This is a genomic window from Bradyrhizobium sp. Ghvi, assembly GCF_900115265.1.
GTDB lineage: Bacteria > Pseudomonadota > Alphaproteobacteria > Rhizobiales > Xanthobacteraceae > Bradyrhizobium.
Genome location: NZ_FOVU01000006.1, coordinates 230,510 through 343,426 on the forward strand (window position 1 = coordinate 230,510; position 112,917 = coordinate 343,426).

At 63.4% G+C, this 112,917-nt stretch carries 106 protein-coding genes (2 of these 106 only partly in view); 46 read left to right on the forward strand and 60 right to left on the reverse strand.

The features are described 5' to 3' along the window. Positions 1 to 300: the end of a glycoside hydrolase family 15 protein gene (locus BM374_RS23945; protein ID WP_092297536.1), read on the forward strand. Its footprint begins 1,497 nt before the window's first position; only the last 300 of its 1,797 coding nucleotides appear in the window; the start codon falls outside the window, past its left edge; its stop codon occupies positions 298 to 300. A gap of 144 nt (positions 301 to 444) precedes the next feature. On the opposite strand, the gene BM374_RS23950 is transcribed toward BM374_RS23945, so the two are convergent. From BM374_RS23950 to BM374_RS23975, 6 genes are read right to left on the reverse strand one after another with little or no spacing between them, the layout of a single operon-like run. Then, positions 445 to 1,257 (reverse strand): HAD family hydrolase, encoded by an 813-nt coding sequence (locus BM374_RS23950; RefSeq protein ID WP_092297539.1) that lies wholly within the window; start codon positions 1,255 to 1,257, stop codon positions 445 to 447. Then, positions 1,254 to 1,796, reverse strand: coding sequence for a gluconokinase (locus tag BM374_RS23955; RefSeq protein ID WP_092297542.1), 543 nt, complete (start codon positions 1,794 to 1,796; stop codon positions 1,254 to 1,256). The genes BM374_RS23950 and BM374_RS23955 overlap by 4 nt, the downstream gene beginning before the upstream one ends. Next, on the reverse strand, positions 1,783 to 2,532 hold the full coding sequence (gene pgl, locus BM374_RS23960) for a 6-phosphogluconolactonase (RefSeq protein ID WP_177248495.1): 750 nt from the start codon (positions 2,530 to 2,532) through the stop codon (positions 1,783 to 1,785). The genes BM374_RS23955 and pgl overlap by 14 nt, the downstream gene beginning before the upstream one ends. Continuing rightward, complete coding sequence (gene zwf, locus BM374_RS23965) at positions 2,532 to 4,043, reverse strand: glucose-6-phosphate dehydrogenase (protein WP_092297548.1); 1,512 nt, start codon at positions 4,041 to 4,043, stop codon at positions 2,532 to 2,534. Before zwf ends, pgl begins: the two co-directional genes overlap by 1 nt. A gap of 30 nt (positions 4,044 to 4,073) precedes the next feature. After that, the gene (gene gnd / locus BM374_RS23970) at positions 4,074 to 5,072 is read right to left on the reverse strand and encodes a phosphogluconate dehydrogenase (NAD(+)-dependent, decarboxylating) (RefSeq protein WP_092297551.1); all 999 of its coding nucleotides are present in this window, start codon (positions 5,070 to 5,072) and stop codon (positions 4,074 to 4,076) included. Between the two features lie 13 nt (positions 5,073 to 5,085). Beyond that, the gene (locus BM374_RS23975) at positions 5,086 to 7,935 is read right to left on the reverse strand and encodes a bifunctional transaldolase/phosoglucose isomerase (RefSeq protein ID WP_092297554.1); all 2,850 of its coding nucleotides are present in this window, start codon (positions 7,933 to 7,935) and stop codon (positions 5,086 to 5,088) included. A 308-nt stretch (positions 7,936 to 8,243) separates the two neighbouring features. On the opposite strand from BM374_RS23975, the gene BM374_RS23985 reads away from it, so the two are divergent. From BM374_RS23985 to BM374_RS24000, 4 genes are all read left to right on the forward strand, one after another. Beyond that, positions 8,244 to 8,924, forward strand: a complete 681-nt coding sequence (locus BM374_RS23985; protein ID WP_092297560.1) for an STM3941 family protein — start codon at positions 8,244 to 8,246, stop codon at positions 8,922 to 8,924. A 299-nt stretch (positions 8,925 to 9,223) separates the two neighbouring features. After that, positions 9,224 to 11,167 carry a PrkA family serine protein kinase gene (locus BM374_RS23990; protein ID WP_092297563.1) on the forward strand — a complete coding sequence of 648 codons (1,944 nt, stop codon included), beginning with the start codon at positions 9,224 to 9,226 and terminating at the stop codon, positions 11,165 to 11,167. A 19-nt stretch (positions 11,168 to 11,186) separates the two neighbouring features. Then, the gene (locus tag BM374_RS23995; protein ID WP_177248513.1) at positions 11,187 to 12,464 is read left to right on the forward strand and encodes a YeaH/YhbH family protein; all 1,278 of its coding nucleotides are present in this window, start codon (positions 11,187 to 11,189) and stop codon (positions 12,462 to 12,464) included. After that, entirely contained in the window at positions 12,461 to 13,999 is a 1,539-nt protein-coding gene (locus BM374_RS24000) for a SpoVR family protein (protein WP_092297569.1), read from the forward strand. The genes BM374_RS23995 and BM374_RS24000 overlap by 4 nt, the downstream gene beginning before the upstream one ends. Before the next feature lie 208 nt (positions 14,000 to 14,207). On the opposite strand, the gene BM374_RS24005 is transcribed toward BM374_RS24000, so the two are convergent. The 6 genes from BM374_RS24005 to BM374_RS24030 form a co-directional block, all read right to left on the reverse strand. After that, positions 14,208 to 14,636 (reverse strand): DUF1801 domain-containing protein, encoded by a 429-nt coding sequence (locus tag BM374_RS24005; protein WP_092297571.1) that lies wholly within the window; start codon positions 14,634 to 14,636, stop codon positions 14,208 to 14,210. Continuing rightward, positions 14,633 to 14,845 carry a hypothetical protein gene (locus BM374_RS24010; protein WP_177248496.1) on the reverse strand — a complete coding sequence of 71 codons (213 nt, stop codon included), beginning with the start codon at positions 14,843 to 14,845 and terminating at the stop codon, positions 14,633 to 14,635. Before BM374_RS24010 ends, BM374_RS24005 begins: the two co-directional genes overlap by 4 nt. Before the next feature lie 44 nt (positions 14,846 to 14,889). After that, positions 14,890 to 15,321 carry an SRPBCC family protein gene (locus BM374_RS24015; RefSeq protein ID WP_092297574.1) on the reverse strand — a complete coding sequence of 144 codons (432 nt, stop codon included), beginning with the start codon at positions 15,319 to 15,321 and terminating at the stop codon, positions 14,890 to 14,892. Beyond that, positions 15,318 to 15,641 carry an ArsR/SmtB family transcription factor gene (locus BM374_RS24020; protein ID WP_092297577.1) on the reverse strand — a complete coding sequence of 108 codons (324 nt, stop codon included), beginning with the start codon at positions 15,639 to 15,641 and terminating at the stop codon, positions 15,318 to 15,320. Before BM374_RS24020 ends, BM374_RS24015 begins: the two co-directional genes overlap by 4 nt. Before the next feature lie 134 nt (positions 15,642 to 15,775). Next, positions 15,776 to 16,225, reverse strand: a complete 450-nt coding sequence (locus BM374_RS24025) for a DsrE family protein (RefSeq protein ID WP_092297580.1) — start codon at positions 16,223 to 16,225, stop codon at positions 15,776 to 15,778. An 89-nt stretch (positions 16,226 to 16,314) separates the two neighbouring features. Further along, a complete protein-coding gene (locus tag BM374_RS24030) occupies positions 16,315 to 16,935 on the reverse strand; it encodes a hypothetical protein (RefSeq protein ID WP_092297583.1) in 621 nt (206 codons plus the stop codon). A gap of 211 nt (positions 16,936 to 17,146) precedes the next feature. Here BM374_RS24030 and BM374_RS24035 point away from each other — a divergent pair, with 211 nt between their 5' ends. The 3 genes from BM374_RS24035 to BM374_RS24045 all read left to right on the forward strand — a co-directional run bounded on the left by BM374_RS24035 (position 17,147) and on the right by BM374_RS24045 (position 19,978). Continuing rightward, a complete protein-coding gene (locus BM374_RS24035) occupies positions 17,147 to 17,731 on the forward strand; it encodes an STM3941 family protein (protein WP_092297586.1) in 585 nt (194 codons plus the stop codon). A 255-nt stretch (positions 17,732 to 17,986) separates the two neighbouring features. Next, positions 17,987 to 19,516, forward strand: a complete 1,530-nt coding sequence (locus BM374_RS24040) for an SUMF1/EgtB/PvdO family nonheme iron enzyme (RefSeq protein ID WP_092297589.1) — start codon at positions 17,987 to 17,989, stop codon at positions 19,514 to 19,516. Between the two features lie 15 nt (positions 19,517 to 19,531). Then, on the forward strand, positions 19,532 to 19,978 hold the full coding sequence (locus BM374_RS24045; RefSeq protein ID WP_092297591.1) for a DUF4399 domain-containing protein: 447 nt from the start codon (positions 19,532 to 19,534) through the stop codon (positions 19,976 to 19,978). Here BM374_RS24045 and BM374_RS24050 read toward each other — a convergent pair whose 3' ends face one another. The 10 genes from BM374_RS24050 to pqqA form a co-directional block, all read right to left on the reverse strand. Next, positions 19,979 to 21,034 (reverse strand): 2-oxoacid:ferredoxin oxidoreductase subunit beta, encoded by a 1,056-nt coding sequence (locus BM374_RS24050; protein ID WP_092297594.1) that lies wholly within the window; start codon positions 21,032 to 21,034, stop codon positions 19,979 to 19,981. Then, the gene (locus BM374_RS24055; protein ID WP_177248497.1) at positions 21,031 to 22,878 is read right to left on the reverse strand and encodes a 2-oxoacid:acceptor oxidoreductase subunit alpha; all 1,848 of its coding nucleotides are present in this window, start codon (positions 22,876 to 22,878) and stop codon (positions 21,031 to 21,033) included. The genes BM374_RS24050 and BM374_RS24055 overlap by 4 nt, the downstream gene beginning before the upstream one ends. Then, positions 22,848 to 24,647, reverse strand: coding sequence for an FAD-dependent oxidoreductase (locus BM374_RS24060; protein WP_092297600.1), 1,800 nt, complete (start codon positions 24,645 to 24,647; stop codon positions 22,848 to 22,850). Before BM374_RS24060 ends, BM374_RS24055 begins: the two co-directional genes overlap by 31 nt. 343 nt (positions 24,648 to 24,990) lie before the next feature. Continuing rightward, on the reverse strand, positions 24,991 to 25,668 hold the full coding sequence (locus tag BM374_RS24065) for a DUF4286 family protein (RefSeq protein WP_092297603.1): 678 nt from the start codon (positions 25,666 to 25,668) through the stop codon (positions 24,991 to 24,993). 12 nt (positions 25,669 to 25,680) lie between these two features. Beyond that, complete coding sequence (gene pip, locus BM374_RS24070; RefSeq protein WP_092297606.1) at positions 25,681 to 26,667, reverse strand: prolyl aminopeptidase; 987 nt, start codon at positions 26,665 to 26,667, stop codon at positions 25,681 to 25,683. Next, entirely contained in the window at positions 26,657 to 27,847 is a 1,191-nt protein-coding gene (gene pqqE, locus BM374_RS24075) for a pyrroloquinoline quinone biosynthesis protein PqqE (RefSeq protein WP_092297609.1), read from the reverse strand. Before pqqE ends, pip begins: the two co-directional genes overlap by 11 nt. Continuing rightward, positions 27,844 to 28,155 carry a pyrroloquinoline quinone biosynthesis peptide chaperone PqqD gene (pqqD, locus tag BM374_RS24080; RefSeq protein ID WP_092297611.1) on the reverse strand — a complete coding sequence of 104 codons (312 nt, stop codon included), beginning with the start codon at positions 28,153 to 28,155 and terminating at the stop codon, positions 27,844 to 27,846. Before pqqD ends, pqqE begins: the two co-directional genes overlap by 4 nt. Before the next feature lie 12 nt (positions 28,156 to 28,167). Next, positions 28,168 to 28,923 (reverse strand): pyrroloquinoline-quinone synthase PqqC, encoded by a 756-nt coding sequence (pqqC, locus tag BM374_RS24085; protein ID WP_502689458.1) that lies wholly within the window; start codon positions 28,921 to 28,923, stop codon positions 28,168 to 28,170. A 20-nt stretch (positions 28,924 to 28,943) separates the two neighbouring features. After that, positions 28,944 to 29,873 (reverse strand): pyrroloquinoline quinone biosynthesis protein PqqB, encoded by a 930-nt coding sequence (gene pqqB / locus BM374_RS24090; RefSeq protein ID WP_092297617.1) that lies wholly within the window; start codon positions 29,871 to 29,873, stop codon positions 28,944 to 28,946. A 129-nt stretch (positions 29,874 to 30,002) separates the two neighbouring features. After that, positions 30,003 to 30,083, reverse strand: coding sequence for a pyrroloquinoline quinone precursor peptide PqqA (pqqA, locus tag BM374_RS24095; RefSeq protein ID WP_007595659.1), 81 nt, complete (start codon positions 30,081 to 30,083; stop codon positions 30,003 to 30,005). A gap of 264 nt (positions 30,084 to 30,347) precedes the next feature. Between pqqA and BM374_RS24100 the strand changes: the two genes are divergently transcribed. The 5 genes from BM374_RS24100 (at position 30,348) to tarD (ending at position 34,094) form a co-directional block, all read left to right on the forward strand. Continuing rightward, entirely contained in the window at positions 30,348 to 30,605 is a 258-nt protein-coding gene (locus tag BM374_RS24100) for a DUF6894 family protein (protein WP_092297620.1), read from the forward strand. A gap of 80 nt (positions 30,606 to 30,685) precedes the next feature. Then, on the forward strand, positions 30,686 to 32,086 hold the full coding sequence (locus tag BM374_RS24105) for an amidase family protein (protein WP_092298032.1): 1,401 nt from the start codon (positions 30,686 to 30,688) through the stop codon (positions 32,084 to 32,086). A 2-nt stretch (positions 32,087 to 32,088) separates the two neighbouring features. Then, positions 32,089 to 32,565: a glutathione peroxidase gene (locus BM374_RS24110; RefSeq protein WP_092297623.1), complete on the forward strand. Its 477-nt coding sequence runs from the start codon at positions 32,089 to 32,091 to the stop codon at positions 32,563 to 32,565. Beyond that, positions 32,562 to 32,819, forward strand: a complete 258-nt coding sequence (locus BM374_RS24115) for a DUF3297 family protein (RefSeq protein WP_092237479.1) — start codon at positions 32,562 to 32,564, stop codon at positions 32,817 to 32,819. The genes BM374_RS24110 and BM374_RS24115 overlap by 4 nt, the downstream gene beginning before the upstream one ends. A gap of 105 nt (positions 32,820 to 32,924) precedes the next feature. Next, positions 32,925 to 34,094: a D(-)-tartrate dehydratase gene (gene tarD / locus BM374_RS24120; RefSeq protein ID WP_092297626.1), complete on the forward strand. Its 1,170-nt coding sequence runs from the start codon at positions 32,925 to 32,927 to the stop codon at positions 34,092 to 34,094. 1 nt (position 34,095) lies between these two features. Here tarD and BM374_RS24125 read toward each other — a convergent pair whose 3' ends face one another. From BM374_RS24125 to BM374_RS24135, 3 genes are all read right to left on the reverse strand, one after another. Beyond that, complete coding sequence (locus tag BM374_RS24125) at positions 34,096 to 35,232, reverse strand: DUF418 domain-containing protein (RefSeq protein WP_092297629.1); 1,137 nt, start codon at positions 35,230 to 35,232, stop codon at positions 34,096 to 34,098. Between the two features lie 45 nt (positions 35,233 to 35,277). After that, positions 35,278 to 36,630 carry a malonyl-CoA decarboxylase gene (locus BM374_RS24130; protein ID WP_092297633.1) on the reverse strand — a complete coding sequence of 451 codons (1,353 nt, stop codon included), beginning with the start codon at positions 36,628 to 36,630 and terminating at the stop codon, positions 35,278 to 35,280. A 181-nt stretch (positions 36,631 to 36,811) separates the two neighbouring features. Then, positions 36,812 to 37,636 (reverse strand): AraC family transcriptional regulator, encoded by an 825-nt coding sequence (locus BM374_RS24135; protein ID WP_092297636.1) that lies wholly within the window; start codon positions 37,634 to 37,636, stop codon positions 36,812 to 36,814. A 51-nt stretch (positions 37,637 to 37,687) separates the two neighbouring features. Here BM374_RS24135 and BM374_RS24140 point away from each other — a divergent pair, with 51 nt between their 5' ends. Then, complete coding sequence (locus BM374_RS24140; RefSeq protein WP_092297639.1) at positions 37,688 to 38,860, forward strand: MFS transporter; 1,173 nt, start codon at positions 37,688 to 37,690, stop codon at positions 38,858 to 38,860. A gap of 8 nt (positions 38,861 to 38,868) precedes the next feature. On the opposite strand, the gene cuyB is transcribed toward BM374_RS24140, so the two are convergent. Both cuyB and BM374_RS24150 read right to left on the reverse strand, forming a co-directional pair. Continuing rightward, positions 38,869 to 39,582 carry a cysteate racemase gene (gene cuyB, locus BM374_RS24145; RefSeq protein WP_092298035.1) on the reverse strand — a complete coding sequence of 238 codons (714 nt, stop codon included), beginning with the start codon at positions 39,580 to 39,582 and terminating at the stop codon, positions 38,869 to 38,871. 79 nt (positions 39,583 to 39,661) lie between these two features. After that, on the reverse strand, positions 39,662 to 40,546 hold the full coding sequence (locus BM374_RS24150) for a LysR family transcriptional regulator (RefSeq protein ID WP_092297642.1): 885 nt from the start codon (positions 40,544 to 40,546) through the stop codon (positions 39,662 to 39,664). Positions 40,547 to 40,788: 242 nt separating this feature from the next. Here BM374_RS24150 and aspA point away from each other — a divergent pair, with 242 nt between their 5' ends. Both aspA and BM374_RS24160 read left to right on the forward strand, forming a co-directional pair. Beyond that, a complete protein-coding gene (gene aspA / locus BM374_RS24155; RefSeq protein ID WP_092297645.1) occupies positions 40,789 to 42,222 on the forward strand; it encodes an aspartate ammonia-lyase in 1,434 nt (477 codons plus the stop codon). An 86-nt stretch (positions 42,223 to 42,308) separates the two neighbouring features. Beyond that, the gene (locus tag BM374_RS24160) at positions 42,309 to 43,634 is read left to right on the forward strand and encodes a dicarboxylate/amino acid:cation symporter (RefSeq protein ID WP_092297648.1); all 1,326 of its coding nucleotides are present in this window, start codon (positions 42,309 to 42,311) and stop codon (positions 43,632 to 43,634) included. Between the two features lie 152 nt (positions 43,635 to 43,786). Here the strand turns inward: BM374_RS24160 and BM374_RS24165 are convergent, their stop codons facing one another. Beyond that, on the reverse strand, positions 43,787 to 44,635 hold the full coding sequence (locus BM374_RS24165) for an SDR family NAD(P)-dependent oxidoreductase (RefSeq protein WP_092297651.1): 849 nt from the start codon (positions 44,633 to 44,635) through the stop codon (positions 43,787 to 43,789). Between the two features lie 458 nt (positions 44,636 to 45,093). Between BM374_RS24165 and BM374_RS24170 the strand changes: the two genes are divergently transcribed. From BM374_RS24170 to BM374_RS24180, 3 genes are all read left to right on the forward strand, one after another. Continuing rightward, positions 45,094 to 45,954, forward strand: coding sequence for an aldo/keto reductase (locus tag BM374_RS24170; protein ID WP_244552679.1), 861 nt, complete (start codon positions 45,094 to 45,096; stop codon positions 45,952 to 45,954). A 193-nt stretch (positions 45,955 to 46,147) separates the two neighbouring features. Beyond that, positions 46,148 to 47,908, forward strand: coding sequence for a methyl-accepting chemotaxis protein (locus BM374_RS24175; RefSeq protein ID WP_177248498.1), 1,761 nt, complete (start codon positions 46,148 to 46,150; stop codon positions 47,906 to 47,908). 255 nt (positions 47,909 to 48,163) lie between these two features. Continuing rightward, positions 48,164 to 50,431: a cation:proton antiporter domain-containing protein gene (locus BM374_RS24180; protein WP_092298041.1), complete on the forward strand. Its 2,268-nt coding sequence runs from the start codon at positions 48,164 to 48,166 to the stop codon at positions 50,429 to 50,431. Between the two features lie 17 nt (positions 50,432 to 50,448). Here BM374_RS24180 and BM374_RS24185 read toward each other — a convergent pair whose 3' ends face one another. The 11 genes from BM374_RS24185 to BM374_RS24230 all read right to left on the reverse strand — a co-directional run bounded on the left by BM374_RS24185 (position 50,449) and on the right by BM374_RS24230 (position 66,641). Beyond that, the gene (locus BM374_RS24185) at positions 50,449 to 53,610 is read right to left on the reverse strand and encodes an SPM autocatalytic domain-containing protein (protein WP_092297657.1); all 3,162 of its coding nucleotides are present in this window, start codon (positions 53,608 to 53,610) and stop codon (positions 50,449 to 50,451) included. A 2-nt stretch (positions 53,611 to 53,612) separates the two neighbouring features. Beyond that, the gene (locus tag BM374_RS24190) at positions 53,613 to 54,356 is read right to left on the reverse strand and encodes an imm11 family protein (RefSeq protein ID WP_143270233.1); all 744 of its coding nucleotides are present in this window, start codon (positions 54,354 to 54,356) and stop codon (positions 53,613 to 53,615) included. Between the two features lie 163 nt (positions 54,357 to 54,519). Continuing rightward, the gene (locus BM374_RS24195) at positions 54,520 to 55,170 is read right to left on the reverse strand and encodes a hypothetical protein (protein WP_092297663.1); all 651 of its coding nucleotides are present in this window, start codon (positions 55,168 to 55,170) and stop codon (positions 54,520 to 54,522) included. Beyond that, a complete protein-coding gene (locus BM374_RS38030) occupies positions 55,107 to 55,442 on the reverse strand; it encodes a hypothetical protein (protein ID WP_143270235.1) in 336 nt (111 codons plus the stop codon). The genes BM374_RS24195 and BM374_RS38030 overlap by 64 nt, the downstream gene beginning before the upstream one ends. Further along, a complete protein-coding gene (locus BM374_RS24200; RefSeq protein ID WP_143270236.1) occupies positions 55,427 to 56,176 on the reverse strand; it encodes an imm11 family protein in 750 nt (249 codons plus the stop codon). Before BM374_RS24200 ends, BM374_RS38030 begins: the two co-directional genes overlap by 16 nt. A 13-nt stretch (positions 56,177 to 56,189) precedes the next feature. Then, complete coding sequence (locus BM374_RS24205) at positions 56,190 to 56,969, reverse strand: DUF4261 domain-containing protein (RefSeq protein WP_092297668.1); 780 nt, start codon at positions 56,967 to 56,969, stop codon at positions 56,190 to 56,192. 175 nt (positions 56,970 to 57,144) lie between these two features. Continuing rightward, complete coding sequence (locus BM374_RS24210) at positions 57,145 to 58,167, reverse strand: hypothetical protein (RefSeq protein WP_143270237.1); 1,023 nt, start codon at positions 58,165 to 58,167, stop codon at positions 57,145 to 57,147. Between the two features lie 306 nt (positions 58,168 to 58,473). Beyond that, positions 58,474 to 59,832, reverse strand: a complete 1,359-nt coding sequence (locus BM374_RS24215; protein ID WP_092297674.1) for an HlyD family type I secretion periplasmic adaptor subunit — start codon at positions 59,830 to 59,832, stop codon at positions 58,474 to 58,476. Continuing rightward, positions 59,829 to 62,009 carry a type I secretion system permease/ATPase gene (locus BM374_RS24220; RefSeq protein ID WP_092297677.1) on the reverse strand — a complete coding sequence of 727 codons (2,181 nt, stop codon included), beginning with the start codon at positions 62,007 to 62,009 and terminating at the stop codon, positions 59,829 to 59,831. The genes BM374_RS24215 and BM374_RS24220 overlap by 4 nt, the downstream gene beginning before the upstream one ends. A 270-nt stretch (positions 62,010 to 62,279) precedes the next feature. After that, positions 62,280 to 65,435, reverse strand: coding sequence for an efflux RND transporter permease subunit (locus BM374_RS24225; protein WP_092297680.1), 3,156 nt, complete (start codon positions 65,433 to 65,435; stop codon positions 62,280 to 62,282). Between the two features lie 12 nt (positions 65,436 to 65,447). Then, on the reverse strand, positions 65,448 to 66,641 hold the full coding sequence (locus BM374_RS24230) for an efflux RND transporter periplasmic adaptor subunit (RefSeq protein WP_092297683.1): 1,194 nt from the start codon (positions 66,639 to 66,641) through the stop codon (positions 65,448 to 65,450). Positions 66,642 to 66,909: 268 nt separating this feature from the next. Between BM374_RS24230 and BM374_RS24240 the strand changes: the two genes are divergently transcribed. After that, positions 66,910 to 67,458 carry a hypothetical protein gene (locus BM374_RS24240; protein ID WP_244552680.1) on the forward strand — a complete coding sequence of 183 codons (549 nt, stop codon included), beginning with the start codon at positions 66,910 to 66,912 and terminating at the stop codon, positions 67,456 to 67,458. A gap of 4 nt (positions 67,459 to 67,462) precedes the next feature. Here the strand turns inward: BM374_RS24240 and BM374_RS24245 are convergent, their stop codons facing one another. The 5 genes from BM374_RS24245 to BM374_RS24265 form a co-directional block, all read right to left on the reverse strand. Continuing rightward, a complete protein-coding gene (locus BM374_RS24245) occupies positions 67,463 to 68,620 on the reverse strand; it encodes a YncE family protein (protein ID WP_092297686.1) in 1,158 nt (385 codons plus the stop codon). A 2-nt stretch (positions 68,621 to 68,622) separates the two neighbouring features. Further along, positions 68,623 to 68,865, reverse strand: coding sequence for a hypothetical protein (locus BM374_RS24250; RefSeq protein WP_244552681.1), 243 nt, complete (start codon positions 68,863 to 68,865; stop codon positions 68,623 to 68,625). A gap of 150 nt (positions 68,866 to 69,015) precedes the next feature. Next, positions 69,016 to 70,089, reverse strand: a complete 1,074-nt coding sequence (locus tag BM374_RS24255) for a hypothetical protein (RefSeq protein WP_092297689.1) — start codon at positions 70,087 to 70,089, stop codon at positions 69,016 to 69,018. A 91-nt stretch (positions 70,090 to 70,180) separates the two neighbouring features. Beyond that, entirely contained in the window at positions 70,181 to 71,674 is a 1,494-nt protein-coding gene (locus BM374_RS24260) for a flavin-containing monooxygenase (RefSeq protein ID WP_177248499.1), read from the reverse strand. A gap of 104 nt (positions 71,675 to 71,778) precedes the next feature. Then, positions 71,779 to 72,228 carry a cupin domain-containing protein gene (locus BM374_RS24265; protein ID WP_057743125.1) on the reverse strand — a complete coding sequence of 150 codons (450 nt, stop codon included), beginning with the start codon at positions 72,226 to 72,228 and terminating at the stop codon, positions 71,779 to 71,781. A gap of 186 nt (positions 72,229 to 72,414) precedes the next feature. Here BM374_RS24265 and BM374_RS24270 point away from each other — a divergent pair, with 186 nt between their 5' ends. The 6 genes from BM374_RS24270 (at position 72,415) to BM374_RS24295 (ending at position 83,774) form a co-directional block, all read left to right on the forward strand. After that, on the forward strand, positions 72,415 to 73,440 hold the full coding sequence (locus BM374_RS24270; RefSeq protein WP_092298047.1) for an AraC family transcriptional regulator: 1,026 nt from the start codon (positions 72,415 to 72,417) through the stop codon (positions 73,438 to 73,440). A gap of 370 nt (positions 73,441 to 73,810) precedes the next feature. Further along, positions 73,811 to 74,311: a hypothetical protein gene (locus tag BM374_RS24275; RefSeq protein ID WP_092297692.1), complete on the forward strand. Its 501-nt coding sequence runs from the start codon at positions 73,811 to 73,813 to the stop codon at positions 74,309 to 74,311. Positions 74,312 to 74,623: 312 nt separating this feature from the next. Then, positions 74,624 to 77,953 (forward strand): adenylate/guanylate cyclase domain-containing protein, encoded by a 3,330-nt coding sequence (locus BM374_RS24280; RefSeq protein WP_092297695.1) that lies wholly within the window; start codon positions 74,624 to 74,626, stop codon positions 77,951 to 77,953. Positions 77,954 to 78,491: 538 nt separating this feature from the next. Further along, positions 78,492 to 79,547 (forward strand): HlyD family secretion protein, encoded by a 1,056-nt coding sequence (locus BM374_RS24285; RefSeq protein WP_244552682.1) that lies wholly within the window; start codon positions 78,492 to 78,494, stop codon positions 79,545 to 79,547. Positions 79,548 to 79,559: 12 nt separating this feature from the next. Next, positions 79,560 to 81,749, forward strand: coding sequence for a glycosyltransferase (locus BM374_RS24290; protein WP_092297702.1), 2,190 nt, complete (start codon positions 79,560 to 79,562; stop codon positions 81,747 to 81,749). A 120-nt stretch (positions 81,750 to 81,869) separates the two neighbouring features. Next, entirely contained in the window at positions 81,870 to 83,774 is a 1,905-nt protein-coding gene (locus tag BM374_RS24295) for a diguanylate cyclase domain-containing protein (protein ID WP_177248500.1), read from the forward strand. A gap of 31 nt (positions 83,775 to 83,805) precedes the next feature. Here the strand turns inward: BM374_RS24295 and BM374_RS24300 are convergent, their stop codons facing one another. After that, a complete protein-coding gene (locus BM374_RS24300) occupies positions 83,806 to 85,029 on the reverse strand; it encodes a polyhydroxyalkanoate depolymerase (RefSeq protein WP_092297705.1) in 1,224 nt (407 codons plus the stop codon). 120 nt (positions 85,030 to 85,149) lie between these two features. On the opposite strand from BM374_RS24300, the gene BM374_RS24305 reads away from it, so the two are divergent. Continuing rightward, positions 85,150 to 85,806, forward strand: a complete 657-nt coding sequence (locus tag BM374_RS24305) for a glutathione S-transferase family protein (protein WP_092297708.1) — start codon at positions 85,150 to 85,152, stop codon at positions 85,804 to 85,806. 275 nt (positions 85,807 to 86,081) lie between these two features. On the opposite strand, the gene BM374_RS24310 is transcribed toward BM374_RS24305, so the two are convergent. Then, complete coding sequence (locus BM374_RS24310) at positions 86,082 to 86,306, reverse strand: hypothetical protein (protein WP_092297712.1); 225 nt, start codon at positions 86,304 to 86,306, stop codon at positions 86,082 to 86,084. A 197-nt stretch (positions 86,307 to 86,503) separates the two neighbouring features. Here BM374_RS24310 and BM374_RS24315 point away from each other — a divergent pair, with 197 nt between their 5' ends. From BM374_RS24315 to BM374_RS24335, 5 genes are all read left to right on the forward strand, one after another. After that, positions 86,504 to 86,851 carry a hypothetical protein gene (locus tag BM374_RS24315; RefSeq protein ID WP_092297715.1) on the forward strand — a complete coding sequence of 116 codons (348 nt, stop codon included), beginning with the start codon at positions 86,504 to 86,506 and terminating at the stop codon, positions 86,849 to 86,851. A 213-nt stretch (positions 86,852 to 87,064) separates the two neighbouring features. Then, the gene (locus BM374_RS24320) at positions 87,065 to 87,898 is read left to right on the forward strand and encodes an AraC family transcriptional regulator (protein WP_092297718.1); all 834 of its coding nucleotides are present in this window, start codon (positions 87,065 to 87,067) and stop codon (positions 87,896 to 87,898) included. A gap of 135 nt (positions 87,899 to 88,033) precedes the next feature. Beyond that, entirely contained in the window at positions 88,034 to 88,972 is a 939-nt protein-coding gene (locus BM374_RS24325) for an SMP-30/gluconolactonase/LRE family protein (protein WP_092297721.1), read from the forward strand. A 163-nt stretch (positions 88,973 to 89,135) separates the two neighbouring features. After that, positions 89,136 to 89,729, forward strand: a complete 594-nt coding sequence (locus BM374_RS24330; RefSeq protein WP_092297724.1) for a GNAT family N-acetyltransferase — start codon at positions 89,136 to 89,138, stop codon at positions 89,727 to 89,729. 16 nt (positions 89,730 to 89,745) lie between these two features. Next, entirely contained in the window at positions 89,746 to 91,392 is a 1,647-nt protein-coding gene (locus BM374_RS24335; protein WP_092297727.1) for a GMC family oxidoreductase, read from the forward strand. Between the two features lie 989 nt (positions 91,393 to 92,381). Here BM374_RS24335 and BM374_RS24345 read toward each other — a convergent pair. Together BM374_RS24345 and BM374_RS24350 are read right to left on the reverse strand one after the other, a co-directional pair. Beyond that, positions 92,382 to 93,224 (reverse strand): AAA family ATPase, encoded by an 843-nt coding sequence (locus BM374_RS24345; RefSeq protein WP_018641030.1) that lies wholly within the window; start codon positions 93,222 to 93,224, stop codon positions 92,382 to 92,384. 93 nt (positions 93,225 to 93,317) lie between these two features. Next, positions 93,318 to 93,563 carry a GlsB/YeaQ/YmgE family stress response membrane protein gene (locus tag BM374_RS24350; protein ID WP_092297730.1) on the reverse strand — a complete coding sequence of 82 codons (246 nt, stop codon included), beginning with the start codon at positions 93,561 to 93,563 and terminating at the stop codon, positions 93,318 to 93,320. A 190-nt stretch (positions 93,564 to 93,753) separates the two neighbouring features. Between BM374_RS24350 and BM374_RS24355 the strand changes: the two genes are divergently transcribed. From BM374_RS24355 to sseA, 3 genes are all read left to right on the forward strand, one after another. Further along, the gene (locus tag BM374_RS24355; RefSeq protein ID WP_092297734.1) at positions 93,754 to 94,929 is read left to right on the forward strand and encodes a vWA domain-containing protein; all 1,176 of its coding nucleotides are present in this window, start codon (positions 93,754 to 93,756) and stop codon (positions 94,927 to 94,929) included. 135 nt (positions 94,930 to 95,064) lie between these two features. Continuing rightward, the gene (locus BM374_RS24360) at positions 95,065 to 95,478 is read left to right on the forward strand and encodes a rhodanese-like domain-containing protein (RefSeq protein ID WP_092297737.1); all 414 of its coding nucleotides are present in this window, start codon (positions 95,065 to 95,067) and stop codon (positions 95,476 to 95,478) included. A 121-nt stretch (positions 95,479 to 95,599) separates the two neighbouring features. Further along, positions 95,600 to 96,454: a 3-mercaptopyruvate sulfurtransferase gene (sseA, locus tag BM374_RS24365; RefSeq protein ID WP_092297740.1), complete on the forward strand. Its 855-nt coding sequence runs from the start codon at positions 95,600 to 95,602 to the stop codon at positions 96,452 to 96,454. 2 nt (positions 96,455 to 96,456) lie between these two features. Here the strand turns inward: sseA and BM374_RS24370 are convergent, their stop codons facing one another. Further along, positions 96,457 to 97,296 carry a hypothetical protein gene (locus BM374_RS24370; protein ID WP_244552683.1) on the reverse strand — a complete coding sequence of 280 codons (840 nt, stop codon included), beginning with the start codon at positions 97,294 to 97,296 and terminating at the stop codon, positions 96,457 to 96,459. 313 nt (positions 97,297 to 97,609) lie between these two features. Between BM374_RS24370 and BM374_RS24375 the strand changes: the two genes are divergently transcribed. Further along, complete coding sequence (locus tag BM374_RS24375; RefSeq protein ID WP_177248501.1) at positions 97,610 to 98,806, forward strand: L,D-transpeptidase family protein; 1,197 nt, start codon at positions 97,610 to 97,612, stop codon at positions 98,804 to 98,806. Between the two features lie 153 nt (positions 98,807 to 98,959). After that, entirely contained in the window at positions 98,960 to 99,928 is a 969-nt protein-coding gene (locus tag BM374_RS24380; protein WP_092297746.1) for an NAD-dependent epimerase/dehydratase family protein, read from the forward strand. Positions 99,929 to 99,975: 47 nt separating this feature from the next. Here BM374_RS24380 and BM374_RS24385 read toward each other — a convergent pair whose 3' ends face one another. Further along, positions 99,976 to 100,938, reverse strand: a complete 963-nt coding sequence (locus BM374_RS24385; RefSeq protein WP_092297749.1) for a D-2-hydroxyacid dehydrogenase family protein — start codon at positions 100,936 to 100,938, stop codon at positions 99,976 to 99,978. A gap of 146 nt (positions 100,939 to 101,084) precedes the next feature. Further along, positions 101,085 to 101,300, reverse strand: a complete 216-nt coding sequence (locus tag BM374_RS24390) for a hypothetical protein (protein ID WP_092297753.1) — start codon at positions 101,298 to 101,300, stop codon at positions 101,085 to 101,087. A 233-nt stretch (positions 101,301 to 101,533) separates the two neighbouring features. Between BM374_RS24390 and ettA the strand changes: the two genes are divergently transcribed. Beyond that, positions 101,534 to 103,183 (forward strand): energy-dependent translational throttle protein EttA, encoded by a 1,650-nt coding sequence (ettA, locus tag BM374_RS24395; RefSeq protein WP_092297756.1) that lies wholly within the window; start codon positions 101,534 to 101,536, stop codon positions 103,181 to 103,183. Here ettA and BM374_RS24400 read toward each other — a convergent pair. After that, positions 103,143 to 103,634, reverse strand: a complete 492-nt coding sequence (locus tag BM374_RS24400; protein ID WP_092297760.1) for a hypothetical protein — start codon at positions 103,632 to 103,634, stop codon at positions 103,143 to 103,145. The genes ettA and BM374_RS24400 overlap by 41 nt on opposite strands. A 44-nt stretch (positions 103,635 to 103,678) precedes the next feature. Between BM374_RS24400 and BM374_RS24405 the strand changes: the two genes are divergently transcribed. Together BM374_RS24405 and BM374_RS24410 are read left to right on the forward strand one after the other, a co-directional pair. Then, on the forward strand, positions 103,679 to 103,900 hold the full coding sequence (locus tag BM374_RS24405; protein ID WP_092297763.1) for a hypothetical protein: 222 nt from the start codon (positions 103,679 to 103,681) through the stop codon (positions 103,898 to 103,900). A gap of 38 nt (positions 103,901 to 103,938) precedes the next feature. Next, positions 103,939 to 105,150 (forward strand): lytic murein transglycosylase, encoded by a 1,212-nt coding sequence (locus tag BM374_RS24410; RefSeq protein WP_092298053.1) that lies wholly within the window; start codon positions 103,939 to 103,941, stop codon positions 105,148 to 105,150. Between the two features lie 80 nt (positions 105,151 to 105,230). Here the strand turns inward: BM374_RS24410 and BM374_RS24415 are convergent, their stop codons facing one another. Continuing rightward, positions 105,231 to 105,512 (reverse strand): hypothetical protein, encoded by a 282-nt coding sequence (locus BM374_RS24415; protein WP_092297766.1) that lies wholly within the window; start codon positions 105,510 to 105,512, stop codon positions 105,231 to 105,233. 211 nt (positions 105,513 to 105,723) lie between these two features. Beyond that, positions 105,724 to 106,047, reverse strand: a complete 324-nt coding sequence (locus BM374_RS24420; RefSeq protein WP_092297769.1) for a hypothetical protein — start codon at positions 106,045 to 106,047, stop codon at positions 105,724 to 105,726. A 139-nt stretch (positions 106,048 to 106,186) separates the two neighbouring features. Between BM374_RS24420 and BM374_RS24425 the strand changes: the two genes are divergently transcribed. From BM374_RS24425 to bfr, 3 genes are all read left to right on the forward strand, one after another. After that, entirely contained in the window at positions 106,187 to 106,477 is a 291-nt protein-coding gene (locus BM374_RS24425; RefSeq protein WP_349509996.1) for a hypothetical protein, read from the forward strand. Positions 106,478 to 106,644: 167 nt separating this feature from the next. Further along, entirely contained in the window at positions 106,645 to 106,917 is a 273-nt protein-coding gene (locus tag BM374_RS24430) for a (2Fe-2S)-binding protein (RefSeq protein ID WP_092297775.1), read from the forward strand. Positions 106,918 to 107,046: 129 nt separating this feature from the next. Then, complete coding sequence (gene bfr, locus BM374_RS24435; protein WP_024339472.1) at positions 107,047 to 107,535, forward strand: bacterioferritin; 489 nt, start codon at positions 107,047 to 107,049, stop codon at positions 107,533 to 107,535. A gap of 236 nt (positions 107,536 to 107,771) precedes the next feature. Here the strand turns inward: bfr and BM374_RS24440 are convergent, their stop codons facing one another. Further along, positions 107,772 to 108,833: an alpha/beta fold hydrolase gene (locus tag BM374_RS24440; RefSeq protein ID WP_092297778.1), complete on the reverse strand. Its 1,062-nt coding sequence runs from the start codon at positions 108,831 to 108,833 to the stop codon at positions 107,772 to 107,774. A gap of 161 nt (positions 108,834 to 108,994) precedes the next feature. Continuing rightward, positions 108,995 to 109,402, reverse strand: a complete 408-nt coding sequence (locus BM374_RS24445) for a nuclear transport factor 2 family protein (protein WP_092297782.1) — start codon at positions 109,400 to 109,402, stop codon at positions 108,995 to 108,997. Positions 109,403 to 109,542: 140 nt separating this feature from the next. Between BM374_RS24445 and BM374_RS24450 the strand changes: the two genes are divergently transcribed. The 3 genes from BM374_RS24450 (at position 109,543) to BM374_RS24460 (ending at position 110,908) form a co-directional block, all read left to right on the forward strand. Beyond that, on the forward strand, positions 109,543 to 110,235 hold the full coding sequence (locus BM374_RS24450; protein ID WP_092297786.1) for an ArsR/SmtB family transcription factor: 693 nt from the start codon (positions 109,543 to 109,545) through the stop codon (positions 110,233 to 110,235). Between the two features lie 95 nt (positions 110,236 to 110,330). Continuing rightward, positions 110,331 to 110,597, forward strand: a complete 267-nt coding sequence (locus BM374_RS24455; protein WP_092297789.1) for a DUF2277 domain-containing protein — start codon at positions 110,331 to 110,333, stop codon at positions 110,595 to 110,597. 95 nt (positions 110,598 to 110,692) lie between these two features. After that, positions 110,693 to 110,908: a hypothetical protein gene (locus tag BM374_RS24460; RefSeq protein ID WP_092298056.1), complete on the forward strand. Its 216-nt coding sequence runs from the start codon at positions 110,693 to 110,695 to the stop codon at positions 110,906 to 110,908. Positions 110,909 to 110,915: 7 nt separating this feature from the next. On the opposite strand, the gene BM374_RS24465 is transcribed toward BM374_RS24460, so the two are convergent. The 4 genes from BM374_RS24465 to BM374_RS24480 form a co-directional block, all read right to left on the reverse strand. After that, positions 110,916 to 111,434, reverse strand: coding sequence for a collagen-like domain-containing protein (locus BM374_RS24465; protein ID WP_092297793.1), 519 nt, complete (start codon positions 111,432 to 111,434; stop codon positions 110,916 to 110,918). 26 nt (positions 111,435 to 111,460) lie between these two features. Next, a complete protein-coding gene (locus BM374_RS38720; protein ID WP_177248502.1) occupies positions 111,461 to 111,658 on the reverse strand; it encodes a hypothetical protein in 198 nt (65 codons plus the stop codon). A 202-nt stretch (positions 111,659 to 111,860) separates the two neighbouring features. After that, the gene (locus tag BM374_RS24475; protein WP_092297800.1) at positions 111,861 to 112,109 is read right to left on the reverse strand and encodes a helix-turn-helix domain-containing protein; all 249 of its coding nucleotides are present in this window, start codon (positions 112,107 to 112,109) and stop codon (positions 111,861 to 111,863) included. Between the two features lie 195 nt (positions 112,110 to 112,304). Then, positions 112,305 to 112,917, reverse strand: partial view of an SDR family NAD(P)-dependent oxidoreductase gene (locus tag BM374_RS24480; protein WP_092297803.1) — the 3' portion only. It continues 155 nt past the right edge of the window; the window shows 613 of its 768 coding nt (coding positions 156-768); its start codon lies off the right edge, out of view; the stop codon is at positions 112,305 to 112,307.

The window sequence follows — 112,917 nt, forward strand, 5'->3', positions numbered from 1 at the left end:
CCGCGCGAACTGGCTTCGGGGCAGCCGCCGCTCGAAGGCGCCTTCCTGGCCTGCAGCCTGTGGCTCGCCGATGCCTATGTGTTGTCGGGCGATCCCGACAAGGCGCAAGTCTTGTTCGACCGCGTGGTCGGGATCGCCAACGATGTCGGATTGTTGGCCGAGGAATATGATTCAGGCGCGAAGCGCCAGACCGGCAATTTCCCGCAGGCGCTGACGCACATCGCCCTGGTCAACACCGCGCACAATCTCTCGGCGGCCCGGCAGAAGAGCGAGAAACCGGCGATGCAGAGGTCGAAGTAAGGGCTCGGCCGGGTCCTTGACCTCTCCCGGAGGGAGAGGTCGGATCGCATCGTTAGATGCGGTCCGGGTGAGGGGTTACAGTCTCACCGACCGCTGCAGCCCCTCACCCAACCGAGCGGCAGGCGATCGTGACGCCAGCAAACTTCAACCCACCCCATTCCGCTTCAGGATCATCTCCATCGCCTCGGCAAAACCGTCCTGCTCGTTGGTCGCGGTGACGTGGGTAGCCTGATCCTTGACGTTATCAGCGGCATTGCCCATGGCGATCGAAGTGCCGCTGACGCTGAACATCGCGAGGTCGTTCTGCATGTCGCCGATGGTGGCGACCGCATCCAGGGAAATGCCGAGGCGCTTGGCCATGGCCTGCACGAACGTGCCCTTGTTGAAGCCGGGTGGGGTGATGTCGAGATAATAGGTCTGCGATCGCACCGCGGTGGCCTCGCTGCCGAGCGCCTGCTGCATCGTCTTCTCGCAACGTTCCAGACCTGCCGCATCGGCGCTGGCGCCGACGATCTTGCAGGCGCTGGCAAGGTACGGGGTGAAGTCCGTCACGATGGTGGGATCGGCGCGGATCGTGTGCTGCTCGTGGGCAACGTAGCTGCCGCGCGGATTGTCGATCAGCCATTTGTCGGCGGTGAAGAGCCAGATATCGGCGCCGAACTCCCGGAGGATATGCAGGGACCGCTCCGCGGCCCCCGGCGGAATCAGGTGCTGCTCGACCGGCCTCATCTCGGGGTCGATGATCGAGGAACCGTTGAACGGGCCGACCGGAAGCCACAGCGCCAGCGGGTCGATCAGGAAGCGCATGCCGATCGCGGGGCGGCTGGAGGTGATGGTGAAACCGATGCCGGCCTGGTGCAACCGCTGCACCGCGCTCCGCGCGCGCACCGTCAGCGTCTTGTCCTTGGTCAGCAGCGTGCCGTCGACGTCCGAGACCACGAGTGAGATTTTCGTCATGTCATGGCCCTGCTTGTCCCGCTGTCCATTTTCAGCTGCCGCACGATGCCGTCCACGATCGCCTCTACGGTCTCGTCGATCGACGCGGTGATCACATGCTCGCTCGCCTCCGGCGGCTCCAGCGTGTTGAACTGGCTGGTGAGGAGCCCGGGCGGCATGAAATGGCCCTTGCGGTGGGCGAGCCGGTCGGCGATCAGCTCCTGCGTGCCCTTCAGGAAGATGAAGCGGACGTCGTCGCGTCCGCGCAGCAGCACGTCGCGATAGGTGTGCTTGAGCGCGGAACAGGCGATGATGACGTGCTCACCCTTGTTGCAGACCCGCGCGATCTCGTCGGCGATGGCATTCAGCCAGGGCCAGCGGTCCTCGTCGGTGAGCGGATGGCCGGCCCGCATCTTCTCGACGTTGCTCGCGGGGTGAAAACTGTCGCCGTCCTCGAACCGCCAGCCGAGGCGCTCACTGAGCGCCGCTGCAACTGTACTCTTGCCCGAGCCCGACACGCCCATCACGATCAAGGCACAAGGTGCTTTAACGCCCGCCACGAATCCCCTCCGGAAGCGCGGCCCGGTCGACCAGCCAAACGGTCTCACCATTCGAGCGCGCGCGTAACGCCGGCAGATTCTCGCCATTGAGCAGGCGCGTCAAGATCGGCTGCTTGTCGTGCCCTGATATCTCGAACAGCATCTCGCGGCAGGAGGCCAGGGCAGGGAGCGTCAGCGAGACCCGCGGCACGAAGGGCGCGACATTGGCCTTGGGGACGCCGACGACCCAGCGCGCGGTCTCCTCGACGGCGGGATAGCCGGGAAAGAGCGAGGCGGTATGGCCGTCCGGGCCTACGCCCATCAGGACGAGATCGAACAACGGTCGCGCCGGATCGAGACTTTCAGAACCGTAGAAATCTTGCAGCTCGTGCGCGTAGGCCGCCGCGCTCTCGTCCGGATTTTCGACCACGGTCGGGATCGGATGGACATGGTCGGCGGGCGCATTGCGATCGAGAAAGGTCGCGCGAGCAACCGCCATGTTGTTGAGGGGATCGCTCTCGAGGACAAAGCGCTCGTCACCGATGAACCAGTGCACGCGCTCCCACGGGATCCTGCCGCGCCAGGAATCGCTGCCGAGCAGCTGGTAGAGCTTTTTCGGGCTCGAGCCTCCGGTGAGGCAGATCGCGATGCGGCCGGGATTGGCTGACATCTGCGCGATCACCCGTTCGGCTGCGGCTTGCGCCAGGGCCTCGGCGTCGGCGACGACGATCAGCTTCGGCTGGTCGGCCGCTGCCATCACGAAAACTTCCGCCAGCTGCGGCCGTCGCGCCGCAGCAGCTCGTCGGCGCAGGCCGGGCCGTCGCTGCCGGCCTCATAGGTCTCGATGCCGTTGTTGCCTGCGGTCTTCCAGGCGTCGAGAAACGGCTGCACCGCCTGCCACCCGGCCTCGATGCCGTCGGCGCGCTGGAACAGGATGTTGTCGCCGATCATGCAGTCGTAAATCAGCGTCTCGTAACCGGTCGAGGGATCGGCCCGGAAATAGTCGCCGTACTTGAATTTCATCTCGACGCCGTCGATGGTGATGCTCGGTCCGGGGATCTTGGCGTTGAACTGCAGCTCGATGGTCTCGGTCGGCGCGATGCCGATGGTGAGGAAGTTCTGCGAGAGGCGGTCGACCGTCGTGCCCGAGAACATCGACAGCGGCGCCTGCTTGAACTTGATCGCGACTTCCGTGCGCTTGTGGCCCAGTGCCTTGCCGGTGCGCAGATAGAAGGGCACGCCGGCCCAGCGCCAATTGTCGATCATCAGCTTCAGCGCGACAAAGGTCTCGGTGGTGCTGCCGGGCTTCACGTCCTCGGTCTTGCGGTAATCCGGAATGTCCTCGTCGCCGATCGTTCCTGCGAGATATTGCGCGCGCACCGAATTCCTCAGCGCTTCCTCCAGGCTCGGCTGCTGGATCGCAGTGAGCACCTCAGCCTTCTCCGAGCGCACCGAATGGGCGTCGAACCGCGCGGGCGGCTCCATCGCCACCAGTGACATCAATTGGAACAGGTGGTTCGGCACCATGTCGCGCAACGCACCGGTGGCATCGTAGAAGCCGCCGCGATGGCCGACGCCGAGCTTCTCCTCGACCGTGATCTGGATGTGGTCGATATGGTTGCGATTCCAGATCGGCTCGAACATGCCGTTGGCAAAGCGCAGCACCAGAATGTTCTGCACCGTCTCCTTTCCGAGATAGTGATCGATCCGGTAGATCTGGTGCTCCTGCATGATCTTCAGCAGCTCGGCGTTCAGTGCCTTGGCTGAAGCGAGATCGGTGCCGAACGGCTTTTCGATCACCAGCCGCCGCCAGGCGCCGTTCTCCTTCATCATGCCGGTCCGCCCGAGCTCGCGCGCGGTCGGCGCGAAGGCGGCCGGCGGGGTCGCGAGATAGAAAAGCCGGTTGCCGCCGGTGCCTTGCGAGCATTCCAGACCGTCGAGATGCTCGCGCAGGCGGTCGAACGAGGGCGGATCCTTTGCGTCGGCTTCGACGAAGGTCACGCATTGCAGCAGTTGCTTGGCGACATCATCGTCCACCGGGCGCGTCGCGAACTCGCGCAGGCCCTGCATCAGGCTGTCGCGGAGCTCGTCGTCGGTCTGCGGCTTGCGGGCCACGCCGACGACGCAGAACTTTTCCGGCAACAGGTTTTCGGCGGCGAGATTGTAGAGAGATGGCATCACGAGGCGATGGGTGAGATCGCCGGTAACACCAAAAATGACGAAGGCGCAGTTTTCCGGCTTGCGTTTGGCTTGCGGGTCTTTTGTCACGAACGAGTGGCCTTCGCTTGATAGTATTTCTTATTTGATTTTCGAGGAGTCGGGCTGCGTCGGCTCCTTGTGGCCGCCGAACCCTGCGCGCATCGCAGATAGAATTTTTTCGGCGAAGGTGTGTTCCTTGCGGGAACGGAAACGTGTGTAGAGCGCCGCGGTCAGCACTTCGGCCGGCACGGCCTCGTCGATCGCCGCATTGACGGTCCAGCGTCCCTCGCCGGAATCCTCGACGAAGCCGGAATATTCCGATAATGCCGGGCTGTCGGCGAGCGCGGTCGAGGTGAGGTCGAGCAGCCAGGACGGGATGACGCTGCCGCGCCGCCAGACTTCGGCGATGTCGGCGAGGTCGAAATCGTAACGGTGATCGGCTGGCAAGGCTTCGATATTGGCATTCTTGAGGATGTCGAAGCCCTCGGCATAGGCCTGCATCAGGCCGTATTCGATGCCGTTGTGGATCATCTTGACGAAGTGGCCGGCGCCGACCGGCCCGGCATGGATGTAGCCCTGCTCGATGCGGGGATCGCGGCCCTCGCGTCCCTCGGTGCGCGGAATGTCGCCGGCGCCGGGTGCCAGCGCGGCGAAGATAGGATCGAGCCGGTCGACCACCTGCTTTTCGCCGCCGATCATCATGCAATAGCCGCGGTCGAGACCCCAGACGCCGCCTGAGGTGCCGACGTCGACATAGTGGATGCCGCGTGCCTTGAGCGCCTTGCCGCGGCGGACGTCGTCCTGCCAGAAGGTGTTGCCGCCGTCGATGATGACGTCGCCTTCCTGCATCACGCCCGCGATCGTGTCGATCGTGGTCTCGGTGATACGGCCCGCAGGCAGCATCACCCAGGCCGTCCGCGGCCGCTCCAGTTTCGAGATGAACTCCTCGAGGCTCGCCGAGCCCACCGCGCCGTCCGCGGCGAGACCGGCAACGGCCTTGGCGTCCTTGTCATAGACCACGGTCGAATGTCCCTGGCGCATCAGACGGCGAACGATGTTGCCGCCCATCCGGCCGAGACCGATCATGCCGAGTTGCATGGTGATATTCCCTTTAGTTCAGCGCGTCGTTCAGCGCCGCATTGAGCGCCGCGAGGCCTTTCTTGAGCCCGCCCTTGAGGTGGACCCGAAGCGCGCGCCGGCCGCGCTCGGTGAGCACGTCGAAATCGCCGCGGGCCTGCGCCGCCTTGATGACGCCGAAGCTCGCCTTCTGGCCCGGCACCGGAAGGTCCTTGGCATCGTCGGCGGTGATCTGGAGGAAGACGCCGCTGTCGGGGCCGCCCTTGTAGGCCTGGCCGGTCGAGTGCAGGAAGCGCGGGCCGAACTCGGCGCAGGTCGCGACATGCCGCTTCTCGCGCACTTCGAGGCGCATCGCCTGAAGCGCGTCGATATTAGCCTTGTCGCGCGTGATGTAGCCGAGCAGGGCGACGTAGTCGCCGTCCCCCGAGCGCGACAGATGTGCCTTGAGCCAGGAGGTGAGGTCGCCATTGGCGCCCGCTGCTCGCAGCGCCGCGGCATTGGCCTCGTCGGTGTAGAGATCGGCCTCGTCAGTGCTGACCACAGGCTCTTCGGCTGGCAGCGCGCCGGTTTTCTCGTACGCCGACGTCAGCTCGCGGGTCTTGATCTTGGCGGCTTCCACGTCCGGCTGGTCGAACGGGTTGATGCCGAGGATCGCACCCGCAACTGCGGTTGCCATCTCGAAGCGGAAGAACTCCTGGCCGAGATGCTCAATCGACTTCATGACGATGCGCACCACGGGATGTCCGGCCGCCTCGATCCCGGCGAGCGCCGAGTCATGCGCTGCATCCGTTTCGCCCTCGGTGCGGATGTCGATGAAGAAGCGGTCATTGCCGTAAACCGCGGACTCGCCCAGCGGCTCGCCGGCGATCGGGATCAGGCCCTTGCCTTCCTTGCCGGTCGATTCCGCGATGAGTTGCTCGGCCCAGGCGCCGAAATCGGCGATCTTCTTCGACGCCAGGATCGTCACCTTGTCGCGGCCTTCGAGGCCGGCATGGCCCATGGCAAGACCGAGCTGCACGCCGGGGTTTTCGCTCGGCGGCACGTCCGGTCCGCAGGAGCGGACCATCGAGAGCGCATGCTTGATGAAGGTCTTGACGTCGATGCCGGCGGTAGCCGCCGGCACCAGGCCGAACGGCGACAGCACCGAATAGCGCCCGCCGATGGACGGCTCGCCATGGAAGATGCGGGCGTAGTTCAGCTTCTTGGCCGCTTTCTCCAGCGACGATCCAGGATCGGTCACCGCGATGAAGCGGAAGCCGGTCCTGGCCTTCGGGCCGAGCGCCTTTGCGACGCGTTCGTGGAAGTAGTCCTTCATCGCGTTCGGCTCGGTGGTGCCGCCGGACTTGCTGGAGACGATGAACACGGTGTTGGCGATGTCGATCTTGGTTTCCATCGCGCGCACCTCCGCCGGGTCGGTCGAATCAAGCACGTGCAGCTTCGGGAAGCCCGGCTTCCTTGCAAAGGTCTCGGCCAGCACCTCCGGTCCCAAGCTCGATCCGCCCATGCCGAGCACGACGGCGTCGGAGAATTTCTGGCCCTTTACGCGGTTGGCATAGTCCTCATAGTCAGCGACGTCGGCTTTTGCCGCGCTGTCGAGCCAGCCGAGCCATTTGTCCTCGTCGGTTCCTGTCCAGACCGATTTATCGCGCTGCCACAGCCTGCGGATCTTGGCCGAGGCGCGCCATTCCTCGGTGCTCTTGGCCACGGCCTTGCCAAGGCCGTCGCCGAGCGAGAGCTGCTGGCGGTCGATCGCCGTTCCGAGCACGGTCGCGCGCTTGTGCGCGACGGCGCCGTAGAGCTTATCGGCGGCATCCGCAAAGAGCTTGACGCCGTCCTTGACCAGTTCCTCGGTGATGGCGTCGAGCGAGACGCCGGAGCGCTCCAGCTCTTCCAGCACGCGGTTAGCCTCGTCGACATTCTCTTCCAGGCTGTCGCGCAGCTTGCCGTGGTCGCGGAAGGCGTCCAGCGTTGCCGGCGGCACGGTGTTGATGGTGTCGGGGCCGATCAGCTCCTCGACATAGAGGACGTCGCTGTAATCCTTGTTCTTGGTGCCGGTGGAGGCCCACAGCATGCGCTGCGGCTTGGCGCCCTTCGCGGCGAGCTTCTCCCAGCGCGGGCCCGAGAACAGGCGCTTGTAGTCCTGATAGGCGACCTTGGCGTTGGCAATCGCGACCTTGCCCTTCAGCGCGGCGAGCCGCTCCTTCTCGGATGGATCGTTGGCGCGGGCAATCTTCTCGTCGAGCTGCTTGTCGACGACGCTATCGATGCGGCTGACAAAGAAGCTCGCCACGCTCGCGACATGTGAGGGATCGCCGCCGCCGGCGACGTATTTTTCGAGCCCCGCCAGATAGGCTTCGGCGACCTGGAGATAGACGGCCCTGGAGAACAGCAGCGTGATGTTGATGCTGATGCCCTCGCCGATCAGCGTTTCAATCGCCGGCAGGCCCTCCGGCGTCGCCGGCACCTTCACCATCAGATTCTTGCGGCCAACGTCCTTCCAGAGCCGCTTGGCCTCGGCGACCGTCCCGGCTGTGTCCATTGCGAGATAAGGCGAGACTTCGAGGCTGACGTAGCCGTCGCCGCCTTTCAGGCGGTCATAAACCGGGCGCAGCACATCGGCGGCCTTCTGGATGTCCTCGACTGCCACAGCCTCGAACAAATCGGCCACGGTCCGATCGCCGCGCTTCAGCGCCTTGCCGATCGAGGCGTCGTATTCGTCGGAGCTGCCGATCGCCTTCTCGAAGATCGAGGGATTGGAGGTGACGCCCTTGACGCCGTCGGTGTCGATCAGCCGCTTCAGGTCACCCTTGGCGATGAAGCCACGGGCCAGGAAGTCCAGCCAGACGGCTTGACCGTGCTTTTCCAGTTCTTTGACGGGATTCATGATGATTATTTATCTCCAAGCCTTCGGGCGAGGGGTTTCCGCCCCGGTCCTGACGCGCTATTCTTTAGCTGACATGCTCCCGGGAGGGAACCAATCAAGGGTACGAGCGTCATACTCTCGGTCTAACTCCGTCACGATCATGGCGATCCAGGCGGCAGATGTGGTTTGCGTAATAAAGATTTGGCTGGCTGGTTTCGCCGCTGTCCTGTTGCGTGAAGTCGTTTGTCGCCTCACGAAGTGTCGTCAGGGGGACATGTCCGCCTGAGAGTCATTGGCTTGGTCGCAAATGGCCATGCTGGGGGAAGGGCATGCACGTACATTCTGATGGCGCTGCCATCACCGGTGGCCCGCAATCGATTGCGCCCGCCGGTTCTATCGATATCGATGCATCTCATGATCTCGAAATCGGTCAATGCGTCATGCGCCTGCGGCTGCTGGTCGCGGTGGGCTTTGCGATGACGCTGCTGAGCGCAAGCCTGGTTTTCGGATCAAACCTTGCCATCGACTGGTGGGGCGATATCGGCAGCTACGACACGATCGGCTATATCGGTGTCGCGCTGTTCGGCCCCATCACCGTCTGGCAGATCTGGATGCTGCCGGCTGAACGCGGGCCGGTCGTGATCGTCACTCCCTATGGCATCCGCGACTTGCGGATTGGTAATGAATTTCTGCCGTGGGACTCCATTGCCGATGTTTCGGCTGGGGAATGGCGAGGGCAGAAGGTGGTCGTGTTGACCCCAACGCCCGCCTTGCAGCGGCAGCTCTGCTGCATCCGCAACTCGGCGCGCAGCACGCCGAATGAACGGATTGTTATCCGCTCGGGCGGCTTGGCGACCGACTTTGACACATTGCTGCGCGCTTGCCGCGATTGTCATGCTGCAAGCAACCAGGCCGCTACAAGCACCCAGGCCGCTACAAGCACCCAAGCCACCGCATTGCAGCAGGAAGATGAACGCGGCACGCAAGGCATCGCCCTGCAGGCGTCATAAGTTTGCCGCTCGCGGATTGTCATGTTGCAGTGCCGGAGGGCCTCGCTCCGGTATTTGCCCGGATGTGGCGAGCCAGTGACAATTTCTGGAAATAAGCCAAGATATACAGAGATTCGCACAAATTAAGGGCAAGTGCCTGTTCGTAATTCACGGAGTGCCTACCTTGTGCGTTGCGTCGCGTCGGCAGCCGGGTGTCCAATGATGGTCATGTGCTCACGCTGATTCGAAAGACGGCCTGAGGAACAGTCTAGTAACTGCTTTCGTTTCAGCTTGTAGCGGAACTCACGCGGAGAGGGATCATGTACAACGATTCTCTATTCAACGCTTTCGCTCGGTCGTTCGAGGCGAGAAGCCAGCACGACATGTCGATGGCGGAATATCTGGAATCGTGTCGAAGCGATCCCATGAAATACGCGAATGCGGCCGAACGACTACTAGCTGCGATCGGCGAGCCCCAGACGATTGACACGGCCAAGGACCCACGCCTTGGCCGTATTTTTTTGAACCGCACCATCCGCACCTATCCGGCCTTCGCCGGCTTCTACGGCATGGAAGAAACCATCGAGCGCATCGTCGGTTTCTTCCGCCATGCGGCGCAGGGCCTGGAAGAGCGCAAGCAGATCCTCTATCTGCTCGGGCCGGTCGGCGGCGGCAAGTCTTCGCTGGCCGAGCGGCTGAAGTCGCTGATGGAAGTGCATCCGATCTACGTGCTCAAGGCCGGCGACGAGCTGTCGCCGGTGTTCGAGAGTCCGCTCAGCCTGTTCGATCCCGATCAGTTGGGGCCGATGCTGGAAGAGAAATATGGCATTCCGCGCCGGCGTCTCACCGGCTTGATGAGCCCGTGGTGCTACAAGCGGCTGGAAGCCTTCGGCGGCGATATTTCCCAGTTCCGGGTCGCAAAGATCCAGCCGTCGCGGCTGCGCCAGATCGCGATCGCCAAGACCGAACCGGGTGACGAGAACAACCAGGACATCTCCTCGCTGGTCGGCAAGGTCGATATCCGCAAGCTCGAGACTTATGCGCAGAACGACCCCGACGCCTACAGCTATTCCGGTGGCCTCAACCGCGCCAACCAGGGCGTGCTCGAGTTCGTCGAAATGTTCAAGGCGCCGATCAAGATGCTGCACCCGTTGCTGACCGCGACGCAGGAAGGCAACTATATCGGCACCGAGAACATCGGCGCGATTCCGTTCACCGGCGTCATCCTCGCGCACTCCAACGAGGCCGAGTGGGCGAGCTTCAAGTCCAACAAGAACAACGAAGCCTTCATCGACCGTATCTGCGTCATCAAGGTGCCGTACTGCCTGCGGGTCACCGAAGAGCAGAAGATCTACGAGAAGCTGATCCAAGGCTCCGAGCTCGCCTCCGCGCCCTGCGCGCCCTCGACGCTGGAGACGCTGGCGCGGTTCTCGGTGATGTCGCGGCTTCGCAAGCACGAGAACTCCACGTTGTTCGCCAAGATGCGGGTTTACGACGGCGAGAGCCTGAAGGAATCCGATCCGAAGGCGCGCAGCGTCCAGGAATATCGCGATGCCGCCGGTGTCGACGAGGGAATGGACGGCGTCTCGACGCGCTTTGCCTTCAAGATCCTGGCTGCGACCTTCAACCACGATCCGCAGGAGGTCGCCGCCGACGCCGTGCACCTGATGTACGCGCTGGAACAGTCGATCCGCAGGGAGCAGCTGCCCGAGGAAGTCGAGAAGCGCTATCTCGAATTCATCAAGGCCGAGCTTGCCCCTCGCTACGCCGAGTTCATCGGCAACGAGATCCAGAAGGCCTACCTGGAATCCTACTCGGATTACGGCCAGAACCTGTTCGACCGCTACGTCGACTATGCCGACGCCTGGATCGAAGATCAGGACTTCAAGGATCCCGACACCGGCCAGTTGCTAGATCGCGAGCTGTTGAACCAGGAATTGACGAAAATCGAGAAGCCGGCGGGCATCGCCAACCCCAAGGACTTCCGCAACGAGGTCGTCAAATTCTCGTTACGGTCCCGGGCCCAGAACGGCGGCAAGAACCCGACCTGGACCTCCTACGAGAAGATTCGCGATGTGATCGAAAAGCGGATATTCTCCCAGGTCGAGGACTTGCTTCCGGTCATCTCGTTCGGGTCGAAGAAGGACGGCGAGACGGAGAAGAAGCACGGCGAGTTCGTCGCTCGCATGGTGGAGCGCGGCTACACCGAGCGTCAGGTTCGCCGGCTCGTCGAATGGTACATGCGCGTGAAGCAGGCTGGTTGAGGCGGATGGTAAAGTGCCCATTCACATTATTGACAGGCGCCTGAATCCAGGCGGCAAGAGTCTTGAGAACCGCCAGCGGTTCTTGCGTCGGGCCAAGTCCCTGGTGCAGGGCGCCGTCAAGAAGACCTCGCAGGAACGCGACATCAAGGACGTCCTGGAGGGTGGTGAGGTCACGATCCCGCTCGACGGTATGCACGAGCCGCGCTTCCGCCGTGAAGGCGGGACGCGCGACATGGTGCTGCCCGGCAACAAGAAGTTCGTCGAGGGCGACTATCTCCAGCGCCAAGGCCAGGGCAGCGCCAAGGATTCCGGTCCCGGCGAAGGCGACAGCGAGGACGCCTTCCGCTTCGTGCTCTCCCGCGACGAATTCGTCGATCTCTTCCTCGACGATCTCGAGCTGCCTGACCTTGCCAAGCGCAAGATCGCGCAGACCGAGAGCGAAGGCATCCAGCGCGCCGGCTACACCACGTCGGGCTCGCCCGCCAACATTTCGGTCAGCCGGACCGTGAAGCTCGCGCTCGCCCGCCGCATCGCGCTCAGGCGTCCCCGCAAGGAGGAGGTCGAGGAACTGGAAGCCGAGATCGCGGCCTGCACCGACGAGGACGAGCGTGCAGAACTGGTTGCCCGGCTCGAAAAGTTGATTGCGAAGACCAAGCGCATTCCGTTCATCGATCCGCTCGACATTCGCTATCGCCGCTACGAGAAGGTGCCGCGGCCGGTGGCGCAGGCCGTGATGTTCTGCCTGATGGACGTCTCCGGCTCGATGTCCGAGCACATGAAGGACCTCGCCAAGCGCTTCTACATGCTGCTGTACGTGTTCCTGAAGCGGCGCTACAAGCATGTCGAGATCGTCTTCATCCGCCACACCGACCGCGCCGAGGAGGTGGACGAGCAGACCTTCTTCTACGGGCCGGCCTCCGGCGGCACGCTGGTCTCCAGCGCGCTCCAGGCGATGCACGAGATCGTGCGCGAGCGTTTCAATCCGTCGGACTGGAATATCTACGCCGCGCAAGCCTCCGACGGCGACAATTCCTATTCCGACGGCGAGCTCACCGGCCTGCTGCTGACCGAAAAGATCCTGCCGGTCTGCCAGTTCTTCGCCTATCTCGAGGTCGGGGAATCAGGCGGCAGCGCCTTCGATCTCTCCGATTCCTCGCTCTGGACTCTCTATGAGCGCCTGCGCAACAGCGGCGCACCACTCTCGATGCGCAAGGTCAGCGAGCGCAGCGAGATCTTTCCGGTGTTCCACGACCTGTTCCAGCGCCGCGACACTGCCCAGGAGAAAGCCGCTCCATGACGGAACGCTTGTTCGAAGGCGCCGATTGGGATTTCCAGACCTTGCAGCGCATCACTGACGCCTGCGAGGAAGTGGCGTTGAAGCATCTCGGGCTCGACGTCTACCCGAACCAGATCGAGGTCATCACCGCCGAGCAGATGCTGGACGCCTATTCGTCCGTCGGCATGCCGCTGTTCTACAAGCACTGGTCGTTCGGCAAGCACTTTGCGTTTCACGAGGCGTCCTACCGCAAGGGCCTGATGGGCCTTGCCTATGAGATCGTGATCAACTCCTCGCCCTGCATCTCCTACCTGATGGAGGAGAATACGGCGACGATGCAGACGCTGGTGATCGCGCACGCCGCCTTCGGCCACAACCACTTCTTCAAGAACAACTACCTCTTCAAGCAGTGGACCGATGCCGAGGGCATTCTCGACTATCTCGATTTCGCCAAGAACTACGTCATGCAGTGCGAGGAGCGTTACGGCCGCATCGAGGTCGAGCGCACGCTGGACGCAGCGCATGCGCTGATGTCGCACGGCATCGATCGCTATCCCGGCAAGAAGAAGCTCGACCTGCGGGCGGAAGAAAAGCGGGCAGGGCGTCGCCGTCAGCACGAGGAGGAAGTCTTCAACGACCTCTGGCGCACCGTGCCAACAGGCAAGAGCAAGAGCCGCTCGACGCTCAGCATCGAGCGCCGGCGCAAGCTGCTCGGCCTCCCACAGGAAAACCTGCTCTACTTCCTGGAGAAGAGCGCGCCGCGGCTGGCGCCCTGGCAGCGCGAGCTGTTGCGCATCGTCCGCCACATCGCGCAATATTTCTATCCGCAGAGCCAGACCAAGGTGATGAACGAGGGGACGGCGACCTACGTCCACTATCGCATCATGACGAGGCTGCATCAGCAGGGCCGCATCACCGACGGCAACTTCCTCGAATTCCTGGGGTCGCACACCAATGTGGTGTTCCAGCCCGAATTCGACGATCAGCGCTTCTCCGGCTTCAATCCCTATGCGCTCGGCTTCGCAATGATGCAGGACATCGAGCGCATCGTCACCAATCCGGAGGATGAGGATCGCGAGTGGTTCCCCGATATCGCCGGCCAAGGCGACGTGATGGGCGTGCTGCGCGACGTCTGGGCCAATTACCGCGACGAGAGCTTCATCGGCCAGTTCTTGAGCCCCAAGCTGATGCGGCATTTCCGCATGTTCCATCTCCACGACGATCCCGAGGAGCGCGCCGGCATCCGGGTCGACGCCATCCACGACGAGCGCGGCTTCCGCCGCGTCCGGCGCGAGCTGGCGCGACAGCACGACGTCGGCTTCATCGACGCCAATATCGAGGTGGTCGACGTCGATCTTTCCGGTGACCGTCGGCTGATCCTGCACCACCACGTCATCAAGGGCTCGCAGCTCAACGAGACCGATGCCAAGCGCGTGCTGCAGCATCTCGCCGATCTCTGGACCTACGATGTCGCCCTGATCGAGGTCGATGCCAACGACAAGGTGCTGCGCGAATACGTCGTCAGCCCGCGTCCGATTCCGGCCGCGGTGGCCTGAGGCGGCTGCGCCAAGCAGTATGGCAAGATGCACATTGATGTGCCCTCGCCCCTTGCGGGAGAGGGCAGCGACGGCAGAAGATACGAACTCACTTGGGTGAGGGCTATCTCTCCGCATCTTCCCGTGTTGATGGAGACCCCTCATCCGGCGCTTCGCGCCACCTTCTCCCACAAGGGGAGAAGGGACGGGCGCTCGTGATGCGGCTGTCCTACGCCGAACGCTTCACCGGCTTCTTCTTCGACGCATTCAGCTCCACTGCCGCACGGATCAGCGCCTTCAAGGCCTTCTCGTTGATCTTCTCGCCTTCGCGGATATCGATCGCCCGCCGCACATTGCCATCGAGGCTGGAATTGAACAGGCGGGCAGCATCGTCCAGCGCGGCGCCCTTGGCAAAGGTCAGCTTCACCACTTCCTTGTAGGTCTCGCCGGTGCAGATGATGCCGTCGTGCTCCCAGACGGGAACGCCGCGCCATTTCCATTCCTCGACGATTTCAGGATCGGCCTCCTTGATCAGCGCGCGGACGCGCTTCAGCGTCTCGCCGCGCCAGTCGCCGAGCTCCTTGATCCTGCCGTCGATCAGTTTTGAGGGCGAAGGTCCGTCCGTTTCCTTCTTCTTTGCAGCCACGGCTTTCTTCACGACCGCGCCTCGCTGCGACGGCTGACATAGGGCAGCGCGAACAGATAGAGCCCTGTCGCGAGCAGCGGAAGCAGCGGCACGAAGGCCATCAAGCCGATCCAGGTGGCTTGAATCTGCATGGTCAGCGCAACGATGTTGGCGATGACGGCAAGCGTGAAGGCAATCGACAGCCAGCGATGGATCTGCCTGATCCACATGTTCGAGTTCATCTCAGTCTCCTCTTGGATTATTCGGGATGGACACGCCTGGCGGACTATTCCGTCCGCGCCAGCAGCTCGTCCAGCTTGGTGAAGAACTGCTTCCAGCCGGCATGCGCACCGCCATAGGCCTGCTTCTGCGTGGGGCGGAAGCCCGCCTGTTCGACACGCAGATGCGTGCCCTTGCCCTGCGGGGTGAGCGTGAAGGTCACGACGCTCTTGAGGTCGTAGGCTGCGTCCTCATGGGTGAAATTCCAGGTATAGGCGAGGGTACGCTGCGGCTCGATCGCGAGCACCTCGCAATCCAGCACGCCGCCCCACTCGCCGCGAAGATTGAAGCGGTGACCGACGTCAGGCTTGAAGTCGTTCTTCATCAGCCATTCCTCGATCAGATGCGGCTGGGTCAGCGCGCGCCACAGCCGTTCCGGCGGATAGGCGAACTCGCGCTCGATCACCACGGAACGTGTTTCGGTCGCAGCCTCTGTCATTGGTCCATCCTCTTCAGGAGATCGTCGATCGCATCGAGCCGGTTCTGCCAGAAGCCTGCCATCTGGCCGGTCCAGTCGATCAGCGGATTGAGCGCGCCGGGTCGCGCGCTGTAGTGGGTCTGGCGGCCCTCGTGGCGGTCGCGCACCAGGCCCGCCTGCTTGAGCGCGCCGAGATGTTTTGACACCGCCGGCTGGGAAACGCCCGATCTCGCCGTCAGTGCCCCCACCGTCTGCTCGCCCTCGCGGCACAGCCGCTCGAAGATCGCCCGCCGCGTCGGGTCGGCAAGGGTCCGGAACAGCAGATCGTGCGCGGCGGACATGCGAAATCCATAACTCGAAAGTTATGGATTAATTCATAACCCTAGAGTTATGGGTAAGTCAAGGGGATGGGCGAATATTGCACCTGCTCTCGCCACCGTCATTGCGAGCCTAGCGAGTCAATCCAGAGTCCCTCTCACGGTCTCAAATACACATAGCCCTGCGACTGCAGCTCGGCCAAACGCACCACGCCGCCTTTTTCCGCGCTGACGAACCCCGGCAGCAGATCCTTCAGCGTGATGTTCTGCGCCTTCATGGTGTTGCCGCAGGCGGCGAGCTCGACGCCATCCTTGGAGAAGTCGCCGATCCGCTTACTGACGTCGGGATTGGCCTGCGTCGAGTGAAACGCCTTCAGTGCCGGCCCGTGGATCACGAGCGCCAGCGTGACATGATCGGGGCCGCCGGCGCCGTCGATGTGGTTCTGGATGTTGCCGAGCACGAAGTTGACCTTGTCGGCGTCGGCGAGGTGATAGACGACCTTCAGCTTGGTCGACGGCGCGGCCTCGGTTGCGGCTTTGGCGCGCGAGGCGGCAAACGCGGCGCCCAGCGCCGAGACGGTGCTCCACAAGATGTTCCGGCGGTTCATGGCGATCTCCCTGGCGCATGATCCGGAAAAGTGTGAAGCGGTTTTCCGAAAAGATCACGCGCAAACAACAACGGCTTGACGGAGAGATATCACTTGTGGCGGAGCGCGGCGAGTTCCTTGCGGTCGGTCACGAGCGCGGCGCACTCGCTGTTGTCGGTCCGGTCGAGGCGGAAAATCCCGTCATCGCTGCCGGCGACCAGCGATCGCTCGGCCTCATCGTCCGGCTTGTTGTGCAGCCAGACCCTGATGCTTTCGAGCCGCACGATTGCCGATTTGTCATCCTTCGACAGCGCAATCCCGACGCCGCCGCCCTCGCAATCGACGCCGCAGCCGAGCCGGACCTCGTCGCCCTCCTTGGTGAGCACCGTGTGGTGGCAGGAGCCGCTGGAATCGAAATCGCCGCTGCGGTGGCGATAACGGAAGCCGAGCCGGAAAGAGTTGCGCAGCTGCTGGTCCACTTCGAAGGTCTCGGCCGAGACCAGCAGCTTCATCGAAGCGACCTTCTGCTTCGGATGCCGCGCCAGATGGTCGGCGTCGTAGCGGCGGATGAAGCAGGCATAGGCCGTCTTGCCAGGCGCGCCCGCATAGAGACGGGCGTTGAATGTCTCGGTTTCGGATGTGGTGGCCTCGCGAAAGTTGTCGGCCTCCTCGGCCCGGGCGACGCCGATGAAGGCTGCGAGGGCAAGCGGAAGGATGAGGGCAAGCTTCATGATCGTCGCACCGGTTACTCAGCGGTTGACGCCCCGCATCGCGCATGGTGGGGCCAACTGTCGATTAGTCGCAAGCCCCACGCCCCGCGTTCAACTGCGGATGCCTCGCACTGCCGCGGGCAGCCTCGCGCAAGGTTCCAGGCTTAACCCCTGAGATGGAGGGGCGCGGATAGAGCCCAGGTTGTAGCAAATGGCTGGAGGCGGTTTGAAAATGTCCGAAAGTCAGACCTTGCCCAATCTCGCGATCGGCTATTCCCGAACCCGGCTGTTGACGTTATTCGGCGGCAGCCTGCTGCTGACGCTGCTCTGCAGCCTCCTCGCCTTCAGCTGGCAGGAGGGCAATGACATCACCAAGTTCTTGGTCGCCATCTGCTATGTCGGCGCGGTGTTTTTCGGCCTCGCCACCTGCAGGATGCTCTGGCGGCTGGTCACCGCCAGGCAGCCGGTGCTCTTCATCAGCCGTGTCGGCATTCGCGACACCAGGCTCGCCGGCGAGACCATCGCATGGAGCGCCGTGCGCAAGATTTTCCCATGGGAGCAGCGCGCGCAGAAATTCGTGGTGCTCAAGGTCGATCCCCTCATCGCCCAGCGATTCTCGAGGGGTTTTGCGACGCAGGCCCTGACGCTGTTGAACAAGGCGCTAGGCACTGACAGTGTGATCGTCAATGCGGGCGGCCTGACCGTGGACACCGAAACCTTGCTCGAGACCTGCAAGCAATATTGGGGTGCCGGCCGGCCGGCCCAGGCGGACGATACGGTGGCCGCGGCTGAGACTGCGCCGGACCCGGTCAGCTAGAGTAGTGCGGAGCTTGCCGACGCCGACGAGGTTGTCGCGCTAGCGGTCGCGGCATAGACCCAGGTTCATAAATGCGCTCGCGCCAGCCTTAGTCGCCGTCGGGCCAGGAAGGTTCAGCTTCTGCGGGTTTTTGGCGCGGAACCCCGCGCCGTTTTCAATAACGTTGTCGCGGTTGATCGATGTGATACTGTTCACAGGCAATCGCATTCTGGAGTCTTAAGCTGATCCGCCTTGTAAGTTTGTGGAGTCCCCGCTATGGGCGAAATTCGCAACTTCAGATCCGGAAATCACGGCGATCCGCCTCCACAGGGCTCAATGCCCCGGCGCCTTGCTGCAATCATCGTCGGTGACATCGCTTCCTACAGTCGCTTGATGCAAGCCGACGAGGAGGGCACGCATGTCCGCGTCAAGCGGATCGAGCGGGACCTCATCGAGCCCAGCATCATCGAGCATCATGGCTCGCTGGTGAAGACGACCGGCGACGGCTTCATCGCGATTTTCGACAGCCCTGTCGAGGCTGTCAGATGCAGCATCGTCATCCAGCAGAATCTCATCGGCCGCAACGCCTCGCTGCCGCGGGAATCGCGGATCGAATATCGGATCGGCGTCAACCTGGGTGATGTGATCGTAGAGCCGGATGACATCTACGGCGACGGCGTCAACATTGCCACCCGCATTGAGGGGATCGCCGAACCCGGTCAGGTCTACATTTCGGGTGCGATCTACGAGCAGATCAAGCACAAGGTCGTCTGCGGCTATGAGTCGCTCGGAGACCGGAAGGTCAAGAACATCACGGATCCTGTTCGCATCTATCGCGTCCTGCCCGACGCAGATGCGGTCGGAAGAACGCGCGGCCGGCGCGAGAACACGCTGATCTTGCTCCTCGGCCTCACGCTGCTCGTGATTGCCGGCGGCGTGCTGTGGTATCTGCTGATGCAGCAGGCGGGCAACACCGTCGAGCGGGCTGCCGCGCCGGCCGTCTCGCCGGTCGCATCCCCAAGTCCTCAACCGCCGCCACGCGAAACTGCAACGCAGACGCCGCAACCATCTCCGTCAGTGGCCGCATCAACTCCGTCACCCGCGCCGTCACCGAGCCCATCGGTGACGCCGGCCCGCGAACCGGAGATGATCACAATTCGCGGCGGCAGCTTCGCGATGGGAAGCAATGACGACCCGACCGAGCGGCCTATCCACCAGGTGACGATCAAGCCATTTTCAATCGGCAAGTATCCGGTGACCGTCGGTGAATGGAACGAATGCGCTGCCGCGAAGGCGTGCAGCTTCGTTGCCACCGGCAAGGACGATGCGCCCGTCACCAATGTGAGCTGGACGGACGCGCAGCAATACGCGGCCTGGCTCGCGCAAGCGTCCAAGAAACCTTATCGGCTTCCGAACGAAGCCGAATGGGAATATGCCGCTCGCGGCGGAACGCAGACCAAATACTGGTGGGGCGACAAGCTCCAGCCGGGCATGGCCGGATGCAAGGATTGCGGCGATCTCGCCGCCGAGCAGCCGGCGAAGGTCGGCAGCTTCAAGCCGAATCCATTCGGACTCCATGATATGGGCGGTGGTGTCGACCAATGGGTCGAGGACTGCTGGCACAGAACCTACCAGGGCGCGCCCGGCGATGGCTCGGCGTGGAACAGCGGGGACTGTACGTCGCATGTCTTGCGTTCAGGATCGTGGAAGAACGATTCGAGATATGTGAGGCCATCCAATCGCGATGGTTACGACACCAATGTTCGCTATCCGACGCATGGATTCCGAATAGCGCTCAGTCCTTAAGCAGGGGGAGGTTCGATGCGAATCCTTCGTTGCATCGCGTTGTCGGCAGCGCTTGCGTTGCTTCCGGGCGCAGCCTTTGCGCAAGGCAAGACCGCTCCCAAGGATGCAAAGCTGTATTTCATTACCCCGTCTGACGGGGCAAGGGTGCGCGGCGGATTCTGGGTGCGGTTCGGCTTGCGCAATATGGGCGTGACGCATGCCGGTGATGATTACCAGAACGCCGGTCATCATCACTTGCTGGTCGACGTCAAAGACCCCATTGATCCGAAGGAGCCGATTCAGCAGGACAAGTCGCATCTGCACTTCGGCGCGGGACAGACCGAGACATTCCTGGAGCTCTCGCCCGGGAACCACACCCTTCAACTGGTGCTGGGCGATGCCAAGCACTATCCATTCGACCCACCCGTCGTGTCAGAGAAGGTCACGGTGCGTGTCAGGCAACCGCCGCAGCGCGGCAAGTGATCATCGCAAACTGGCGTTGATCTTGTCCAGCACCGCCGACCCTGGGCAGAGCTTGTCCGCTTCCAGCGTGTTGAGCGGCGTCTCGACCGTGTTGAGATGGGCGTGCAGGTCTTCCGCGTCAGGATCGACGTAGAGCAGCCCGGTGACGATCTGTCCCTTGGCAGCATGCTTGGCGAGGAAGGTCTGGGCGCCCAGCCGGTCATGCGGATCGTAGTCGGCGTCGATCTTGCGCAGCGCGATCTTGCTGCCGTCATGCTGCTCGACCACCTGCACCGTACCGGGCGCGTAGTCCACCGCGATCGGGTCGCGGCCGACCAGCACGTCGAGCCGGTTCACGGCGTCGTTGTGCTCGCGGACATAGTCGAAGCTCTTGGTCGAGCCGGCGTGATTGTTGAAGGCAATGCAGGGGCTGATGACGTCGATGAAGGACGCGCCCTTGTGGCGGATCGCGGCCGCGATCAGCGGCACCAGCTGGGTCTTGTCGCCGGAGAACGAGCGCGCCACGAAGGTGGCGCCAAGCTGGAGCGCGATCGCGACGAGGTCGATCGCGTTGTCGGTGTTGGTCACGCCCTTCTTGCTCTTCGAGCCGCGGTCGGCGGTGGCCGAGAACTGGCCCTTGGTCAGGCCGTAGACGCCGTTGTTCTCGACGATATAGGTCATGTTGACGCCGCGCCGGATCGAATGCGCGAACTGGCCGAAGCCGATCGAGGCGGAATCGCCGTCGCCGGAGACGCCGAGATAGATCAGATCGCGGTTGGCGAGATTGGCGCCGGTGAGCACCGAGGGCATGCGGCCGTGCACGGAGTTGAAGCCGTGCGAATTGCCGAGGAAGTAATCCGGCGTCTTCGACGAGCACCCGATGCCCGAGATCTTCGCCACCCGATGCGGCTCGATCGAGAGCTCGTAGCAGGCCTCGATGATCGAGGCCGTGATCGAGTCATGACCGCAGCCGGCGCATAGTGTCGAGATTTTTCCCTCGTAGTCGCGGTGCGTATAGCCGAGGTCGTTCTTCTTCAGACCCGGATGATGGAATTTCGGCTTTGCGATGTAGGTCATGATACGGCCTTGCGGAGCGGGGTCACCTTGAGATGATCCTGGTGGTCGCCGATGGCTTTCGCGATGAAGCGGGCGGTGATCGGGGTGCCGTCGTAATGCACGATCGGCACGAGCCGGACCGGATCGATGCCGTTCTCGTTGACGATGAGCTGACGGAGCTGACTGTCGCGGTTCTGCTCGACCACGTAGACGAAGTCGTGCTCGGCGAGGAAGCTCGCGACGCTGGAGTGGAACGGGAAGGCGCGGATGCGCAGGCGGTCGAGCTGGTGCCCGCGCGCCTCCAACAGGCCGATCGCCTCGTCCATCGCCGGCGAGGTCGAGCCGAAATAGATCACGCCATATTTGGTCGGCCGTTCGGCATTGGCCTGCAGCGGCCGCGGCACGAGATCCTGCGCGGTCTCGAACTTGCGGACCAGACGCTGCATGTTGTCGGCATAAACAGTGCCTTCCTCCGAATAGCGTGCATAGCGGTCGCGCGAGGTGCCGCGGGTGAAATAGGAGCCCTTGGTCGGATGCGTGCCGGGATAGGTTCGGTAGGGGATGCCGTCGCCGTCGACGTCGAGATAGCGGCCGAAGTCGCGGCCCTCTTCCAGCATCTCCGCTGTCATCACCTTGCCGCGGTCGTATTGCCGGGAATCGTCCCATTTCAGCGGGCGGCAGAGCCGGTGGTTCATGCCGATGTCGAGATCGAGCATCAGGAAGATCGTGGTCTGCAGCCGCTCGGCGAGATCAAAGGCGGCCGCCGCGAACTCGAACGCCTCGGCCGGGTCTTCGGGGAATAGCAGCACATGCTTGGTGTCGCCGTGCGAGGCATAGGCGCAAGCAATGATGTCGCATTGCTGGGTGCGCGTCGGCATGCCCGTTGACGGGCCGGCGCGCTGGATGTTCATGATCACCGCCGGAATCTCGGCGAAGTAGGAGAGGCCGATGAACTCGGTCATCAGCGAGATGCCCGGGCCCGACGTCGCGGTGAAGGCGCGCGCGCCGTTCCAGGAGGCGCCGATCACGATGCCGATGGAGGCGAGCTCGTCCTCGCCCTGGACGATGGCGTACTTTGCTTTGCCGGTCTCGGGATCGTGGCGGTACTTCTTGCAATGCGCGGTGAAGGCTTCCGCCACCGACGAGGATGGCGTGATCGGATACCACGCGCACACGGTGGCGCCGCCATAGACGGCGCCGAGCGCGGCGGCGCTGTTACCCTCGATGAAGATGCGATCGCCGACCTTGTCGGACTTCTTCACCCTGAGACCAATCGGGCATTTCAGGTTCTGCAGCGCCCAGTCGCGCCCCAGATGCAGCGCGTGAACGTTGGAGGAGAGCAGCTTCTCCTTGCCCTTGTACTGCTCGCCGATCAGCTGCTCGATCAGCTTCGGGTCCATCTCGAGCAGCGCACTGAGCGCGCCGAGATAGATGATGTTCTTGAACAGCTGGCGCTGGCGCGGATCGGTATAGGTCGAATTGGTGATCGCGGTCAGCGGCACGCCGATCACGGTGATGTCGTCGCGGAATTTGGTCGACGGCATCGGCTTGGTGGAATCGTAGAACAGGTAGCCGCCCGGCTCGATGCCGGCGACGTCCTTGTCCCAGGTCTGCGGGTTCATGGCGACCATCATGTCGACGCCGCCGCGGGCGCCGAGATGGCCGGCTTCGGTGACCCGCACCTCGTACCAGGTCGGCAGGCCCTGGATGTTGGAGGGGAAGATGTTGCGCGGAGAGACCGGCACGCCATGGCGCAGGATCGCGCGCGCGAACATCTCGTTGGCGCTGGCCGACCCTGAGCCGTTGACATTGGCGAAGCGGACGACGAAGTCGTTTACGCTGCTGAGCGGCTTTTTGTCGGACATGTCGAACCTGCGTGGGTCATCTCGATGAAGTATTTCTGCATGTCCCAGGCGCCGGTGGGACAGCGCTCGGCGCACAGCCCGCAATGCAGGCAGACGTCCTCGTCCTTGACCATGACGCGGCCGGTCTTGAGATCGGAGGAGACGTAGAGATCCTGGTCCGGATGCGCCGAAGGCGCCTTCAGGCGATGGCGCAGATCGTCTTCCTCACCATTGGCGGTGAAGGTGATGCAATCCATCGGGCAGATGTCGGCGCAGGCATCGCACTCGATGCAGAGCGAGGTCGAGAACACCGTCTGGACATCGCAGTTCAGGCAACGATGCGCCTCGCCGAGCGCGAGTTTGACGTCGTAGCCGAGCTCGACCTCGGTGCGGATGTCCTTCAGCGCAACCACCTTGTCGCGATGCGGCACCTTGAAGCGCTTGTCGATGGAGACGTCGTTGTCATAGCTCCATTCGTGGATGCCCATCTTTTGCGAGGAGACATGCACCTCCGGCAGCGGCCGCTCGGTGATGTCCTCGCCCGACAGCATCTTGTGGATCGACAACGCGGCGTCGTGGCCCTGCGCCACCGCCCAGATGATGTTCTTCGGGCCGAACGCGGCGTCGCCGCCGAAGAAAACTTTGGGATTGGTCGAGACGAAGGTCTTCGGATCGACCTTGGGCATGTGCCATTTATCGAACTCGATGCCGCAGTCCTGCTCGATCCAGGGGAAGGCGTTCTCCTGGCCGACCGCGACCAGCACGTCGTCGCATTCGAAGGTCTGGTCCGGCTCGCCCGAGGGGACGAGATTGCGGCGGCCCTTGGCGTCGTACTCGGCTTTCACCTTCTGGAAGGTGATGCCGGTGAGCTTGCCGTTCTCGTGGATGAAGGCGGTGGGGACGAGGAAGTTGAGGATGGGGATGTCCTCGTGGATCGCGTCCTCCTTCTCCCAGGGCGAAGCCTTCATCTCCTCGAAGCCGGAGCGCACGATCACCTTGACGTCCTCGCCGCCGAGGCGGCGCGCGGTGCGGCAGCAATCCATCGCGGTGTTGCCGCCGCCGAGTACGATCACGCGCTTGCCGATCTTGTCGGTATGGCCGAACGACACGGACGACAGCCAGTCGATCCCGATATGGATGTTGGCGGCGGCCTCTTTCCGGCCGGGAATGTCGAGCTCGCGGCCGCGCGGCGCGCCCGAGCCGACGAAGATTGCGTCGTATTTCTCCGCGAGCAGCGCCTTCATGCTCTCGATGCGGTGCCCACCCTTGAACTCGACGCCGAGACCCAGGATGTAGCCGGTCTCTTCGTCGATCACGGAATTGGGCAGGCGGAATTTCGGAATCTGGGTGCGCATCATGCCGCCGGCTTCGGGATCGCCGTCGAACACGGTGCAGTGATAGCCGAGCGGCGCCAGATCGCGCGCCACGGTCAGCGAGGCAGGGCCGCCACCGACGAACGCGACGCGCTTGCCGTTCTTCGGCGTAGGCTTCGGCAGGCGCTGCCTGATGTCGTCCTTGAAATCGGCAGCGACGCGCTTGAGGCGGCAGATCGCCACCGGCGTCTCCTCGACGCGTCCGCGGCGGCACGCCGGTTCGCAGGGACGATCGCAGGTGCGCCCCAGGATTCCGGGAAACACGTTCGATTTCCAATTGATCATGTAGGCGTCGCTGTAGCGGCCTTGTGCGATCAGTCGGATGTATTCGGGAACCGGGGTGTGTGCAGGACAGGCCCATTGGCAATCGACCACTTTGTGAAAGTAGTCGGGGGCCGCAATATCAGTCGGTTTCATTCCTACCCTGTCCGCGCAGGCCCAAAGACCCGGCGGCCTTTTCGTGAGCTTGGCGAACGCTTAACGCGTCTCGATCTGGTTTCTGAATGACGTCATCAGGTTAGCTTATTAGAACCGGTCCGGAGTACAACGGCAAACTTGCGCGATCACGTGCTTTCATGGGAGCTGCGCGCGCACAGCATTAACAGACACGCGCGCTCATGCGGCGGTGCAGCATACCACTCTCCGTCATTCCGGGGCGCGCCGACAGGCGCGAGCCCGGAATCTATCGGGCCGCAAAGTCCATGGACAAATGGATTCCGGGTTCGTCGCTGCGCTCCGCCCCGGAATGACGAAAGACGGATCAGCTCTGCGCGAGATCACTCTTCCCCAGGTCCCACATCAGGCAATAGGTGCCGACCGACACGGGAGGCGGGAAGGGCGATGCTGCGGGACCGGTGAAGCGCTCTGCGATCGCGGTCGAGACGGCGCTGACCTGGGTGCCGTCGATCAGCACGTACCAGTCGCGTGCGCCTTCATTGCTCACGGCCGGAATTTCAGGCGTTGCGCCCGACAATTCCGGCTCGCTCTCGAGCAGATGCATCGAGATGATGCCGTCGAGCTTTTCGGGCGCCAGTTTTTCCTGCAGTGCGTCACGCCATGCGCCGGCGTTGTCCGCTGTTGGGCGCAGCCGCACCAGGCCGAGTGCGGCGCCGCGTCCCGTGCCTTTGCTGATGGTGATGCGCGCGACGACGCGCAGCATGTCCTTGAAACGCGCCATGGTCTGCCGCGACCAGTCGGTCGGCTTGGCAAGCCGCGCCCGGTAGGCGGGGCTGTCGAGCACGGCGAGCGTCGCGGTGGAATACAGGCAGAGATATTTGGGATTGGCGGCGTGCGCGATATAGCGCCGCGCTTCGAGAAAGCCATCGATCGCGACGCGCTCTTCCAGATGCTCGCGATCGTACCAGCGGTTGAAGTCGGCCTCATCGCTTGCGTCGACGTTCATCGACGTCAGCAGCATGCCTTTCCCGGCGAGGGGCATTTTTGTGACCTCTTATCGCCCGATCTTCGACGCGAGATCGGCGATCGACTTCATCACCGCATCCCGTACACCGGCGTCATAAAGCGAATGCCCGGCTTCTTCCACGATCCTGACCTCGGAACCCGGCCACACTTTCGCGAGCGCGTGGGATGTCTCCGGAGGACACAACAGATCATAGCGGCCTTGCACGATAATGCCGGGAATGCCTTCGAGCCGGCCCGCATTCCGCAGCAACTGGTCTTCGTCCAGGAAGGAATTGTTGGCGAAATAATGCGCCTCCATGAACGGCGTGGCGGGCAGCGTGCGCCAGACGTTCAGGGACGCCAGATCGAGGCGTATCTTGGCTGCTTTACTCTCCGACAGAGCACGCTCCGTGTCGTGCCAGGCGCGCGAGGCGGGCCCGTGGACGGCGGGATCGGCATCGAGGATGCGGCGATAATAGGCTTCGACCGGCCGTTCGCGCTCCTGCGGCGGCAACACGCTCAGAAAATCCTCGTGCAACGCCGGATAGAATTGCGCCAGGCGCGAAGTGAAGGCGGTCTCGACCTCTGCCTGCGTGCCCAGGAAGGTCGCACGCAGGGCGATGCCGCAGACGCGCTCGGGATGGGCCTCTGCATAGGCCAGCGCCAGCGTCGCGCCCCAGGAGCCGCCGACCAGAAGCCAGCGATCGAAGCCGAACTTCTCGCGGATGGTCTCGATGTCCGTGATCAGATGCGCGGTCGTGTTGTGCGCACGTGAGCCCTTGGGGCGGCTGCGGCCGCAGCCGCGCTGATCGAACAGCACCGCATGCATCCGCTCGGGATCGAACAGCCGGCGGTGATCGGGCTGGCAGCCGCTGCCGGGCCCGCCATGCAGGTAGATCGCGGGGATGCCGCCTTCGCGGCCGACGCTCTCGACATAGAGCTCGTGACCGTCGCCGACGTCGAGCATGTCCGAGGTCAGTGGCGCAAAGGGATCGGCGCGTCTCGCCGCTATGCCTGCGTCGGCGTCAGGTCCCATTCTCGGATTCCAGGGTGCCGCCGGCGAAATTGCGATAGAGGAAGCGGTTGGTCTCCCCCTCGGCCTCGGCTTCCGCCTGCTTGAAGATGGTCTCGTGCAGCGGCGACAGTGCGCAGGCCGGATCGGTGTTGGCGGCGTCCCCCGTCAGCGCAAAGGCCTGGCAGCGGCAACCGCCGAAATCGATCTCGCGGAATTCGCAGGATTTGCACGGCTCCTTCATCCAGCCGGTGCCGCGATAGCGGTTGAAGGCCTCCGAGTTCTGCCAGATCCAGGCGATCGAATGGTTCGAGCGCACGGATTCGAATTCGAGCCCAGTGATGCTTTCGGCGGCATGGCAGGGCAGCACCTTGCCGGCCGGTGAGATGTTGAAGAACTGCCGGCCCCAGCCGCCCATGCATTTCTTCGGCCGCAGCGCGTAATAGTCCGGCACGACATAGTCGATTGCGAGCGTGCCTTTGAGCCGCTCGCGCGCCTCCTCGACAAGGCGGGTGCACTCGTCGAGTTGCGCCACCGTCGGCATCAGCGCGGCGCGGTTCTTCAGTGCCCAGCCGTAATATTGCACATTGGCGACCTCGAGCCGGTCGGCGTCGAGATCGATCGACATCTGGATGATGTCAGGGAGCTGGTGCAGGTTCTGCCGGTGCATCACCGCGTTCACGGTGAGCGGCAAATCGAGCTCGCGCGTCCATTTGGCGACCTCGAGTTTCTTGCGATGGCCGCCCTTGTAGCCGGCGACGCGATCGGCGAGGCCTTCCTCGATACCCTGGAACGAGATCTGGACGTGGCAGAGCCCGGCATCGGCGAGCTCGCCCAGCTTCTCGCGCGTCAGCAGCACGGCCGAGGTGATGAGGTTGGTGTAGAGCCCGACGTCGCTGGCATGCTTGACCAGCTCGACCAGATCCTTCCGCGCCGTCGGCTCGCCGCCGGAGAAATGCACCTGCAGCACGCCGATCTCGGCGAGCTCGCTCAAGACCTTCTTCCACTCGTCCGTCGTCAACTCCTTGCCCGCGCGGTCGAGCTCCACCGGATTGGAGCAATAGGGACATTGCAGCGGGCAGCGGTGGGTGATCTCGAGCAGCACCGCGAGCGGGATGCCGAACGCCTCTGCCGTCGAGCGCTGTTTCTCCAGCACCGCGAGACTGTCGCTTGGCGGCGGCGGATTACCGAGCACGTCGGTCATGGCGTCTTCTCCCGCGCTTCGGTGAGAAAGCCCTTGTCGGCGAGATCCTGCAGCATGGTGATGACGTCGGCCAGGATCGCCTCGCGGGGCGCGGCGTATTTCGCCGCCAGCTGATCGGAGACGTCGCCGACGCTACGCTCGCCGTTACAGAGCTGCAGGACCTCGACGGCGATCTCGTCCGGCGCCAGCACGCGCTCCGGCGCCAGGATCACCCAGACCTTGCGCGTCTCGTCATATTTCAGCTTGGCATGCCGCGGCAGCACCGGGCGGCTTGCCTCGTTGACGCTGATGTGACGCGGCCCGGCCATCGCTCTTGTTCCTCAGCTCGCTTTGGGCACGAACGCACCCGGCGGAATGTTGCCCTCGACATAGGCGTAATAGAGCGCATCCAGCTGCACCCACAAGACGTTGGTCTTGAAGATCAGCGCATTGCAGACCGAGGCGCGCTCTTCGGGCGTCCGCGCATGCGTCCTGACATAGTCGAGCGCGAAATTGGCATCGCGCGGCGCCTGTGTCAGGCGACGCTTGAAGTAGCTCATGATGTCGGGGTTGACGAAGTCATAGTGCTGCAACATGCCGGCGATGCGCTCTTCGTGGATACCAGGCGCGAACAGCTCGGTGAGCGAGGAGGCGATCGCCTCCAGCGGGCTCTTCTCTCGGCAATAATGCACATAAGCTTCCACAGCGAAGCGCGTCGCCGGCAGGATACCTTCGGTCGATTCCACATAGGCCGTGTCGAGCCCGAGGCCTTCGGTCAGCTTGATCCAACGCTCGATGCCGCCTTCGCTGCCGACATCGCCGTCATGGTCCTCGATGCGGTGGCGCCATTCGAGGCGCGTGGCGCGGTCGCGGAAGCGCGAGATCACCACCGCGTCCTTGATCGGGATCGTGCTCTGGTAATAGTAGCGGTTCAGCGCCCAGGCCTGCACCTGGCCCTTGTTGAGCTTGCCGCCGTGCAGGAGCTTGTGGAACGGATGCAGGCTGTGATAGCGCGTCGCGCCGATATGGCGCAGCGTCGCCTCGAGCTCCTCGGCCGAGTTCAGCCTGATATCCTTGCCGATCGAGAGTGCGGTCATTCCAGTCATGGATGCGGCATTCACAGCACGATCTCCGTTCCATCGGCGGGAATCTGCCATCCCGCGTGTTCAGCAGTCTTTCGTTCAGGCGAGGCTGGCAGCAGCGCCGGGTTCGAGTTGTTGATATGCAGAAAGATCTTCCTGTCGATGTTGAGATCGGCGAGCCGCGCGATCGCGCCGTCCTCGCCCGACATCGCGACATGCCCCATGCTCTTGCCGGTTTTGTGGCCGAGCCCGGCCCTGATCATCTCATCGTCCTGCCAGACCGTGCCGTCGAAGAACACCAGCGCGGCGCCGTCGATCTCGGCCTTGAGCGCGTCGGTCACCTCGGCGCAAGCCGCGATGAAGTAGAAGCACTTGCCGGTCGACTTGTCGGTGATCTTCAAGCCCAGCGTATCGCCGTCGCTGCTCTCCCCGCCGGGATGCACCTTGCCTTCCAGGTACCAGGCCGACTTGCCCGGCACCGCGAACGGCAGCACCTCGAGCCCTGAGCGCGCACCATCGGGCAATCGCGGCTCGAACGGCTCGCGGATAGCGATCGGCTGGCGTTTGACGTACTTCTCGTTCAGTACGTTGAAGATGCTGTTGCTCGCCAGGATCGCCAGCACTTTCTCATGCGCATAGACCGTGAACGGCGAACTCTCGCGCATCGAGAGCAGGCCTGCGACCGCGTCGACTTCGCTGTTGGTCAGGATCACGCCTGCAACGGGCGTATGGCGCAGCGCGCCGGCCTTGGGATGCAATTGCGGGGTGGCGTTTAATTGCTGGCGCAGGTCGGGGGAAGCGTTGATCAGGAACCAGTGCTCGCTGTCACCGCTGAAGGCAACCGAGGCTTGGGTTCGATGAAGCTCATGTCCGTGGCTACGGGCTGCCCGGCAGCCCTCGCAGCCGCAATTCCACTGGGGAACTCCGCCGCCCGCTGCGGCACCCAGGACGACGACGCGAAGCATGATCCGTCTCCTGGAAGGAACACGCGCGGTGGATCTCAGGCCGACGCAGATGCCGACACAGATCCTCTCTTTCGGAAACGTGTCGTGACCGAAAAATCCACCGGCGCAGAGCGCGAGATCGCCAGCCGCTTACTTGCGGGTGGCGCTCACATACATATTGATTTCCATGCCACAGGGCACTTCGACGATCTTCGGGGCTTTCCAGGCCATTTTGGCTCTCCATCTTTGCGAATTCGGACGTATCCGCCCACGCGCTAAGTTAGTGCCGGCGGAAAACTTCGCCAGTGAAATTTTCCCGGACATAGGTAGTAGATCGGCGGAATTGTTGCACTGCAAAGAGAGCGTATTACGGCCGCAAAGATGAGCGAATGACACGCGCAAGAGTGCCGATAGGTCGTGCTCCCTGCCGGGATAAACCAGTTGTGAGCATAAAACGGCTTCCAATCGGCTTCAGGCGACCCCATTGGATCAGGCATGCCCAGATATTTTTTCAACACCCGTATCGGCGACGAATTGATCGTGGATCCTGACGGTGAGGATCTGCGCAACCCTGATCGCGCCTGGGAGGTTGCCCGCCAGATGATCCTCGAGGTGGTGAAGTCCGAGGGCGCCCAGCCGGCCTTGCTTGAGGCGGTGATCGAGGTGACCGACGTCGCCGGCGAGATCGTTCTGGAGTTTCCTTTCAGCGAGGCGCTGCTGGACATGCCGGACGCGTCGGCAACGCGGCACTAGCCCGCTCTTCTTCCTTGCGAAATCCGCATGGCTTTGCCGCGTTCCCGGCGCTAAAAGACGCCGGTCACACGGAGCACGTCATGCAAGATCTCTGGCGCCTTTCGGCCGCCGACCTCGCCACCCTCGTCAAGACCAAAAAGGTGTCCGCCCGGGAGGCGGCCAAGGCCGGCCTCGACCGCCTGGACGCCGTCAATCCCAGGCTCAACGCCGTGATCGACCACCGGCCCGAGGACGTGCTCAAGCAGGCTGATGCCGTCGATGGCGCCATCGCGCGGGGCGAAGATCCCGGCGTGCTCGCCGGCGTGCCCGTCACCATCAAGGCCAATGTCGACCAGGAAGGCTTTGCCACCACCAACGGCCTCAAGCTGCAGCGCGATTTGATCGCGCGCGAGGACAATCCGGTCGTCGCCAATTTCCGCAAGGCCGGCGCCGTTCTGCTCGGACGTACCAACTGCCCCGCCTTCTCCTATCGCTGGTTCACCACCAACCTCGTCCATGGCGACACCAAGAACCCGCGCGATGCCTCGCTGACGCCGGGCGGCTCGTCCGGCGGCGCCGGTTCGGCGGTCGCGGCCGGCATCGGCCACATCGCCCACGGCACCGACATCGCCGGCTCGATCCGCTATCCCGCCTATGCCTGCGGCGTGCACGGCCTGCGCCCGACCTTGGGCCGCATCCCCGCCTTCAATCCGGCGCTACCGGAGCGTCCGATCGGGCCGCAGATCATGGCGGTCTCGGGCCCGCTGGCGCGCACGGTCAACGATCTCAGGATCTCGCTCGAAGCGATGGCGGCCCGCGACATCCGCGACCCCTGGTATGTGCCGGTGCGGCTGCAAGGCCCCGCGCGCGAGAAGCGTGCCGCGCTCTGCCTCAACCCGGATGGTCTTGCCACCACGCCGGAGGTGAGGGCCGCGGTGAGCGATGCCGGCAAGCGGCTCGAGCGAGCGGGGTGGACTGTCGATGTGATTGAGAACACCCCGCCGATGCGCGAGGCAGTCGAGTGGCAGATCAAACTCTGGCTCGGCGACGGCTATGAGGCGCAGTTGGAGGCAGCGGAACGGGAAGGCGATCCTGGCGCACTGGCGTGCCTGCGCGGCAACCGCGCCAGGGTCACGCCGCTCGACCAGGCGACTTACGCCAAAGCCCTGACCCGCCGCGCCACGCTGACTCGTGAGTGGATGCTGTTCTTCGAGACATACGCCGTGCTGCTGACGCCTGTTTCCGGCGAACTGCCGTTCCCCGATCATCTCGATCGCAAGGACGATGCCTCCTTCAAGCGCGTCTGGGAAGCGCAGCTGCCGCAGATCGCGATTCCCTTCATGGGCCTGCCGGGCCTCGTGGTCTCCACCGGCCTCGTCGGCAAGGCGCCTGTCGGCGTGCACATCGTCTCCGGCCGCTATCGTGAGGATCTGTGCCTGCTCGCTGGCGAGGCGATCGAGGCGGGCGGCGTGCCGCCGTCGCCGATCGATCCCGTGGGTTAGCGATGCCTGGCATCTACGACTTCAAGGCCAATTCGCTTGCCGGCGAAGAGGTGCCGATGCGTCGCTTCGAAGGGCAGGTGCTGTTGATCGTCAACACCGCGAGCAAATGCGGCTTCACGCCGCAATATCGGGGTCTTGAGGATCTGCACCGCGATCTGTCGCCACGCGGCTTTTCCGTGCTGGGCTTTCCCTGCAACCAGTTCGGCGCGCAGGAGCCGGGCCAGGCGAGCGAGATCCAGGCCTTCTGCTCGACCCATTACGACGTCACTTTCCCCCTGTTCGAGAAGATCGACGTCAACGGGCCCAAGGCGCATCCCCTGTATGAGTACCTGAAACGCCAGCAATCGGGCCTGTTAGGTGCCTCCATCAAATGGAATTTCACCAAATTCCTGGTGGACCGCGCCGGCAAGGTGGTCGCCCGCTACGCGCCGACCGCACGGCCCGAAGGCTTGCGCAATCAAATCGAAACACTGTTATGAGCGAGACATCAATGAGCGACGAATTCCCGGACCGCCTGTCGGTCGATCCGAACAGCCCCTACTACAACGCGGACATCCTGTCGCGCGACGTCGGCATCCGCTTCAAGGGCATCGAGAAGACCAATGTCGAGGAGTACTGCATCAGCGAAGGCTGGGTCCGCGTCACCGCAGGGAACGCCAAGGACCGCTACGGCAACCCGCTGACCATCAAGGTGCACGGGCCGGTCGAGCCGTATTTCAGGGATAAGAAGTAAGCCTTCGTGATTCCGGGGCGATGCGGAGCATCGAACCCGGAATCTCGAGACTCCGGGTTCGCGCTAACGCGCGCCCCGGAATGACGCCGAGAGAAAGCCACCGCCATGTCCGTCCGCATCGTCGACGTCCGCGAGATCACCAAGCCGATCTCTTCGCCGATCCGCAACGCCTATATCGACTTCACCAAGATGACGACGAGCCTCGTTGCCGTCGTCACCGACGTGGTGCGCGACGGCAAGCGCGTCGTCGGTTACGGCTTCAACTCCAACGGCCGGTACGGCCAGGGCGGGCTGATCCGCGAGCGCTTCGCCTCGCGCATCCTCGAATCCGATCCGAAGTCGCTGCTCGACGCGTCCGGCGACAATCTCGACCCCGACAAGATCTGGGCCGCGATGATGACGAACGAGAAGCCGGGCGGCCATGGCGAGCGCTCGGTCGCGGTCGGCACCATCGACATGGCGGTGTGGGATGCGGTGGCGAAAATATCAGGCAAGCCGCTGTTCCGCCTGCTCGCCGAGCGTCACGGCCTCACCGCGAATCCGCGCGTGTTCGTCTACGCCGCCGGCGGCTATTATTATCCCGGCAAGGATCTTGCGATGCTGCGGGCCGAGATGCGCGGCTATCTCGATCGCGGCTACAATGTCGTGAAGATGAAGATCGGCGGTGCTGATATCGACGAGGACCGCACTCGCATCGAGGCGGTGCTGAAGGAGATCGGCAAGGACGCGCAGCTCGCCGTCGACGCCAACGGCCGCTTCAACCTCGAGACCGGCATCGCCTACGCAAAAATGCTGCGCGATTATCCGCTGTTCTGGTACGAGGAAGTCGGCGATCCCCTCGACTACGCGCTGCAAGCCGCGCTGGCCGAATTTTATCCCGGCCCGATGGCGACAGGCGAAAATCTCTTCAGCCACCAGGACGCCCGCAATCTGATCCGCTACGGCGGCATGCGCCCCGACCGCGACTGGCTGCAATTCGATTGCGCGCTGTCCTACGGCCTGTGCGAATACCAGCGCACGCTGGAAGTCTTGAAGACCTACGGCTGGTCGCCCAGCCGCTGCATCCCGCACGGCGGCCACCAGATGTCGCTGAACATTGCCGCCGGTCTCGGCTTAGGGGGCAACGAAAGCTATCCGGACCTGTTCCAGCCCTACGGCGGCTTCCCGGACGGCGTCCGCGTCGAGAACGGTCACATCACCATGCCCGATCTCCCCGGCATCGGCTTCGAAGGCAAGTCCGATCTCTACAAGGAAATGAAGGCGCTGGCGGAGTAGGTTACGCCGCGACCGCTTTGCTCATCACCATCGGCTGCCGCTCGCCATACATCAACGACCGCCACAGCCATTCGAGCGGGCCGTAGCGGTAGTGGCGCAGCCACAAGGCGCTGAACAGCACCTGCGCGATGTAGACTGCGATGCCGATGGCGAGTGCCTCGGTGATGCCGAGCCGGCCGAACAGGCCGAGGCCGTAGCCGTAGAATATCCAGCCGAAGATGACGGATTGCGCGACGTAGTTGGTGAAAGCCATCCGTCCCAGCGGCGCGGCCCAACCGAGCAGCCGCTTGCCGCGTTTGAGGCTGGCGATGCCGAGAATGGCGGCGCCATAGCCCAGCGCCAGCACGATCGTGCCGAGCGGCTCCATGCCGCCATAGAGCAACGCTGCGCCGAGAGTGATCGCGGGAAGCGCGATGACGAGCAGGCCGCGCCCATTCTGAACAATGCCGCTGCGCCAGGCGAACGCACCGAGCAGAAACAGCCCGATCGTCCGCAAGAAAACGAAGGCGTGCAGCGACGCGATCAGAGGAAGTTCGTGCAGGCGAAACGCCAGCACGTCGAAGAAGTTGCCGGTCGCATAAATGCGATTGGCATCCATGACATCGCGTGAGATCACGGTCCGGCTCGGGAACAGCCCCTCGGGCGGAAAGTCCTGCATCGCCAGATACAGCGCCAGGGACACCAATGCGGCAAGAACGATCAGCCAGCGCGGACCAAACAGCAATGGCAGCACGATGAACCCGGCCAGCGCATATTCGGTGAGGATGTCGCCATTCCAGATCAGGCAAAGGTGAACGATGCCGAACCCCAGCAGCACGGCGAGCCGGCGCACCAGCAGCATAGTGCGGCGCTCGCTATGGGCGAGCCGGTCGAACTGAATGGCAAGACCGGCGCCGAACAGCAGCGAGAACAGCGCAAACGCCTTGAGCTCGATCGCCTGCGTCAGGACCGTCTCAACGGCGCGGTCGATGGGCGAGGCGAGCGTCTCCGGCGCAAGAAACTGCTCGAAGATCGAAACGCGAAATTCCATGACGAGGTTGATGGCCATGACGCCGAACAGCGCGATGCCGCGTAGCACGTCGACGGCGTCGATCCGCTCGGCAGATGGGATTGGAGTAGCTGCGCGATCGGAAGTCATTGGGACATGAATTCCAAATTGCGCCTTGGCGGCTTCTCCGCGGCCCTACGACAACCGCATGTCGAGCAGCCGTCGCCCTTCGCCCTTCAGCAGCTTCTTCACTGCGCTCGAGGCCACGACCTCGCCGTCATTGGCATAGGCTTCGTGGTTCTTCTCGATGTCGTCGAGGCGATAGAGATAGTTGACCATCACGCCGGCCGACTCGCGCAGGCCCTTGGGCGAGAGGTCCCCCAGCCAGTTGATGCGCTCGAGGCGGGCGCCGTTGCCGAGGTGGAAGCGGGCGACGGAATCGATCAGGCGGCCCTTCGACGTTCGCGCCTTCAGGAAGTAGTGCGCGGCGAGCGGCTCGATGACGCTGCGCAGCTGCGCGGTCGTCTCGGGGTTCTCGAACCATTTGGGATCGTCGAGCCGCTTCAGCAGTTCGCGATCCTCGTCCGACAGCGGCAGGTCCTTGCCCTGCTTGATCCAGGGCATGAAGCCCGGCACCGGCGAAAGCGTCACGAAGGTGTCGAGCTTCGGCAGCTCGCGGCGCAGCTCCTCGACCACCTGCTTGATCAGGAAGCTCCCGAACGAGATGCCGCCGAGGCCGCGCTGGGTGTTGGAGATCGAATAGAACACGGCCGTGCGCGCCTTCTCGGTCGGCAGGTACTGGCGATCGACCGCAAGCAGCGGCGCAATCGCGCCGGGAATCGTCTCAGTCAGCGCCACCTCGACGAAGATCAAGGGCTCGTCGACCATCGCGGGATGGAAGAACGCGTAGCAGCGGCGGTCGACCGGATCGATGCGGCGGCGCAGATCGTCCCAATCGCTGATCTCGTGCACGGCCTCATAGCGGATGATCTTTTCGAGGATGTTGGCCGGGGTCGACCAGTCAATCCGGCGCAGCACGAGAAACCCCCTGTTGAACCATGACGAGAGCAGATGCGAGATGTCGCGGTCGAGCGCGGCGAGATCGGTGTGTCCGTTCATCATGCCGAGCAGGTCGGCGCGCATGGCGACGAGATCGCCGGTGCCGCCCGGCGCACGGTTGAGGCGGCGGATCAGCTCCTGCCGCCGCGGTTCCGAGGCGAAATGCAGTGCGCTTGCGTCCTCGTCGTCAGGCTTGGTGCGCCATGCCTCGATGGCCTTGGTCAGGCGCTCGCGGTCCGGGCCGAAATCGCGCACCAGCCCTTCGAAGAAGGCGCGGCGTCCTGCCGCATCCAGCTCCCGGTAGATGTCGAGCACCTCGCGCGCCATGGCGGTGCCGGAGGCCTCGCCCCGCCCCGACAACAGCGCGCCGCAAAGCGCGATCAGCCCGTCGGCGTCCTGCTTGGTATCGGCGGCATCCCCCCGTCGCAGCAGCGTGCGGCCGCGCTCGGAGATGGTGGCAAGCAGGTCGGAGAAGAAGGCATTGGCCATCTGGGCTTTTCGAATCCGGTTTGTGCGGTGCGGAAGCTTACACGGGATTTAGGCGGAAGCCGATCACAATCAAGCGGCGGAATTTTGTATCTTTAGTGGTGCCATGCCTCCCACGGCACACTGTCATGCCCGCCTTCGCGGGCGATGACACCGAGGGTGGGGCGACGACGGCACGTTCGCCTCACATTTTCCCCGCAAACTCCGTCGGCGTCCGGCCGGTCACCTGGCGAAACGCCGCCGAGAAGGCCGGGACGCTGGCATAGCCGAGCTGGCTCGCGAGCTGTTTCACCGAGACATTGGTATCGGTCGACAGAAGCTGGATCGCCGCGGCAATTCGCGCGCGCTGGCACCAGCTCTTGAAGCTGAGCTGCGTCTCGGTGGAGAACAATCGCGACAACGTCCGTGCGGAGGTTCCAACCTCCCGCGCCAGCGCGTCGATGTCGTGCAGACCCGTGGGATCGTCGAGCACGATCATCGCGGCGCGGCGGCAGCGTGGCTCGTGCGGAAGCGGCACGAACGTCGCGGAATCCTCGGCCTGGTGCAATTCCAGCATCACCAGGCGCACCAGGAGCTCGGTACGCTCTTCGGTGTTGCGCGAATCGAACAGCGCCAGGATCGCCTGGTTGAGCAGCGGCAACACCCGCACCACGAACTCCCTGGTCAGTCCCTCATAGCGCTGTTCGCGCTTCAGCCAGGCGAGGTCGAAATACAGCGTGCGCATCTCGATGTCGGCGAGCAGGTCGATGGCGTGCTGGAGCCCGGCCGGGACCCAGACCGCGCGGTCCGGCGGCACCAGCCAGCGCCCGCCTGGTGTCGTCACCTGCATCGTGCCCTTGGCAGCGTAGATCAACTGCGCCTCGCGGTGCATGTGCGGATCGATCCGCATGCCCCTGGGGTAATCGCGCGCGACCAGGTGCACGCCCGCCGGCGAGCGGTGATTGCTTCGGACCTCCCGCAGGATCGGCGTTTCCAAGATTGGCGTTTCCAAGACAGTCATTGGCAGCATCCCGTCATGGCCATGACATATAACTCATTTCGGAGCAGGAGAGGATGCCGAATGAACAGCCCTGTCAGGGTCATCAGTTTCGTCAACGCAGGCCATTTCATCGACCATTATTCGATGCTGATCTTCGCCGCCGCCGTCATCATCATGGGGCCGGCGCTCGGCATGGCCTATTCGGAGCTGCTTCCCTACGCGACCCCGGGGTTCATCGCCTTCGGCGCCGGCTCGCTGCTCACCGGCTGGCTCGGGGACCGCTGGAGCCGCCGTCACATGATGCTGATCTTCTTCGTCGGCATCGGGACCTCCATGATTTCGGTCGGTTTCGTACAGACGCCCGTGCAACTCGGTGCCGCGCTGCTAGCGATCGGCGTATTCGCCTCGATCTATCATCCTGTTGGTACCGCGATGATCGTGTCCTATGCCGACAGGCTCGGACGCGAGATGGGCATCAACGGCGTCTGGGGCAATCTCGGCGTTGCCTCCTCCGCGCTGGTGACAGGCGTGATCGGCCAGTATCTCGGCTGGCGCTTCGCCTTCATCGTCCCTGGCATCGTCACCATCCTGATCGGCATCGCCTTTGCGACGCTGGTCGTGCATGAGGATCGCAAGGGCAGCAAGCAGGCGGCAGCGCAGGCGCGGGTGGCAAAACAGGACATGTGGCGCGTGGTGTTGTCGCTGCTGATCGTGGTGATCGCGATCTCGACGACGTTCAACGCCGTCACCGTGGCGTTGCCGAAACTGTTCGCGGAGCGGCTCGCGGATCTGACCAGGAGCCCCGCGCTGCTCGGCGTCATTGCGGCCTGCGTCTACGTGTTCGGCGCGATGACGCAATACACGATCGGCCGGCTGCTCGACCGCTATTCGCTGAAGACGGTGGCCTTGCCGCTCTCCTTCATGCTGGCGCCGTTCCTCTATCTCGCGGCGAGCCTGAACAATCTGCCGCTGATCCTGGTGTCGATCGGCATCGTCATGGGCGCGTTCGGCCAGGTCACGGTGAACGACGCCATGGTCGGCAAATACACCAGCGAGGAATGGCGCTCGCGCGCCTATGCGGTGCGCTATTTCATCGGCTTTACCGCGGCGGGCGCGTCGGTCGGCCTCGTCGCCTGGCTCTACGAGCAAGGCGGCTTCGTCACCATGCTGCACGCGTTTGCAGCGCTGTGCCTGCTGGCGATCGCGGCGGCGATCATCCTGCCGCGCGAGATCCGGACGCCGGCGGCGGCCTGAGGGAAGCGCTAGGCGACTTCCCGCACCATCTCCTGCGGCGCGGCCAGGCATGATCTGACGCAGGCCTGTGCCAGTAGATCGGTAGGATCAAGCAAGGCCGCGCCGATATCGTTGTCGAGCGCGGCCAGCGCCAGGGGAATTTCCGTGCAGGCCATCGCGATGTGCGAGCAGCCTCTGGCAGCGAGCGCTTCTGCTTCGCGGCCAAGGATGACGGCCGCTTCGTCCGTGCGTCCTGCCTTGACGAGTCGGATCGCGCGCATGACCTCGGCTTGCGCCTTCGCGTCGGGGACCATGCAGATATGGCCACGTTCGGCAAGGCGCTGCTGGTAGATTCCGGCGTGCAGCGTGCCGTCCGTCGCAAGCACGCCGAGGGTCGGGTTCGTCCGTTGCAGGGAAAGCGCATCGGCGACGGCGTCGACGATATGGATGATCGGCACCGACGTCTCCGCCTGCAGCGCGCCATGCCAGTGGTGAGCGGTATTGCAGGGAATGGCGATGCGGGTCGCGCCAGACAGTTCGAGCCGGCGCAGGGCATTCAGCATGGCGGGAAAGGGATCAGCGCCCTGGCCGAGAATGGCGGCGGTGCGATCGGGCACCTCAGTAGCCGAGCACACGACCATCTGGATGTGGTCCTGGTCGCAGGATGCGGGCGTGTTCCGGACAATCTTGCCCATGAAATCCACGGTCGCCATCGGGCCCATGCCGCCCAGAATGCCAAGCATCTTTGTCTCCTTGTCGGAGGCATGGTGCATGGTCCGTTCGGCCAAATCCAATGCCTGTTCGGAACGGCATATGCGCCTTCTACATAGTTTTGAGCGCGGTTGCCTGCGCGGCGTTCCAGACCTTTTCCACGATCGGCCGGGTTCGTCGCGCGCTGCGATAGAGCCGGACTTCCAGAGGAATCTCCGGCCCGACGACGGTGAGGGTGCCCTCATCCAATTCCCGGGCAACGAGACTGCGTGGCAACCACGCCAGGCCATAGCCCTCCAGCGCCATGAACTTGAGCCCCTCGGCCATGGCGTTCTCGTTGGTATGGGTCACGTGTGCCGGGGGCGAGCCGGCCTGGGCTTGTGCGAAGGTGGCGACCCGCCCCAGGAAAGAGTTCGAGGCGTAGCTGAGCAGGGGAAGCGAAGCTGCATCGCTCGCTGCGAGCGTTGTGCTGCGGACGGCGATGAAACTGTCCATGCCGACGACGATATGGGGGTAGAGCTCGGGCTCGAGCAGGATCGCAACGTTGGCGTGATGGAAGGTGAGCAGGAAGTCATAGCTGCCTTCGACGAGGGCCTGCAGGCAGCTGTGAAAATCGTCGGGCAGCAGGCGGCTGCCGATCGGCCCGACATCTTTCTCAATCGTCCGAAACCATCGCGGAAAGAAATGCAGCGACAGGGTGTGCAGAGCGGCGATCGAGACGACCTGCGTGCTCGGCCGTTTGCTCGCCTGAAGCGCGAGACGGCTCGCATACAGCATGCGCACCGTTTCTTCCGCGGTCTCCAGAAACTCGCGCCCCTCGGCGGTCAGCGTGGTCGGGTAGCTGCTGCGGTCAACGAGGGAGACGCCGAGCCAAAGCTCCAGGGCCTGGATCCTGCGGCTGAACGCAGATTGCGTCACGTGCCGCTCATCGGCGGCGCGCGAGAAGCTGCGGGTTCGCGCGAGGCTGAGAAAATCTTCCAGCCATTTCAATTCCATCGTTCCCGCTCCGGTCTTCGCGAGTGCTCGGATTGGAGAGGCTCGCCCCTCAAGAAGATGCCCCGATCTTCCAGGGAAATCTATGCAAAATCGGAATAGAGCTTGCCGGCATAACATTGGACGACCCTCCGTCCCCGAGCGCATGCATCCCCGAGCGGCCGGAAGCCTCAACGCGATCAGTACGAGGCTCACGACCGGCGACACTGTCTCCGAACAACGGAGCTGACGAGCGGGAGATAAACGTGCGGACGGAACATGACCTGCTGGGCGAGCGCGAGGTGCCCCTTGAGGCCTATTACGGCGTCCACACGATACGCGCCGTCGAGAATTTTTCGATCAGCGGCATCGCGATATCGGGCTACCCCGAGTTGATCAATGCGCTCGCCGCCATCAAGCAGGCGGCGGCCCTGTCCAATATGGAGCTCGGTCTCCTCGACGAGCGGCGCGGACGGGCGATCGTGGCGGCCTGCGAGGAATTGCGCGCTGGCCGGCTTCACGATCAATTCGTGGTGGACGTCATCCAGGGCGGCGCCGGCACCTCCACCAATATGAACGCCAATGAGGTGATCGCAAATCGTGCGTTGGAGCTTCTCGGCCATGTCAGGGGCGAGTACGCCGCGCTCCATCCGAACGAGCACGTCAACATGAGCCAGAGCACCAACGACGTGTACCCCACGGCGTTGAAGATCGCGACGTCTCACGGCTTGCAGAATCTCGCCATGGCCATGGACGTCCTGCGCGGCGCTTTCGCTGACAAGGCCGAGACGTTCAAAGATGTCCTGAAGATGGGACGGACCCAGTTGCAGGACGCGGTGCCGATGACGCTGGGGCAGGAGTTCAACACATATGCCGTGATGATCGGTGAGGATCAGGAACGCTTGCGCGAAGCGGAGCGCCTGATTCACGAGATCAACATGGGCGCGACTGCCATCGGCACGGGCATCAACGCCCACCCGGATTACGCGCGTCTTGTCTGCCGTCATCTGAACGCGATCACGCGATTGCCGCTGGTGACTGCGCCCGATCTGGTCGAGGCGACGCAGGATTGCGGTGCGTTCGTCCAGATCTCGGGTGTGCTGAAACGCGTTGCGGTCAAGATCTCCAAAATCTGCAACGACCTCCGGCTGCTCTCGAGTGGGCCGCGGGCCGGGTTCGGCGAGATCAACCTTCCCCCCGTCCAGGCCGGCTCCTCGATCATGCCCGGAAAGGTCAATCCGGTGATCCCGGAGGTGGTGAACCAGGTCGCCTTCGAGGTGATCGGCAACGACGTCACGGTGACGATGGCCGCCGAAGCCGGTCAATTGCAGCTCAATGCGTTCGAGCCGATCATTGCGCACAGCCTGTTCAAGAGCATCAGCCATCTCAGCCGGGCTTGCCTGACGTTGCAGCGGAGCTGCGTCGCGGGCATCACGGCCAATCGCGACCGTCTTCGGGCCGATGTCGAGAACTCGATCGGCCTGGTGACGGCGCTCAATCCCTATATCGGCTATGCCGCCGCGACGGCCATCGCCGTGGAGGCTCATGCCTCCGGCCGCGGCGTTGCCGAGCTCGTGCGCGAGCGGGGGCTGCTCACCGAGGCCACGCTTGCGGCGATCCTCAAGCCCGAGATGCTGACGCGGCCGCAAAGTCTGGCCGTTGCCGACCGGGGCGGCCGCCAGCCACAGCCAGTCTGCTGAAGCGATCACAGACACAAGCACGCCAATTGGGCCGCGGGGGCGTGACCCTATCGTGAACCTACGCAGCCAAGGGAGGTAACAGATAAATGACGATAAGTGCCGACAATTCACCTGCGCGATCCAACCGCCTCACCAATGCTCTCGTTGTCAGCCTTCTGCTCGGTATCCTGGCGGGCTACGCTTGTCATGAGCTGGCGCCGACACCAGAGATGGCTAAGACCATTTCCGGCTATTTTTCGATCGTCACCGACGTGTTCCTGCGCATGATCAAGATGATCATTGCGCCGCTTGTCTTCGCCACGATCGTGTCGGGCATCACCAGCCTCGGCTCTGAAGGGGGAGCGGTCGGCCGCATTGCCGCCAGATCCATGGGCTGGTTCGTCTCGGCTTCTCTCGTCTCTCTCGGTCTCGGTATGGTTTTTGCCAACCTGTTCGCGCCAGGGCACGGCTTGCAGCTGCCGCTTCCCAATGCAGATGCCTCCGTCAACCTGCAGACCGCCGGCTTCAATCTGAAAGACTTCATCACGCATGTTTTTCCGACCAGCATCGCCCAGGCCATGTCGACGAACGAGATCCTGCAGATCCTCGTCTTCGCCGTGTTCTTCGGGCTGGCGCTCAGCAGGCTGAAGACGAGCCATGCCAGGACCATCGCTGCGTCCGTCGATGAGCTGGTCCACATCATGCTGCAGATCACCAACTTCGTGATGCAATTCGCGCCGCTCGGCGTGTTCGCGGCCATTGCGGCTGTCATCACCACGCAGGGACTTGGCGTGCTCCTGACCTACGGCAAGTTCATCGCGACCTTCTATTTCAGCCTCGCGGTGCTCTGGAGTGTTCTCGTGCTCGCAGGTCTCGTGGCCCTCGGCCGGCCCGTTCTTCATCTCATCGGCCTGTTGCGCCAGCCGATGCTGCTCGCCTTCTCCACTGCGAGCAGCGAGGCCGCCTATCCCAAGATGATCGAGCAATTGACGAAGTTCGGTATCAGCGAGCGTATCTCGGGCTTCGTGCTGCCGTTGGGCTATTCGTTCAACCTCGACGGTTCGATGATCTACCAGGCCTTCGCGGCCTTGTTCATCGCCCAGGCCTATGGCATCGAGCTGAGCTTCACGCAGCAACTCGTCATGCTGTTGGTGATGATGGTCACCAGCAAAGGGATCGCCGGCGTGCCGCGCGCCGGGCTCGTGGTCGTTGCCGCGACCCTGCCGATGTTCAACCTGCCCGTGGGCGGCATGCTACTCATCATGGGCATCGACCAGTTTCTCGACATGGGCCGAACCATGACGAACGTCATCGGCAACGGCATCGCGACGGCTGCCGTGGCCAGGTGGGAAGACAAGCGAGGCGTGATCGAAGAGGGGGCATCCGAGACAGCAGTGCCTGGTGTCGTCGTGGTCGGAGCGACTGGCAGATGAACCGGTCGGTTAGCCCACTCTCTAGAAAATTCTGCGCGTGAGCCAAAGGCCCCGGGAGATGTCCCCGGGGCCTTTCAACTCAACGCCGGCGTATCCATAGATCATTGCACAGCCACATCAGAGCACCATCAGGCTGCTGAAAGGCTGTGCGCTCACCGTTTCGGGTCGCGCCCGCGGATGTGGTCAAAGCCTTGCTTGATTGCGGCGAAGCGCGCCTCGACGATGGGCTCGAATTCGAGGTCGGTGAAGATATAGGGCCAGTCGTTTTCGACGCCTTCGCGGACGAGTTCACCGACATAGAGGGGATCGATGCCCTGAGAGACGCGTTCGCGAATCTGACTGATCCGCTCGGCAATCGGGCCCGACGTCGGCGGGGCTCGGACTCCCCCCTCGAATCGCTTGGGCAGGTTGCGGCTTGAGTTCATGATTTGCGTGCGGATGAATCCGGGACACAGCACCGATACGCCAATCCCGCGGGGCGCGAGTTCCTGCCGCAGTCCCTCGGACAGCGCGACAACTCCATATTTTGAGACGTTGTATGCGGTGCTTCCCCCTGAAATGAGGCCGGCGATCGAGGCGGTGGAGACGATATGTCCGCCCTCGCCATGCTGCTCGATCAACGGCCCGAAAATCTCGATTCCCCAGATGGTCGCCATCAGATTGACGCCCAGGGTCCAATTCCACGACGCCTCGGTCCAGGTGCCGTAGGGCCCGCCGCCGCCGACGCCCGCATTGTTGACGAGGATATGCACCTTGCCGTAGCGAGCAGTCGTGGCTTCGGCGGCTGCCACGAGTTCGGCCCTGAGCGAGACATCGGCTTTTACGCCCTCGACATCGACATTGGTGAGCTTCAGATGCTTGATCGCTGCGGACAAAGCCTCTTCTTCAATATCGCAAAGCATCACTTTCGCCCCTGCCTGGGCGAAAGCGGTCGCGATCCCCAGGCCAATGCCTGACGCTGCACCGGTCACGAACGCGGTCTTTCCAGCGAGTTCTTTCACGTGCACTCTCCTCCGGCAAGCCGAGACTCTTGCGTCTAAACTTCAAGTTGTTCCCGGACGGCATATGATCGCACTTTCGAGGAATTTGGAAGCCCGCCGGATGTCCGCGTCTGCGCAGGGTTTCCTATGCCGGCCGCTTGATCGATGGCGCGGCATATTCAAGCGGCCAGCATCCGATTGCCCCGCTGCCAGCCGCTTCTAGTCCACACTCGATAGCCGACGATTGGGCGAGCATCGAGCTAAGCAGCATCGGGCCGGAAGGGACTAAGAGGCTTTAAGGGCGCTTGGGCAGGCGCAGGCCAGAAATTGCAATTTCAGCCAGTGTAGATGCAGCTCTTACGCGCGTAAAGACCGCCCACAGCTCAACGCCTATGCTTATCTCTCGCTTGACGATCAACATGGCGCGAATGACCCTCCACGCAACTCGACTTATCTGGAAGTGCATGGGAGGGGCGGAGGTGCCGGTGAAACAGTCATCGCTCAAGGATGCAGCGCTTGCAGGAAAGATTGACATCGGCGACCTGAAGGTTAACCGATTGGGCTTCGGTGCGATGCGTCTGTTGGGAGATTATGCCTGGGGAAGACCGAGGGATGGACAGCACGTCAATCGGGTTTTGCATCGAGTGGTCGAGCTTGGCATAAATTTCATTGACACTGCGGACAGTTATGGTCCCGAAGTAGATGAGTTATTGATTTCGCAAGCATTGTATCCCTATCCGCCGGATTTGGTTATTGCCACGAAAGGCGGGTTGGTGAGACCGAGACGCGCGGCTTGGATATCAAACGGTCACCCCGACCATTTGCGGCGGGCGCTTGAAGGCAGTTTGCAGCGGTTGCGGTTGGATCGGATCGACTTGTACCAACTCCATGCGCCTGACCCTAACGTCCCATTCCTGGAGTCAGTTGGAGCGCTGGCGGATTTGCAGCGCGTGGGCAAAATTCGCCACATAGGCCTCTCGAATGTCACGGTCGCCCAGCTAGAGGCCGCACGCTCCATCGCACCAATCGTGTCGGTTCAGAACGAGTACAATCTGCGAAACAAAACAAGCGAAGATGTACTCTCCGCCTGTGAGCGGCTCGGAATCGCTTTTCTGCCTTGGTACCCCTTGGGCGGGAAGCGTGGCTTGAAGGCACAAAAGATAAAGGAGGTCGCCTCTCGTCTCGGTCTCTCACACGCTGCCCTGTCCCTCGCGTGGTTACTCGCTAAATCACCTGTCATGTTGCCAATCCCGGGCACTCGATCCATCGATCATCTGGAAGATAATGTGCTTGCGGCCGCCCAAAACCTTGGGCCCAAGGAACTCCACGATTTGGGATGAAGCCGCGGTGATGTCTGCTTGGCCATCAGCAGCCGACGTTGTCTTTGTCTGCTCCAATGGCTTCTTCTCGCCGAAGCGCGGCCTCGGCCCTTCGTTGCGGCCGGCATGACCATCTCGCTTCGATGCAAGATGCGACTGGCCGATGCAAATTACGCATAACATTTTGCGCATGGCGTCGCGTTCGGCGCCATCAATGAAAGTCCTCGTCAAGCTTTCGATCGCAAGCTTCGGCATTCATTGCAACACCTGGGGATTTCGCATGAAGAAGATCAAGATTGCATGGCGGCTGGGCCTGCTCACGCTCGGCAGTGTTCTCGCGATGATGGTTCTCGTTGGCGTGTCCCTGGTCCAGCTGCGCGATCAGATGGAAGCCGAGAGAACGCGGGCGCTGCGTGGCGCCGTCGATGTGGTCGCATCGCAGATCTCCGCCTATCAGCAGGAGGTGCTGTCAGGCCGCATGAGCCGCGACGAGATGATTGCGAGGATCAGGGAGATCGTCGCGAAATCGCGGTATGACGGCAACAACTACTTCTTTGTCTATGATTGGGACGGGCTCAATCTCGCCGATGGCGGCACGCCTGAAAACGTCGGCAAGAACCTGATCGACAAGGGCGACGTCGTTGGGCACTTGTTCCGGCGCGACATCGTCGAACTCGCGCATAGCGCGGGCGCCGGCACCGTCACCTATTATTTTCCCCGCAGCGGCCAGCCGGAGCCATTGCGCAAAAGGGCCTTCGTCAGGGCGCTTCCGGACCTCGAGTTGATGGTCATCAGTGGAATGTATGTCGACGATCTCGACCTGTCGTTCAAGGCCGCGGCGCTGCGGCTCGGCGGTCTCGCCCTGCTGGTCGTGCTCATGAGCGTTGCGTTTGCGGTTTTGATTGCGGGAACGATCTCCCGGCCGCTGCGGCGTCTCGAGGAGCGCCTGCGCGAGATCGTGTCGGGTGAGATCGAAGGGCAGATTCCGGGGGTGGACCGGCGGGATGAGATTGGTGCCATGGCCGCGGCCGTTGCCGTCTTGCGTGACCATTCGGCGGATCGATTGTCGCTTCAGGCCTCCCAGGCGAAGCTCAAGATGGAGGCGGAAAGCGAGCTGAGGGATGTTCTCGCGCGTGCGACTTCGTCCTTCGAGGAGTCGGTCGTCGGGTCCGTGGATGAGGTCGTTGCGGCGGCAGGGCACATTGCCGATGCGATCCAGGAACTGGAGCGGTTCAACGCGGACAACATGCTGTGCAGCCGCACGGCGTCGGCGTCCGCAGGGGGCATTGCCGGCAGCGTGCAGGCCATGGCTGCCGGGGTCGAGCAGCTCGATGCCTCGACGCGAAACATCAACGGGCGGGCCCAGGAAGCAAGCCAGGTGGCTGATATTGCCAGCGGCCGCGCGACCCAGGCCGGATTGATGGTGGAGAGCATGGTGCAAGCCGCGACAAGAATTGGAAGCGTCGTGGAATTGATCAGCGATATCGCCGGCCAGACCAACCTGCTGGCCCTCAATGCGACCATCGAGGCGGCGCGGGCGGGTGAAGCGGGCCGCGGCTTTGCGGTCGTGGCGGCGGAGGTCAAGACGCTTGCGACGCAAACCGCGCGAGCGACGGAAGACATCTCCTCCCAGGTGCTCGGCATCCAGTCGGCGACGCAGGCTGCGGCAAGCGAAATCGCTGCGATCGTCGATGTCATCAGGGACATTCGCGAGCAGAGCGCGACGATTGCCAGGGAGGTTCAGGAACAGAGCGGCGCCACGAGCGACATCAATCGTGCGGCCAGGTGCGCCGCAGAGGGGGCCGAGCATCTCCAGAAGTCGGTCGAGGACGTTTGTTCAAAGGCTGTCATGGGTCAATCGATTGCCCAGGGCGCGGGCACGCGTGCAGAGGCGCTGAGAAGCAGATTTGGCGATTTGAACGAAGCGGCGTTGGGATTCGTCCGCAGACTTCAGGCCCTCCAGTCGGCGGCGTAGAATTTTCGCCGCCCGGCCTGCGTCCATGATGCCATTATGCCGGTGTTTTGCCCGACGGCGCAACCGATTTCGGCTTGAGCGAAATTTGTCGAGCTCCTTCAAGCCGATCTCTACTGTGCATGGGATTGTTTTCGAATTCGCTTCCCCCGGCCCGGCGCCAGCGGCGGGAACCCGCTCCACCTTTCGCGGGTTCTACCCCTGCAGCCCCCGGCACCTTGCCGGGGCTGGTGAAGGGGGAAAGACACCTGCATGTGCATGCAGTGGAGCCTGCTCCGATCGATCGGCCTTGTCGCAGCGGCGCTTGTCCTCACCACCTTTGCGGCCAGCGCTGAAGGCGGCAGCTCGGCGGGGCCATCCGAATTCCTGCTGGTGACGCAGATCGTGCTGCTGATCGCAATGGGCCGCGGTCTCGGCGAGATCATGCAGCGGATCGGCCAGCCCTCGGTGATCGGCGAATTGCTCGCGGGCATCTTGCTCGGGCCGTCGCTGTTCGGCTGGCTCTGGCCCGAGGCGCAAGCTGCGATCTTTCCCAAGACACCCGAGCAGAAGGCGATGCTCGACGGCATCGCCCAATTCGGCATCCTGCTGCTGCTCCTGCTCACCGGCATGGAGACCGACCTCAAGCTGGTCAGGAAGATCGGCAAGGCCGCGATCGCGATCTCGATCGCCGGCATCCTCCTGCCCTTTGCCTGCGGCTTCACGCTCGGCGAGTTCCTGCCCGAGGCGCTGCTGCCGAAGCCGGAGCAGCGCCTCGTTGCATCGCTGTTCATGGGGACGGCGCTGTCGATCTCCTCGGTGAAGATCGTCGCGGTGGTCGTTCGCGAGATGAACTTCATGCGCCGCAATGTCGGCCAGATCATCGTCGCGACCGCCGTGATCGACGACACCATCGGCTGGATCATCATCGCCGTCATCTTCAGCCTCGCCTCGCAGGGCACGCTGGACATCGCCTCGGTGGCGAAGGCGGTGCTGGGCACGCTTGTCTTTCTCGCCGTCAGCTTCACCATCGGCCGCCGGCTGGTATTTCAGCTCATTCGCTGGGCCAACGACAACCTCGTCAGCACGGCCGCGGTGATCACCGTGATCCTGCTGTTGATGGGCGTGATGGCGTTGATCACGCATGCGATCGGCGTCCACACCGTGCTCGGGGCCTTCGTCGCCGGCATCCTGGTCGGCGAGTCCCCGATCCTGACGCGGCAGATCGACGAGCGTCTGCGCGGGCTGATCTCCAGCTTCTTCATGCCGGTGTTCTTCGGCCTTGCCGGCCTCAGCGCCGATCTGTCGGTGCTGCGCGATCCCAATCTCCTGATGCTCACCGGGCTGCTGGTGGTGATCGCCAGCGTCGGCAAGTTCGGCGGCGCCTTTGTCGGCGGCACCGTCGGCGGTCTGAGCACGCGGGAGTCGCTCGCGCTTGCGAGCGGGATGAACGCGCGCGGCTCGACGGAGGTGATCATCGCCACCATCGGCCTATCGATCGGCGTGCTCAGCCAGGTCATGTTCACGATGATCGTCACGATGGCGATCGTGACCACGATGGCGATGCCGCCGATGCTGCGCGCGGCGCTGGCCGGCCTGCCGATGAACAAGGACGAGAAGGAACGACTGGAGCGTGAGGAGTTCGAAAAGCGCGGCTTCGTCGCCAATCTCGAACGTCCGCTGCTGGCAGTCGACGAGAGCGTCAACGCCACATTCGCTTCGCACGTCATCGGCCTGATCGCCGGCATGCGCGGCCTGCCGATCACCGTGCTGCATATCGGCAAGCGCGCCATGGAGCAGGAGAGGGGCCGCGACGAGAAGGAGAGCCACGAAGCCGTGGTGAAGAAGGCCGCCGAAACCGTTTCAGCCAATGGCGACGGCGAGGCCGGCGGGGTCGATGTCGTCACCCGTGCCAGGCGCGCCGAACTCGGAGAGACCATCGCCGACGAGGCACGCAAGGGCTTTGATCTCCTCGTCGTCGGCATCGACAAAGTCGCCGCCGCCAAGGATCGCTTCGACCCGAAGATCGAGGATATCGCCGCAAGGTTCGAGGGCCCGCTCGCGATCGTGGCGGCCAAGGGCAAGCATCTGAAGCAACCGATGCCGGATGCGCTCAACATCCTCGTTCCGGTCTCCGGCAGCGGCATCTCCAAGCGTGGCGCCGAGGTCGCGGTCGCGCTGGCGCAGGCCGGATCAGGTTCGCTTCGCGTGATCTATGTCGCGACGACGCGGGACAAGGGCGCGCAGCGCGGCGCCTCTCGCGGCCTGAGCCAGGAGGCCGGCATCCTCAAGGACGCCAGCGATCTCGCCGCCCGCTACGACGTCGATATCACCACCACGTTGCGGGTGAACCGGGCGCCGGAATCCGCGATCCTGCGCGAGATCGATACCACCGACGTCGATCTCGTCGTCATGGGCGTCGACCGCATCCAGGCCGATCACCTCTCCTTCGGCGGCGTCGCCGACGCCGTGCTCAGGCAATCGAAGGTGTCGGTGCTGCTGGTGTCGAGCGGTGAGGCGGGGCGGACGCCTGCCGAGAAGGCCTGACAGCCACCAGTTCGTCGTCATCCAGCTCTTGCATGAAGCAGCGAGGCGACGTCGGCTCCGAGCAAGGGCACGGCTGTCGCAACGGGAGCGAGTATCGGCGCCGTCGTCCCCGCCGATGCGCCCGGTCCCGCAGCCATCGCGCCGACGAGCTGATCGCGCGCGGCGTTGACGTCGGGTGCAAAAGCGAGCGCCACGTCGGCCAACCGGCCGCTGCGGCCGTCGGTGCGGCTGAACGAGCCCTGACCGTAGATCGTCGAGCCATCCGGCAGGCGGCTCTGCACGCCATCGGAGGCGAGCGAGATTGCATTCACGCCGGCTTCGACCAGCGAGCTAAGCTCGCCGGGGTCGCTGATGCCATTGCCATTGGCGTCGCGCCACACGCCGAAGCGGCCGAAGTCCTTGTCCGGCGCATCGAGTGCACCGTCATGATTGGTGTCGAAAGTGGCGAGGCCCTGAAGATCGGTCTGGGCGCCGGGTGTCCATTGTCGCAGCGCCAGTTCGCTGGTCTGGTCGACGGTGCCCGAACCGTTGGCGTCGAATACGAGCAGGCCTTCGTCAGGCGTTGTCCAGGCAATCCGGTTCGGCACGCCGTTACTGTCGGCATCGAACGCGGCGTGGGAATCGGTGAGGCCGGTGATCCGAATGCCTTGTCCGGAAAGATCGAGCACCACCGGCCCCATGTCGCCACCGACCGAGCCGCTGCTGAAGGAGTCGCCGCCCAAGCTGTTGTCGCCGAAATCGCTGAAGCTCGATGAAGAACCGAGACCGCTGTCGAGGCCCGAGCCGAGGCTGCTGTTGAGCCCGGAGTTGAAACTGCCGTCGAGGCCAGAATTGAGGTTGCTGTCGAGGCCCGAATTGAAGCTGTTGTCGAGGCCCGAGCCCAGGCTGCTGTTGATTCCCGAGCTGAAACCGCTGTCGATCCCGGAATTCAAATCGGGGAGGGTGCTGCCAGTCACGCCCGACGTCAGGCCGGTGTTGAGATTGGAGCTCAGGCCAAGGTTCGAATTCAGCCCGGTGTCGAAAGAACCGAGGGTTGGATCGATCCCACTGTTCAAGCTGACGCCGAGCGAGAGGCTGCTCGTGTCCGGTGACGGCGGCGAAGCCGGCGTGGTCACGCCTCCGAGATTGCCGGGAAGACCAATGGAGGTCGGAGTGAGCGCGTTGATATCGTCCGGAGTGGCGTTCAACGGCGCAGTGGACGAGCCGGTATTGGCAGGCGGCGTATCCAGCGGCGCCGCCGGTGCGGGCTCGCTCGGCGCCGCAGGAGGTGGGCTCGTCGTCGGATCGGCAGGCGGCGCGCTGGGGTCAACGCTGGGCATCAGCTTCAATGTATCGAGCATCTGCTGGCCCTGCGCCTGTTGATCCGCCATCTTGGAATCGACATAGGCTTGCCGGCGCGCATCGTAATCGGCCTGGCTCTCGGTTTGGAAGCCGGTCATCGGATCGCTGGACGGGCCGCCGCCATTGTTGCGATCGAATTCGGCGGCGAACTGATCCGGCCAGGCCGGTGTCGGCGCCGCTGCAGCGGCCGGCGGCTGATAGCCGGTGAGGCTGTCGTAGAGCGACTTCACGCCCTTGTCGCCGAGGATGGCGCCGCCAATGCCGCCGACGATCGCCCCGCCCAATGCGCCCCACGGCCCGCCGAGGGCGCCGGCTTCGCCGAGCAGATAGGCGCCGGTCAGCGAGCCGCCGAGACGACCGCCGAAGCCGGCAACTTCATGGCCTGCTCCCAGCGTGTCGCCCTGATTGTACATTTGATAGGCGTTGTAGCCGGTCATGCCGGCGTCAGCCGCGAGACCGGCCGCTCCCAGCACGCCGGCGCCGGTGAAGATTTTCGAGGCTGTCGGCGATTGCCCGATCACACCGACGAAATTCGGCGTGAACGTTCCGGTCGCGGTGCCGGTGAATTCGGTGGGGGATTCGGGCGCCGGCGTCGGGGCTGAAAGGTCGGACGCCGGTGCCCGCGGCACGTCCGCGACATCAGCTGCTTCGCCCACCGCCGTCGTGCTCGACGGAAGCGCCGATGGTGCGGTGGTCTCAGGCGGTGCCACACTCAGCTCCGGCGCCTGGGCGATGCCGGGAGCGCGCGTCTCCGGCAGTTCGGTGGTGGTAGTCCCTGTCGGCGCCTGGTTGTCCTGGACAACAGGGTTCTGAACAACGGGGTTCTGGACAACAGGATTGTCCGGGATCACGGGATTGTCCGGGACGGCTGGAATGGTGGAGGCGTCACCGATGTTGGGCGACAGCGCAGGCTGCCCGGTATCTGGCAGCTCGGTCTGCGGCAGCGTCGCCACGTCGCGCGGCGTCGCAGTGTCGAGCGGCGCAGGCCCCGACGAGCCGATCGTTCCGAAGCTTTCCGGCGCGGCAAGGTTTTCCGGCGCGCTCAGTCCCGTGGCAAAGGATCGCCCGGTCGCATCCTCGACCCCTTGCAGCAGTTGCGGACTGGCACCATTGGATTGTGTCGCCCCGCCCAATGTGTAGCGACTGCGTCCTGCGTCGTTCAGCTGGCTGACGAGATCGGTCCTGCCGCTGGCATCGAGCGAGGCGCGGACGTCATCGACATTGCGCGCAAGTTCGCTTCGTTGCGTTGCCGTCAGATTCGGATTGAACGCGTCCGCCTGGTTGAGCAGTTCGTAGCGCGTAAAATCAACGAGCCCGTCGAGGCTCTCCGGTGTTGTGAAGCCCTTGCTCTGCAGCTCCGCTCGCAAGTCATTGAAAAATGCCCTGACCTCGGCCGGGTCACCCGATGAAATCATCGGATCCCGCGCGTTCAACGGCACCCGTCCACCCGGCGCGACGTTCGAATCCGGAAGCAGGCCGGACAGCGCCATCCGCGAATAGGCCTGGATCGCGTTGACGCGGCCGGCAAGATCGGTGATTTCCGCGGGCGATAGAGGCGTTTTGACATAATATTTTTTCGTCGCGGTGTCGACGAGGGACTGAATGAAGTCGGTGTAAGCGGGATGCGAGCCAAGATGAGTGGTCTGGCCTCCGGCCAAGGCGGTCGCCACGTCTTCTGGCAGCGCAATGCCGTTGGTGCCAAAGTCCTTGAAATCGACCGCCCCGCCGAGCTGCTTCAGGAACGAGTTGTCGAGCAATTGCTGGGGAATCAAGTGATGGGCCTGATAGCCGGTGGGGATGTCGACCAGACCGTTAAAACCACTTACGGATTTGAGCATGATCAGGCCTCCGTTTTGGTGGACGGTTTTTCAGGTTTCAGGCCGGCCAACTTCGCCTTGTCGCGAATCTCTGCGAGCGTCGGAAGCGGCTCTTCGCGGGTGCCGAGCCGTTCCGCCTGCAATCCGCGAATCTTGGCGCGTTTGAATGCGGCGAGCAGCTTGTCGGTGACGAAAATCGATGCGGGATGCCATCTCGGCCGCCAGATGTGCGCGCCGTCTATGGTCGCGAGGTCGACGTATTTCGGGCCCAGCATCTCATTGATGTAACCCTCGCGCAGCCAGTATTCCTCCGCGCTCATCGGGTCGGTTCGCTTGTGGTGCAGCGATTTCTCCACCGCCACCGGATCCGGTGGCTCCATTCCCATCGCGGCGTAGTCGAAACAGTCGATGCGCCTGAGGAGATTGCATAAGTGCCATTCCCCCGGCACCGCCGTGCGGTCCTCCCACTGCAGGGTGAAGGGACGGAATTCGCTCTCGCCGGGAGCCTCCTGCTCCAGCACCGCTTTGATTCCGGCGCTGACCAGCGGCGTCCTGTCACCGGTCAGGATTAACTCCGGAATCTGCTTGCGCGGCTTGCAGAGCAGGCGTGCCTCGGTGGGAAGAGGCTTGCCGTCCCAGCGCTCGACCGCCGCGAAATCGACCGACGTCGTCAGTGCTGGGTCCCCGCCGGCCACGTCCATCACCACCCGCGTGCCGAATGGCCAGGCCGGCTTGATCTCGTAAACTCGTGGTGGTGCTTTCGCCATCACTGATATTCTCCTAAGCCGCGGCGGGTATGGTGGCCGGGTTGTCGAATAATCGCTGGGGAATCAAGCGATGGGCCTGATAGCCCGTGGGGGATGTCGAGCTGCCCGTTAAAGCCACTTACGGATTTGAGCATGATCGGGCCTCCGTTTTGGTGGACGGTTTTCAGGTTTCAGGCCGGCCAACTTCGCCTTCTCGCGGATCTCTTCCAGTGTCGGCAGCGGTTCTTCGCGCGTGCCGAGTGGTTCTGTTGGCGCGTTTGGCTCTGCTAAGCGCGCTTTCCGTCATAGAAGATCCGACGTCTATCTCGTCGTCGCGCCGGGCATCGCGGTCATGGAAGGCAAACAGCAATTTACGGTCGTGCTGGAACGCGGCCTTGAGGATTTCGGCAATGGCGCGCTTTTCCGCTTCGTTGAAATGGTTCGACGGCGTCCCGCGATATCGGCCTTCGCCGCGGCCGCCCAACGCATTGATGTTGATGTGCAGACGTTTAATCCGGCCATCCGATTTTTCGGCCTGATGAACTGCAGTGACGAACAGCACCCGCAGCGTCGTGGCAAACCGGTAATAGCCGATATAGTCCTGATCGGGCGAGAGCATGTCCGGCCGAGACTCGCCAGCATAGTGATCGATCGTGAAACTCTTCAGATCGTCGCCGACGACCTGTGTCGCGTCGGACCCATCGGTGCCTTGGCGCGTTCGCCATCTGATACTCCTGCTCCAGGCCGCGGCGGGCACGTATTCCTCCGCGCTCATCGGGTCGGTTCGCTTGTGGTGCAGCGATTTCTCCACAACCACCGGATCGGGTGGCTCCATTCCCATCGCGGCGTAGTCGAAGCAGTCAACGGCACGCGTCCGCTCGAAGTAACGTTCGAATCCGGCAGCAGACCGGACAGTGCCATCCGCAAATAGGCCTGGATCGAATTGAGACGGCTGGCAAGCTCGGTGGTTTCCGCGGGCGTTAGAGGCGTGTTGACATCATGTTTTTTCGTCGCAGTTTCGATCAGGTACCGGATAAAATTGGCGTAGGCCGGATGGCCGGCGGGGATATCGAGCAGTCCATTAAAGCCACTCACGGATTTGAGCATGATCGGGCCTCCGTTTTGGTGGACGGTTTTTCAGGTTTCAGGACGGCCAACTTCGCCTTCTCGCGGATTTCTTCCAGGGTCGGCAGCGGCTCTTCGCGCGTGCCGAGCCGTTCCGCCTGCACGCCTCGAACCTTGGCGGCGAGCAGCTTGTCGGTGACGAAGACCGATGCGGGATGCCATCTCGGCCGCCAGATGTGCGCGCCGTCTATGGACGCGAGGTTGACGTACATCGCACCCATCATGCGGTTGATGTAGCCCTCACGCAGCCAGTATTCCTCGGCGCTCATCGGGTCGTTGCGCTTTTGATGCAGCGTTTTCTCGACTTCTTTCGGATCCGGCTGCTGAATTCCCATCGCGGCAAAGTCGAAACAGTCAATGCGCTTGAGCAAGTTGCACAGGTGCCATTCGCCCGGCACCGCCGTGCCGTCCTCCCACTGCAGCGTGAAGGGACGGAATTCGCTCTCGCCGGGAGCCTCCTGCTCCAGCACCGCTTTCATGCCGGCGCTGACCACCGGCGCGTCAGCACCAGTCAGGATCAATTCCGGGATCTGCTTGCGCGGCTTGCAGAGCAGGCGTGCCTCGGTGGGAAGAGGCTTGTCGTACCAGCGCTCGACCGCCGCGAAATCGACCGATGTCGTCAGCGCCGCATTCCAGCCGGCCACCTCCACTACCACCGGCGTGCCGAATGGCCATGCTGGGGTGATTTCGTAAACCCGTCGCGGTGCTTTCGCCATCGCCGATACTCTCCTAAGCCGCGGCAGGTATGGTGGCCTGCAGCACCGGCAGCCCCTGAACACGGCGCGAGACGACGTGGTGGATCCGGATGCGATCGGACTCGCCGGCGCCGAACGTATCGCCGTCGCGCAGCACGGCGCCATGTTCGAGCACATAGACGATGAGGCCGGCGACCTTGGTCACGATCGCGTTCGTGTCTGCGCCTTTGCCTTCGAACTCGATCTCGCGGCCGCCGAACGGCGTCAGACCAAATGTGATCGCGCCGATGATGGGGCCGTCGCGGAAGGGATGGATGCTGACCCACAGCGGAAACGGAATGCGTGGATAGCCGGCGAACGTCTCGCGCGACAGCTGTTCCCAACGATCGGCAGAATGGGCGACAAGCCCGTCCCACAAGACCGCTGCGGCGGGAATCGTCGCGATCAAACCGCCGGTGACGGCGGTCACGGCCCGCGCGGCCTGCAGCTGCTGTGCAGGCGTTTCGGCTTGCCCAACCGTCGTGACAACGACGTGGCAGGCATGCCGGCCGAGGACCTCGATCGCTGCCGGCCAGGTTGCGACGGCACGCCGGCCGGGCAATTCCCAGCTCTCGCGCGGGACTGGCATCGGCATGACCATCAACAGGACGTTCATGCCGCCGCAGCGGATCACAGGCGCTTCCGTTCCCGGCGCCGCCTCCGGCAGGTCAATCTCGATTCCGGGATGTCGTTTGCGCAAGACATCGACGATCGCTGCGAGATCGAGGACGACGGGCCGTTCGAACAGAGCGAAGGCGAGATGACGATCCGTCATATTTCACGTCCTCATTGCTTCCCGTGAAGGGAATTGCCAGGAGGCTTGCGATCGGAAACCGCAGGCACCGGCCATTTATGCCATGAACGATGGCTGAGGTTGAGCCTTATCTTGTCACGAGCGGAACGGCCTGAGTTTGCGATCCCGCTCGATCGGTTGCTTGAACATCGTTCGCCTAGGCGGCATGTTTCTGTAGCGGGTGCATGTCGCTGCCAAGCGTCGGGATGATTGCGCCCGTGATCTGAGACGTCGGCAATGTGGTGGTTGCCGCAGCTTCCGGTGTCGCAGTCGCAATTGCCGAAGCAAGCTGGTCACGCGCACCCAGGACCTCAGGACTGAACGCCACGGTTGCATGAGCGGTCGAATGGATGTGGCCTGGCGCAGCGCCGAGCACGAAGTCGGCGGCACTGGCGTGCGGCCCGATCCGGTTTGGCGAATCGTCCGTTGCCCGCAGGATCGCCTTGGTGCCGGCTTCGACCAGTTCGCCGGTGGATGTCACAGCCGCCTGCGCTTGATGAATCGTTGCACCGTCGGCAGCCAAGCCGCCTGCGGCGGAGCTTGTTGCATCGCCGGGATGGGCGGTGACGTGATCGGCGGATTTGGATGTGCCATCGATCTCTAGGGGATCGGCAGGCTTCGACATGTCGGGCTGCGGGCCGCCATCATTCGCGGGCGCCTTGTGATGATCAGCTGCCGTCGAATTGTGATGCCGGGCTGGATCAATGATGTCATCGAGCGGGAGGACGTCGAGCGTTGAAGAGATGAGATGATCGGCCTGCTGCGACGCGTCGGGCGCCGCGGCTGATCCTGAATCATGGCTGACGTTGTCGCCCTGCGAGGACGCGCCGTTGTGATGCGTTCCCAAGCCGGCGTCGCGCCAAGGTTCCGGCGCACGCGGCTCCAAGACGTCATCCGCCGCCATCGCGCGATTGGCAAGGGAAGGTGATGTCGGCGGGGCCCGCGAATCGTCGGAATCTGGTGGGGCGAGGGCATTCGATTGCAGCATGTCGCCAAGGTGCGACGTCGGGGGCTCGGTTGTCGTCAAGCCGCGATCGGCGGTGGCGTCAAATGATGACACCGCGTCGCCTGCCGCGCGCAGCTCGGGCGCGCCTGGCGCCGCGGCGCGCAAGGCAATCGCGTCACTGTTGCCATTGCTCGAGAGCAACGGACTGCCAGCGTCGGCGGACGAAGCCGTCAAGATTCTGTCATCAAACGAGTCGTGGCCATCAGACTTGTCCTGTTGCGATAGCAGTCGCAACTGGCCGGCTGAAGCTCGCGCACTGATCGTGGATAGCTCCTGCCCGGAAGTGTTTGAACCATCGCTCACTTCATCCATTGCCTTTCTCCCACCGCCACATGCCGCTATCGCGCGGATTGTTGATCAAACGTCCTGGTTGAGCGACTTGGCTGATGAACGCGGAGAATGAAGGGCGGTTTCGTGAAAATCACGATCTGCATGGAAGCCATGAGTTCATCGCGGTTCCCGCGGGGATCGTCAATCGAGTCAGCGTTCGTGCCCGGCACCGTGCAATGTCTCCTTGATTGGTGCGAGAACGAAGTCGAGCACGGTGCGCCGCCCGGTCTTGATCTCGACGGCTGCGCTCATGCCGGGCATCAGAGGACGCAGTTCGCCGTTGATCGGAATCTCCATGCTGGCCGGAACGAGGCGCGCTGGAAACCGCAAGCCCTTGCCGTTCTCTTCCACCGCGTCCTTGCCGATCTGATCAAGCCTGGCCTCCACGGTTCCGTAGCGCGTGAACGGATAGGCATCGATCTTCACGGCTGCCGCCTGTCCTTCGCGAACGAATCCAATGTCGCGGTTCTCGACAAAGGCTTCGATCATAACGGGTGTTCCGTCCGGCACGATGATCATGAGCTTGTCGGCAGTCGTGACCACCGCACCGACGGTGTGAGTTTTGAGTTCCTGCACCGTGCCGCTGACCGGTGAAACCAGACGCCGGCGATCGTCCCGCATCTCTTCCTTGGCAATCTGTTGCTCCAGTTCAGTTGCGCGTTGCAGCGCCTTGAGACGCCGATCGGAAGCGCTGGCGCGGAATTGGGTGAGTGTCCCGCGGGCGGTCGCCTGCAATGCGACGAGGTCGGCCTGTCCTTGCTGTTCCTGTTGCTGAAGACTGATCAGATTGCCCTTCTTCTCGGTCAATTCCTGTTGCACGGCGAGCACCGGCGGCTTCGGACCGTTGCCGCGCTCGAACAATCCCTTGAGCGCCTCGTAACGCTCGGTGAGCAGTGGAATGACCTCCGCCAGGACATCCTGCTGCGCGCGGGCGGAGCGGATGGCCGCCTCGCGTTGCAGACGTTGCGCATCGATCGCCCCCATCGAGGCGTCGAAACGGGCGAGCTCCTCGCGGGTCTGGTCCTGCACCGCGGCGGCGAGCACCGGGTTCGCGCCCTCGGGCGCGGTGAACCCTTCGACACCGCCGCCCGCCAACAGGATTCGCGCGGCTTCAGCATCGAGCAGCGCCTGGCTTCGATCGTAGCGCAGACTGCCGAGATTGGCCGACGTGTCTGTGGGGTCCAGCTCGATCAGGGTGTCGCCGAGACGGACATGAGTCCCTTCCTCGACATGGATCGCCTTCACCACGGCGGTTTCCAGCGGCTGCACCACCTTGACCTGGCCGACCGGAACGAATTTTCCCTCGGCCACGGCGATGATGTCCATGTGACTTAGTCCAGCCCAGAATAAAGAGCCGGCGAGAAATCCGACAATCACCAGGCCGGTGACGCGCCAGGTCGGCGACGGCGGTGTCTCGACGATTTCCAGTGCCGCCGGCAGGAAGGCGCGCTCCAGCGCGTCGCGGCGCCCCGGCCGCTCCAGTCGGCGGGCGAGCCACTGCAATTTCATGCGGCCTGTCCTCCTTGTTCATCGCCACGGTCCGCCGCCGCCTGACGGACCAGCCCGGCATAGAAGCCGACCTGTCGCAACAGCTCCTCATGGGTGCCCTGCTCGACACAGCGGCCGCGATCCATCACCACGATGCGGTCGGCGTTGCGCACCGCCGACAGCCGGTGCGCAACGATGAGGACGGTGCGGCCGCGGCACATCGCGCGCATGTTGGCTTGGATGATGCGCTCGCTCTCGTAGTCGAGGGCCGAAGTCGCCTCGTCGAAGACCAGGATGCGTGGGTCGGTGGCGAGCGCACGGGCAATCGCTATGCGCTGACGCTGTCCGCCGGACAGGTTGGCGCCGCGCTCGTCCAATACGGTGTCATAGGCATGCGGAAGCTCGAGAATGAAATCATGCGCGCCGGCGAGCTTGGCAACCTGGATGACCCGCTCCAGCGACATCGCGGGATTGGCAAGCGCGATGTTCTCGCGCACCGTCCGATTGAACAGAACGTTTTCCTGAAGCACCACGCCGATCTGACGCCGCAGCCATGCCGGATCGATCAATGCCACGTCGACGCCATCGACCAGCACCTTGCCTGCCTCGGGGATATGAAAGCGCTGCACCAGCTTCATCAGTGTCGATTTGCCGGAGCCGGAGCGGCCGACGACGCCAATGACCTCTCCCGGCGAGATCCTCAGCGAGACGTCCTCGAGCGCCGGCGGCGTGGCCGGCCGGTAGCGGAACACGACGTGCTCGAAGCGGATGTCACCGCGCAGCGGCGGCAGATCATGGCGGACACTGGCTCGCACCGTCTCGGCGGGCGTGTCGATGATGTCGCCGAGCCGCTCGATCGAGATGCGAAATTGCTGGAAATCCTGCCACATCTGCGCGAGCCGGATGATCGGCTGGCTGACCTGGCCTGCCAGCATGTTGAAAGCGACGAGTTGGCCGATCGTCAGGCTGCCGTCCATCACGGCGGAGGCGCCGAGCCACAGGATCAACGCCATCGACATCCTGTTGATCAGCGCCACGCTCTGCGAGCCGACGGTGCCGAGACTGACGGTGCGAAACGAGGCGGTGATATAACCCGCGAGCTGCCGTTCCCAGCGGCGGCGCGCCTGAGGCTCGATCGCCATCGCCTTCACCGTTTCCATTCCGGTCAGCATCTCGACCAGCAGAGACTGGTTCTGCGCCCCGCGCGCAAAGCGTTCCTGAATCCGGGCTCTGAGAATCGGCGTCACCACGATCGAAACCAGGATGTAAAGCGGAATGGCGGCGAGCGGAATCAGTGTGAGGAGAGGTGCGATCATTGCCATCACCGCGAAGAACACCACGGTGAAGACGATATCGATGATCAGCATCAGGCCGGAGCTGGTCAGGAACTGGCGGATGTTCTCGAGTTCGCGGACCCGCGCCACCGTCTGGCCCACCGGACGGGATTCGAAATAGGCGATCGGCAGCCCGACCAGGTGCCGAAACAGCTTGGCGCCGAGAATTGCGTCAATCCTGCTGGTGGTATGGGCAAACAGGTAGGTGCGGATGCCACTGAGCGTGACTTCGAGCACGGCTAGCCCCGCCAGCGCCATCATCACCACGGTCAGGGTGCTGACGCCTTTGTGGACCAGCACCTTGTCGATGATGACCTGGAAGAACAGTGGCGTTGCGAGTGCTGCGATCTGCATGAACAGCGAGACCAGCAGCACTTCACCGAACACCCGCCTGAAGCGGACGATCACCGGCAAGAACCAGGTCATGCCGAAGCGGGCAAATCCGCCGTCGGCAGCTACGCGCAAGGTGACGACGATGAGTCCGCCGCTCCAGCGTGACGCCAGCTCCGCCTCGGTCCAATGCGCCGGCGGACGGCCGACTTCCTGCACCAGCACGCCGTCCGGGTCGACGCGCGCCAGAATGAAGAAACCGCCATCGGCCGCTTCGGCGATCGCCGGCAGTGGCGAACGCGCAAGCCGGGCAAAGTTGGTCGCGATGTAACGCGCCTTGAATCCTTCGCCCTTCGCCGCTCGCAGCAGATCATCGCGGCCGGCGAACGCCCCAGGCTCGACGTATTCGCGCCTGATCTCCTCGACATCGATGGGCTTTTCGTGGACCGCGGCAAGGATGGCCAGCGCGACGATGCCGGTATCGATCACCGGCTTGAAGTCGGCGGCTTCGGCAAGATTGGCAGGGTCAGACATAAGCGCTCCAGAATCGGCGCACAGAAATACACCCAACGCGTGCGGAGCGTTCTGGTTCGCGTTCCGGACGAATTTTGTGAAACACCCCTGACGGCGCAGATGTGACAATCGTATTTTGGCGCGGCGCTGTGCGCGGGGGAGAACGGCACGTCACGCATGCCGCCCATGATGGCATTATGCCGGTGTTTTGCCCGACGGCGCAACCGTTTTTCTGGAAAATCGAATGTTTCGAGCCTTTTCAACCCGATGTCTACTGTGCATGGGGTTGTTTCAGGATTTCACCTCCGCGACCGGCTGCGCTTTGGGCGCCTTCTTCGAGGCCCGCCAGTTCTCGAACCGCTGCACCACCACGAAGAACGCCGGAACGAACAGCACCGCAAGGCAGGTCGAGGCCAGCATGCCCGAGAACACGGTGATGCCGATCGACTTGCGCGCGCTGGCACCGGCGCCGGTCGCGAGCACCAGCGGCACCACGCCGAGGATGAAGGCGAACGAGGTCATCAGGATCGGACGGAAGCGGGCGCGTGCCGCCTCGATCGCGGAGTCGATGATCGGCTTGCCGTCGCGGCCGTGCAGCTCGAGCCCGACCTCGACGATCAGGATCGCGTTCTTGGCCGACAGCGCAATCAGGAGGATCAGGCCGATCTGGCAATAGAGGTTGTTGTCGATCTTGAGGCCGGAGAGGATCAGCATCGGCCCCAGCAGCGACAAGGGCACCGCGAGGATCACCGAGATCGGCGCATACCAGCTCTCATACTGGCCGGCGAGCACGAGGTAGACCAGCAGCATCGCAAGGCCGAACACCCAGTAGATCTGGTTCGAGACGGCCTTCTCCTGGTAGGACATCGCGGTCCATTCATAGCCGGTGCCCGGCGGCAGCGTCTTGTCCGCGATGTCCTCCATCAGCTCGAGCGACTGGCCGGAGGAATAGCCCTGTGCCGGCAGGCCGATCACGGTGGAAGAGGGATAGAGGTTATAGAGGCTGATCAGCGAGGGACCGGTAGCCGGCGTGATGGTGGCGACGGTGCCGATCGGGATCATGTCGCCGTTCGAGTTGCGCACCATCATGTTGGCGATGTCGCGTTCGGTGATGCGGAAGGCAGGATCGGCCTGGGTGTAGACCTGGAACACGCGGCCGAATTTGTTGAACTGGTTGACGAAGGACGAGCCGAGATAGGTCGACAGCGCCGCGAACACCTGGTCGGTCGTTACATGCAGCGTCTGGGTCTTGATGCGGTCGATCTCGACATTGAACTGCGGCACCGACGAGCGGAACGAGGACTGCACGCGCTGGAGCGCACTCTGGCTTTGACCGTTGCTGACCATCGCCCCGGTGATGGCCTGGAGTTTCGCGAAATCGCTGTTGCCGTCGCGCAGCTCGACCTGCATCGAGAAGCCGGCGGCGTTACCGATGCCTTGAATGGGCGGCGGCGGCAGCACCAAGGTGCGCGCCTCCATGATATCAGCGACCTTGTCGTTGAGGCCGTAGACCAGCGAGCGCAGATCCTCGCCTTTGCCGCGCGCCTCCCAATCCTTCAGGATGATGTAGGCGACGCCGGCGTTGGCGAGGCTGGCGCTGTTGTCCAGCGCAGAGATGCCGGCGATGGTGATGACCTGCTGGACGCCGGGCGTGTCCTTGATGATATCGGCAGCCTTGTCGAGCACCTTCTGGGTCCGCTCAAGCGAGGCGCCGTCGGGCAGCTGCACGGCCGCGATCAGATAGCCCTGGTCCTCGATCGGCAGGAAGCCGGTCGGCACCCGCGACAGGCCGTAGCCGCTGGCCCCGATCACGAGCAATGCAAACGCGACCGAGACGGTGGCGTGCTTCACCAGGAACGTGATCAGCCTTGTATAGCCGCGCTCGACGCGGTCATAGACCGCGTTGAAGCCGCGGTAGAAGAAATTGCGCTGCTCCGGCGGTACCGCCGGTCGCAGCCACAACGCGCATTGCGTCGGCTTCAGCGTCGCCGCGTTGATGGCAGACAGCAGCGCGGTCGCCGCGATGACGAGCGCGAATTGCGAATAGATCCGCCCGGTGAGGCCGGCGAGGAACGAGGCCGGCAAAAACACCGAGATCAGCACCAGCGTGATGCCAACGATCGGCGCGAACAGCTGGTCCATCGCACTGATCGCGGCGTCGTGGCCGTTCATGCCCTTCTCGATGTTGTGGGCCGCACCTTCGACCACGACGATGGCGTCGTCGACGACGATGCCGATCGCCAACACGATCGCAAACAGCGTCGACATGTTGATGGTGAAGCCGAGCGCTGCCATCGCGGCGAAGGCACCGATGATGGTCACAGGCACGGTCGTCGCCGGCACCAACATCGCGCGCCAGTCCTGCAGGAACACCAGGATCACGACCAGCACCAAGAGGCCGGCCTCGATGAGGGTCATATAGACTTCGTGGACCGAGGCGTTCACGAATTTCGTGGTGTCGAACGGCGTGTCGTATTTGATGCCTTCCGGAAAGCGCTTGGCGAGCTCCACCATCTTCTTCTCGACGGCCTGTTCGACCTGGAGCGCGTTGGCGCCGGGCGACTGGAATACGCCGATGCCGGTCGCGGGCTGCTTGTTCAGCGAGAAGATCTGGCTGTAGGTCTGCGCGCCGAGCTCGACCCAGCCGACGTCGCGCACCCGCGTAACGTCGCCGCTGGTGCCCGATTTGACGACGATGTTCTCGAACTGGCTGGTGTCGTCGAGCCGGCCGTTGACGTTGAGCGTGTACTGGAATGCCTGGCCCGGCGGCGTTGGCGGCGCACCGACCTGTCCGGCCGAGACCTGCTGGCTCTGCTGCTGGATCGCGTTGATGACGTCCTGCGGCACGAGACCGCGGACCTGGAGCTTGTTCGGATCGAGCCAGACCCGCATCGAATACTGCCCGGCGCCGAATACGGTGACGTTGCCGACGCCGGGCAGGCGGGAGAGCTCGTCGCGGATATTGATGGTGGCGTAGTTGCTCAAGTAAAGGCTGTCGAAGGTCTTGTCGGGCGATGTCAGCGTCACGAACAGCAGGATCGAGGTCGACCGCTTCTGCACCGTGACGCCCTGGTTCTGGACGGCGGACGGCAGCTGCGAGAGCGCGCTGGAGACGCGGTTCTGCACCAGCACCTGCGCGAAGTTGAGATCGGTGCCGATCTTGAAGGTTACTGTCAGCGTATAGGTGCCGTCGGAGCCGCTGTAGGACTGCATGTAGAGCATGTCCTCGACGCCGTTGACCTGCTGCTCGATCGGCAGCGCCACCGTGTCGATCACGGTCTTGGCGCTGGCGCCGGGATAGCGCGTCGTCACCTGCACCGTGGGGGGCACCACGTCAGGATATTGCGCGATCGCGAGGTTGAACAGCGCGACGCCGCCGATCAGGATCATCAAGAGCGCGATGACGTTGGAGAGGACCGGCCGCTCGATGAAGAATTTTGAGATCATGGCTGCCAGCCCCTACTTGCTCGCGGCCTGCGGCTGCTCGATCTTTCTCGGCTGCGGGTCGATCTTCTGGCCCGGAATCACGCGCAGCAGCCCCGACGTAACCACGCGGTCGTCGGGTTTGAGGCCGCTTTCGATCACGCGCAGCCCGTTATCGGTGGGCCCGATCTGCACCTTGCGCTGCTCGATCACATTGTCCTTGTTGGCGACCAGCAGATAGCGTCCGCCCTGATCGCTGCCGAGCGCGGTATCGGGGACGAGGAGGGCGTCCTTCTCCTGGGTGAAGGGCACGCGGACGCGAACGAAATAACCAGGGAGCAGCACCCTCTTGTCGTTGGGCACGAGGCCGCGCACGGCAAGCGTGCCGGTCGATGAATTGAGGGTCGGCGCGACGTAGTCGAGCTTGCCCTCATGCGGATAGCCGGTCTCGGTCTGGAGGCCGATTTCGATCGGGAATTGCTTGAGGTCGGCCGCGGTCAGTCCGCGGCGTGCGGCCTCGGCGCGGATGCGCAGCACGTCCTGCTCGTTGACGGTGAAGTTCACGTAAATCGGATCCATCGCGACGATGGTTGCGAGCTGGGTCGGGGAGGAGACGCCGACGAGCTCCCCGACCGAGACCATGTGCGCGCTGACGATGCCATCGAACGGGGCGGTCACTTTGGTGTAGCCGTAATTGACTTCGGCGAGCTTGGTGTTGGCCTGGGCCTGCTGGAGGTTGGCCTGGGCGTTGTCGCGGGTCGAGGTCGAGGTGTCCAGGGTCGCTTGCGAGACCGCCTGCCGCTGTACGAGATCGCTTTGTCGCTTGAAATCGGCTTCGGCCTGTCGGAGCGAGGCCTGTGCGCCGGCCTCGGCCGCCTGCGCCTGCTCGAGCTTGAGCTTGTAGGTCTCGGGCTCGATCGTGAACAGCTGGGTACCTTGCTTGACGAAGGTGCCATCGCTGTAGTCGATCGTTTGCAGAAAACCCTGCACGCGTGCGACCAGATCGACACTCTTGATCGGCGCGGTGTTGCCGGTGGCCTCGACATAGCGCGTGACCGGACGCTGCACCGGGGTTGCGACATCCACCTTCGGCGGCGGTGGCGCGACGAACGTGTTCTTGTCCTCGCAGCCGGTGAGTGCAACCACGGTTGCCGCGGCGGCCAAGGCCCGTCCGATATGCCTCCGCGCGCCATGGAATTGTGTGGAATCGGCGGGATTCGCTGCGGTCATTCGGTGGCCCCGATGATTGTCTGTCGGTTCGGCACGCTACCAACAAATGCCGGGTCGTGAAACACCATAGCCATGGCAGTCGCAGCCCTTGCACTGCAAACAGTGACGTGACCTTCGACAGGTTTGTCATGATAAATCGCTTTTCACCGCGTGCACGGTCGACCAGGATTGTGTCAAAGGCAGCGTGATGCAGACCATCCCGCCGCATTGGATTTCGACTTGCGGGCACATGCTTGGACGTTGGCTTGCAACCTCAATGGTGTCGCTGATGCTGATGATGCAGAGCGCCCAGGCCCAACCCCTGACGGTCGATCCGGAAACCATCGTCCCGTTGCCGCCCCGGTTCGAGATGGAGCCGCCGGCAGCTGACGTGCCGCCGGAGATCGCGCGCTTCCAGGGCGCGTGGATCGGGACTTGGCAAGACGACCGGCACATCCTCGTGGTTGAGCGCGTCAGGGCTGACGGGCATGCGGACCTCGTATTCGCCCGGTCGGACTCGGCCTTCAACGGAATGAATCGCGAATGGTGGCGGGACCAGGCGACCGTCGTCGATGGCGTCTTGACCATGACGGGCTTTCGCATCTTCCGTTATGCCTTCGATGGTCCTGATCGGTTGTACATGACGGCGACACTTAAGAATGGGGTCGTGACGTCCGGAGCGTTGGTCCGCGCCGATCCGGTGCGTCTGGCTGCGGGTGATCGACCGAACGAATGGCTGTGGCCCGGCGAGCGTGTCCGGATTCCGCATCTCACGGTTCGAACGCCCGATGGCACGCGACCGACCGCCGACCAGTTCCCCGCCTCGCTGGATCGGTGAGCGCTTACGGCTCAGCCGTGCGGATGCCGGCGGGGCTCACCTGCATCTTGAGCGTGGAAGTCCTGGCCAGCGCCTTGCCGTCGAATGAGAACGCGATGAGTTCGCTTTCGACCATGCACTCGGTCACGAGATATTTGGAGTCCTTCGACCACACCATGCCCTGGCACCAATGGCCGATTTTCGCGTCTGCCACCGGTGCGAGCTCGGTCCCGGAAATCTTGTAGACCTTCAGCAAGCCGAAATCGTTGAAGAAGGGCGAGGCGGCTGGCTTGTTCGAGCCATTCATGACGGTGATGGCGACGTAATTGCCGTCCGGCGAAATCTTCACGCCTTCCGGAGTCTGTCCAACGCTGATCGTGTTGACCACGCGGATCGGCTTCGCATTCATGTCGATCAGGCTGATCGTGTCGGTGTCTCCGCCGCCGGCGCCGACATTGCCGACGACGGCGGTCGCACCGGCGGTGAGGTCGATGTCGTAGGGGCGCACGCCGGAATAGAGGTCGCGCTTGGCATACTCGACCTTGTTGCCGTCTACGGTCAGCAGCGAGATCCGGCTGTCGCCGTCGCGAGTCACCAGGGCGGTCGTTCCATCATGCGAGAAGACGGCGTGGCTCGGGCCCGACTTGGCATCGCCAAGCGGGATCTTGCCCGCTGATGTCAGCGTGTTGCCGTTGATGGTGAAGACCGAGACGGTGCCCTCGCTGCGGTTCGCGACCAGCGCCAGCGTGCCTGCGCGGTTGATCGAGACCCCGGCTGCGCCGGCGCCTGCCTGCAACGTCGCGAGCACCTTGGGCGGGGAGGATTTCAGGTCGAGCACGGAGAGCTTGTCGTCGGGCACCGTCTTGGTCGCATCGGCCGGATCGACCTTCATCGCGCCCGTGACCAGGGCAAAGGAGCCGTCCGGCGCGATTGCCACGCTCGGGGGCGGACCGACGACACTGGCGGGGGCCGGCACCTCGCCAAGGATTTTGAGCGCGCCGTCGGTGAAGTCAATGACGCTGACGGTGTCGGGAAGGGGCTGCTTGCGCACCACTGCGCTGCCGTTCTCCAGCACCATCTTGCCATCATTGGCGGTGACGACGATCTCGGCATGGCTCGCTGTGATCGCAAGGCCGGCGAACGACGTTGCGACCAATGCCGAGGCGATGTGGCGTGCTCTCATATTCAGCCTCCCGTTTCAGATATCGCCGTCACCATCAGGATGGCGTTGGAGTTGTCGGCGTCAAGGGTGCCGTGGGTCACATAGGAGATCGAAAAATCCTTGATCGCCTCACCGCTCTCCAGCTTGAGGTCACCCTCGCCAAAGAGCTGGTGCGGCGGCTGCTGCGGCGTGTGCGCTGCGGCAGGCGCGGACATGAGCAGGCTCAGGGCGGCAATGCGGATGATGCCGAGGCCGGAATCGATCATGTAAAACCCCACTTCGACGGGCGCTCTTCGTGAGGCCTTCGCCCTGTTTCGCCTAGCTAAAAGCACCCCGACGATTTCTGCAACCGTTTGAACGCCGCGATTTTTGTGCGCGGCCACGGAATAAGCGACGTTGCCACGGCCCGGACCGCGCTAGCGCCCCTTGATCTCCGCATATTTCACGATCGCCTTGTCGAACTTCCGCTTGAACAGCCACATCGCGGCGAGAATCTCGCGGAAGCTCGCTGAGCTCCGCGCCCGGTCGGTCTTGCCGAAGGCGAAGATGCTGTTGTTGCGCAGGTGCTTCATGACGGTGGGATTGGACACCCTGTAGTTCAGGAAGTCGCCCGAGCTCAGCGCGGAGCGCGTCGGAGTCGGGATGATCTGGATCAGCTCGAACAGCTTCATCTGTTCGATCGGATCGGGTAGCGTCTTCACGATTGCGGGGATCTCGCGGAACAGATCGGCGTGCGCGTTCATGAGCCCGTCGCGCACGTTGGTCCAGTGATTGAAGCGGCGATCGGTGCCGCGGGAGCGCGCCTCCTCCTTGTCGTCACGGGCGTTCAATGCAGGATCGAGCGTCGCGATCGTGCCCTTGATGGCCTCCCATTTGCGCTGACCGTTGCGGTCCTCTGACGGGCCGGTCTGGAAGCTGCCCATATAGGTGTTTGAGCGCGCATTGCGGACGTTTTGCTTGCCGTTGGTCTCCGCATAGAACAGCCCGAGGCTGATGCGGCCTGCGGCGTTGGCGTCTTTAGATCCAAGCCCCTTGGCGCGCGCAATCGCGGTGCCGAGATCGACGACGTCCTTGAACGGTGTTGCCGAGTTCTGCGCGTCCGCGGGCGGCGCCTCCATGACCTCGAAGATGTCAGCATATTCGTCGACCAGCGGCTCGATCGCGGCATCGAAATAAGCCGGGGGAATCCCGAACTTGTTCGGCTTGCCGATCCGCGACGGCATGGCGTCGGTGAGATCCTTGTAGGTGCTGATGACAGCGACGCGCGCCAGGTAAAGCGTCTGGCCCGGCAGGTTCGGCAGCGGCTGTTTCGCTTCGATCTGATGGCGCCTTTCGGCGAGGATCGACTTGAAATCGGCAAGCGCCCGATCGTAGGCGGCTTGCGCGTCCGATTGCGCCGGCGTCAGCGCTTGCGCCCGGCTTGTGGCGGGCATCATGAGCAGCAGCCCAATCACCGCCACGGCTGCTGCGGCGTGACATCGTCGTCCCATGGCAGGTTCCCACATCCCGGAGATTCGTCCGTCATGGGATCGTAAACTTCAAACGCGCAGCGTGGCGAGTTTCAAATCGAGTTCTCCGATCTCATCCCGTCGCCCGATATTCCGGCGCCGAAGCCAGGAACTTGGCGTAGGCATCCGCATCGGGCGGCTGGAAACGCCCGGCGAGCCCGCCGCGCTTTTGCTGCTTCGTGCCGATGTCGGCCATCAGCTCGTCGAAATGACGGTAGTGATACGGCGCGACGCACAGGCCGCCATAGACGCCGGCGGCCGGCCGCTCGACGCGCTTGAAGTGCAGCATCATCTCGATGTTGTCGTGCATCTGCTGCGCCGTCGGCTGGTTTTTGAGTTGCCCGTCGGCATAGCGGACCAGCCAGTTGGCCGCGAGATCGGCACAGAGCACGGTGCAGAACGAGGAGTTGAAGCCGACGAAGCCAAGATCGGGCAGGTCAGGATTGGCGATCAGGCGATAGAGCCGGTACTGCCCGTCCGCATCGACCAGCTTTTGCTGATAGGCCTCGGGGAGGAACGGGACGCCGAGCTTGTAGCCGATTGCGAGCACGGCGACATCGGCACCGACGCGCTCGCCGCCGCTCATCACGATCGTGTCGCCTTCATAATGATCGAACGTACCGAACACCGCCTTGATGCGGCCGTCGGCGACCATCGGATAGAAGCCCGGCGTTGCGATCGGCACCGAGCAGTTGACGCCGTCCTCGATCCGCTCCTTCGGCACCATCTTGCACTTGTTGAGCTTGAGCTGCGCCTTGAGCAGGCTCTCCAGCCCGCGCCAGTTCGCCCACGCCAGCGGCGCGGTGATGCGGTGCGCGAGCCGCGTCAGAGGGCTCGCATCCCAGCCCTGAAACATCTCCTCCTGCGCGCGGATGTAGAGGATGCGCTTGAAGTTGACGAGCCCGCCGATGAAATAGGGGATCCGCCACACCGGCTCGCGCATCACGATGGTGACCTCGCGCGCACCCGACTTCACCGCGTTCACGGCAATGTCGGTCGCCGACTTCGAGCCACCGAGCACGACGACGCGGCGTCCTTTCGCAAGTGCCGGATCGCCGTATTTCGACGAGTGCAGGATCTGCCCACCCTGCGCCAGGAAACCGTCTTCGCCGTGGCAATGCAGCTCGCGCGGCTCGTTGAACTGCCCGATGCAGACCGCGACGAAATCGAAATCCTCGTTCGTGCTCGCGCCCTCCGTGGTCGTCAGCGTCAGCGTCCAGCCCGGCTTGCCGTCGGCGCGCCGCGCCATGCCCGTGACCGACGTGTTGAGGCGCAGCATGTGGACGAGACCGAAGCTTTTGGCGTAGTCGACGAGATAGGCATGGACCTGCGGCCCGGTCGGCCATTCCGGATAGGTGTCCGGCATGGCCCGGTCGGTGTACCGGTAGAGATCCTTCGGGCTTTGCGTCTGCACGTCGGGATAGGAGCGTGCGGGCTCCCAGACGCCGCCGAGGTCGCCGCTGCGCTCGACGATGGTGACGCGGTGGCCGCGGGCGGAGAATGCTTTTGCGGTAGCGAGGCCGGAGACGCCGGCACCGATCACGCAGACACGCTTGGAGCTGACCATGGGATGGCTCGCAATCAGGATGTTTCGCGCGCAAGCAACAACGTTCGGCCGCAAGGCGCGGCCCGCGGAGCTGCAAGCAGATGAAAGTGGATTAGGCGGGATGCCTAGTCGTTGGCCTCGGGCGGCAGGAAGTCGACCTCGTGCAGCGCCGAGATGCGCACGACTTCTGCCGGGTCGGTCAGATTGTGGAGCTGGTTGAACAGCGCCTCCAGCTTCTGCATTGGCGAGACCCAGAACAGCGCGCGGCACGGCTTGTCGGACTTGTTGAAATAGCCGTGCGGGATGCCGCGGGGCATGCGCACGAGATCGCCGGCATGGGCCTTGACCCAGACGCCGTCGAGCTTGAGGTCGAGCGTGCCTTCCTGCACGAGGATGAATTCGTCCTGGGTCGGATGAATGTGCACCGGCACGAACTGGCCGGGATCGCTATTGGTCTCGAACGCAAAGGTGGAGTCGGTGACGGCCTTTGGGAAATAGACCTGGCCAAGAATGTTCCAGCTCTTGCCGCCATAGCCCGTGCCGTTTGCGGTAATGCCCTTTTCGAGTGCAGTCATGGCTTGCTCCTGATGGATTCCGGCGGGGACAGAGCTTCGGCCAGCTATGGGGTGCCTGTCTATCCGCTAAACGAATCCCGGCGCGCTGTTGCCATGCAGCACGACGATTTCGCCAGATGGCCCTTTTCGGCTTCCGGCAACTATTATAGGCTTAAAGCAATTCCGTGACGCCATGCGTGGTCGATGATGTCCGCAGCCGTGCAGGAAATGAGCGCAAGGGTGTCTCAAGCCGGGCGGCTTGCGGCCTTTGCCCGCGTCGCCACCGATGATGTCGATGAAGCGGCCGAACAGATCGGGCGCATCTTCTGTCCGCATGATCTCAAGCCGGCAAAGCCCCGCGCGGCCGGGTTCTCCGCGCGGCACAATTGCGCTGTTTTCGACGGCTTTTCCATCAACTACGTTGCTTATGGCGGATCGGTCAACATCGACCCCGGCTGCCTCGATCGCTTCTTCCTGGTGCAGATCCCACTCTCGGGCACAGCTCACATTCGTGTCGGCGCAGGCGAAGTCGATGCTGCCCCTGGCCGGACCGCCTCGCTGCTGTCGCCGACCATCCCGACCCGGATGGTTTGGAGCAACTGTGCGCAGGCGATCCTGCTGCTCGATCGTCGCATGCTCGAGCAACGTGCCGCGGCGCTGTCGGGCTCGGCAGCCGGCGCGGTCGAGTTCGATCCCGCGGTCGACCTGGACAAGCCGTCGGGCCAGGCCTTGCGATTCAGTGTTGCGGAGTTGATGACGCTCGCCGAACGTCTCGGACCATCCGGCCTGATGTCGCCCGTCGCGATGGCCGATTGGCGCGAGGTGCTGCTCGATCGCCTCCTCAGCGGCTTGCCGCATAGCCGGTCGGATGCGATCAAGATGTTCTCGGGGCGGGCCGAGCGCTTGCCGCGCGCGCTCCGCGCCGCGCGAGACCATCTTGCCGACAATGCCGGCGAGCCGCTCGATCTCGCACAGCTTGCCCGCGCGGCGGGAATCGGCATCCGCGCGCTCCAGCTCGGCTTCCGCCGTCACTTCGGGCTATCGATCTCGGAGATGCTGCTCGACTTGCGCCTCGCTGGTCTGCACAGGCGGCTCGCGCAGGCCTCGCCGGGCGCGTCGATCACCGACATCGCCTTCGATCTCGGCTTTACCCATCTCGGCCGCATGGCCGGCGCCTATCGCGCAAAATTCGGCGAGACGCCGTCGGCGACGCTGCGGCGGCGGATGAGCTGAAATTGACGAAGCCAGGCTCCAGCGGCCGCCCCTGCCAGCCTCAGGCGTCCTCAGGAAATTGTGACCGGATCGACTAACCGGGAACAGCGGTCTGTGAACCGCTTCATAATCCCTCCCTCACGTTTTGAACTACCACTCCCGCAAGAAATTGCCGCACCCGGCGCTTGCTGACGAACACGGGTGAGTTGCAATATCTGCGCAGCCGCGTGCTCGCAGCTTTGGGTTGGCTCTCGCCTTCGCGAGCAAGTCAGCCCCATCACTCAGCACTGATCTTTCTGAAATTGGAATCAAGGGCCATCGAGAACCGCGTCCCGGCAGATTCTACTCGGGGTCGGCAGTAGGCTGCCAATTGCTCAGAAGGAGCCCCCAAATGAAGATAAGCAGCGCAATTTCCCTCACACGTCACCTGAGCGGTCTTGGGATCGCCCGTTCCAGTCTGATCAAATCGGTCCATATTCTCGAAAGAATTGGGCTGGCGGCCGTCGGAGCATCATGCGGCCTCTACGTGGGTGCGACCCTGTTGCGTCAGAAAGACGGACTGTTTGAAAGCGGCTGGATCGTGCTGATTACAATGCTCTACGGAGCTCTCAGCTATTATGTCGGAATTGACTTGTCCGGCAGTGTCGGACGGCGGCAGTCGAGCATCTCGGAAGAATGGAGCGGTTCCGAGCCGGCTGAAATCATGAGTGCGGCCGGAACGTTCGGCGCGGCGATTGCGGCAACTCTGTCCGTCAGTATTCTTGTCCTTGATCAAAATCTGTCCAACGCTATGACAGGCTTTGTGGCCGGCTGTTGGGCGGTTGGTTCTTCGCTTCAGGTTGCGGCGGGCACGATGGCTCGCAGCCACGAGGCGCCGACGAACGAGCAATGAAGGTATTGTGCGCTCACGGAGAATGTTCTTTTGACATTGTCTGTGAGCACAAGCCGCTGTGTTGGTCGGATTCAGACATGGAGTGAGGCGTGAGGACTCATCGCCGCCCCTGCCGTCCAACTCCGCACGCCAGGGATGCTTGATAGCGCAGCCGTTCGTATCGAACTGTGCCCGCCCAAAGCATCGTCGATCACGAGTGACCAAATTGTCGCAGAACAAAACAAGGCGTGCCATCGCGGCGCCGTTGACATATTGTCTCGTCGCGGCCGTGGTCCAAGAGTCTGTAATCGCCAGCCATGAGATGGGTGAGCCATGCAGATTGCGGAGTGGCTCGGGAAGCTGGGGCTTGGGCAATACGCGGAGCGTTTTGCCCAAAATGGGATCGATGTGGATGTCCTCCCCGAGCTGATGGATGAGGACTTTGACAAGCTTGGAGTTCTGCTCGGTCATCGTCGCAAAATGCTGCGTGCCATTGCCGACCTCGATCCGGCCGCATTGATCGCATCGCCGACTCCTGCTCACGACGCCGAGCGGCGCCATCTCACCATCATGTTTTGCGATCTGGTCGGCTCGACTGCACTCACGGCGCGTCTCGATCCCGAGGATATGTGGGAAGTGATCCGGACCTACCGCGCCGCATGCGCGCGCGTCATTGCCGCTTACGACGGCAAGATAGTCAGGTTCGTCGGTGACGGAATACTCGTCTATTTCGGCTATCCGCGAGCCCATGAAGACGATGCGGAGCGCGCCGTGCGTACGGGCCTCGACATCATCTCCGCAATTCGTCAGCTCAAAACAGGCGCCGGCGAACTGGTTGAGCTGCGGATCGCAATTGCGACCGGGCTTGTGGTGGTCGGCGATCTCATCAGTGGAGAAGCGTCAGAGGAGCACGCGACCGTGGGCGATACGCCAAACCTCGCTGCTCGGCTTCAGAGCATTGCCGAGCCGGGGGTGGTCGTCGTTGCGTCATCGACGCGCCGGCTGCTTGGGGATCTCTTCACTTTTCGCAATCTCGGCCGCCGCGAAGTTAAGGGGATAGGCGAGCCCATTGCGGTGTGGGCGGTGGAAGGGGCGACCGCATCCGAGAGCCGCTTCGAGGCGGTCCGTGCCGCGCGCTCGATCGGCTTTGTGGGCCGCAAGGATGAGATCGAATTCATTCTGTCGCGGCAGCGGGAGGCATGGCAGGGCCGGGGCCAGATCGTACTGATTTCCGGTGAAGCAGGCATCGGCAAGTCGCGTATCGTCGCAACGCTGTCCGAAAGCCCCTCGTTGGGGACGCACCGCCGAGTCCGATATCAGTGTTCGCCTTACCATACCAACAGCGCGCTTCATCCGTTTGTCGCCCAGCTCGAACGCGCCGCCGGAATCCGCTCGCTCGATACGCCCGAACAAAAGCTCGATAAGCTCGAGGCAATGCTTGCGCTTGGAACCCAGCAGGTCGCCCAGGCAACATCGCTCATTGCGGCTCTGCTTTCGATTCCAACCGGCGACCATCGCGCGCCCCTTGGCTTGAGTCCGGCGCAGCAGCGGCGACAGACATTTGCCGTCCTTCTCGATCAGCTCGAGGGCTTGGCGCGAGATCAGCCCCTGCTGATCATCTGCGAGGATTTGCATTGGGCCGACGCCACGACCCTGGAGCTGCTTGACCTCGCGGTCGATCGGATCAGAGCGCTGCCGATACTCGTGCTCATGACATCTCGGCCGGAGTTCGAGCCGTCCTGGTCGGGCCTTTCCAATGTCGGCCTGTTGCGGCTCGACCGGCTCGATCGGCAGGACACGCGCGCGCTCGTCGAACAGGTGGTTGTCGGTCGCCAGTTGCCACGCGAGTTGATGAAGCAGATCATCGACAAGACCGATGGCGTCCCGCTATTCGTCGAGGAATTGACCAAGATGGTGCTGGAATCCGGCCTTCTGGTCGAAGATGCCGGGCGCTATCGCTTGAATAGTCCGCTTCCGCCGCTTGCTATCCCCGCCACGCTGCAGGATTCGCTGATGGCGCGGCTCGACCGGCTCGCTCCGGTCAAAGAGGTGGCGCAGATCGGCGCCGCAATCGGCCGCGACTTCTCATACGTCCTGTTGAAGTACGTGGCGGGGCGCGACGATCTCACCCTGAGCGCTGCGCTAGAACAACTAGAAGAGGCCGAATTGCTGCTTCGCCGTGGGTCCCCTCCCGACGCAAACTATAGTTTCAAGCACGCCCTTGTTCAGGAAGCGGCCTACGGGAGTCTGCTCAAGAGCAAGCGGCAGCTGCTTCACACGAGAATTGGCGAGGTGCTGCGTGAGAAGTTTCCAGTCGTCGCCGAAACTGAGCCGGAAGTTCTGGCGCATCATTTCACCGAGGCGGGCCTGTGCGAGGTCGCTCTCGAATGGTGGCGCAAGGCGGGCCAGCTGGCGCTGAAACGCTCTGCCTATTCCGAAGCGGTCGCGCATCTCGGCAAGGCCGTTGCGACGGCAGACGAACTGGCTGACGGGTCCCGCCTGATGATGACGAGACTGCATCTTCAAATCTCATATGGCCGTGCACTCAGGGGCCGTCTCGGGCACAGCGCCCCCGAAACGATCGCGGCATGGACTCGTGCGCGCCAGTTCGCCGCCGACATCGATGATCCCGTTGAACTTGCGCCTGTTCATTCGGGGCTCTTCAACGCCTGCCTGACGCAGGGCGAACTCGCTCCGATGCAGGAGCTGGCGGATGCTATCAGGGGCGCCGCCGACCGATGGCCGGACTCCCCGGTGGCCGCCGTCGTTGCCCATTGGACGGGCGGCGTCACCTGCTGGTTCGCAGGCGATTACGTCAATGCGCGAACGCATCTCGAGCGGGCGCTGGCCATCTATGGTGCCGAACCGGATCCCGCGACATTCAGGGCGTCGGCGCTGGATCTGCCGTTCGTGATCATGAGATTCCTTGCCCTGGTGCTCTGGCCGCTCGGCATTACCGCTCGTGCGCGCAGGCTCGCCGCCGAAGCGGTGGGTGCGCCTGGGGAGACACGGGCGCTTTCCCGGGCCAATGCGCTGGTTCATCGCGCGGTGTTCGATGGGGTCTGCGGGGGCATGTTGCAGCAGACAGAGACGATCCTGGCGCTCGGTCTCGCGCGCGACCACACGATGCCGCTGTATGTCGCCGCGGGCACCTACCTGAATGGCCTCGCCAAGTGGCGTGCCGGTGACCGCACGGCTGGACTTGCGGACATGCGTCACGGCTGGACCTTGCTGCACGAGAACGATTGTTACCTCTGCGAACCGTTTTGGGGGATGCATGTCGCCGTGGCGAATGCAGAGGCGGGCGAGGTCGAAACGGGGCTGGAAATCCTGAGCGACGTGATCGCCCGGACCGCACAGTCCGGTCAGCATTGGCTTGATGCCGAGCTGCATCGTGTCCGCGGAAGGCTTCTGTCGCGCCATGGTTCTTCGGACGAATCCAGTGCCGAAGACGACCTCAAGCGAGCGCTGGAAATCGCGCGGCACCAACAGACGAAGACCTTCGAGCTGCGCAGTGCGCTTGGACTTGCCCACCTGCACAAGGCAAATGGCCGAGCAGGTGCGGCATCCGAAGTGCTCGCACCCATCCTCGCTGAATTCGAGGCGGAGCGTGATCTTCCCGAAGTTGCGGAAGCGAAGGAGCTGCTTGGGGATGGGCGTTAGCCGCGCCGCCATTCGCTCGCGACAAGCGCCGCGCCGACTTCAAGCCAGAACAGGTCGGCATCTTATTCCTCGATTCCGCAGCCGTAGTTCTCCGGTTTTGACACGCCATAACCTGTTGTGGTGAAACCTGGATATGCTTCTCGTGGTTGCGAGGGCGAGTCTGGCGGCGAATCCTGATTTCGGCTCAGCAATGTTGCCGGATTGCTCGTTGCCTCAAGGCTCAGACTTCGTTCCGACGCCAGGGCCATGTGGCGATTGGCTTGTCTTCGCAAGGGGCAGGCGGAGCGAACAAAGCCCATTTGGAGGTTCAGTCGTGGTTCGCTTGCATGTCGAACGTCTCATTCGCAGCCGGATCGCTCGGCGGTCGCTGGCGCTCGGGATCATCGCTCTCAGCGGATGGGCCCTGTTGCCGTATGTGACCTACCGTGTCGCTCCCTCCGCCTATGTCAATGCCGAGCTCATGCGGGTGACTGCGCCGATTGCGGGTCAGCTCTCGTCCGATCTTCCACGCAAGGGCGAATATTTCGAGCACGCCCGGATGGTGCCGCTGGTCGAGGCGCGTTCGCCGGATCGCCGGCACTTCATGGACCTTGATCAGCAGCTTGCCGTGTCCACCAAACGCGCCGAGCTCGCACGTCGGCAACTCGAGGAGATCGCCGAGCTCGATCGCAAACTCCGCGAGCGCAGCGAGGACTATCGTTCGGGGATGGTCGCGCGCCTGAGCCACGAGATCGGCGAAACGGAAGTTGAAAAAGGCGGCTGTCTCGCTGAGGCGCGGCAGCGCATCGATGTCGCGGGCCGGATGGAGAGGCTCGTGAAGCTCGGCATCAGTTCGCAGATCCGCTCCGGTGAGGCCCAGGCCTCGCAGGAGGCAACCGCAACGCGGTGCCAGATGGCCGATGAACGCCTGCAGCGCCTCAGGACGGAATTGGGGGCGGCCGAGAAGGGCATTTATCTTCGTGGCGATGCCAATGACGTGCCCTATTCTCAGCAGCAGCGCGAGCGGCTTGTCCTCCGCCGCCAGGAGCTCGAGACGGACCTGTTGCAGAACAGCTCACGTGCCGCGCAGCTGGCCGCGGAAATCGCAGAGGAACGCACTCGACTTGATCGTCTCGACCACTACGACCTTTCCTTGCCCGCAGCCCATGTGGTCTGGTCAGTCGCGGCCAGCCCGGGCTCGGTGGTCACGGAAGGGCAGTCGGTCTTCGATTTCGCAGATTGCGAACGCCGGTTTATCGTTGTTGAACTACCCGAGCGCGATTTCGAGAAGATCAAGGCCGGAGATGCGGCTACCGTCCGTCTGATTGGGAGCCGCGAATGGAAGACCGGCCAGATCCGGCAGGTCCGCGGATCGGCGGCGTACGGCGATGATCGGCTGCTTGCGGCTCGGGTGCCGCGGCCTGATCCGGGCAACATTACCGTTGAGATATCGCTTCCGCCCAATGAGACGTCGGCCGACCGCAACGGCTCCTGCGATATCGGACGGTTGGCTGAGGTGCGCTTCGAGCGCAGAGCCGACGGCCTGCTACGATTGGTCAGCTCGAGGTTAAAATGGCTGACCGCTCGCCTGGAACTCGACCAATCGCCCCTGTGAGCGAGATGTTCCATGCAAGCCATGACTCTGCCTCTCTCTCAGCTGTTCGCGCCGATGCTGGGCATATTTGCTGCGATGTACCTGTTGGCGCCGACCTTCCAAGTCGCGCGCCCTTGGGCGCGTGGCGCGGTCTTTGTCGCGGTTTGGCTTGTGGTCGCGCGCTATCTCGAGTGGCGTATTTTTACCACCGTGTTGCCGGCGAGCGGGACCTGGTATCAGGTCGGCTGGATCTGGTTCTGTCTGTTCGTCGAACTCCTGACCTTCACAGATCAGTTCATTCTTTATCTGACGTTCCTTCGCAGGACCGATCGCCGAAGCGAAGCAGATCAGCACGAGCGTCGGCTTCGCAGCCTGCCGGATGATGAGCTGCCCTCGGTCGATGTCTTTATTCCGACCTATGACGAGCCATTCGAAGTGCTGGAAAAGACGATCACGGGCGCGCTGTGTCTGGACTATCCAAATCTCCAGGTCTGGGTCTTGGATGATGGTCGCAGGCCTTGGCTCAGGACACTCTGCACGCAAAAGGGCGCCGGCTATCTCACGCGCGCCGACAACTTGAATGCCAAGGCCGGCAATATCAATCATGCCCTGACCAAGACGAACGGCGAGTTCTTTGCGATCTTTGATGCGGACTTCGTGCCGCAACGCAATTTCCTGATGCGTGCGATGGGCTTCTTCGTTGATCCAAGGATCGGAATCGTCCAGATCCCGCACGCCTTCTACAATGAGGACCCGATGCAGGCGAATCTCGGCCTGCACAGGGGACTGCCGGACGAACAACGGTTCTTCTTCGATTCCATTATGCCCGCGCGCGACGGCTGGGATGGTGCCTTTTGTTGTGGTTCCAACTCCGTCACGCGTCGCGCAGCACTTCGCGAGGTGGGCGATGCCTTGCCGACGCAATCCATTACGGAAGACATCCTGCTGACGCTCGTCCTGCTGCGCAAGGGATACGTCACCCGTTATCTCTGCGAACCGCTGGCGATTGGACTGGCGCCGGAAAGCCTGGATGCCTTTTTCGTGCAACGGCAACGCTGGGCGCGTGGTGCGATCCAGACGCTATACCTCGCCGCCGGCCCGCTCGGCCCCGGACTGAGCTTGATGCATCGGCTCCTCTTCTTTCCGACGCATTGGCTCTCATTGGGCGTGCGGGCGCTCATGGTCGTGGTGGTTCCGATCGTCTTCATGTGGACCGGCTTGGCGCCCGTCGTCGACGTCACCCCCGAATCGGTGTTCTACTACTTGTTCCCCGCGATCCTGGCGCTCAACGGCGGCATCTCCTGGTTCGCGCCGCATGCGCATTTTCCGCTCGCCGCTCAGGTGTCGGCGACGATCCAGAGCTTCAAGCTCCTGCCGACGGTGCTGGGGACTCTCGTCAAGCCGACAGGACATGCGTTCAGGGTGACGCCCAAGGGCGCTGCCGCGCGGCGCGCGAGTTACGCCGCGGAGATATTCTGGCCGTCGGCGGTCCTGATGGCGTTGACAGTTGTCGGTGTGGTTCTGAACACGATCCCGGAATGGCGGGTCATCGATCATCCGGCGGCTCTACCGATGGTTGCGTTTTGGTCGGTCGTGAACATCGTCGTGCTTTTCTTCGTCTGCATGACCTCGCTGCAGGCGCGGATGGGACGTACCGAGGAGCGTTTCGACATCGACGAAACTATATTGATCGAGACCGGGACCGGCGAGCAGCTTACTGGGCGCGTGAGCAACATCTCCCTCTCTGGCGCGGGCGTTCTGCTTGGCTCCGGCATTGACTGTCCTCGCGCCGGAGAACAGCTCCGCGTGCACATCATGCAGGTGGGATGGGTCGATGCGGTGATTGCGCAACGCAGGGACCGGCTCATCGGGGTGCAGTTCAAATTGCCGCAGTCGCTTGAACGAGACCTGCTGATCCGCAAGCTCTTCACCGTCGCCCGTCTGAAGGGGAACGGTGTCGTCGCGTGCTCGGTGAACAGGGCGATGCTCAAGAACATCTGGTCGATGGCCGCGCCGTTGCCCCATGTTGCAGGCGGCGCGAAGCCCGCGTCGGTCTCGCCGACCGAGCGTCTGCCGGCAGAGAGCATGGTCATTCGGCCTCAACCGCGGACAGACGATTTTGCACATCTTGCCGGAGCTCGAAGCCTGCATCCGACGAGTTTCAGTGAACCTGGCTTTGGCCGAGTGGCCGGCACAGTGCTCGAGGCCGCCGCGCCGAGCTGATTGCTGTGCTGTCCTTCTCGTCAGTCTGCTTCCGGTGCTCTGCCAAAAATCTCAACCGGAACGAGCAACCATCCCCTAGCCCAAAGCGTTTACCGGGGTTGAGGGTGCAGGGAGCGTCTCTTGATCGATCACCGCAGCGATCTTCGCAAAGGGCGCTTGACGCTCTGGGCCTCCACATTCGTGGCGGTCGCTTGCTTCGCGATTGTCGCGCTCAGCGTCTGGCGGGAGTGGTCCTCGCGACAGACGCTGCTGAAGGGCTCCGAAACTGACATGGCCAATCTGGCGCGGTCGGTGACGCAGCACGCGGACGATACGTTCGAACTCGCGGACACCGTTCTCAATGTGTTGGTCGGCCAACTCGAACTGGAGGGAACCAGCCCGGCGGCGATCGCCAAGATTCAGACCTTTCTTTCCCGGCGCAAAGCCGCGAACCGGATCCGCGCTGTGTTCGTCTATGACGAGACCGGCCGCTGGCTCGCAACCAGCGAGCCTGTGGATTTCGCCGGCCTCAACAACAGCGACCGCGAGTATTTCCAGCATCATCGCGCTGTGGCCGAACGGGGAATCTTCATTGGGCGTCCAGTGAGGAGCAGGTCGGGGGGACAATGGATCATCACAGCGTCAAGGCGCTTCAATCATCCTGACGGCAGTTTTGCCGGAGTGGCTCTTACCACGATCGATGTCGACTATTTTTTGCAATTCTATCGGGGATTCGACGTTGGCCAGAACGGCTCAATTGCACTGGCGACCGCGAAAGGCGTTGTCCTCGCGCGTAGCCCGGACAACGGATATACGGGCCGCGATCTGTCGAATGCACCACTTTTTAGGAATTTTCGCGAGCGGCCAACTGCCGACGTCTACTACTTCACGTCGCCTCTCGACGGCGTTCGGCGTCTGAGCTTTTATCAACTCAGCGGTCGCTACCCTGTTGTCGTGGTTGCGACGGAATCGGAAGACGACGTCTTGGCCCCCTGGCGCAGGGCGGCGCTGACGCGCATGGCTGCGGTGCTGGGACTGATAGGAGGGCTCGCTGTTGCGGGGCTTTTGCTGGTGCGCCAGTTGCACATGCGGCAGAAGATGGCCGCTGCTCTGATCGCCAAGGAGGCTGATTTTCGTCTCCTCGCGGAGCAGTCGGGCGACATGGTCATGCGCATAGCAGTCGATGGACGGATCCTCTATACGTCGCCGTCCAGCGCGCGAGTTCTCGGCTGGGCTCCGAACGAATTGGTGGATACGTCGGCCCTCGCCGGCATAAATCCGGCGGATCTGGCGCGGGTTGAGGAGACGATCTCCGCGCTGATGAATGGCGAAGCCGAGGAGGCTAGAATCACTTATCGCACTCGGCATCGCGAGAAGGGCGAGGTCTGGATCGAAACCGCGCTGCGCGTCGCCAGGAGTGCGCAGAGTGGAGACATCAACGGCGTGGTGGCGATCTCGCGCGACATGACCGAACGTAAGGACCTGGAAGATAAGCTCGCGGCTCTCGCCAGTTCGGATGGCCTGACGGCCTTGGCAAACCGCAGACACTTCGACGAGCGGCTAGAGGCGGAATGGGACAGAGCCAGGCGCGAAGGAAGGCCTCTGTCACTGTTGTTGATGGACGTCGATCATTTCAAGCGTTTCAATGATCAGTACGGACATCAGGCGGGCGATGCATGTCTCCGCTCGGTCGCCGGGGTCCTGGCGGAGCAGGCCAGGCGGCCGGCAGACTTGGCCGCTCGGTATGGTGGTGAGGAATTCGCCTTGCTGCTACCAAATACCGACACGGCAGGGTGCGAGCAGGTCGGCGAGCGAATCCGGCAAGCGATTCAAGACCTCGGCATCCTGCACGCGCTCAACCCGCCATCCAAGCAGGTCACCCTCAGTATTGGTGGCGCCACACATACGTCGTTCGGCGATAAACAGGATTGCACGTCGTTGATAGCAGCTGCCGATAAGGCGCTCTACGCCGCCAAGGAGAGCGGACGCAACCGCCTTGTGATGTCGGGGCAAGTCATCGCGTGGCCCAGCTCGATACGGGCTTGAAGAGCAGCCCTGGTGCGCCGCGGTATGCGCCTCACGAATTCACGTGCACGAAATCCCGCAGCAGCGGGTAGATCTCGTTGTTCCACCGCTTGCCGGAGAAAACGCCGTAATGGCCGACGCCGGCCTGCATGTGGTGCACGCGGCGATAGGCGCGGACGCCGGTGCAGAGGTCTTGCGCGGCGAGCGTCTGGCCGATCGAGCAGATGTCGTCCTTCTCGCCCTCGACCGTCATCAGGCCCATGCGGCTGACCGCCCTGGTGTCCACCGGGCGGCCGCGATGCATCAGTCTGCCTTGCGGCAAGAGGTGCTCCTGGAACACGTCGCGCACGGTCTCGATGTAGAACTCGGCCGGCAGATCCATCACCGCGAAATATTCGTCGTAGAAGGTCTTGATGCTCGCCGCCTTGTCCGTCTCGCCCTTGGCGATGTGGTTGGCGAGATCGAGATGCTGCTTGATGTGACGCTCGAGGTTCATCGAGACGAAGGCGGTGAGCTGCACGAAGCCGGGATAGACCTTCCGGAGCGCGCCGCGGCACTGGACCGGCACGTAGTTGATGAGGTTGCGCTCGAACCATTCGATCGGCTTGCTCTTGGCGAACTCATTGACCTTGGTCGGCTGGATCCGCGTGTCGATCGGCCCTGCCATCAGCGTCAGCGTCGCCGGCCGCGAGGGATGGTTGTCTTCGCACATGATCGCGGCCGCCGCGAGTGCCGAGACCGAGGGCTGGCAGATCGCGACCATGTGCGGGCGCGGGCCGAGCTGGCCGAGGAAGTCGATCAGATGCTCGGTGTAGTCGTCGAGCCCGAAGCGGCCTTCACTGCGCGGGATGTCGCGCGGATTGTGCCAGTCGGTGATGTAGACGTCGTGATCCTGCAGCAGCGTCTTCACGGTGCCGCGGAGCAGCGTGGCGAAATGCCCGGACATCGGCGCGACCAGCAGCATGCGCGGCTGCTCGATCGCGCCGTCTTTCCTGAAGTGCAGCAGCGAGCCGAACGGCGTTGCGTAGGCGATCTCCTCGGTGACGCCGACCTCGCGGTTGCCCACCATCACGCTGTCGATGCCGTAGGCCGGGCGGTCATAGGTGAGGGTGGAGCGCGAGATCAGCTCCAGCGCTGCCGAGAGCCGGGCGACGACCTGGTCCGACAACCCCTGCGGCACCAGATGGAGGAATTTGAGCGCCGACGAAGCGCCCGCCCGCCAGGGCGCGGTCAGGTCCATCTGGTTCTGAAAGGCCTGATAATACATCGACATCATGCTGAAGCGCCCACCTGTCCCGGGGGCCATGCAATATCGGAGCCAGACAGGGGCAGCTCTCCCTGACAATTGGCACGTCGCTTGCTGCTCGTTGGGCCGAAAACGTGAGGGAAGGGCCCCATGGCGAAGGCGACACTGACCATCAGCAGCAAGAACTACTCGTCCTGGTCGCTGCGTGGCTGGCTGCTGACGAAATTTTCCGGGCTCGATTTCGAGGAGATCGTCACCGCGCCGGATGATGCCTCCGCGCGCGCCGAAATCCTGCTGCTGTCGTCCTCGATCCTGGTGCCGTGCCTGCGGCACGATGGCGCCACGGTCTGGGATACGCTGGCGATCGCCGAATATCTCAACGAGGTGATGCCGGACGCGGGGCTGCTGCCTCATGATCGTGTCCGGCGCGCGCATTGCCGCTCGATCTGCGGCGAAATTCATTCCGGCTTCACCACGCTGCGCGCCTCGCTTCCGGTCAATCTGAAGGGGCATTTTCCCGGCTTCAAGATCTGGTCGCGCGCCCAGGCCGACATCGACCGGGTCTGGTTCATCTGGCGCGATTGCCTGGAGAAGTCAGGCGGTCCGTTCCTGTTCGGCGAGACCCGCACCATGGCGGATGCGATGTACGCGCCCGTGGTGACGCGCTTCGTCACCTACGACGTCAAGCTCGAGCCGCGGTTGAAGGCGTATGCCGACACCATCATGGCGATGGACGAGATGAAGGAATGGATATCGGCGGCGAGGGAAGAGCCGGCCGAGATCGAGGAGCTCGAGGTCGAATATTAGGCAGAGCTCGCACGACCTGCCTGTTTCCGGGGCGACGATCGCAGGCGTCCTCACCGGCCGCTATGGCTTTGTCATCATTAACTTTTGGCGCCCGTCATCGGTGCAAGGCAGAAATCCGCTGCGCAGATCTTGTGCGTGCCGGGAACGCCTTGTCGAGATCTAGCCGTGAACAGCCGCGTACGACGCCAAAGGGCTGATTCGGACGTGATTCGTTCGAGCCGCGTTCCGTTCGTTAAGATGGAGCGCGGCCCCGTTGCATTTTGACACAGGCACCGTCAAGACACGCCGGAGTGCTTCACCCGCGGCACGCGCCAGCCGATGACGGTGGCTTCGACCGCGATGCCGGCCTCATGGTTCTGCCAGCGTCCCTCGACATAGCGGCAGGCGAACGGGAGTTGGTACGTTCCGCTGTGATCCTCGCACAAAACCTCGACTGCCAGGCCAGGTGGTGGTTCGCCGGCGCCGTCGAATTCCGCCAGACGTCTGTCGCGCGTTGCCATTCCAAAAATCTCCCCTAATCAAAGCCGCGGAAAGAGCGCCCACTTCGTCCGCGCGCGGTTTACTGCTCCCCCGTTCAAAGGATCGTTCGAGAGAACACGCCAAGCTCAACGCGAGAATGCGGTACGAGTGTGGTAACCTCACGCGGCTGCGCGCAATCGGCGCACATTGCTGTGATCGATTTGATGAGGAACCTTTCATGCTGCGCCGGATCGCTGCCGTTTGTTTCGCCGTGTTACCGCTCGTCGCGCATACGCCGGTCGCGGCGCAGGACGTTCCCGGCATCGAGATCTGCACGGTCGAGAAGACGATGGAGCGCCGCACCAGCTGCCTCCAGAGCAATGTCGATTTCCTGCAGAAGACCATCACCAAGCTCAATCTCGATCACCAGCAGAAGATCGACGCCGCCGGCAGGCAGATCGACGCGCTGAAGGTGACGCTCGCAGGTCTGCAGAAGACCATCGGCGATCTGCAGGCGGCACAGGCGAAGCAGGCGGATGATTTGAAGAAGAAACAGGATGCGCCCCCGCCGAAAGACAAGGAGTAGTTATTGCTGCCGTGTCCCCGACGCGGCGCGGCATGCAATGACGCGACGCAGAGCCGGGACCCTGGCGCCGCTAGTGGCGTGGTGAAATGGGCGCCGGTTCTGCAGCGCATCACTAACGTGCTGCGCCGCGCCCGGGGCACGAGAGCAATGGCGATCAAGCGGCGTGCCTCGCGTTCACTTAAACCATCCCCGCTTCGAACGGGAGCCGTAACCATGAACCCAGCCCAGCGCGCGCTTTGGTATATCGAGAGCCATCTGGCCGAGCCGATGACGCTCGACGAGATCGCCGCGATCTCAGGCGTGTCGCGGTTCCACATCGTGCGCGCGTTTGCCGCAGCCACCGGTTATCCGGTGATGCGTTACGCGCGGGCTCGGCGGCTGACGGAAGCGGCGCGCAGCCTTGCCAAGGGCGCGCCGGACATTCTGTCACTGGCGCTCGACGCGGATTACGGCTCGCACGAAGCATTCACCCGCGCATTCCGAGATCAGTTCGGCGTCACGCCCGAAGCGGTCAGGACCGCGAAATGCACCGACCACCTCAAGCTACAGGAGCCGATCCTCATGGACTCCACCATATCTGACAATCTCAAGGCGCCGCGTTTCGAAACTGCAAAGGCCCTTCTCGTTGCCGGCCCCGCCGAGCGCATCTCCTGCGACAACGGCGCGGCCATTCCCGGCCTGTGGCAACGCTTCCACCGGGAGGTCGCCGATATTCCCGCACGCATCGGCAACATCGCCTACGGCGTCTGCTGCAATGGCGACGATGCCGGAAATCTCGATTATATCGCGGGCGTCGAGGTCGCCGATTTCTCCGACCTGCCCCGCCGCTTCGGCCGGATCCGTATTCCCGAGCAGCGCTACGCGGTGTTCACCCACACCGAGCATATCTCCTCGATCCGCCGCACCGTCAGCGCGATCTGGAATCAGTGGTTGCCGGCATCTGGATTGAAGGCCGCGGACGCGCCGAACTTCGAGCGCTACGACGAGAAGTTCGACCCTGTGACCGGCAATGGCGGGCTTGAAATCTGGCTGCCGGTGCGAGAGTAACGCGCAACGCTGGCATACCGTCCCGCTTGCTTGGCAAGCGGAAGCGACTTTGTCATAACCGCTGGCAAACCTTGCCAGCGGGACCCATGCCGGACATCCCGCGCAAGCCATAACAAGCAAGCCGGGAGGGCCCGAATGTCCACTGCCACGCCCAACGTCCGCGTTCTCGCCACCGACCTCGAGTTTCCCGAAGGGCCGGTCGTGATGCCCGATGGTTCGGTCGTGCTGGTGGAAATCCGGGGAGAGCGCTTGACCCGCGTTTATCCTGATGGCCGCAAGGAGATCGTCGCGAAGGTGCCGGGTGGCCCGAATGGCGCGGCGCTCGGTCCCGACGGCAAGATCTACATCTGCAACAATGGCGGCTTCTCCTGGATCCCGACCCGCAACATGATCATGCCGGGTCCGCAGCCCGAGGATTATCTCGGCGGCTCGATCCAGCGCGTCGATCTGCAATCCGGCAAGGTGGAGACCGTCGTGACCAAATGCGGCGAGCACGACCTGCGTGGGCCGAATGATCTGGTGTTCGACAAGCACGGCGGCCTGTGGTTCTCCGATCTCGGCAAGCGTCGGGCGCGGGAGATGGATGTCGGCGGCATGTACTATCTCAAGCCCGGCATGACTGACATCGTCGAGGTCGTGCACGGCATATTGCCGGCCAATGGCATCGGGCTGTCGCCGGACGAGAACACGGTCTACATCGCGGAGACGCCGACCGGCCGGCTCTGGGCCTATGAGCTCTCCGCGCCCGGCACCTTGAGGCCGCGCGAGGCGATCTATCGCGGCGAGAGGGGCAAGCCGATCTGCGGCCTCGTCGGCTACCAGATGTTCGACTCGCTTGCGGTCGAGGCGAACGGCAATGTCTGCGTCGCCACGCTCGTCTCCGGCTGCATCTCGGTGATCGCGCCCGACGGCACCCTGGTCGAGCAGGTCCCGACCGGCGACCGCGTCACCACCAACATCGCCTTCGGCGGCCCCGAGCTGAGGACCGCCTACATCACGCTGTCCGGCAAGGGCGAGCTGATCGCCATGGACTGGCCGCGCGGTGGTTTGCCGTTGAATTTTTTGAATAAGTGAATGTAGATGTGCCTGCACATTACGCCGTCATTCCGGGATGAGTGCGCAAGCACGCAGGCCCGGAATCCATTGGGCCGCAGAATTGGTGGTTGAATGGATTCCGGGCTCGCCGCTTCGCGTCGCCCCGGAATGACGACCAGTCGTTTTTCTTGGAGACAACCCAATGCCCTGGCCTGATCCCATCACCCTGCGCGGACAGCACGCCCGTCTTGAGCCGCTGTCGAAAGGGCATCTTCCGGGCCTGACGGAAGCGGTGAAGGACGGCGAGCTGTCAAAGCTCTGGTACACCGCGATCCCGCTGCCGGAGAACATGGGCAAGGAGATCGACCGGCGCCTGGGCCTGCAGGCCGCGGGCTCGATGCTGCCGTTCACGGTGTTCGACGCCGGCGGCAACATCGTCGGCATGACGACGTACATGAACATCGATGCCAACAACCGTCGCGTCGAGATCGGCTCGACCTGGTACGGCAAGAGCGCGCAGCGCGGTCCGCTCAATACCCAATGCAAGCTCTTGCTGCTCACCCACGCCTTCGAGACGCTGAACTGCATCGCGGTCGAGTTCCGCACGCATTTCTTCAACCACCAGAGCCGCCGTGCCATCGAGCGCCTGGGCGCCAAGCAGGACGGCATCCTGCGCAGTCACCAGGTCGGACCGAACGGCACGCTGCGCGACACCGTCGTGTACAGCATCACCGCCGCCGAATGGCCGACAGTGAAGGCGCATCTGGAATATCAACTTAACGACAAGCCGCGCTAGAGGCGGCCGAGGCACCATGGATAGATTTGACTATGTGATCATCGGCGCGGGGTCTGCCGGCTGCATTCTCACCTCCAGGCTCAGCGAAGATCCTGATGTCAGCGTCTGCGTGCTGGAGGCCGGGCCTTCCGACTGGCATCCCTACATCCATCTGCCGGCGGGTTTCATCAAGACCTTCCACATGAAGAGCATCAACTGGGCTTACCAGCAGGAGCCGGGCCCCTACACCGGCGGGCGCAGCATCTACGCGCCGCGTGGCAAGACGCTCGGCGGCTCGTCCTCGATCAACGGCCACATCTACAACCGCGGCCAGCGCATGGATTTCGACACCTGGGCGCAGATGGGCAATCGCGGCTGGGGCTATGCCGACGTGCTGCCGTACTTCCGGCGCTTGGAGAAGCGGGTCGGCGAGGGCGAGGCGCTCTATCGCGGCCGCGAAGGCAGCCTCACCGTCACCACCATGGACTGGCGCGATCCGCTCTGCGAGGCCTTCATGGAAGGCGCGGTCTCGCTCGGCATTCCGCGCAACCCCGATTACAACGGCAAGACGCAAGAGGGTGTGTCTTACTGCCAGCGCACCATCAACAACGGCCTGCGCGTCTCCGGCTCGACCGCGTTCCTCAAGCCCGCGATGAAGCGGCCCAACGTGCATGTGCGCACCCATGCGCACGCGACCGAGATCATCTTCGAGGGCAAGCGCGCCGTCGGCGTGCGCTACATGAAGGGCGGCCGCGGCGGCACGCCCGTGGAGGTGCGCGCCAACAAGGAAGTCATCCTGTCCGGCGGCACCTATAATTCGCCGCAGCTGCTCCAGCTCTCCGGCATCGGCTCGCCGGATCTGTTGCAGCAGCACGGTATCGCGGTGCGTCACGCACTCCCCGTCGGCGAAGGCCTGCAGGACCATTATGCGCCGCGCACCGTGGCGCGGGTCAAGGACATCAAGACCATCAACGAGCTGCGCCGCGGCTGGCGTCTCTGGGTCGAGGCGATGAAATGGGCGACCCAGCGCAAGGGTCTGCTCTCGCTGTCACCGACCATGGTCTATTGCTTCTGGCATTCCGGCGAGAGCGCGGACAGCTCCGATTTGCAGCTCACCTTCACGCCGGCTTCTTACAAAGAAGGCGTGCAGGGCCAGCTCGAGGACGAACCCGGCATGACGGTCGCCTCCTGGCAGCAGCGCCCGGAGAGCCGCGGCTATGTCCGTATCCGCTCCAATGATCCGTTCGCGCCCCCGATCATCCAGACCAATTATCTCGATGCCGAGCTCGACCGCCGCGTCATCGTCGGCGGCATGAAGCTCGCGCGGCGCCTTTTGAAGTCCGCGCCGCTGTCGCCCTATTACGCCTACGAGGATTTCCCGGGCCCGAACGTCAACACCGACGACGAATTCCTGGCAGCCGCCACCGAGCGTGGCACCACCACCTTCCATCCCGGCTGCACCTGCCGTATGGGCCCCGCGGATTCGACCTGGGCGGTGGTCGACGACCAGCTCCGCGTCCACGGCCTCGAAGGCCTGCGCGTCATCGATGCCTCGGTGATGCCGCGCATGATCTCGGCCAACCTCAACGCCTCCACCATGATGATCGCCGACCGCGCCTCCGACCTGATCCGCGGCAAGGCGCCGATGGAGGCCGCAAGGATTCCGGAAGCGGCGGTGGCGTAGGGCGGTCTCGTGCCCCGGACGCAGCGCAGCGTCTCTTCGACGATGCGCTGCAGAGCCGGAGCCCGTCTCGCCGCGATCTCCGTGCCGCTCCTGGGTCCCGGCTCGGCGCAGCAGCGTTGCACGCTGCAGCGCGTCCGGGACACGTGAGAGTGCCGGGGCTTGGTCCCGTCGGGCAAAACACCCATCACGCCGTCAAGCCCTTCGTACAAAAATATTCCGCTTTACCGAAATTCGGAATTGCGGCATAAGTCGAACCAGCCCGGCCGGACGAAGAGGGGCGGTTCGCGAGTCGTTCGAATCGCGGGGTCGGGTTGCGGTGGACGCGGCAGCGTCGGCACGAGATGGGACGGGCAGGGCGGGTAGTCCCTGTGAGCCCGGGACCCGCGTGCGAACGAACGGCGTTGTTGAGTTCGTCTCGCCAACATTCTTGCAGCGCGTGTGCACACTGCGGCAAGACCCTGTGGCGTCAGGCGAACGCGCGTACGGCAAAACCGTGTCGTCCTGGCCGTCGATGCTACGGTCAAGCGACCGCGAAGATGCGAGCGAGCCCAACCGGGCAGACTGCATCATCAATTCGCGGAGCGAGGGAGGCCAGAAGAAAGTCGGCTCCCGGGAGAGCACGGCATAAGCCGTCCGACCATCGCGCAGGGAAGGCCGTGTGTTCGGCTTCACCTGTATGCCGCTGTGCATTCTCAATGCGTTTTATGCGCACAGCGGACCGTGGGTGCCAGTCGGCACCCGGCCTTCCCTGCGCCCTCTGCTTTTGGGGGCGAGAGATGAAGCAAAGCTCGGGTGAGATGAGCCGCGAGGATGCGGAGGTGTGTCTGCGCCTCCACACTCCATGTCATCGCCCGGCTCGACCGGGCGATCCAGTATTCCAGAGGCGGATAGGTAGAGCCGAGAAGCTGCGGCTTACTGGATGCCCCGGTCAAGCCGGCGCATGACACTGATTGTGAGGCGGCGGCGCTGCCCTATCGCGAAGAGCGCCGTCACACTTCTCGTCGGCTCAAGAACGCCAGCCGCTCGAACAGATGCACGTCCTGCTCGTTCTTGAGCAGCGCGCCGTGCAGCGGCGGGATCAGTTTGCGCGGGTCGCGTTCGCGGAGCTGCTCGACGCTCATGTCCTCGTTGAGCAGCAGCTTGAGCCAGTCCAAAAGCTCGGAGGTCGACGGCTTCTTCTTCAGCCCGGGCACCTCGCGCACCTCGAAGAAGATGCGTAGCGCTTCTTCCACCAGGCGCTTCTTGATGCCGGGGAAGTGGACGTCGACGATGCGGCCCATCGTGTCGGCGTCGGGGAATTTGATGTAGTGGAAGAAGCAGCGGCGCAGGAACGCGTCCGGCAGCTCCTTCTCGTTGTTGGAGGTGATCATCATGATCGGGCGCTGCTTGGCCTTGATCGTCTCGCCGGTCTCGTAGACATGGAATTCCATGCGATCGAGCTCGAGCAAGAGATCGTTCGGGAATTCGATGTCGGCCTTGTCGATCTCGTCGATCAAGAGCACCGGGCGCTGCTCGGCGGTGAAGGCTTCCCACAACTTGCCGCGCTTGATGTAGTTCTTGATGTCGGACACCCTGGCATCGCCGAGCTGGCTGTCGCGCAGGCGCGACACCGCGTCGTATTCGTAGAGGCCCTGCTGCGCCTTGGTGGTGGACTTGATGTGCCAGGTCAGCAGCGGCGCGTTCAGCGCCTTCGCCACTTCCTCCGCCAGCACCGTCTTGCCGGTGCCGGGCTCTCCCTTCACCAGGAGCGGGCGCTCCAGCACGATCGAGGCATTGACGGCGACCTTGAGATCGTCGGTCGCAACATAATCCTTGGTGCCCGTAAATTTCATTTCGCGTCCTTGTTGGTGGTCGTCCGAGGCACTGTCCCGGTCGCGACAAGGGAACGGCCGCGCATGGCGGCCGTTCCTGGTTCGGTCAGGCTTTCAGACCCGTCTTATCAGCGAAAGGATGACCAGCACAATCACCGCGCCGATCGTGGCATCGACGATGGCGCCGAACGTGCCGGTGGCGAGCTCGATGTGCAGCTGAGGCAGGACCCAGCTTGCCACCAGCGCGCCGATGATGCCGACCACGATGTTGCCGATCAGCCCAAATCCCGCCCCGTGGACAATCTTGCCGGCGAGCCAGCCGGCGATCGCGCCGATGATCAGCGCTGCGATAATTCCCATGGCAAACGTCCCCCAAAATGACCCTGTTAGGCGCTCAATTCTAGAGCAAAACGCCCTTGGGTCCACGTTGAAACACGGCAGTCGTGATCTCGCTTCACCTCTCCCCGACGGGGAGAGGTCGGATCGCGTGAGCGATCCGGGTGAGGGGGCGCCCCTTGACGTCCGCCATTCGACGGGCAATCTGTCAGCCATGTTCCTGCAATTCTTCACTTCTCTGCGCGATGCGCAGGTCCCCGTGACGCTGCGCGAATACCTCACGCTGATGGAGGCGCTCGACGCTGACCTGTCGGACTATTCGGTCGAGAATTTCTACTATCTGTCGCGCGCCTCGCTGGTGAAGGACGAGCGCAACCTCGACAAGTTCGACCGCGTCTTCGGCACGGTGTTCAAAGGGCTGGAAAGCCTGCTTGACGCCATGGAGAAGGCGGAGATCCCCGAGGAATGGCTGAAGAAGCTCGCCGAGAAATATCTCAGCGAGGAAGAGAAGAAGCAGATCGAGGCCATGGGCTGGGACAAGCTCATGGAGACCTTGAAGAAGCGCCTCGAGGAGCAGAAGGGCCGGCACCAGGGCGGCTCGAAGTGGATCGGCACCGCCGGCACCTCGCCGTTCGGCGCCCACGGCTACAATCCCGAAGGCGTTCGCATCGGCCAGGAGAAGAACCGCAACAACCGCGCCGTGAAGGTGTGGGACAAGCGCGAGTTCAAGGATCTCGACGGCAATGTCGAGCTTGGCATCCGCAACATCAAGGTGGCGCTACGCCGCCTGCGCAAGTTCGCGCGCACCGGCGCGCCCGACGAGCTCGATCTCGACACCACCATTCGCGAGACCGCCAATCACGGCTATCTCGACGTCCACATGCGCCCTGAAAGGCGCAATGCGGTGAAGCTCCTGGTGTTCTTCGACATCGGCGGCTCCATGGATTCGCATATCGAGCAGGTCGAGGAGCTGTTTTCGGCGGCGAAGAGCGAGTTCAAGCACATGGAGTATTTCTACTTCCACAATTGCCTCTATGAAGGCGTCTGGAAGCAGAACAAGCGCCGCTTCACCGACCGTACGCCGACCTGGGACGTGCTGCACAAATATCCGCACGACTACAAGGTCGTGTTCGTCGGCGACGCCTCGATGTCGCCTTACGAGATCATGGTGCCTGGCGGCTCGGTCGAGCATGTCAACGAGGAGCCCGGCTCGGTCTGGCTCGACCGCATCACCCGCACCTATCCGCACACGGTGTGGCTCAATCCGGTCGCGCAGAAGCACTGGGACTATTCGGAATCCACCACCATCATCAAACGCATTTTTGCCAACCGCATGTATCCGATCACGATCGAGGGGCTGGAAGGTGCGATGAAGGAATTGACGCACTAGCTCTATCCATCGTCATTCCGGACGGCCGCAAAGCGGCCGATCCGGAATCTCGAGATGGGGTGTGATCATCGAGGTTCCGGGTTCGCTCGCTTCGCGACCGCCCCGGAACGACGGAAGAGAAAAAGGGAAAACCGCATGCCCCAAAACATCACCCGCGGCATCAAGGCGCTGATCGACGAGGCCAATGCCGAAATCGAGACGCTCTCGGCCAAGGACGCCATCGAGATATCCAAGAACGGCGACGTCGTCATCGTCGATATCAGAGACCCTCGCGAGATCGAGCGCGACGGCCGCATTCCCGGCGCGTTCTCCTGCACGCGCGGCATGCTCGAATTCTGGATCGATCCGCAGAGCCCGTATGCAAAACCGATCTTCCAGGAAGACAAGAAGTTCGTGTTCCACTGCGCCGGCGGCCTGCGTTCCGCGCTGGCAGCCAAGACCGCGCAGGACATGGGCCTGAAGCCCGTCGCCCACATCGCCGGCGGCTATGCCGCCTGGCGCGATGCCGGTGGTCCGACGGAGAAGTGGGAGCCGAAGAAGAAGGGCTAACCTCTCGTCATCCCGGGGCGCGCGGAGCGCGAGCCCGGGATCCATTCATCCTCTGACTCTGCAGCACGATGGATTCCGGGTTCGTGCTGCGCACGCCCCGGAATGACAAGAAAGACGTTGCATGACCGCCACTGATCCCCTCGTCTCAACCGAATGGCTCGCCGCCCACATCAGCGATGCCAACGTCAAAGTGCTCGACGCCAGCTTCAAGCTGCCGGGCGTGCTGCCGCTGCCGAAGGATGACTATCTCGCCGCGCACCTGCCTGGCGCTGCGTTTTTCGACGTCGATGCGGTGTCTGACCATTCCAATCCGCTGCCGCACATGTTTCCGAGCGCGGAGCAGTTCGGCCGCGATGTCGGCAATCTCGGCATCGGAAATAGCGACACCGTCGTGATCTACGATGCCGGCGGCTGGGTCGCCGCACCGCGCGCGTGGTGGATGTTCTTGGCCTTCGGTCATAGCAATGTGCGTATCCTCAACGGCGGCCTGAAGAAGTGGCGTGCTGAAGGGCGTCCCGTCGAGAGCGGCGAAGTGAAGCCGAAGCCGGCAAGCTTCAGGGCGAGCTATGACCCGAAGCGCGTGCGCAGCATGCAGCAGCTGATCGCCAATGTCGAAAGCCGCGCCGAACAGGTGATCGACGCGCGCGCGGCCGATCGTTTCGAAGGGCGCGCGCCCGAGCCGCGCGCGGGCATCCGCTCCGGTCACATCCCCGGCGCGCGCAACGTGCCGTACAATCTGCTGTTCGATGCCGCAACCGGCACGATGAAGCCGCTGGAAGATCTCCGCGCCGCCTTCGTAAATGCCGGCGTCAAGCTCGATGCGCCGATCGTGACGAGCTGCGGCTCCGGCGTCTCGGCCGGCGTGCTGACGCTCGCGCTCTATCGCTTAGGGATTACCGAGACCGCGCTTTATGACGGCTCATGGTCGGAATGGGGCCAGGAAAAGGGCCCGCCGATCGCGACGGGGCCTGCGTAAGCTTAGCGCGTGCGCGCGGCCGTCGTGGCGAGCGTCTGCTGTGGCTGGCCGAACGGATCGAGCGCCCGCTGGAGCTGCTGCGGCGGCGGGCGTCGCACGACGCGGTGACGCTTCTTCGGCTTGTGCGCGCGTGGCTTGCTGTCCGGTGTCGCCTTGTTCGCCTTGGGCTTCGCCGGCGCAAGCTCGTTCAGCGCAGCCACCCTTGCCGCCGCGAGGTCGCTCACGCGCGAGGCCAGCGCCGGTGTCGCGGTGCGCGGCACATCGGTGGCGGACATTGCCGGGGCCGGCGGCGTGACGATGGAAACAGTCGTGTCGGCCGGGGTGAGCGTGTCGGCCGGCGCGGGAGAAGCAGCCTCGATCTTGGCCGGCTGGGGGGCCGGTGCTTCTGTGGTGGGCGGGGCCGTCTCGACAGGCGCGATGGCTGCGACCTGCACTGCGACCTGCGCTGCGACCTGGGCCTCAGGCTGGGATTCGAGCGTCACCGCGGCCATCTGCGCGGGATCGGTCTCGACGGCGGGCAGGGCGATGCTCGGGATCTGGTCCTGCATCGCAGGTGTCGCCTCGTCGGGGACCTGCGCGACTGGCTCCACGCGCAGCGCCGCGAGCGCCGGCCGGACCGGTTCGGGCGCTTGCGCGAATACCTGCTCCTGCGGGCCATTCCGCCAAGCGGGGTTGTTGACATACTGCTCGTGGCTCGCCCGGAGCAGCGAGGCGGCTCCCAAGCCGAACACCAGGATGGAGGTAGACAGCAGGATCGCGCCAAGCAGGAAGCGGAAGCCGGGAAGCATCGACGGGTTACGAATTTCCGCCCCGGCGGCGTGTGGCCAGGGCCCATGAGCCATCTGAACGCGGTGACGGTACTGCTTGCCGCGTTCGCCACGCGGGGTTCGAGCTCATAGCTGTGGCGAATCAGGCTGATTCGAACATATCGCAACGTCTCCGCGCCGTTCCGTAAAAAACGAGGTGGAGGACTCCGGCATTCTACGGCGTGATACGATTTCCGCCCCGTGATGCAACGGGGCAACTGTGTGCGATTGCATCACAAATCGCAAAATCGGGCACAAACCAGCCTGTTATGTCTTGAATGTGCCGCGATCTTCGGTCATCTGGCCGGTAACGGCTCGGACGGGGCCCGGGGACGACACAAGAGCGATGATGATCAAACATTTTCTGACGATATGCGCTGCCGCAACGGTCGCTGCGGCGGGAACCTCGCTTGTGCAGGCCCAGAGCTATCCGGTCCAGCAGGCGCCAAGCTATGGCGCCCCCGCTGAATACCGGCCCGGTGACCGCACGCCGAATTTCGACGCGCTGGAAGACGATGACGACGCGGCACCGCGGGCTTCGCTGCCACCGCCGGGGCCGAACGGCCCGATCACATCGCCGGACGATCCGCGCTACGGCCGCCCGGCCGGCGCTCCCCCGGTCTATTCGGCTGCCCCGCCGCAAGGCCCGGTGATGTCGCCGGATGACCCCCGCTATGGCCGTCCGGCCGGCGCTCCGCCAGTCTATTCCGCCGCCCCGCCGCAGGGGCCGGTGATGTCGCCTGATGATCCTCGTTACGGCCGCCCCGCGGCTCCGCCCGCGGTGATCTATGCCGACCGGCCGGGCCAAGCGCCCGCGAATGAGGGCACGCGTCCTCCGGAAGCCATCGGCAGCGCGGCTGCGACCGGAGCGGTCTCGCCGCAGCCCGGTGCCGGTAGCCAACCGATGTCGGTTGCCTCACTCCCGCCGGAGGAGCAGCCCGATGCGGCTCCGGCGCAGCTGGCGCCGAACCTGCGCCGCCAGGAAGTTGCGTTCCAGACCAAGGAGCCCGCCGGCACCATCGTGGTCGATACGCCGAACACCTACCTCTATTACGTCCTCGGCAATGGCCGCGCGATCCGCTACGGCGTCCGTGTCGGCCGCGACGGCTTCACCTGGACCGGCGTGCAGAAGATCACCCGCAAGGCCGAGTGGCCGGATTGGCATCCGCCGGCGGAAATGATCGAACGCCAGCCCTATCTGCCGCGCTTCATGGCCGGCGGCGAAGGCAATCCGCTCGGCGCTCGTGCCATGTATCTCGGTTCGACCGTCTACCGTATCCACGGAACCAACCAGCCCTCGACCATCGGCAAGTTCGTCTCCTCCGGCTGCATCGGCATGCTCAACGAAGACGTCTCGGACCTGTTCGATCGGGTCAAGGTTGGCACCCGCGTGGTGGTGATGCCGGGCAACCCGCCGGCGAGCACGACGACCGCATCGGCCGCGCCTGTGCCCGGCCCGGCTCCGATGGCCGCCCAGGCAGGACCCGTCCCGGGCACGCAGCCGACCGTGGTGCCGCCGCTGCCCGCGCCGGTCACGGTGCGCTAGACCGGCTCGCAGAACTCGACCCATCAGCGGCGCGTGTGCTTCGGCCACGCGCCGCAATCATTTGACGCATGCGCGTTCGCGCTCCACCTCGCTTGATTTCAGGCCCGGCTCGACTACGTCCCGGCTGATTGCAACGAATTTGAGGAGCACAGGATGCGAATCTTTGTTGCGGGCGCCACCGGCGCGGTCGGTCGCCAGCTCGTCCCCCTTCTTGTAGCCAGCGGCCACTCCGTCGTCGCTTCGACGCGGAGTGCGGCAAAAGCGGGCAGTCTCAAGGACTTCGGCGCTGAACCCGTCATCGCCGACGGCCTCGATGCGACGAGCATGCGCGCGGCCGTGATCTCGGCAAGGCCTGATGTGGTGATCCATCAGATGACCGATCTCGCCGCCGCCACCGATCTGCGGCATTTCGACCGCGCGTTCGCCAGAACCAATGAGCTGCGCACGCGCGGGACCGACAATCTGCTCGCCGCCGCGCGCGAGACCGGCGCCAAGCGTTTCATTGCACAGAGCTTCTGCGGCTGGACCTTCAGCCGCGATGGCGGACCGATCAAGACGGAAGCGGATGAACTTGATCCAAATCCACCCGAGGAATTGCGTGGTACGCTCGAGGCGATCCGGTATCTGGAGCGAACGGTTACGACCTCGTCTGCGCCCGAAGGGATCGTGTTGCGTTACGGATTCTTCTATGGCCCCGAAACCGGCACGCTGTCACCGGCGATGCGAGACCAGCTTCGCCGACGGCGCGTGCCTGTTATCGGCGATGGTGCCGGCTATTGGTCGTTCATCCACACCGAAGACGCGGCGTCTGCGACTTTGGCCGCGGTCGAACGCGGACGCGCCGGCAACATCTACAACATCGTCGACGACCATCCGGTGCAGGTCAGGGATTGGCTGCCGGCACTCGCTCAATTCCTCGGAGTCAAACCGCCGCTTCACGTTCCGGCGTGGCTCGGTCGGCTGCTCGCGGGCGAACACATGGTTGCGATGATGACCGCAGTGCGCGGGGCCTCCAATGCCAAGGCCAAGCGCGAACTCGGTTGGCTGCCGGCGCATCCCTCCTGGCGTGACGGATTCGCCGACGCCGCGAGGCATTCCGCGGGCCAGCGCACAGCGGCTTGAGCTTCTACATTAAAGCGCGATGGGCATTCATCCCGATCTCATCGCGCTCACGCGAGCTTGCGCGGCAGCTCACCGCCCCTGGTCCAGGCATCGATCGCCTCGACCATCTGGCCGTAATGGATGCGCAGGCCGTCCTCGGTCGCGTAGCCGAGATGCGGCGTCAGCACGAGATTGTCGAGCTTTCGGAAGGGATGATCCACCGGCAGCGGCTCGGTCGAAAATACGTCCAGGCCGGCGCCTGCGATCTTCCGCTGCTGCAACGCGTCCAACAGCGCCTGCTCGTCCACGATCGGCCCGCGCGCGGTGTTGACGAGGAAGGCGGTCGGCTTCATCCGCGCAAGATCCGCACGGCCGACGAGGCCACGCGAGCGCTCGCTGAGCACCACATGGATGGTGACGATATCGGCCTTGGCGAACAGCTCCTCCTTGGTGGCGTAGCCGACGCCTGCGGCCGCACATTTCTCCGGCGTCAGGTTCGGGCTCCAGGCAATAACGTTCATGCCGAAGGCCTTGGCGATGCCGGCCATCCTGCTGCCAAGCTTGCCGAGCCCGACGATGCCGAGTGTCAGCCCGTCGATCTCGACGCCGGCAAAGGTCTGCCAGGGCTCGCCGGCATGCATGCGCGCATTCTCGCGGCCGATGCCGCGGGTCAGTTCCAGGATCAAGCCCATCGTGAGCGGGGCGGTCGGATCGCGCGAATATTGCGTGCCGCCGATGGCGACGCCCTTTGCCTTCGCGGCCTCCATGTCGATCGCAGCATTGCGCATGCCGGAGGTCAGCAGCAGCTTCAGCTTCGGCAGCTTGTCGAACAAGCTCCTCGGGAATGCCGTGCGCTCGCGCATCGCGCAGATGATCTCGAAATCGGCCAGCGCGCTGGCTGCGGCCTGCTCGGACGCGAAGGGATGGCTGAACACGGTGACGTCGACGCGGTCCGACAGTTTCGACCAGTCCGCGACGCCCAGGGCGAGGTTGAAATAGTCGTCGAGAATTGCGCAGCGCAGCCGGCTCATCAGCGTTCATCCATGGCGAGAGGAGACAGCGCCAGACAAAGACACCATCATCGGAACCGGGCCATGGTTGCGCGCAATCAGCCTCGCGCGCAAGCAGTCTGCGTCTCAAAAATCCGATAGGCCAAAGATCAGATAGCGGAGGGAGCCTAGAAGTCGCGGGGCTTCAACCGGATCGGCGCATCCATGCCGTGCTTGGCGCGCCAGGCCGGGCCGGGGCCGCGCATGTAGTGGAGCTCGGGCCTGTAGGGATTGAAGGCGGTGGCGAAGAAGCGCTTCCAGAAGCCCTTGACCTCCGCGACGAACCCGGAGACGTGCCGGGCTTCTGCCGGAACGTGATGAGAGGTGGTCTCGATCAGAGCCATGATGCGGCCTCGCTGTGCTCCCGATCATTCTGAGCGGGTGGCGCCGTTTCCGCGCGAAACCGAGCTTTGGCCTGATTTATTAAAAGATGGTTTCAATTGTCCGGATATAGGTCCGGATGGTGTCCGTTCCGTATTCATCCGTGGTGAACGGACGGAAAACGTTGCCCTTTCAGGGCGGGATCGCTACATCGGCGGCAAGCAAATTTCCTCAAATCGAAGGTTTCACGGGACCGATGGCGCGCCAGTTCATCTATTTCATGCAGGGCCTGACCAAGAGCTACCCGACCCGGAAGGTGCTCGATAACATCCACTTGTCTTTTTACCCGGATGCCAAGATCGGCGTACTCGGTGTCAACGGCTCGGGTAAATCGACCCTGCTCAAGATCATGGCGGGCCTCGACAAGGAGTACACCGGCGAGGCCTGGGTCGCCGAGGGCGCCCGCGTCGGTTACCTCGAGCAGGAGCCGCAGCTCGATCCGAAGCTGTCGGTCCGCGAGAATGTCATGCAGGGCGTCGCCAAGCAGAAGGCGATCCTCGATCGCTACAATGAGCTTGCGGTCAACTATTCGGACGAGACCGCCGACGAGATGACCAAGCTGCAGGACGAGATCGAGGCCCAGGGCCTCTGGGATCTCGACAGCAAGGTCGACCAGGCCATGGATGCGCTGCGCTGCCCTCCGGATGATGCCGACGTGACAAAACTTTCCGGCGGTGAACGCCGCCGCGTCGCGCTGTGCCGTCTGCTGCTCGACCAGCCTGAACTGCTGCTGCTGGACGAGCCGACCAACCATCTCGACGCCGAATCCGTGTCGTGGCTCGAAGGCCATCTGCGCAACTATCCCGGCGCGATCCTGATCGTCACCCACGATCGCTACTTCCTCGACAACGTCACGGGCTGGATCCTGGAGCTCGATCGTGGCCGCGGCATTCCCTACGAGGGCAACTACTCGTCCTGGCTGGTGCAGAAGCAGAAGCGCCTGGAGCAGGAGGGACGCGAGGACGCCGCGCACCAGAAGACGCTGGCCCGCGAGCAGGAATGGGTCGCTTCTTCGCCGAAGGCACGCCAGGCCAAGTCGAAGGCGCGCTATCAGCGTTATGAGGAACTGCTCAAGAAGGCGAGCGAGAAGCAGACCCAGACCGCGCAGATCATTATCCCGGTCGCCGAGCGGCTCGGCGCCAACGTCGTCGACTTCGAAGGCCTCAGCAAAGGCTTCGGCGATCGACTCCTGATCGACAATCTCACCTTCAAGCTGCCGCCCGGTGGCATCGTCGGTGTGATCGGCCCTAACGGCGCCGGCAAGACCACCTTGTTCAGGATGATCACCGGCCAGGAAAAGCCCGACGCGGGTACGATCACGGTCGGCGAGACCGTTCATCTCGGCTATGTCGACCAGTCGCGCGACGCGCTCGACGGCAAGAAGACCGTGTGGGAGGAAATTTCGGGCGGCAACGAGCTGATCCTGCTCGGCAAGAAGGAAGTGAACTCGCGCGGCTATTGCTCGTCGTTCAACTTCAAGGGCGCGGACCAGCAGAAGAAGGTCGGCGCGCTCTCGGGCGGTGAGCGCAACCGCGTCCATCTCGCCAAGATGCTGAAGTCCGGCGCCAACGTGCTGCTGCTCGACGAACCGACCAACGACCTCGACGTCGACACGCTGCGCGCGCTCGAAGAGGCGCTGGAGGATTTCGCCGGCTGCGCCGTCATCATCAGCCACGATCGCTGGTTCCTCGACCGCATCGCGACCCACATCCTGGCCTTCGAAGGCGACAGCCATGTCGAATGGTTCGAAGGCAACTTCCAGGACTACGAAAAGGACAAGATGCGCCGGCTCGGCCAGGACAGCATCATCCCGCACCGCGTGAAGTACAAGAAGCTGACGCGGTGATGAGCCGATCTCGCAGGTTGTAGAACCTATCGAGAAAGGTCCGGGCGCGCGGCAGCGCGTCGTGAAGGAATTGCTTTGGCTCGCGTAGCCAAAGCCCTTCGAATTCTCGCGAGCGCGCTTCCGAGATCAGGATGTCCGTCGGCAGATCGACGAGCGTTGCGTCCCAGCCCGGATGAAAACGGCGGGCTCGTCTGAAGCAGAGGGACAGCAGGCGCTGCTCCGTCGTAAGTCCGTGATAGTCAAATGCGCTTCGACCATCCGTGACGAAGATGTGGTTGCCAAAATAGCCTTCGGCCGGCTTGATCCAGCGGGCGCGAAATCCGAGGTCAGGGTACTGTTGAAGAAACGCGTAGGCGAGCACCTGGCACGCGCCATTGGCGAAGAACTGGCGATTCGGACGGTGCCAGCGCCGCACTGGATCGTCCTTGACGTTGGTCTTCGGGAAGAACATCGCCCAGCATTCACATCGAGTCGATCCTATGATAGGATGCCATTATGGCTGAGCCTGACAACATCGTTCTCGAACATTTGCGTCATATCCGCAGTGCAGTCGACGGCACGCGCGATGATGTCCGTGAGCTGAAGCAACGAATTGGCGGTCTTGAGCGCGAAATGGCTCACGTGCACGTCAAGCTTGCCGAGATGTCGGAGCGAATTGACCGCGTATCGGATCGGCTGGAGCGCGTCGAACGCCCTCTCGATCTTATCGAAGCGTGAAGCCGTTCTGCCCTCTCAGCGTCTGCCGCGCCTGGTTTCTGTTCCATTGCCTCGTTGTTTGGCTCTGCGGACCGGCTCCCGCCCTGGCCGCCGATGCCGCGTTCACCCAGTTCATTGCCTCGCTCTGGCCGGAAGCGCAGGCCGCGGGTGTCTCGCGCGCGACGTTCGAAGAGCAGACGCGCGGGCTCGAGCCGGATTACAAATTGCCTGACCTGATCCTGCCGGGGCGGCCCGCGACCGGCGCGCCGTCGCAGGCCGAGTTCGTGCAGGTGCCGGCCGATTACATCAAGGAAGCTTCGATCGCGCGGCTCGCGGGCGAGGGGCAACGGCTGCTGCAGAAATACAATGCCGCGCTGGCGAAGATCGAGAAGAGCTCCGGCGTGCCGGCCACCGTGATGCTCGCGATCTGGGGGCGCGAGACCGATTACGGTCGTTACACGCTGCCGTACGATCTCGTGCGTGTGCTGGCGACGCAGGCCTATGTCGGCCGGCGCAAGGACACCTATCGCAATGAATTCATCCTCGCGCTGAAGATCCTGGGCGAAGGCGTGGTGGCGCGCAAGGACATGCGTTCGTCCTGGGCCGGCGCGACCGGGCTCACGCAATTCCTGCCGTCCGAATATTACAAGCACGGCGTCGATTTCGACGGAGATGGCCGCATCGACATCTGGCACTCGGTGCCGGATGCGCTGGCGTCCGCCGCGCAGCAGCTCGTCAACAAGGGTTGGCAGAGCGGCGTGCGCTGGGCCTACGAGGTCCAAGCGCCGGCGAAGGCGGATTGCACGATCGGCGTGCCCGAGGTGACGAAGCCGATCAGCCAGTGGCTGCGTGAAGGCTTTGTGCCGGTGCGTGGGCAACAGCTCAGTGTCGCCGAGCAGGCACAGCCAGCCTCGTTGCTGCAGCCGGAAGGCATCTATGGTCCGTCGTTCCTGGCGACGAAGAACTACTTCGTCATCAAGGAATACAATTTCTCCGACCTCTACGTGCTGTTCGTCGGTCATCTCAGCGATCGCATGGCGCGCCCGCTGCCGTTTGCGACGCCCTGGTCGGCATCGAAGCAACTGCGAACCAAGGATGTCGAGGCGATGCAGCGCGGGCTCACGCGCGTCGGGCTTTACAAGGACAAGATCGACGGCAAGGCCGGCATGCAGACCCGTGCGGCGCTCGGCGCTTATCAGAAGAGGGCAGGTCTGAAGGTCGATTGCTGGCCCAGCGAAGAGGTGCTGCGTTCGATCCAGGCCGCGCGCTGAGAAATCACCAAAAAGAAAAAGCCCGGCCGAGGTGTCGGCCGGGCTTCGATCGCGGCGCTCAGGAGCGCCATGCGATCAGATCAGTAGCAAACACGAACCGGGCGGACGACCCAGCCGTAGCCGTCCCAATAACGCTCACGGCGCCAGTAGCAGGGCGCGGGCGGCGGGGGCTCGGCCACGTAAACTGGACCACCGTAGGCTGGGCGGCTGGAAGCGATGGCGCCGCCGACGATGGCGCCGCCGATCAGGCCGGCAGCGATGCCGGCGCCGACGCCGTCACCGGCTTTGGCCGACGGAGTGGCGGTCACCAGCGAACCGGCGACCGTCGCAACCGTGAGGGCGGCAACTAAAGTCTTCTTCATGCTATTGGCTCTCCTGGGAGATGGGCTCCTCTTGTTAGAGGCGCCCGGGTTTCAAAGGTTCACGCACACTCGGATGCAATTGGCCTTGCAGCTAGGAAGCGCGCAAATGGTCAATCCACGGTAAACGCGCACGGAGGTGTGACGAGAAAAAGCGGTCTTTTTCAGGCCCTGAGATGAATGGCACATCCGTAGTGAACCGGCCCCTGCGGACTCAGCCGCAGACCCGGACGCGGCGGACCCGCCAGGCATAGCCGTCCCAGAAGCGCTGTCTCTGCCACACGCAGCCACCGCCGTAATAGTCGTCGGCGACGTAGCCGGGACCCGGCGCGTAGTACCGTGGCGGATAGTAGCCGGGTTCATAATAGCCCGGCCCCGGTCCGTAATAATACGGAGATGCGAGCGCGCCGCCAACAATGGCGCCGCCGATGATCCCGGCTGCCACGCCAGCAGCGACACCGCGCTGTGCATGGGCCGGCGTTCCCGCCGTCAGGACCAGGGTGGCGGTGGCAGCGGCTGCCATAAGCGTCTTCTTCATTGGGGGTGACCTTTCACACAGCGAACCCGGAACTCTTACGGCCAAAGTTCCATATTTCGCTTGAACGATCAATGAACGGTTCGTGGGCCGGGTGCGACCAAATGCTAGAAAGTCACGGCTTTCTGCCCAGGAGATGACGATGAACATCCTCACCGATGCCCTGATCGCCTTCGGGGCCGTCGGCGTGATCGGCTATGCGCTGATGACCCATTTGCAGAGCCGCGCGGCGCGCCCGCGCGCCAGAGCAGGCGGGGACGGCGGAGGCAGTGACACCTATTCGGATGCGCCGAACGACGGTTTCTCGCTGGGAAGCTGGTTCTCCAGCGACAGTTCGGGGAGCCCAACCGACAGCAGCAGCTGCGCGTCCGGCGATAGCGGCGGGAGCGGCGATTGCGGTGGCGGCGGCGACGGTGGGGGAGGCGGCGACTAGGACCAATCAGGGCATCACCTTGATCCAGCGCAACGCCCTATTTTAGAGCCGTTCTAGGCTCTATCCGGGTCAGTTTGGAATAGCTTGAAATACCGGTTTTTCCTTTTGCATCCGGCCGGCCTGTTAAATATCGATGATCGTGCATCACCGAAGGGCCTACCACTTCCATGATCGTTTGTTCCTGTAACGTGCTGAGCGATGACGACATCCGCGCCGCCGTCGCCGAGTCCGACGATGCCGTGCGTCATGCCAAGCAGGTCTATGGATGTCTCGGCTGCAGCGCCGAATGCGGCCGTTGCGCGCGCACCATCAAGACCATCATCGATGAAGCGCTTGGCCCCTGTGCGCAGTCCTGCTGCGCCGGTTGCCCGCACAGCCAGGCGGTGGCTGCGAACGATGAGATCGCCGAACCCGTCCAGTTCGCTCTCGCGGCCTGCTGAATTTCCCGCCGTTGGCTGAGCTTTTCCCCGGCTGCGTCCCCGTAGCCGGTTGCCCCCGTATTTGAACTGACTTAGAAGGATTCTAAAATCGGATACGGCCGATTTGAACTGCAAGAGCTGGAGTGAACCATGCAGGGCGACGCAAAAGTCATCGACTATCTCAACAAGGCGCTGCGTCACGAACTGACTGCGATCAACCAGTACTGGCTGCATTATCGCTTCCTCGACAATTGGGGACTCCTCGACATGGCCAAGGTGTGGCGCAAGGAGTCCATCGAGGAGATGGAGCACGCCGACAAGCTCACCGCACGCATCCTGTTTCTCGACGGCTTCCCGAACATGCAGGTGCTCGATCCGCTGCGCATCGGCCAGAACGTCAAGGAGATCATCGAATGCGATCTCGCCGCTGAAATGAGCGCTCGGGCGCTCTACCAGGAAGCGGCGACCTATTGCCACGGCGCCAAGGATTACGTCACCCGCGACCTGTTCGAGAAGCTGATGAGCGACGAGGAGCACCACATCGACTTCCTCGAAACCCAGCTCGACCTGATCGGCCGCATTGGACTCGAACTCTATACCCAGAAGCATGTCGGCGGGCTCGAGGGCGAGGGGCACTAAGCTCCAGCGCTAACGTCAGCAGCACACTTCACTGTCGTCCCGGTTTTCCGGGACGACATTTTATTTGGGCGCCAGCTACAGCTGCGCCTTGTAGCGTTCTTCCACGATCTCCTGGCCCGCCGAGGCTGGGCTGGTCGTGGTGTACCTTATCCGGGCGCCGACAGCTTTGAGCGCATCAGCGCCTCGCCACGCGGGTCCGAACTGGCCGACGATGATCGCAGCGCGGTGAATTCGGACTACATCGTGCGCTGCGGCGCAGTTTGCAGCAATTGACGAACCTGCTCGCTGTAGAACTTCGCATTCCCGGTGGTGCCGTGGCCGCGCGTCTCGGTGCTTGCAGGGATGAGATACAGCTTGCCGTTCTTGACCCGCTTCATTGCTGCGTCCGTGATGCCGGTTTCCGGCGGATTGCGCTCGTCATCGGCGGAGTTGATCAGCAGCAGCGTTGCCTCGATCTGCTCCAATTTGTCGCCGGCGTTGTAGTCATGCGAGGAGTCCCACTGGTAGACGTAGTCGTTGGCGTCCGCCGTGATCGGCGTCCCCAGCCGCTCGTCGACGATCTTGTCGGCCTTGGCCGCAGTCGGCGCCTGTTGCTGATAAGCGAGCGTGCCGCCGATGCTGGCGATGCCGTAGGCCGTGATGGCGTATTTCATCATGCGCGGCTGGCTGGTGTAATTGCCGCCATTGTAGTCGGGATCGTTGCGGATCGTGTCGAGCATGATCCGCCGCAGCATCCAGTTTCGCGATGCCATCTCGGTTGGCTGTGAGGCCATCGGCACCAGCACGTCCATGTCCTTGGGATATTTCTCGCCCCACAGCCAGGTCTGCATGCCACCCATGGAGTTGCCGATCACGAGCCGCAGATGCTTGACGCCGAGGCCTTCGGTTACGAGGCGATGCTGCGCTTCGACCATATCGTCGTAATTGTATTTCGGAAAGCCTGTCTTCATGCCATCCGACGGCTTTGACGATTTGCCGTGGCCGATCGCATCAGGAAGGATGATGTAATATTTGGATGCATCGAGCGGCTGTCCGGCGCCGAACATTTCGCCGGCGAAGGCGGGCGTCAGCATGCTTGCGCCCGAGCCGCCGGTGCCGTGCAGCACCAGCACCGGTTGTCCGGTCGGGTCACCGATGGTGGTGTAGTGCAGCTTCAGGTCGGGCAGGACCTCGCCGGTGTGAAACTTGAAATCTTTCGCGATCCAGTCGCCTTGCTTCGGCGCCGGGTAATCGGCCGCCATTGCCGGAATCGAGAACGACAGCAAAGCTGTGGCAAGCAGCGCGCCCGAGAATTTCATGATTTCCTCCCCGCTTCGGCCGCTGGCATCCGGGCCGCTTCGCACTCGATCTTATCAGCGTCACTCAAAGGATCGAGTGTCGATGTGCTGTCCGCCGCCAAAACTTTTCGCTCATGGTGCATCGCGCAAGCGGAATATTCCGAGCCGGTGAGCGAGGCGGCCTAATGCTCCCGGAGTAAACCGAGCGCGTACCAGCCCCAGTAGACCCTGTGACGCCGGATCAGTCCCTTGTCGATCTCCATGATCTCGACCAGCTCCATCTGCTCGCCGTCGGGAGCGACGCGTGGATATTCCCAGGTAACGATCCGGCCGTCGGTGAAGAAGCCCTGCTTGAAACGCTTTCGCTGCGGCGGATTGGTCCGGAACACGCGTGTGATGAAGGTACGCAGATTGTCCCTGCCCTGGACGATCCCGGTGGGCGTCTTCATGAGATGCTGAACCAGCGGGCTTTCGATGGAAGCATCGTCGGCATAGAGTGCGAGGGACGCCTCGAGGTCCTTGTTGCCGAGGGCTTCATCCCACAGTCTGCAGATGCGTTCTGCCTCGCTCCGGTGGGTTTCGTTGGTCATTGCTGTACTCCTCTGGATTTGGGACGGTATCTCGGGGGATCGCAAAGAAGGCAGCCTCGAAGTTTCATCGAATTCTGAAATGACTGGCTTGGGAACGATGCGATGACGTGGCGGCAGGTCCACATGGGCGGGAGGTTTTGATGGTCGCAGCCAGACGATCAGTCCAATCCGGATTTTCGCGGCTCACCGATGCATTGAGCGATCCGGCGCGCGAAGCCATGGTGAGTGCGCTGTTCGGCGGCAAGGCGCTGCCTGCGGGCGAGTTGGCATTGCTTGCCGGCGTGTCGCCGCAAAGCGCCAGCGCGCATCTTCAGAAGCTGACCGAGGCGCGGCTGCTCTCGGTGTGGCAGCAGGGCCGGTTCCGCTACTATCGGATCGCGGACGATGAGGTCGCAGGCCTGATCGAAAATCTCGTCAATGTCGCTGCCAGGACTGCGCATGCGGAACGCGCGCGAGGCGTGCCGATGCCGCTCCGTCAATCGCGGACCTGCTATTGCCATCTCGCCGGTCAGCTCGGCGTAGCGCTGAGAGACGGCTTGCTGGGCAAGAAACTGATAGCGCTGGGCGGTCGCGAGGCTTCCATCACCGACCAGGGGCTCGCCTGGTCTCGTGCGGAGGCGATCGACTTCAAGCCGGGTCGTGATCCTCACATGCGGCTCTGCAACGATTGGACCGAGCGTGTCCCGCACCTGGCAGGTCCGTTCGCCAATGCGATCCTGAAGCGGCTGATCGCCACGCACGCACTGGCTCCGCACCGGGTTCCACGCGCGCTTCGCCTCACCCCGAAAGGGCGGGCCTTCTTCGAGCGGCTCGGCGTTTCAATTCCGTTCTGAAGTCGCGCCGGATGACGATGACAGCGGCAGATCCCGCATGTAGCATTCGACGGCCGCTGATCGTCCTTGAGCAGGATCGCCTTCCAGGAGGAACTATGTGCCGCAACATCAAGACGCTGTTCAATTTCGAGCCGCCGGCGACCGAAGACGAGATCCATGCCAGCGCGCTCCAGTTCGTGCGAAAGCTCTCCGGCTTCAACAAGCCCTCGCAGGCCAATGAGGCCGCGTTCGAGCGCGCGGTGGCTGAGGTCTCGGAGGCAGCACGGCGGCTGCTGACCTCGCTGCATACCCACGCGCCGGCACGCGACCGCGAGGTCGAGGCGGAGAAGGCAAAGGAGCGTTCGCGGCTGCGCTTCGGCTAGAGGGCGGCAAAGCTCCACCGTGATCTGACTCACGGAAGCGGGGGCCTTCACGCGCGATGATGTCTGCCGGGGTTTTGACAACCCGGAGCAGGACCATGAACCGCCCCCTTTTTCCGCTGAAAGCAGGTGCTATTGCCTTCACGCTGTTATGGACTGCGTGGATGATGTGGTGGAGCGGCTCGTTCTCGAGCGCGAATGTGGTGATCCTTGCCTTTTGCGGCGCAGCAGTCGGCTATCTCTGGTACCGCGCCATGCGCTGGCAATTCGAACGAATGGGCATGCTGCCGCGGCCGGAGGATCGGGCAAAGTAGAGACCGGCTAGTTCTTCTGGCCGTGCCTCTTCTTTTTCTTCTTTTTCTTGCGCGCGTCGCCGTCGTCGCTCTCGTCACCTTCATCGGAGGAGGCAATGTCGGCCTCGTGCACGGCGGCTTCGAGCGCGGCGCGTTCGGCGGCCTCCTGCTCGCGCTGGCGGCGGCGTTCGTCCCAGGCATCGAACAATTGCTCCAGCCACGGCAGCACCTGCTCGATCGACGGCAATTGGCCGGGTGGCCCCGCCTCGCCGCGCGGGCCTTGCGGACCGACGGGTCCTTGCGGACCGGCAGGGCCCTGTGGCCCGGCTGCTCCCCGCGGACCTGCTTCGCCTGGTTTACCGGGCACGCCAGGCTTGCCTTGCGCTCCGGCTTTTCCGGCCGGACCTGGCTTGCCCTGCGGTCCCGGCTTGCCGCGTGCACCGTCCGGGCCCCGCTTGCCCGGATGCCCCTGCGGCCCAGGCCGTCCCGGCTCGCCCTGTCGTCCGCGCGGACCTTGAGGTCCCGGCCGTCCCTGTTCGTCTGCCACGCCGCTACTCCTTCTGCGCACGCAAGCTACTTAGCGACGTTTGACGACAGCAGCAATTCCGCCCGCACATCATGTCGAGCTTGATCAACGTCAATCTGCGACAGGGTGCGCCGTGTGATTGACGCCGCGGCCACAATCCTTGCGAAGAGCGACCGATGCGCGCGGCGTGGAAAATCTTTTGTCTGGCGGCAATCGTGCTCGCGGCGGCGATCGGCCTCGCTCATCTGCTCGTGGCCGATGTCGTGCCGGTCGGCTACGCCGAGGCGCCGCAGGCATCATGGGCGATCCTGACCGCATTCGCGCTACGCGCAATCGCGCTGACCGCGGCCTGGGTCGCGATCATCACGTTGTCGGTGCTCGTCGGCGCCAATTTTATCAGATGGTCTTCCGCGCGGACCGCGCCCGGAATAACCGCGCCGTCACGCGCTAGTCGTGATAGGCCGGCACCTCGATGCCGGAGGCCGCGTAAAGTCTGATCTTGTTGCGCAGCGTGCGCACCGACAGGCCGAGCACGCGCGAGGCGCGCGTGCGGTTGCCGTCGCAGCGCGCGAGCGTCTGCAGCACGAGCTCGCGCTCGACCTCGCCGACGGTCGCGCCGATCAGCAGTGGAACGATCTCGTTGGGTGCAAGGAATTGCGCGCCCCGCTCGGACGCCGCGACATGAACAGTGGTCATCAACACACTCCCCGATCAACGCCCCCTTCCATCGTTGGAAGCGGATCGAGAACAACGACCCCCTAGCCGTAATCCACGGTGGTCGGGTTTGGTTAACGAAAGGTTAATTCCGCGCGAGTGCACGAATTGACCTTGGGAATGCCGCCGCGTTGCCGCGATTGGCACGAGATGCATAGCAAAGCGGGCCGATCTCGCTCACACCGTGCGATATCCACCGTCCACCATCACGATCGTTCCTGTGACGTAAGACGATAGGTCCGAAGCGAGGAAGATCGCGGGGCCCACGATGTCCTCGGGCTTGCCACTACGTGCGAGCGGGGTGTGGTCGATGAAGGCCTGCACCAATGCGGGATTGGTGGCGCGCGCATTGGCGTTGAGGTTGGTTTCGATGAAGCCCGGTCCGATCGCGTTGACGCGCACGCCTTCCCTGCCGAGCTCGACTGCGAGCGCCTTGGTGAAGCCGAGCACGCCGTGTTTTGACGTCGTGTACGCCGCCGATGTCGGTGTGCGCAGGTGCATGAAAGACTGGATGGAGGCGATATTGACGATGCGGCCTTTGCTGGCGCGCAAGGGGGCGAGGAAGGCCTGCGTCGTGTTGAAGACGCCGTTGAGGTTGAGCGAGATGATGTCGTTCCAGTCCTTCGCCACCGTCTCGGTCTCCGCGGTGAAGGCGTTGCGGCGGGTGATGCCGGCATTGTTGACGAGGATCGAGACTTGACCGATCTTGTCGGCAACCTCTTTGGCCAGCGCGAAGCAATCCTCGCGCCTGGTCACGTCGAGCGCAAAGCTCTCGGCCTTGCCGCCCGAT

Coding starts and splice junctions, on each gene's coding strand:
- BM374_RS23950 (WP_092297539.1), bottom strand. CDS start 1,257: ATGACGAAAATCTCACTCGTGGTCTCGGACGTCGACGGCACGCTGCTG.
- pgl (WP_177248495.1), bottom strand. CDS start 2,532: ATGGCAGCGGCCGACCAGCCGAAGCTGATCGTCGTCGCCGACGCCGAG.
- gnd (WP_092297551.1), bottom strand. CDS start 5,072: ATGCAACTCGGCATGATCGGTCTCGGCCGGATGGGCGGCAACATCGTT.
- BM374_RS23975 (WP_092297554.1), bottom strand. CDS start 7,935: ATGAATCCCGTCAAAGAACTGGAAAAGCACGGTCAAGCCGTCTGGCTG.
- BM374_RS23985 (WP_092297560.1), top strand. CDS start 8,244: ATGCACGTACATTCTGATGGCGCTGCCATCACCGGTGGCCCGCAATCG.
- BM374_RS23990 (WP_092297563.1), top strand. CDS start 9,224: ATGTACAACGATTCTCTATTCAACGCTTTCGCTCGGTCGTTCGAGGCG.
- BM374_RS24000 (WP_092297569.1), top strand. CDS start 12,461: ATGACGGAACGCTTGTTCGAAGGCGCCGATTGGGATTTCCAGACCTTG.
- BM374_RS24010 (WP_177248496.1), bottom strand. CDS start 14,845: ATGAACTCGAACATGTGGATCAGGCAGATCCATCGCTGGCTGTCGATT.
- BM374_RS24015 (WP_092297574.1), bottom strand. CDS start 15,321: ATGACAGAGGCTGCGACCGAAACACGTTCCGTGGTGATCGAGCGCGAG.
- BM374_RS24020 (WP_092297577.1), bottom strand. CDS start 15,641: ATGTCCGCCGCGCACGATCTGCTGTTCCGGACCCTTGCCGACCCGACG.
- BM374_RS24025 (WP_092297580.1), bottom strand. CDS start 16,225: ATGAACCGCCGGAACATCTTGTGGAGCACCGTCTCGGCGCTGGGCGCC.
- BM374_RS24030 (WP_092297583.1), bottom strand. CDS start 16,935: ATGAAGCTTGCCCTCATCCTTCCGCTTGCCCTCGCAGCCTTCATCGGC.
- BM374_RS24035 (WP_092297586.1), top strand. CDS start 17,147: ATGTCCGAAAGTCAGACCTTGCCCAATCTCGCGATCGGCTATTCCCGA.
- BM374_RS24040 (WP_092297589.1), top strand. CDS start 17,987: ATGGGCGAAATTCGCAACTTCAGATCCGGAAATCACGGCGATCCGCCT.
- BM374_RS24045 (WP_092297591.1), top strand. CDS start 19,532: ATGCGAATCCTTCGTTGCATCGCGTTGTCGGCAGCGCTTGCGTTGCTT.
- BM374_RS24050 (WP_092297594.1), bottom strand. CDS start 21,034: ATGACCTACATCGCAAAGCCGAAATTCCATCATCCGGGTCTGAAGAAG.
- BM374_RS24055 (WP_177248497.1), bottom strand. CDS start 22,878: ATGTCCGACAAAAAGCCGCTCAGCAGCGTAAACGACTTCGTCGTCCGC.
- BM374_RS24060 (WP_092297600.1), bottom strand. CDS start 24,647: ATGAAACCGACTGATATTGCGGCCCCCGACTACTTTCACAAAGTGGTC.
- BM374_RS24065 (WP_092297603.1), bottom strand. CDS start 25,668: ATGCCCCTCGCCGGGAAAGGCATGCTGCTGACGTCGATGAACGTCGAC.
- pip (WP_092297606.1), bottom strand. CDS start 26,667: ATGGGACCTGACGCCGACGCAGGCATAGCGGCGAGACGCGCCGATCCC.
- pqqE (WP_092297609.1), bottom strand. CDS start 27,847: ATGACCGACGTGCTCGGTAATCCGCCGCCGCCAAGCGACAGTCTCGCG.
- pqqD (WP_092297611.1), bottom strand. CDS start 28,155: ATGGCCGGGCCGCGTCACATCAGCGTCAACGAGGCAAGCCGCCCGGTG.
- pqqC (WP_502689458.1), bottom strand. CDS start 28,923: ATGACCGCACTCTCGATCGGCAAGGATATCAGGCTGAACTCGGCCGAG.
- pqqB (WP_092297617.1), bottom strand. CDS start 29,873: ATGCTTCGCGTCGTCGTCCTGGGTGCCGCAGCGGGCGGCGGAGTTCCC.
- pqqA (WP_007595659.1), bottom strand. CDS start 30,083: ATGGCCTGGAAAGCCCCGAAGATCGTCGAAGTGCCCTGTGGCATGGAA.
- BM374_RS24100 (WP_092297620.1), top strand. CDS start 30,348: ATGCCCAGATATTTTTTCAACACCCGTATCGGCGACGAATTGATCGTG.
- BM374_RS24105 (WP_092298032.1), top strand. CDS start 30,686: ATGCAAGATCTCTGGCGCCTTTCGGCCGCCGACCTCGCCACCCTCGTC.
- BM374_RS24110 (WP_092297623.1), top strand. CDS start 32,089: ATGCCTGGCATCTACGACTTCAAGGCCAATTCGCTTGCCGGCGAAGAG.
- BM374_RS24115 (WP_092237479.1), top strand. CDS start 32,562: ATGAGCGAGACATCAATGAGCGACGAATTCCCGGACCGCCTGTCGGTC.
- tarD (WP_092297626.1), top strand. CDS start 32,925: ATGTCCGTCCGCATCGTCGACGTCCGCGAGATCACCAAGCCGATCTCT.
- BM374_RS24125 (WP_092297629.1), bottom strand. CDS start 35,232: ATGACTTCCGATCGCGCAGCTACTCCAATCCCATCTGCCGAGCGGATC.
- BM374_RS24130 (WP_092297633.1), bottom strand. CDS start 36,630: ATGGCCAATGCCTTCTTCTCCGACCTGCTTGCCACCATCTCCGAGCGC.
- BM374_RS24135 (WP_092297636.1), bottom strand. CDS start 37,636: ATGCTGCCAATGACTGTCTTGGAAACGCCAATCTTGGAAACGCCGATC.
- BM374_RS24140 (WP_092297639.1), top strand. CDS start 37,688: ATGAACAGCCCTGTCAGGGTCATCAGTTTCGTCAACGCAGGCCATTTC.
- cuyB (WP_092298035.1), bottom strand. CDS start 39,582: ATGCTTGGCATTCTGGGCGGCATGGGCCCGATGGCGACCGTGGATTTC.
- BM374_RS24150 (WP_092297642.1), bottom strand. CDS start 40,546: ATGGAATTGAAATGGCTGGAAGATTTTCTCAGCCTCGCGCGAACCCGC.
- BM374_RS24160 (WP_092297648.1), top strand. CDS start 42,309: ATGACGATAAGTGCCGACAATTCACCTGCGCGATCCAACCGCCTCACC.
- BM374_RS24175 (WP_177248498.1), top strand. CDS start 46,148: ATGAAAGTCCTCGTCAAGCTTTCGATCGCAAGCTTCGGCATTCATTGC.
- BM374_RS24180 (WP_092298041.1), top strand. CDS start 48,164: ATGCAGTGGAGCCTGCTCCGATCGATCGGCCTTGTCGCAGCGGCGCTT.
- BM374_RS24185 (WP_092297657.1), bottom strand. CDS start 53,610: ATGCTCAAATCCGTAAGTGGTTTTAACGGTCTGGTCGACATCCCCACC.
- BM374_RS24190 (WP_143270233.1), bottom strand. CDS start 54,356: ATGGCGAAAGCACCACCACGAGTTTACGAGATCAAGCCGGCCTGGCCA.
- BM374_RS24195 (WP_092297663.1), bottom strand. CDS start 55,170: ATGGAGCCACCCGATCCGGTGGTTGTGGAGAAATCGCTGCACCACAAG.
- BM374_RS38030 (WP_143270235.1), bottom strand. CDS start 55,442: ATGCTCAAATCCGTGAGTGGCTTTAATGGACTGCTCGATATCCCCGCC.
- BM374_RS24200 (WP_143270236.1), bottom strand. CDS start 56,176: ATGGCGAAAGCACCGCGACGGGTTTACGAAATCACCCCAGCATGGCCA.
- BM374_RS24205 (WP_092297668.1), bottom strand. CDS start 56,969: ATGACGGATCGTCATCTCGCCTTCGCTCTGTTCGAACGGCCCGTCGTC.
- BM374_RS24215 (WP_092297674.1), bottom strand. CDS start 59,832: ATGAAATTGCAGTGGCTCGCCCGCCGACTGGAGCGGCCGGGGCGCCGC.
- BM374_RS24220 (WP_092297677.1), bottom strand. CDS start 62,009: ATGTCTGACCCTGCCAATCTTGCCGAAGCCGCCGACTTCAAGCCGGTG.
- BM374_RS24225 (WP_092297680.1), bottom strand. CDS start 65,435: ATGATCTCAAAATTCTTCATCGAGCGGCCGGTCCTCTCCAACGTCATC.
- BM374_RS24230 (WP_092297683.1), bottom strand. CDS start 66,641: ATGACCGCAGCGAATCCCGCCGATTCCACACAATTCCATGGCGCGCGG.
- BM374_RS24240 (WP_244552680.1), top strand. CDS start 66,910: ATGCTGATGATGCAGAGCGCCCAGGCCCAACCCCTGACGGTCGATCCG.
- BM374_RS24245 (WP_092297686.1), bottom strand. CDS start 68,620: ATGAGAGCACGCCACATCGCCTCGGCATTGGTCGCAACGTCGTTCGCC.
- BM374_RS24250 (WP_244552681.1), bottom strand. CDS start 68,865: ATGATCGATTCCGGCCTCGGCATCATCCGCATTGCCGCCCTGAGCCTG.
- BM374_RS24255 (WP_092297689.1), bottom strand. CDS start 70,089: ATGGGACGACGATGTCACGCCGCAGCAGCCGTGGCGGTGATTGGGCTG.
- BM374_RS24260 (WP_177248499.1), bottom strand. CDS start 71,674: ATGGTCAGCTCCAAGCGTGTCTGCGTGATCGGTGCCGGCGTCTCCGGC.
- BM374_RS24265 (WP_057743125.1), bottom strand. CDS start 72,228: ATGACTGCACTCGAAAAGGGCATTACCGCAAACGGCACGGGCTATGGC.
- BM374_RS24270 (WP_092298047.1), top strand. CDS start 72,415: ATGTCCGCAGCCGTGCAGGAAATGAGCGCAAGGGTGTCTCAAGCCGGG.
- BM374_RS24275 (WP_092297692.1), top strand. CDS start 73,811: ATGAAGATAAGCAGCGCAATTTCCCTCACACGTCACCTGAGCGGTCTT.
- BM374_RS24280 (WP_092297695.1), top strand. CDS start 74,624: ATGCAGATTGCGGAGTGGCTCGGGAAGCTGGGGCTTGGGCAATACGCG.
- BM374_RS24285 (WP_244552682.1), top strand. CDS start 78,492: ATGGTGCCGCTGGTCGAGGCGCGTTCGCCGGATCGCCGGCACTTCATG.
- BM374_RS24290 (WP_092297702.1), top strand. CDS start 79,560: ATGCAAGCCATGACTCTGCCTCTCTCTCAGCTGTTCGCGCCGATGCTG.
- BM374_RS24300 (WP_092297705.1), bottom strand. CDS start 85,029: ATGATGTCGATGTATTATCAGGCCTTTCAGAACCAGATGGACCTGACC.
- BM374_RS24305 (WP_092297708.1), top strand. CDS start 85,150: ATGGCGAAGGCGACACTGACCATCAGCAGCAAGAACTACTCGTCCTGG.
- BM374_RS24310 (WP_092297712.1), bottom strand. CDS start 86,306: ATGGCAACGCGCGACAGACGTCTGGCGGAATTCGACGGCGCCGGCGAA.
- BM374_RS24315 (WP_092297715.1), top strand. CDS start 86,504: ATGCTGCGCCGGATCGCTGCCGTTTGTTTCGCCGTGTTACCGCTCGTC.
- BM374_RS24320 (WP_092297718.1), top strand. CDS start 87,065: ATGAACCCAGCCCAGCGCGCGCTTTGGTATATCGAGAGCCATCTGGCC.
- BM374_RS24325 (WP_092297721.1), top strand. CDS start 88,034: ATGTCCACTGCCACGCCCAACGTCCGCGTTCTCGCCACCGACCTCGAG.
- BM374_RS24330 (WP_092297724.1), top strand. CDS start 89,136: ATGCCCTGGCCTGATCCCATCACCCTGCGCGGACAGCACGCCCGTCTT.
- BM374_RS24335 (WP_092297727.1), top strand. CDS start 89,746: ATGGATAGATTTGACTATGTGATCATCGGCGCGGGGTCTGCCGGCTGC.
- BM374_RS24345 (WP_018641030.1), bottom strand. CDS start 93,224: ATGAAATTTACGGGCACCAAGGATTATGTTGCGACCGACGATCTCAAG.
- BM374_RS24350 (WP_092297730.1), bottom strand. CDS start 93,563: ATGGGAATTATCGCAGCGCTGATCATCGGCGCGATCGCCGGCTGGCTC.
- BM374_RS24355 (WP_092297734.1), top strand. CDS start 93,754: ATGTTCCTGCAATTCTTCACTTCTCTGCGCGATGCGCAGGTCCCCGTG.
- BM374_RS24360 (WP_092297737.1), top strand. CDS start 95,065: ATGCCCCAAAACATCACCCGCGGCATCAAGGCGCTGATCGACGAGGCC.
- sseA (WP_092297740.1), top strand. CDS start 95,600: ATGACCGCCACTGATCCCCTCGTCTCAACCGAATGGCTCGCCGCCCAC.
- BM374_RS24370 (WP_244552683.1), bottom strand. CDS start 97,296: ATGGCTCATGGGCCCTGGCCACACGCCGCCGGGGCGGAAATTCGTAAC.
- BM374_RS24375 (WP_177248501.1), top strand. CDS start 97,610: ATGATCAAACATTTTCTGACGATATGCGCTGCCGCAACGGTCGCTGCG.
- BM374_RS24380 (WP_092297746.1), top strand. CDS start 98,960: ATGCGAATCTTTGTTGCGGGCGCCACCGGCGCGGTCGGTCGCCAGCTC.
- BM374_RS24385 (WP_092297749.1), bottom strand. CDS start 100,938: ATGAGCCGGCTGCGCTGCGCAATTCTCGACGACTATTTCAACCTCGCC.
- BM374_RS24390 (WP_092297753.1), bottom strand. CDS start 101,300: ATGGCTCTGATCGAGACCACCTCTCATCACGTTCCGGCAGAAGCCCGG.
- ettA (WP_092297756.1), top strand. CDS start 101,534: ATGGCGCGCCAGTTCATCTATTTCATGCAGGGCCTGACCAAGAGCTAC.
- BM374_RS24400 (WP_092297760.1), bottom strand. CDS start 103,634: ATGTTCTTCCCGAAGACCAACGTCAAGGACGATCCAGTGCGGCGCTGG.
- BM374_RS24405 (WP_092297763.1), top strand. CDS start 103,679: ATGGCTGAGCCTGACAACATCGTTCTCGAACATTTGCGTCATATCCGC.
- BM374_RS24415 (WP_092297766.1), bottom strand. CDS start 105,512: ATGAAGAAGACTTTAGTTGCCGCCCTCACGGTTGCGACGGTCGCCGGT.
- BM374_RS24420 (WP_092297769.1), bottom strand. CDS start 106,047: ATGAAGAAGACGCTTATGGCAGCCGCTGCCACCGCCACCCTGGTCCTG.
- BM374_RS24425 (WP_349509996.1), top strand. CDS start 106,187: ATGAACATCCTCACCGATGCCCTGATCGCCTTCGGGGCCGTCGGCGTG.
- BM374_RS24430 (WP_092297775.1), top strand. CDS start 106,645: ATGATCGTTTGTTCCTGTAACGTGCTGAGCGATGACGACATCCGCGCC.
- bfr (WP_024339472.1), top strand. CDS start 107,047: ATGCAGGGCGACGCAAAAGTCATCGACTATCTCAACAAGGCGCTGCGT.
- BM374_RS24440 (WP_092297778.1), bottom strand. CDS start 108,833: ATGAAATTCTCGGGCGCGCTGCTTGCCACAGCTTTGCTGTCGTTCTCG.
- BM374_RS24445 (WP_092297782.1), bottom strand. CDS start 109,402: ATGACCAACGAAACCCACCGGAGCGAGGCAGAACGCATCTGCAGACTG.
- BM374_RS24450 (WP_092297786.1), top strand. CDS start 109,543: ATGGTCGCAGCCAGACGATCAGTCCAATCCGGATTTTCGCGGCTCACC.
- BM374_RS24455 (WP_092297789.1), top strand. CDS start 110,331: ATGTGCCGCAACATCAAGACGCTGTTCAATTTCGAGCCGCCGGCGACC.
- BM374_RS24460 (WP_092298056.1), top strand. CDS start 110,693: ATGAACCGCCCCCTTTTTCCGCTGAAAGCAGGTGCTATTGCCTTCACG.
- BM374_RS38720 (WP_177248502.1), bottom strand. CDS start 111,658: ATGAGCGAGGCCGATCGCCGCCGCGAGCACGATTGCCGCCAGACAAAA.
- BM374_RS24475 (WP_092297800.1), bottom strand. CDS start 112,109: ATGACCACTGTTCATGTCGCGGCGTCCGAGCGGGGCGCGCAATTCCTT.